The 104,829-nt window shown below is 37.2% G+C and carries 68 protein-coding genes, 2 tRNA genes, 2 rRNA genes and 2 pseudogenes (2 of these 74 cut by a window edge); 20 read left to right on the top strand and 54 right to left on the bottom strand.

The annotated features are described in order from the left end of the window. The 3 genes from V4B17_RS05610 to V4B17_RS05600 all read left to right on the top strand — a co-directional run. Positions 1–2,019, top strand: a 23S ribosomal RNA gene (locus V4B17_RS05610) (it extends 793 nt beyond the left edge of the window). Between the two features lie 75 nt (positions 2,020–2,094). Further along, positions 2,095–2,209: ribosomal RNA gene (rrf, locus tag V4B17_RS05605) — 5S ribosomal RNA — on the top strand. A gap of 111 nt (positions 2,210–2,320) precedes the next feature. Next, positions 2,321–2,397: transfer RNA gene (locus tag V4B17_RS05600), tRNA-Met, on the top strand. 1,422 nt (positions 2,398–3,819) lie between these two features. Here V4B17_RS05600 and V4B17_RS05595 read toward each other — a convergent pair. Continuing rightward, positions 3,820–4,908 (bottom strand): DUF3792 domain-containing protein, encoded by a 1,089-nt coding sequence (locus tag V4B17_RS05595; RefSeq protein ID WP_455479094.1) that lies wholly within the window; start codon positions 4,906–4,908, stop codon positions 3,820–3,822. A 418-nt stretch (positions 4,909–5,326) separates the two neighbouring features. On the opposite strand from V4B17_RS05595, the gene pyrF reads away from it, so the two are divergent. Together pyrF and hisS are read left to right on the top strand one after the other, a co-directional pair. Then, positions 5,327–6,178, top strand: a complete 852-nt coding sequence (gene pyrF / locus V4B17_RS05590; protein ID WP_455479192.1) for an orotidine-5'-phosphate decarboxylase — start codon at positions 5,327–5,329, stop codon at positions 6,176–6,178. A gap of 297 nt (positions 6,179–6,475) precedes the next feature. Beyond that, positions 6,476–7,969: a histidine--tRNA ligase gene (gene hisS, locus V4B17_RS05585; protein ID WP_455479191.1), complete on the top strand. Its 1,494-nt coding sequence runs from the start codon at positions 6,476–6,478 to the stop codon at positions 7,967–7,969. Positions 7,970–9,464: 1,495 nt separating this feature from the next. Here hisS and V4B17_RS05580 read toward each other — a convergent pair. After that, entirely contained in the window at positions 9,465–9,995 is a 531-nt protein-coding gene (locus V4B17_RS05580; protein WP_455479190.1) for a redoxin family protein, read from the bottom strand. Between the two features lie 191 nt (positions 9,996–10,186). Here V4B17_RS05580 and V4B17_RS05575 point away from each other — a divergent pair, with 191 nt between their 5' ends. Further along, a complete protein-coding gene (locus V4B17_RS05575; RefSeq protein ID WP_455479189.1) occupies positions 10,187–11,815 on the top strand; it encodes an alpha-D-glucose phosphate-specific phosphoglucomutase in 1,629 nt (542 codons plus the stop codon). A 107-nt stretch (positions 11,816–11,922) separates the two neighbouring features. On the opposite strand, the gene fumC is transcribed toward V4B17_RS05575, so the two are convergent. Beyond that, positions 11,923–13,311 carry a class II fumarate hydratase gene (fumC, locus tag V4B17_RS05570; protein WP_455479188.1) on the bottom strand — a complete coding sequence of 463 codons (1,389 nt, stop codon included), beginning with the start codon at positions 13,309–13,311 and terminating at the stop codon, positions 11,923–11,925. 225 nt (positions 13,312–13,536) lie between these two features. On the opposite strand from fumC, the gene groES reads away from it, so the two are divergent. The 4 genes and pseudogenes from groES (at position 13,537) to V4B17_RS05550 (ending at position 16,474) form a co-directional block, all read left to right on the top strand. Then, a complete protein-coding gene (gene groES, locus V4B17_RS05565) occupies positions 13,537–13,833 on the top strand; it encodes a co-chaperone GroES (RefSeq protein WP_455479187.1) in 297 nt (98 codons plus the stop codon). Between the two features lie 60 nt (positions 13,834–13,893). After that, positions 13,894–15,537, top strand: coding sequence for a chaperonin GroEL (gene groL, locus V4B17_RS05560; protein ID WP_455479186.1), 1,644 nt, complete (start codon positions 13,894–13,896; stop codon positions 15,535–15,537). A gap of 83 nt (positions 15,538–15,620) precedes the next feature. Beyond that, positions 15,621–15,812 (top strand): annotated as a pseudogene (gene groEL, locus V4B17_RS05555) (chaperonin GroEL); the annotation flags it as partial. A 326-nt stretch (positions 15,813–16,138) separates the two neighbouring features. After that, complete coding sequence (locus tag V4B17_RS05550; protein WP_455479185.1) at positions 16,139–16,474, top strand: zinc ribbon domain-containing protein YjdM; 336 nt, start codon at positions 16,139–16,141, stop codon at positions 16,472–16,474. A gap of 327 nt (positions 16,475–16,801) precedes the next feature. Here V4B17_RS05550 and V4B17_RS05545 read toward each other — a convergent pair whose 3' ends face one another. From V4B17_RS05545 to V4B17_RS05360, 38 genes are all read right to left on the bottom strand, one after another. Further along, positions 16,802–17,386, bottom strand: coding sequence for a NifU family protein (locus V4B17_RS05545; protein ID WP_455479184.1), 585 nt, complete (start codon positions 17,384–17,386; stop codon positions 16,802–16,804). Between the two features lie 53 nt (positions 17,387–17,439). Next, positions 17,440–17,931 carry a universal stress protein gene (locus tag V4B17_RS05540; RefSeq protein ID WP_455479183.1) on the bottom strand — a complete coding sequence of 164 codons (492 nt, stop codon included), beginning with the start codon at positions 17,929–17,931 and terminating at the stop codon, positions 17,440–17,442. A gap of 40 nt (positions 17,932–17,971) precedes the next feature. After that, a complete protein-coding gene (gene trpS / locus V4B17_RS05535) occupies positions 17,972–19,042 on the bottom strand; it encodes a tryptophan--tRNA ligase (protein WP_455479182.1) in 1,071 nt (356 codons plus the stop codon). Between the two features lie 78 nt (positions 19,043–19,120). Then, a complete protein-coding gene (murJ, locus tag V4B17_RS05530) occupies positions 19,121–20,692 on the bottom strand; it encodes a murein biosynthesis integral membrane protein MurJ (protein ID WP_455479181.1) in 1,572 nt (523 codons plus the stop codon). A gap of 700 nt (positions 20,693–21,392) precedes the next feature. Further along, positions 21,393–23,249, bottom strand: coding sequence for a BID domain-containing T4SS effector (locus V4B17_RS05525; protein WP_455479180.1), 1,857 nt, complete (start codon positions 23,247–23,249; stop codon positions 21,393–21,395). A 222-nt stretch (positions 23,250–23,471) separates the two neighbouring features. Next, positions 23,472–25,331 (bottom strand): BID domain-containing T4SS effector, encoded by a 1,860-nt coding sequence (locus V4B17_RS05520; RefSeq protein ID WP_455479179.1) that lies wholly within the window; start codon positions 25,329–25,331, stop codon positions 23,472–23,474. A gap of 169 nt (positions 25,332–25,500) precedes the next feature. Then, positions 25,501–27,360 carry a BID domain-containing T4SS effector gene (locus tag V4B17_RS05515; protein ID WP_455479178.1) on the bottom strand — a complete coding sequence of 620 codons (1,860 nt, stop codon included), beginning with the start codon at positions 27,358–27,360 and terminating at the stop codon, positions 25,501–25,503. A gap of 328 nt (positions 27,361–27,688) precedes the next feature. Continuing rightward, positions 27,689–29,596, bottom strand: a complete 1,908-nt coding sequence (locus V4B17_RS05510) for a BID domain-containing T4SS effector (RefSeq protein WP_455479177.1) — start codon at positions 29,594–29,596, stop codon at positions 27,689–27,691. A 299-nt stretch (positions 29,597–29,895) separates the two neighbouring features. Further along, entirely contained in the window at positions 29,896–32,256 is a 2,361-nt protein-coding gene (locus V4B17_RS05505) for a BID domain-containing T4SS effector (protein ID WP_455479176.1), read from the bottom strand. Positions 32,257–32,546: 290 nt separating this feature from the next. Further along, positions 32,547–35,315, bottom strand: a complete 2,769-nt coding sequence (locus V4B17_RS05500; RefSeq protein ID WP_455479175.1) for a BID domain-containing T4SS effector — start codon at positions 35,313–35,315, stop codon at positions 32,547–32,549. A gap of 282 nt (positions 35,316–35,597) precedes the next feature. After that, the gene (locus V4B17_RS05495) at positions 35,598–36,185 is read right to left on the bottom strand and encodes a BID domain-containing T4SS effector (protein ID WP_455479174.1); all 588 of its coding nucleotides are present in this window, start codon (positions 36,183–36,185) and stop codon (positions 35,598–35,600) included. A 243-nt stretch (positions 36,186–36,428) separates the two neighbouring features. Then, a complete protein-coding gene (locus V4B17_RS05490) occupies positions 36,429–37,091 on the bottom strand; it encodes a BID domain-containing T4SS effector (protein WP_455479173.1) in 663 nt (220 codons plus the stop codon). 1,261 nt (positions 37,092–38,352) lie between these two features. Beyond that, positions 38,353–39,402, bottom strand: coding sequence for a BID domain-containing T4SS effector (locus tag V4B17_RS05485; protein WP_455479172.1), 1,050 nt, complete (start codon positions 39,400–39,402; stop codon positions 38,353–38,355). Positions 39,403–39,701: 299 nt separating this feature from the next. Further along, a complete protein-coding gene (locus V4B17_RS05480) occupies positions 39,702–40,748 on the bottom strand; it encodes a BID domain-containing T4SS effector (RefSeq protein ID WP_455479171.1) in 1,047 nt (348 codons plus the stop codon). 860 nt (positions 40,749–41,608) lie between these two features. Further along, entirely contained in the window at positions 41,609–42,340 is a 732-nt protein-coding gene (locus tag V4B17_RS05475) for a BID domain-containing T4SS effector (RefSeq protein WP_455479168.1), read from the bottom strand. A gap of 322 nt (positions 42,341–42,662) precedes the next feature. Then, the gene (locus V4B17_RS05470) at positions 42,663–44,114 is read right to left on the bottom strand and encodes a BID domain-containing T4SS effector (RefSeq protein WP_455479170.1); all 1,452 of its coding nucleotides are present in this window, start codon (positions 44,112–44,114) and stop codon (positions 42,663–42,665) included. Positions 44,115–44,409: 295 nt separating this feature from the next. Next, positions 44,410–45,648 carry a BID domain-containing T4SS effector gene (locus tag V4B17_RS05465; RefSeq protein WP_455479169.1) on the bottom strand — a complete coding sequence of 413 codons (1,239 nt, stop codon included), beginning with the start codon at positions 45,646–45,648 and terminating at the stop codon, positions 44,410–44,412. A gap of 860 nt (positions 45,649–46,508) precedes the next feature. Further along, entirely contained in the window at positions 46,509–47,240 is a 732-nt protein-coding gene (locus V4B17_RS05460; RefSeq protein WP_455479168.1) for a BID domain-containing T4SS effector, read from the bottom strand. Between the two features lie 322 nt (positions 47,241–47,562). Then, on the bottom strand, positions 47,563–48,585 hold the full coding sequence (locus V4B17_RS05455) for a BID domain-containing T4SS effector (protein WP_455479167.1): 1,023 nt from the start codon (positions 48,583–48,585) through the stop codon (positions 47,563–47,565). A gap of 200 nt (positions 48,586–48,785) precedes the next feature. Next, complete coding sequence (locus V4B17_RS05450; RefSeq protein WP_455479166.1) at positions 48,786–50,090, bottom strand: BID domain-containing T4SS effector; 1,305 nt, start codon at positions 50,088–50,090, stop codon at positions 48,786–48,788. A gap of 277 nt (positions 50,091–50,367) precedes the next feature. After that, complete coding sequence (locus V4B17_RS05445; protein ID WP_455479165.1) at positions 50,368–51,051, bottom strand: BID domain-containing T4SS effector; 684 nt, start codon at positions 51,049–51,051, stop codon at positions 50,368–50,370. 304 nt (positions 51,052–51,355) lie between these two features. Continuing rightward, on the bottom strand, positions 51,356–52,339 hold the full coding sequence (locus V4B17_RS05440) for a BID domain-containing T4SS effector (RefSeq protein ID WP_455479164.1): 984 nt from the start codon (positions 52,337–52,339) through the stop codon (positions 51,356–51,358). 334 nt (positions 52,340–52,673) lie between these two features. After that, entirely contained in the window at positions 52,674–52,844 is a 171-nt protein-coding gene (locus V4B17_RS05435; protein ID WP_455479163.1) for a hypothetical protein, read from the bottom strand. Between the two features lie 742 nt (positions 52,845–53,586). Next, on the bottom strand, positions 53,587–55,185 hold the full coding sequence (locus V4B17_RS05430) for a BID domain-containing T4SS effector (RefSeq protein WP_455479162.1): 1,599 nt from the start codon (positions 55,183–55,185) through the stop codon (positions 53,587–53,589). Positions 55,186–55,757: 572 nt separating this feature from the next. Further along, a complete protein-coding gene (traG, locus tag V4B17_RS05425) occupies positions 55,758–57,677 on the bottom strand; it encodes a Ti-type conjugative transfer system protein TraG (protein ID WP_455479161.1) in 1,920 nt (639 codons plus the stop codon). A 154-nt stretch (positions 57,678–57,831) separates the two neighbouring features. After that, positions 57,832–59,460 (bottom strand): BID domain-containing T4SS effector, encoded by a 1,629-nt coding sequence (locus tag V4B17_RS05420; protein WP_455479160.1) that lies wholly within the window; start codon positions 59,458–59,460, stop codon positions 57,832–57,834. Between the two features lie 343 nt (positions 59,461–59,803). Then, the gene (locus V4B17_RS05415) at positions 59,804–61,312 is read right to left on the bottom strand and encodes a BID domain-containing T4SS effector (protein ID WP_455479159.1); all 1,509 of its coding nucleotides are present in this window, start codon (positions 61,310–61,312) and stop codon (positions 59,804–59,806) included. Between the two features lie 338 nt (positions 61,313–61,650). Next, entirely contained in the window at positions 61,651–63,168 is a 1,518-nt protein-coding gene (locus tag V4B17_RS05410) for a BID domain-containing T4SS effector (protein WP_455479158.1), read from the bottom strand. A 222-nt stretch (positions 63,169–63,390) separates the two neighbouring features. Then, complete coding sequence (gene virB11, locus V4B17_RS05405) at positions 63,391–64,461, bottom strand: P-type DNA transfer ATPase VirB11 (protein ID WP_455479157.1); 1,071 nt, start codon at positions 64,459–64,461, stop codon at positions 63,391–63,393. Further along, on the bottom strand, positions 64,458–65,630 hold the full coding sequence (virB10, locus tag V4B17_RS05400) for a type IV secretion system protein VirB10 (RefSeq protein ID WP_455479156.1): 1,173 nt from the start codon (positions 65,628–65,630) through the stop codon (positions 64,458–64,460). The genes virB11 and virB10 overlap by 4 nt, the downstream gene beginning before the upstream one ends. Further along, a complete protein-coding gene (gene virB9 / locus V4B17_RS05395; RefSeq protein ID WP_455479155.1) occupies positions 65,623–66,489 on the bottom strand; it encodes a P-type conjugative transfer protein VirB9 in 867 nt (288 codons plus the stop codon). The genes virB10 and virB9 overlap by 8 nt, the downstream gene beginning before the upstream one ends. Then, entirely contained in the window at positions 66,486–67,154 is a 669-nt protein-coding gene (locus tag V4B17_RS05390) for a virB8 family protein (protein WP_455479154.1), read from the bottom strand. Before V4B17_RS05390 ends, virB9 begins: the two co-directional genes overlap by 4 nt. Then, positions 67,144–67,467: a type IV secretion system protein VirB7 gene (locus tag V4B17_RS05385; protein ID WP_455479153.1), complete on the bottom strand. Its 324-nt coding sequence runs from the start codon at positions 67,465–67,467 to the stop codon at positions 67,144–67,146. The genes V4B17_RS05390 and V4B17_RS05385 overlap by 11 nt, the downstream gene beginning before the upstream one ends. A 186-nt stretch (positions 67,468–67,653) precedes the next feature. Beyond that, complete coding sequence (locus tag V4B17_RS05380) at positions 67,654–68,610, bottom strand: type IV secretion system protein (RefSeq protein WP_455479152.1); 957 nt, start codon at positions 68,608–68,610, stop codon at positions 67,654–67,656. After that, positions 68,597–69,043, bottom strand: a complete 447-nt coding sequence (locus V4B17_RS05375; RefSeq protein WP_455479151.1) for a type IV secretion system protein VirB5 — start codon at positions 69,041–69,043, stop codon at positions 68,597–68,599. The genes V4B17_RS05380 and V4B17_RS05375 overlap by 14 nt, the downstream gene beginning before the upstream one ends. Beyond that, complete coding sequence (locus V4B17_RS05370) at positions 69,040–71,403, bottom strand: VirB4 family type IV secretion/conjugal transfer ATPase (protein ID WP_455479150.1); 2,364 nt, start codon at positions 71,401–71,403, stop codon at positions 69,040–69,042. Before V4B17_RS05370 ends, V4B17_RS05375 begins: the two co-directional genes overlap by 4 nt. After that, complete coding sequence (locus V4B17_RS05365) at positions 71,400–71,711, bottom strand: type IV secretion system protein VirB3 (RefSeq protein ID WP_455479149.1); 312 nt, start codon at positions 71,709–71,711, stop codon at positions 71,400–71,402. The genes V4B17_RS05370 and V4B17_RS05365 overlap by 4 nt, the downstream gene beginning before the upstream one ends. Next, positions 71,712–72,026, bottom strand: a complete 315-nt coding sequence (locus tag V4B17_RS05360; RefSeq protein ID WP_455479148.1) for a TrbC/VirB2 family protein — start codon at positions 72,024–72,026, stop codon at positions 71,712–71,714. Positions 72,027–72,392: 366 nt separating this feature from the next. Here V4B17_RS05360 and V4B17_RS05355 point away from each other — a divergent pair, with 366 nt between their 5' ends. From V4B17_RS05355 to V4B17_RS05345, 3 genes are all read left to right on the top strand, one after another. Beyond that, positions 72,393–73,136 (top strand): hypothetical protein, encoded by a 744-nt coding sequence (locus tag V4B17_RS05355; protein ID WP_455479147.1) that lies wholly within the window; start codon positions 72,393–72,395, stop codon positions 73,134–73,136. Positions 73,137–73,831: 695 nt separating this feature from the next. Next, complete coding sequence (locus tag V4B17_RS05350; protein WP_455479146.1) at positions 73,832–73,966, top strand: hypothetical protein; 135 nt, start codon at positions 73,832–73,834, stop codon at positions 73,964–73,966. Between the two features lie 218 nt (positions 73,967–74,184). Continuing rightward, positions 74,185–74,292, top strand: coding sequence for an EexN family lipoprotein (locus tag V4B17_RS05345; protein ID WP_455479145.1), 108 nt, complete (start codon positions 74,185–74,187; stop codon positions 74,290–74,292). Between the two features lie 781 nt (positions 74,293–75,073). Here the strand turns inward: V4B17_RS05345 and V4B17_RS05340 are convergent. The 3 genes from V4B17_RS05340 to V4B17_RS05330 form a co-directional block, all read right to left on the bottom strand. Then, entirely contained in the window at positions 75,074–75,220 is a 147-nt protein-coding gene (locus V4B17_RS05340) for a type IV secretion system protein (RefSeq protein WP_455480192.1), read from the bottom strand. A 568-nt stretch (positions 75,221–75,788) separates the two neighbouring features. Then, a complete protein-coding gene (locus V4B17_RS05335; RefSeq protein ID WP_455479144.1) occupies positions 75,789–76,016 on the bottom strand; it encodes a hypothetical protein in 228 nt (75 codons plus the stop codon). 104 nt (positions 76,017–76,120) lie between these two features. After that, positions 76,121–76,411 carry an EexN family lipoprotein gene (locus V4B17_RS05330; RefSeq protein WP_455479143.1) on the bottom strand — a complete coding sequence of 97 codons (291 nt, stop codon included), beginning with the start codon at positions 76,409–76,411 and terminating at the stop codon, positions 76,121–76,123. A 1,985-nt stretch (positions 76,412–78,396) separates the two neighbouring features. Here V4B17_RS05330 and V4B17_RS05325 point away from each other — a divergent pair. Together V4B17_RS05325 and V4B17_RS05320 are read left to right on the top strand one after the other, a co-directional pair. Further along, positions 78,397–79,242 carry a TIGR01459 family HAD-type hydrolase gene (locus V4B17_RS05325; protein ID WP_455479142.1) on the top strand — a complete coding sequence of 282 codons (846 nt, stop codon included), beginning with the start codon at positions 78,397–78,399 and terminating at the stop codon, positions 79,240–79,242. Then, positions 79,242–80,264, top strand: a complete 1,023-nt coding sequence (locus tag V4B17_RS05320; RefSeq protein WP_455479141.1) for a bifunctional riboflavin kinase/FAD synthetase — start codon at positions 79,242–79,244, stop codon at positions 80,262–80,264. The genes V4B17_RS05325 and V4B17_RS05320 overlap by 1 nt, the downstream gene beginning before the upstream one ends. 201 nt (positions 80,265–80,465) lie before the next feature. On the opposite strand, the pseudogene V4B17_RS05315 reads toward V4B17_RS05320, so the two are convergent. Next, positions 80,466–80,770, bottom strand: a pseudogene (locus V4B17_RS05315) (beta-lactamase hydrolase domain-containing protein). Between the two features lie 457 nt (positions 80,771–81,227). Here V4B17_RS05315 and V4B17_RS05310 point away from each other — a divergent pair. The 4 genes from V4B17_RS05310 (at position 81,228) to V4B17_RS05295 (ending at position 86,734) form a co-directional block, all read left to right on the top strand. Continuing rightward, on the top strand, positions 81,228–81,359 hold the full coding sequence (locus tag V4B17_RS05310; RefSeq protein ID WP_455479140.1) for a hypothetical protein: 132 nt from the start codon (positions 81,228–81,230) through the stop codon (positions 81,357–81,359). A gap of 327 nt (positions 81,360–81,686) precedes the next feature. Continuing rightward, the gene (gene parA, locus V4B17_RS05305; protein WP_455479139.1) at positions 81,687–82,316 is read left to right on the top strand and encodes a ParA family partition ATPase; all 630 of its coding nucleotides are present in this window, start codon (positions 81,687–81,689) and stop codon (positions 82,314–82,316) included. Continuing rightward, on the top strand, positions 82,313–82,543 hold the full coding sequence (locus tag V4B17_RS05300) for a hypothetical protein (protein ID WP_455479138.1): 231 nt from the start codon (positions 82,313–82,315) through the stop codon (positions 82,541–82,543). The genes parA and V4B17_RS05300 overlap by 4 nt, the downstream gene beginning before the upstream one ends. A gap of 3,744 nt (positions 82,544–86,287) precedes the next feature. Further along, a complete protein-coding gene (locus tag V4B17_RS05295; RefSeq protein ID WP_455479137.1) occupies positions 86,288–86,734 on the top strand; it encodes a flagellar protein FlgN in 447 nt (148 codons plus the stop codon). Between the two features lie 284 nt (positions 86,735–87,018). Here the strand turns inward: V4B17_RS05295 and V4B17_RS05290 are convergent, their stop codons facing one another. From V4B17_RS05290 to V4B17_RS05250, 9 genes are all read right to left on the bottom strand, one after another. Continuing rightward, complete coding sequence (locus tag V4B17_RS05290; protein ID WP_455479136.1) at positions 87,019–89,790, bottom strand: autotransporter family protein; 2,772 nt, start codon at positions 89,788–89,790, stop codon at positions 87,019–87,021. Positions 89,791–89,925: 135 nt separating this feature from the next. After that, a complete protein-coding gene (locus V4B17_RS05285) occupies positions 89,926–92,274 on the bottom strand; it encodes an autotransporter outer membrane beta-barrel domain-containing protein (protein ID WP_455479135.1) in 2,349 nt (782 codons plus the stop codon). Between the two features lie 549 nt (positions 92,275–92,823). Continuing rightward, entirely contained in the window at positions 92,824–95,322 is a 2,499-nt protein-coding gene (locus V4B17_RS05280; protein WP_455479134.1) for an autotransporter outer membrane beta-barrel domain-containing protein, read from the bottom strand. A gap of 549 nt (positions 95,323–95,871) precedes the next feature. Continuing rightward, a complete protein-coding gene (locus V4B17_RS05275; protein WP_455479133.1) occupies positions 95,872–98,223 on the bottom strand; it encodes an autotransporter outer membrane beta-barrel domain-containing protein in 2,352 nt (783 codons plus the stop codon). A 2,119-nt stretch (positions 98,224–100,342) separates the two neighbouring features. Further along, positions 100,343–100,416: transfer RNA gene (locus V4B17_RS05270), tRNA-Gln, on the bottom strand. Positions 100,417–100,502: 86 nt separating this feature from the next. Further along, positions 100,503–101,261: an iron ABC transporter ATP-binding protein gene (locus tag V4B17_RS05265; RefSeq protein ID WP_455479132.1), complete on the bottom strand. Its 759-nt coding sequence runs from the start codon at positions 101,259–101,261 to the stop codon at positions 100,503–100,505. Beyond that, positions 101,258–102,208, bottom strand: a complete 951-nt coding sequence (locus tag V4B17_RS05260; RefSeq protein ID WP_455479131.1) for an iron chelate uptake ABC transporter family permease subunit — start codon at positions 102,206–102,208, stop codon at positions 101,258–101,260. Before V4B17_RS05260 ends, V4B17_RS05265 begins: the two co-directional genes overlap by 4 nt. Further along, positions 102,201–103,157: an ABC transporter permease gene (locus V4B17_RS05255; RefSeq protein ID WP_455479130.1), complete on the bottom strand. Its 957-nt coding sequence runs from the start codon at positions 103,155–103,157 to the stop codon at positions 102,201–102,203. The genes V4B17_RS05260 and V4B17_RS05255 overlap by 8 nt, the downstream gene beginning before the upstream one ends. 92 nt (positions 103,158–103,249) lie before the next feature. Next, positions 103,250–104,185 carry a siderophore ABC transporter substrate-binding protein gene (locus V4B17_RS05250; RefSeq protein WP_455479129.1) on the bottom strand — a complete coding sequence of 312 codons (936 nt, stop codon included), beginning with the start codon at positions 104,183–104,185 and terminating at the stop codon, positions 103,250–103,252. 198 nt (positions 104,186–104,383) lie between these two features. Between V4B17_RS05250 and V4B17_RS05245 the strand changes: the two genes are divergently transcribed. After that, positions 104,384–104,829 carry the 5' portion of an autotransporter outer membrane beta-barrel domain-containing protein gene (locus V4B17_RS05245; protein ID WP_455479128.1) on the top strand. It continues 5,152 nt past the right edge of the window, so 446 of the gene's 5,598 nt are visible here — the first part of the coding sequence; the start codon lies at positions 104,384–104,386; its stop codon lies beyond the right edge, outside the window.

The raw sequence follows: 104,829 nt of genomic DNA, 5'->3' as shown, positions 1-104,829 counted from the left end.
TGTTGCAATAGATTGGGATGACTTGTGGCTAGGGGTGAAAGGCCAATCAAACTCGGAAATAGCTGGTTCTCCGCGAAATCTATTTAGGTAGAGCGTCAGTCGAATTCTCCAGGGGGTAGAGCACTGGATGGGCTAGGGGTCCTCACCGGATTACCAAACCTAACCAAACTCCGAATACCTGGAAGAACTAACTGGCAGACACACGGCGGGTGCTAACGTCCGTCGTGGAGAGGGAAACAACCCTGACCACCATCTAAGGTCCCCAAGTTATGGCTAAGTGGGAAAGGATGTGAGGATCCCAAAACAACCAGGATGTTGGCTTAGAAGCAGCCATCATTTAAAGAAAGCGTAACAGCTCACTGGTCTAAATAAGGGTCCCTGCGCCGAAAATGTAACGGGGCTAAAGCCATACACCGAAGCTGTGGATTTACTCTTTATGGGTAAGTGGTAGCGGAGCGTTCCGTAAGCCTGTGAAGGGAGACTCGTGAGAGCTCCTGGAGGTATCGGAAGTGAGAATGCTGACATGAGTAACGATAAAGGGAGTGAGAGACTCCCTCGCCGAAAGTCCAAGGGTTCCTGCTTAAAGTTAATCTGAGCAGGGTGAGTCGGCCCCTAAGGCGAGGCCGAAAGGCGTAGTCGATGGGAACCACGTTAATATTCGTGGACCTGTGGGTAGTGACGGATTGTGTGTATTGTAAGGTCTTATTGGATTGATCTTGCAGTGAAGCAGTTCCAGGAAATAGCTCCCACATATAGACCGTACCCGAAACCGACACAGGTGGACTGGTAGAGAATACTAAGGCGCTTGAGAGAACTACGTTGAAGGAACTCGGCAAATTGCACGCGTAACTTCGGAAGAAGCGTGGCCCTCTAGCGGGCAACCGCTAAAGGGTGGCACAAACCAGGGGGTAGCGACTGTTTACCAAAAACACAGGGCTCTGCGAAGTCGCAAGACGACGTATAGGGTCTGACGCCTGCCCGGTGCTGGAAGGTTAAGAGGAGATGTGCAAGCATTGAATTGAAGCCCCAGTAAACGGCGGCCGTAACTATAACGGTCCTAAGGTAGCGAAATTCCTTGTCGGGTAAGTTCCGACCTGCACGAATGGCGTAACGACTTCCCCGCTGTCTCCAACGTAGACTCAGTGAAATTGAACTCCCCGTGAAGATGCGGGGTTCCTGCGGTTAGACGGAAAGACCCCGTGCACCTTTACTATAGCTTTACACTGGCATTTGTGTCTGTATGTGTAGGATAGGTGGTAGACTTTGAAGCAGGGGCGCTAGCCTTTGTGGAGTCATCCTTGAAATACCACCCTTACCGATATGGATGTCTAACCGCAGTCCGTTATCCGGATTCGGGACCGTGTATGGTGGGTAGTTTGACTGGGGCGGTCGCCTCCTAAAGAGTAACGGAGGCGCGCGAAGGTAGGCTCAGAACGGTCGGAAATCGTTTGTTGAGTGCAATGGCATAAGCCTGCCTGACTGTGAGACTGACAAGTCGAGCAGAGTCGAAAGACGGTCATAGTGATCCGGTGGTCCCGTGTGGAAGGGCCATCGCTCAACGGATAAAAGGTACGCCGGGGATAACAGGCTGATGACCCCCAAGAGTCCATATCGACGGGGTTGTTTGGCACCTCGATGTCGACTCATCGCATCCTGGGGCTGGAGCAGGTCCCAAGGGTATGGCTGTTCGCCATTTAAAGCGGTACGTGAGTTGGGTTCAGAACGTCGTGAGACAGTTCGGTCCCTATCTGCCGTGGGTGTTGGAATATTGACAGGACCTGTCCCTAGTACGAGAGGACCGGGATGGATGTATCTCTGGTGGACCTGTTGTGGCGCCAGCCGCATAGCAGGGTAGCTATATACGGACGAGATAACCGCTGAAGGCATCTAAGCGGGAAACTCACCTGAAAACAAGTATTCCCTGAGAACCGTGGTAGACCACCACGTTGATAGGTCAGGTGTGGAAGTGTGGTAACACATGAAGCTTACTGATACTAATCGTTCGATCGGCTTGATCGTTCTCATTTCCTATATTCATTCAATATAAAAAATATAGAAAAAACAGCTTCTCAAACAGCATATGCATTTTGCTGACTTGGTGGTTTTGGCGGAGTGAAAGCACCCGATCCCATCCCGAACTCGGCCGTGAAACGCTTCAGCGCTGATGGTACTTTGCCTTAAGGCACGGGAGAGTAAGTCGCTGCCAGGTCTGCTAAGTGCATAGAGCTCTCTAAACAAAATCTGAAAATAAAAGGCATAAATAAAAATAAAGACATATTTAAGCGTCGACAAAAGATTATGCTTACTCTATCTTTAATGACGCGGGGTGGAGCAGCCCGGTAGCTCGTCAGGCTCATAACCTGAAGGCCGCAGGTTCAAATCCTGCCCCCGCAACCAAATTCACGTACAAATAATTCCATAAAATAACATGACATATGCGCATGGCACTTCGCTTATAATAGCGGGGAAAATTAGTATAAAAATGCACCTAGTGGAAAATGTTATAGAATAATTCTTCACTTAAATATCCATTTCTAAATTAGTTTTATAAAAGTAGGGTTTTATACTTGATAAAAGTTGCGGAAGTGCCGCAGAAGAAAGATATAACGCAGCAACTGCGTCAAGGCTTGTAAGGTTATACTGAAAAATAGGGGTATCGTGTCTGCTGTCCTTGTTTTCGATAAAACGAAAAAAACAGCGAATACCATCTATCGTTCTCAAAAATTCTCTAATATGGGAAAATTTGATAAACACAGATGTATTCTTGTCTGTTCTCAACAAAACTAAAGTTGTTCTATGGACTTCATCACAAACAATCAGATCAAATTCCGGTATAGATGCGGAATTTTACACTTAAGGAATTCTTTAGCGATTCAATCTAAAAGCAAGCTTCTTCCCTCTCTTTTTCGATTTCTTTCATCTTATCCTATGTGCAGCTTGTATCTATCCATCCTCAACACAATGTGCTAAATTTTTGCAAGGAAAAACTGTACACAATTCCTTGGATATCTACACTATTATATATTCCTAACCACTAAAGTAGATTTTGGGTGCCGAGATATCCTATGATCAATTGTGGCAATGTCAATTATAAGGAAAGGCCCTTTGGATGGGTTGCGCATAGATATCAATAGGATATTATTCGTGTGGAATGTAAATATCTTACGCTGAATTGATGTACTGTTTATGGGTGCAGAAATTCGGTGCTGCGCGAGGTTCCACCGCGTAAAAATGCAATACGGTGTAATGGAACTATGCTGCTAGAAAGCTGAATACTCTTTTCTATCTTAAAGTCATGCTTCTCAATCTTTCTCTGAAACTGCTTATGCATCACTTTAGTTTAGAGACTCTAAAAATTTCCCATCAAGCTCTTTATCCATCAAGCTCTTTATAAAGTGCACAAAAATAGCGAAAGATTTCTATCATCATACACTTAAAACTAATCTTTCCAAAAAAGAGCTACAGTATAATCTTTACTGCGCTTATTTTGCACAATGTGTGAACCCTTTACACCAAAGGAAATGGAAGCGATGAATCATTGACTCGTCAAAACGCTTATAAATATTATGGGAATATGAGTGATGAGGCAGTGTTACAAACGCTCCAAGCGGGATGCGCAATACGGTTTGCAAGACGACAAACAAGGAGGTTGGATAGTGAGCGATTTTATCTTTATTGGAGACAATGTCAGAGGAGAGAGAGCCTATGTCACGCATCCCTCTATATCTTAGAGGGTTTTCAAGAAAAATTTACAACAAAAAGCTGTAAACTCCGTACAGCTTTTTGTTGTTGGTTTTATATTTTTTGAATTACAGATTTTTAAAACTTGAAAGTGTCTCTACGGCTTCTGTAGCCATAATAACCACATACACTCGAAATAACGGCACCAATCAGGCTGCCTAAAAAACCCCACCATCCCATATGTGATGCTTTTGTAACAGCTTTATTTGCACTATGACGGGCATCTTTTATCGAGCTATCAAGCTTTTTAGAGAGTTTTTCAGTTTGTTCTTCGAGGGCTGCAATTGCCTGAGAAGTTTTTTTCTCCGCTGTTTTATAAATATGAAGCGCATTGTTGGCAGTTTTTTGTGCTTCCGCATGTGACATGCCATTGTTCATAAGGCCATTGATGATATCGCTTCGATCAAATTTTGCTGTGATAGTTTGTGCACGATCAGAAAGACGATTGCCTAGATCTTTTAAGATGGTGCGGTAGTGAGAAGGATCATTCTTAAAAGCCGTTATTGCAGAACCAATATCGTTGAGAGATGCCTGATAAGACTGTTTTAAGCGTTCAGGGTTAAGAGATGGAATATCACTTTTATCGAGCAATGTGCGCAACTCACCATGTAGTTTATCAAAATCAACACTTTTATCTGTTTGCGGGGTTAAAAACTTTTCAAAGTCTTCGCCATTAAATTTTGAAAAAATGGGGGAAATATTCGTTGTAAAGCTGTCTCGGGTTTGTTGAACCATGGAGCTGTTTGCTAGGGCAGCTTTGGCGCCTAATTTTGCTGTACTTGAAACAACGTGAATGGCTTGGATGGTCATGAGAAGTGTTAAGAGAGCCCAAGTGAGAAAGCCGTGAAGAAATCCAGACGATTCTGCAAAACGTCCAGAAACAAATCCTCCCAAAGAAAGACTAATCAGGGTAATAATAAGAGAGCCAACGCCAAAAGATAAGAAAGAGCCTTCAAAAGGGCTTGAAGAGCTGAAGTCTATTTGGTTTAAGCCTAACGCTGCAACCAAAAAAGAGAGACAGATTGATGTGGCTATGGCTGTCACTAGTCCAGCAAAGATTGCAGACCATGAAATGGGTGTGTAAAAGAGTGGATACTTTTCTTCTGACGAGGTTTCTCCTAAAAAATGTGTATCAAATGATGTTTCTCCTGGAATGTGGGTTTCCATGTCTTTATCTCCTTGAATGATGCTGGAGATAAAATGCATCTTTAGCAATTATGTTCCAAAAGTGAATAAATATGCGCCAAAAATGGGTCGAAAACAATGAAAACAGGCAGCGATTATGATGGATGTTTATCGTAGGGGAGATCAAGGAGTTTTATAATGGGAATATCATAGTGAAATTCATTGAGAAATTTTGCTCAACTGAGCAGTTTATTGAGAATTTGAGTTGATAGAGATGGTTTGAAGAAAAAAACAGAAGGCTGTATAATGAGATTGTTTTGTGAAACGATCGCTTGTTATCTTTGTGATGTTGTGGAATTGGAAAATATTTTCAAATTTTATGAAAACATGCTACCGGTTGTTTTGATAAATTAGTTCTTTTGCGATTGTATCAGAAAGTTTAAAGAGAGGTTGTGTTAGGGTGAAGAATGCTTGGTTCAACTTTTTTAAACAGAGAGAAATATATGGATCGCTTTGTATAGGTTTTGATCCTAGCCATAAAGTTTTGCAATCATGGAACTTAAGCTGTGATTATAGAGGCTTAAAAGAGTTTTGTGATATCCTCTTAACAGCTGTTGTTGGTAAAGTGGGTATCATAAAGCCGCAAGTTGCGTTTTTTGAATTATATGGTGTTGAAGGACTTCAAGCTCTCAAAGAACTCATTGAAAATGCACATGAACAAGGTTTATTGGTTCTGGCTGATGCAAAAAGAGGAGATATCGGCTCTACTGCTGAAGCTTATGGCAAGGCTTGGCTCGGTTCAAACAGCGCGTTTAAAGCCGATGCCATGACAGTCAATTCTTTTTTGGGTTTTGATGCTCTTATTCCTCTGATTAAGACTGCAGAAGAAACAGGAACAGGGGTTTTTGTGGTTGTTCAGTCCTCTAATCCAGAGGGAAAACAAATACAAAATGCGCGCATTGGCGATCAAATACTTTCCGTTCATTTGGCACAACGTATTTGTGATTATAATTCTCGGTCTCCGGTTCTCCATCATAATATTGGCCCTATAGGCGCGGTTATAGGAGCAACGTTGGAATCTGAATCAAAAGACACAATCGAACAGTTAAAAAACAGCTTGTTTCTCGTTCCAGGTATTGGTGCTCAAGGGGGAACAATAACACAACTGACAAATCAGTTTCCACAAAATTTATGGCAGAATATTATTCCTTCAATTTCAAGGTCAATTACGGATGCTGGCCGCAATAGTATTGATTTAAAAACGCGTATCAACGATTTTGCACAAGAAGCTAAAAGCACTCTGATGTCTTGAGGATTTTTGCATATGCAATAAACAATAAAGAAGTCTTTATAAAAAATGGTGTTTTTTTTCAGGAAGGTGATTTTAGCTTATCAAAAATCGAAAATTTGGACATATCAAAAGAGAGCTGATATTTTGAAATTGAAAGAGCAAGTGTTTTGGTATTTTTAAAGGTAAGGAGCATCATCTTTGTAAAATGAAAGCTGGTGTTCGTTGCAGCGGGGCTAGATTGATAAAGTTATTGCAGCGTTTGTTTCTATAAGATAGACACGAGTTATCTGTGAATACATATTGTTGCTAGAGAAAAACATGTCATCAAAACAAGAAAAAACCAAAGCCCGCTTACCCCGTGGCTTTGTTGATCGTACAAGCACACAGCTGTATGCAACTGAAACAATGATTGCGAAAATTCGTGAAGTGTATGAACTTTATGGTTTTGAAGCGCTTGAAACACCAATTTTTGAATATACAGATGTATTGGGAAAATTTTTACCGGATTCAGATCGTCCAAATGCGGGTGTTTTTTCGCTACAAGATGATGATGAACAATGGATGTCTTTGCGCTATGATCTTACCGCATCTCTTGCTCGTTATTTTGCAGAGAATTTTGAAATTTTGCCAAAACCTTATCGCAGTTATCGTTTTGGTTTTGTTTTTCGAAATGAAAAACCCGGCCCAGGGAGATTTCGGCAATTTATGCAGTTTGATGCTGATATTGTTGGGGCACCGACCGTGGCAGCTGATGCTGAAATTTGTATGATGGCAGTAGACAGCTTAGAAAAACTAGGATTTCAGCATTATGAATACGCCATTCGTCTTAATAATCGAAAAATTCTAGATTGCGTTTTAGAGAAAATTGGTTTGGGGGGAAATGAGCAGGCTGAAAAGCGTTTAACTGTCTTAAGAGCAATTGATAAATTGGATAAATTTGGTTTTGAAGGTGTGCGTTTGCTGCTGGGACAGGGGCGTTTGGATGAAAGTGGTGATTTTACAAAAGGAGCGGAGCTTAAGGACAAAGAGATTGATTGTATTCTTGCCTTAGTCGCTGCTGGAGCTGAAACAGCAGAAGAAACGTTTGAGGCTCTTAAAAAAGTGGTTGGTGATCATGCTCAAGGACTTGAAGGAATTCGTGAACTTGAGGAAATGCAAGCAATTTTTGCTGCAAATGGCACTCATAATCGTATCAAGATTGATCCATCGGTGGTGCGGGGATTGGAGTATTACACAGGTCCTGTTTTTGAGGCTACATTGCTTTTTGATGTTTTTAATGATGATGGACAAAAGGTTGTCTTTGGCTCTGTTGGTGGCGGTGGGCGTTATGATGGGTTGGTGGCTCGCTTTCGTGGGGAAAATATTCCGGCAACAGGGTTTTCAATTGGGGTTTCACGCTTGATTGCTGCTTTGCAGAATCTTGGAAAGTTGCCTATGAAGGATGCTACTGGGCCAGTTGTGGTGCTGATGATGGATAAAGAGGTAGAGGCTGTTTCCGGTTATCAAAAAATGGTGATGCAGTTGCGTAATGCGGGAATTCCTGCTGAACTTTATTTGGGAGCATCGGGGATTAAAGCGCAGATGAAATATGCGGATCGGCGTCAAGCACCTTGTGTGGTGATTCAAGGATCACGAGAACGCGAGAGCAAAAAAATACAGATCAAAGATTTAATTGAGGGGGCGCGGTTGTCTCATGAAATTAAGGATAACCAAACGTGGCGCGAAAGTCGGCCTGCACAAATAACGGTTGATGAAGAACAATTGGTTAAAGCCGTACAAGATATTTTAGCAACCCAAAGGCGGTCATGGTAAAAGTTTTTATAGAAGCTATTGTCTGAAATATTTTGGAAATTTGAGATCCAATTTTTAACATCTGCAATTTTCTTGTTTGCGTACGCTTGTAGCACGCATTCAAAATCGAATTTTTTGAGCGCATGCACCATAAAAGAGATAAAAAAAGCTCTATTCAATATAGAACGTTTTTTTCTGAAGATGCGGTGTACATCTTCATGATCAAAAGATACTGGGAGAAGTTAAGGATTGAATGTAAAGCCGTTTTAAAAGTTTATAAAAATATTAGTTAAACTTTGAATTTGCATCCATTGGTATTAAATCTTTTAGTGTTCTCTTGTCGATAGTACAAAATCTAGCATTATTGAAAAATGAGGGAGAAACAGAGCGCTTTATCCTAAAAAAATTTTAAGTTTCAGAAAATAATGAAATAATTTAAATCAAACAATGTTTACAGGAAAATATTAGGGTAAATTGTAAGATGCTATAATGGCAACGGATTAATAATATGCGTTTTTTCATAAAATCAACGCGTTAATGGAGAAATAAAATGCTCAAATACGTACCCTGCTCTATGAAAGGAATCTCTTTACTCTTGAAAGACCTGAGGATATTGGAAAATTATTTCGGCCTCTTCCTTCAAACTTTGGATTTGAATATCTTCCCAAAATCGCGCTTTTAGGAGTGTTTGATATCCGATAGTTGGCTTATAATCCCGGAGCTTTCGTTTATTGGGATAAAAAATTTTTGTTCTGTTGTTGCAAGTGGGAAAAACGTTAGAGAAGCATGAAGTGGATTTATGATTTTATCAGGTAACCTGAGATCACGATTTTTAAAGGGGGGTTATCTACCCTATTCTTAATGAATTTTTGACCTGTGATTTTTTAACTAAAGAACCAAAATACCTTAGTTTTGAAACTATTAAAGAAGCTATTGGGGAATTAGAATATGACAAAATTTTGGTGAAGGGGACAAAAAATATTGTTATTTCATTAATCCAGATATTTTTGAGCTTGCCAGACGTTATGAATACTCTGAGTGCGACGAAGATGATGATTAAAGAAATGGATGCGATATTTATGACAGAACATTCGAAGAAAAGATTATTTTAGCAGTTATTTTTTCGACTTAAAAAGGGATCTTAACTCTTAGAGACAATGATTTTAGAAAATAAAATTGAGAACGAATAATACTCAGAACCGCATCAAAAGTGATTTTTTGATGAGAGGTGGATGAAACTGTTATTATGGGCGTTTGTTTTTGAGTCGACATAATAACTCTTTAATGTCCATGATGATGAATGTTTTTCTTTAGCATTCATGAGGATGGGTTGTTATCTTTGGATTTATTGGTGGGGATTGGTATTATGAGGGTTTTGTTGTTTGCTTTTTGTGATAAAATGTCTCATTTGCATTTTTTGCACTCAAAAATTTATAAAAGATAAACGGCACAAATTTCTCTTCTTAAAAAGAATTTATGCCGTGAATTTTGTGTTATTTAAATGTGTGAATTAGGTTTAGAGCTGGCCTTTTAAAGCTTTTAAAACATTTTGTGGTGAAGAAATTTCGTAAGGATCTGTTGTGCAATTGTCTGAATAGCCTTTTTCTTCGAACCATTGTTCAATTACACCATCATTAATGACAGCAGCATAACGCCATGAGCGCATTCCAAAACCGACATTGTCTTTTGCAACAAGCATACCCATTTTTCGAGTAAATTCACCGGATCCGTCAGGAATTAATTTCACGTTTTTAATATTTTGCGCTTGTCCCCAAGCGTTCATGACAAAAGCATCATTGACGGAAAGGCAATAAATTTCATCAATGTTGACTTTTTTAAATTCATCATAGAGTTTTTCAAAATCAGGAAGCTGAAAAGTTGAGCAAGTAGGGGTAAAGGCTCCAGGAAGAGAAAAAAGAACAACCCGCTTTCCTTTAAAGTACGTATCGCTGTTAATCTCTTGCCACCGATAAGGATTATCTCCATCAACTTGGTCATCACGTACGCGTGTGTGAAAAGTGACATCTGGAACTTTTTTTCTCATCATAATTATGCTCCTATATTTTTTGGGAGTGGTGTTTTAAAATAGTATTTGTGTTTAAAAGCGTGTTGGAGAGTGCATTTTAAACCATCGTATATTTGATAGTTTTGCAAGTATTTTGTTCTTGCGTCAAGTACAATTAATTGTTTGATGGGCGTGCACCCTAAAATCAAACAAAGTTATATAAAGGCGTTACCATGACTATAACGACAGTTTTGACAACGGCGTTTTTGGATCAAAAACTGGGAACATCTGGTTTGCGCAAAAAGGTATCAGTTTTTCAGCAGCCCCATTATGTCGAAAATTTCATCCAATCTATTTTTAACAGTGCTGGATCTTTTGAGGGAAAATTGCTTATTCTTGGGGGTGATGGACGCACTTTCAATAGTACCTTGATTCAGCTTGTGTTAAAAATGGCTGCTGCCAATGGTGTTGCACGCGTTAAAGTGGGAAGAGATGGTATTCTCTCTACACCTGCTGTCTCGCATCTTATTCGAAAATATCATGCCTATGGTGGATTTATTCTTTCAGCTAGTCACAATCCTGGAGGACCAGATGGGGATTGTGGCATCAAATACAATATTTCCAATGGCGGACCTGCTCCTGATTCTCTGTGTGAAGCCATTTTTGCAACATCAAAGCGCCTTTCTTTTTATAAGATTGTTGAAGCTCCAGATATTGATTTAAGTAAGCAAGGCACGACCTTTGTAGGGGCTATGCAAGTAGAGGTTATTGATCCTGTCACGGATTATGTAGCTCTGATGCAGGAGATTTTTGACTTTGACTGTATTGTTAAGGCTGTTGCAGAAGGGTTAACTTTGCGCTTTGACGCAATGCATGCAGTAACAGGTCCTTATGCACATGAAATTTTTGAAAAATGTTTAAAATTCTCTGAAGGAACAGTCGTTAATAGCATTCCTTTGCAAAATTTTGGAGGAAAGCATCCGGATCCAAATTTGGTTTATGCCAAGGAACTTTATGATTTGTTAATGTCTGATCAAGCTCCTGATCTTGGCGCTGCATCTGATGGCGACGGGGATCGGAATCTCATTATCGGTCGCAAACAATTTGTAACGCCTTCTGATTCTTTGGCTATTATGGCAGACAATGCTCATCTGATTAAAGGGTATCGACAAGGTATTGCGGGTATTGCTCGTTCTATGCCCACGGGACGTGCTGCTGATCTCGTTGCTGCTAAAAAAGGATTGAATTGTTTTGAGACACCAACGGGGTGGAAGTTTTTTGGAACGCTTTTGGATGCTGGAAAGGTCACATTTTGTGGTGAAGAAAGCTTTGGAACGGGCTCTCATCACATCCGCGAAAAAGATGGTTTATGGGCTATTTTGTTCTGGTTAAATCTTTTGGCAGTGACAGGGAAAACTGTCGCACAAATTGTTAAACAGCATTGGCATACCTATGGGCGTTTTTACACCTTACGGTATGATTATGAAGAAATAGAGGTAGATAAAGCTTGTGCGATTATCGAGCAATTGCGAGCGCATTTACCAAAAATTGGAATGGAAATTGCTGGACTTAAGGTCGAAAAAGCAGACGATTTTAGTTATCATGATCCCGTTGATCAAAGTATCAGTACGGGACAGGGAATACGCATTTTTTTTGAGAAAGGAGCACGGCTCGTGGTACGCTTATCGGGAACAGGGACGATGGGTGCTACCTTACGACTTTATTTTGAGCAGTATGAAGGAACCCCATGTAAACACAATCAAGATCCACAAAAAGTTCTTCAACCTTTACAAAAAGCAGCGCTGCAATTGTTAAATATACAGCAAAATTTGGGGCGCGAAAAACCCGATGTTATTACATAAAAAGCTGCGCAATAGGTGGCGTTTAACCTTTTAAATACTAAAAATATCGAACCGCGAATGGTTCGATATTTTTGTTGTCTGTTTTAAAAATGTTTACATCTCATTTCTTATTGCGGGGAAATCATCTTTTTGGGATCAACAAGTCGGTCGTAATCAGCACCAGAAACTCCAGCTTTCATTGCTTCAGCACGCAGAGTTGTATCATTTTTATGCGCCGCCTTGGCAATTTCAGTAGCTTTTTCATAGCCAATTTCTGGTGCAAGAGCTGTCACTAACATGAGAGAGCGTTCCATAAGAGAGTGAATGTGGATCCTATTGGCGCGTAATCCTTGGATGCAGTGTTCATCAAAAGAGCGCATACAATCACCAAGAAGTGTAATCGACTGCAAAACATTATAACCAATAACAGGCTTGTAAACATTGAGTTCAAAATGCCCTTGGCTTGCGGCAAATGTTATGCTGGTATGATTGCCAAAAACTTGGCATGCGACCATGGTTAAGGCTTCACATTGCGTGGGGTTGACTTTGCCTGGCATAATGGAAGATCCGGGTTCGTTTTCTGGAAGACTTAGTTCTCCTAATCCTGAGCGAGGGCCTGATCCCAAAAATCGTACGTCATTGGCAAATTTGAACAGATCAGCTGCTAATGCATTCAAACTTCCATGGAAATGGGCAAGGGCTCCATGATGGGCGAGTGCTTCAAATTTATTTCTAGCGGTTTGGAATGTTATCCCTGTGAGAGTGCTGATTGTTTCGGCAAAGGCAACATCAAAACCTTTTGGTGCATTGAGCCCTGTTCCAACGGCTGTGCCACCTTGAGCAAGCATTTGGACGTCGGTTAGAGCATTTTCAATGCGTTGGTGGTTAGCTTCTAATGCGGCACGATAACCTGAAAATTCTTGCCCTAAGGTCAAAGGTGTCGCATCTTGTGTATGCGTGCGGCCGATTTTAATTATATCTGCAAATTCTTGCTCTTTTTGTTTTAATGTAGCGATAAGAGATTCAAGAATTGGCAGTAAGTGTTGGCGTGTTTGCAGCGTGGTGGCAATGTGAAGCGCTGTAGGAAAGGAATCGTTTGATGATTGACTCATATTGACATGGTCATTGGGGTGAACTGGTTTTTTACTGCCAAGTTTTCCTCCCAAAATCTTACTGGCACGATTGGCAATAACTTCATTGATATTCATATTGCTTTGTGTGCCAGAACCTGTTTGCCAGACGGAGAGGGGAAAATGCGTATCAAAATCGCCAGCAAGTACTTCATCAGCCGCTGCAATAATTGCTTTCCCAATGTTTTGTGGGAGCTTTCCTTTGTCCATATTTACAGTAGCTGCAGCTTTTTTGATAAGGCTTAAGGCATAGATGATGGCAAGAGGTTGTTTTTCTGTGCCAATATTAAAATTATGCAGAGAACGTTCCGTTTGTGCGCCCCAATAACGATCTTGACGCACAGAAATCGTTCCAAAGCTATCAGTTTCCTGACGTGTTTCAACCATGGTAAAATCCTTTTATGTTACGGGTGTCATTAAACAACTAGATAACGCAAAATAGAAAACAGAGGCAAGACTTTGAGGTTTTTTAAGAAAAATTATTTTAGAGACAATCCTTGACATTGGGGAGTGGTAATTTTATATTCTAGCTGCTGTTAGCACTTGTGGTTAAAGAGTGCTAGCAAGGACTTAAGATTAATTCGATTATATTAAGTTTTAAGGATTTTGAACATGGCTAATATACAATTCCGCCCACTTCACGATCGTGTCGTTGTTCGTCGGGTTGAATCTGAAAATAAAACTGCTGGTGGGATTATTATCCCTGATACTGCAAAAGAAAAACCTCAAGAGGGTGAAATTATTGCTGTTGGCAATGGCGCTCTTGATGATAACGGAAGGCGTGTGCCTTTAGAAGTAAAGGTAGGAGACCGTATCCTCTTTGGAAAATGGTCTGGAACCGAAGTAAAAATTAATGGGGAAGATCTCCTCATCATGAAGGAATCTGACGTTATGGGAATTCTGGGATAATTCAGAGTCTCAATATTTTCATTTTGTATTATTTAGGACAAAACTCCAAGGAGAAATTAAATGGCTGCTAAAGAAGTCAAATTTGGCCGTGAAGCGCGTGAGCGTTTGTTACGCGGCGTTGATATCCTTGCTAATGCTGTTAAGGTAACACTCGGCCCTAAAGGTCGTAATGTGGTGATTGACAAATCATTTGGTGCGCCTCGCATTACAAAAGATGGTGTATCCGTTGCAAAGGAAATTGAACTCGAAGATAAGTTTGAAAACATGGGCGCGCAAATGTTGCGCGAAGTTGCTTCTAAAACAAATGATATTGCTGGTGATGGAACAACAACTGCAACTGTTTTGGGGCAGGCTATCGTGCAAGAAGGTGTAAAAGCCGTTGCTGCGGGCATGAACCCAATGGATCTCAAACGTGGAATTGATGCTGCTGTTGATGAAGTGGTGGCAAATCTCTTCAAAAAAGCAAAAAAAATTCAAACTTCAGCAGAAATTGCACAAGTGGGAACAATTTCCGCTAATGGTGCTGCAGAAATCGGCAAAATGATCGCTGATGCCATGGAAAAAGTCGGAAATGAAGGCGTTATTACTGTGGAAGAAGCAAAAACTGCTGAAACGGAATTGGAAGTCGTTGAAGGAATGCAGTTCGACCGTGGATATCTTTCTCCTTACTTTGTGACGAATGCTGAGAAAATGGTCGCTGATCTTGATGATCCTTACATTCTCATTCACGAAAAGAAATTGTCTAATCTACAATCATTACTTCCAGTGCTGGAAGCTGTTGTTCAGTCCGGAAAACCACTTCTCATTATCGCTGAAGATGTGGAAGGTGAGGCTTTGGCAACGCTTGTGGTCAATAAATTGCGCGGTGGTTTGAAAATTGCTGCTGTGAAAGCCCCAGGATTTGGTGATCGCCGTAAAGCTATGTTAGAAGATATTGCTATCTTGACATCGGGTCAGGTCATTTCTGAAGATGTTGGTATTAAATTAGAAAATGTCACTTTGGATATGCTTGGTCGGGCAAAGAAAGTCAATATTTCTAAAGAAAATACGACAATTATTGATGGTGCTGGACAAAAAGCTGAAATTAATGCACGCGTAAATCAGATTAAAGCTCAGATTGAGGAAACAACCTCTGATTATGATCGTGAAAAATTGCAAGAAAGACTTGCTAAACTCGCTGGTGGTGTTGCTGTTATTCGTGTGGGTGGTGCTACAGAAGTTGAAGTTAAAGAAAAGAAAGATCGTGTAGATGATGCCTTGAATGCAACACGTGCTGCTGTGGAAGAAGGTATTGTTGCTGGTGGTGGAACCGCATTGTTGCGTGCTGCAAATGCGTTGACTGTTAAAGGAAATAATCCTGACCAAGAAGCTGGTATCAATATTGTTCGCCGTGCGCTACAAGCACCAGCACGCCAAATTGCGACAAATGCCGGTGAAGAAGCAGCGATTATTGTGGGCAAGGTGTTGGAAAATAATGCAGACACATTTGGTTACAATACCGCAACAGGTGAATTTGGTGATTTGATTGCTTTGGGAATTGTTGATCCAGTGAAGGTTGTGCGTTCTGCTCTTCAGAATGCTGCTTCAATTGCGAGCCTTCTTATCACAACAGAAGCGATGGTTGCTGAAACTCCAAAGAAAGACACTCCAATGCCTCCTATGCCTGGCGGCGGAATGGGTGGAATGGGTGGAATGGATTTTTAAGCCCTTTCATGAAGGCACAAAAAACGGGTCAAGTAGACCCGTTTTTTTTTATGATTTTACCGTTTAGAAGCATAACTGGTTAATTTGGTGATTTGATTGCTTTGGGAATTGTTGATCCAGTGAAGGTTGTGCGTTCTGCTCTTCAGAATGCTGCTTCAATTGCGAGCCTTCTTATCACAACAGAAGCGATGGTTGCTGAAACTCCAAAGAAAGACACTCCAATGCCTCCTATGCCTGGCGGCGGAATCGGTGGAATGGGTGGAATGGATTTTTAAGCCCTTTCATGAAGGTAAAAAGAAACGGATAAAGAGGATCTGTTTTTATATGGTTTCTTCTCTTGTGTGCGGTTGCAATGTTCCCTTCCTGTGTTAACAAATCGTTCTCTTTCTTTATGCATTTTTTGTTTAAAAGTGCCTTTTAAGGATGTTTTGTATTGGCATTTTGCAAAATTTCCCCTTTGTTTTTTGTGGGACAATTTTAATTTCTACAAATTCTAGAGAAAAGGCTATGCTAGTATTTTGCTTTAGCAATGGACAATGGGGATGTTTTGCTCTATGGCCGTTCATAGAGGTGATTGTTTTTGAATAAAAGAGGGAAATGCATGAGCCAATATCCTAAATGTCCTCACTGTGGTGGTCTTTATACTTATGAAGAGGGGGAAAATTTTATATGTCCTGAATGTGCGCATGAGTGGCCACAAAAGAGTGAAGATTCTTTTGCTTCTGACATTGTTTATGATGCTAATGGTCAGGTTTTGACAAATGGGGATAGCGTTATGGTAGTGAAAGATCTTAAAATAAAAGGTGCGGCTTCGGTTCTCAAAAGTGGTACTAAAGTAAAAAATATTCGCCTTGTGGAGGGGGATCATAATATTGATTGTAAGATTCCTGGGATTGGTCAAATTGGTTTAAAATCTGAATTCGTTAAAAAGATTTAGTTTGTATACAGTTTAAGAATTTTTTTTGTTTGTTAGAGCGCATTTGTTTGAGATGAAGGTAGGAGTGTGGTCAAGGATTTCTTTCATTCCTTTAAAATTTTCTGAGAAAGGTATTTTTGTAACGGCGTGAAGAAATGGGGTGCATTACTGTAATTCAATCTGTATGACATTGCTTTGTGGAGAATAAGTTATTCCGTATTTTCTGTGTTTTTTTGTGGTCTTTATAGGATGGAGTAATATGGTTTGTGTTTTGTGAAAATGATTTGGTTTTGTGGTAGCGCGGGAATGCTCTTTTTGCAGTTGCGTTTATTTATCGGTACGTTGATCTCATTTTTGTTGCGGCATCGCTTCAACACCTAAAACTTCTGGAATAAAATGTCGTAACAGATTTTCAATCCCATTTTTTAATGTCGCAGTAGAGGAAGGACATCCGGCGCATGCTCCCCGCATATTGAGGTAAACAATACCGTTTTCAAAACCGCGAAAGGTAATATCTCCCCCATCATTGGCAACGGCTGGGCGAACACGAGTTTCAAGAAGTTCTTTAATTGTTAAAACAATATCAGCATCCTTTTCATCATAAAACTCTTCTAAAAGAGTATGGGATTGCGCTTGTGCTGAGGTGTCGGTAATGACAACGGGATCTCCAGACAGAAAATGTTCCATAATTGTGCCTAAAATGACCGGTTTAAGATGTTGCCACTCTCCATCTTTTTTGCTTACAGTGATGAAATCATAACCCAAAAAAACACCATTGACATTGGGAATATTAAACAGTTTGGTAGCTAGAGGCGAATTTTTAGCAGCCTCTTCATGGTTACGAAATTCTAATACGCCTTCGGAAAGAACTACACGACCTGGTAAGAATTTCAGTGTTGCAGGGTTTGGCGTGGTTTCAGTTTGGATAAACATATACTCTCCTTTTGTCGTAGGGAATGAGGAAGACCTTTGCGCTCCTCTTGTTTTTAAGCAATAGATTCAATATCGTCATCAGCAATATTGCTTGGAATGATAGTGACAGGAGTTGAAAAACCTGTATCCCGATTGCTAATGAGTTGGATAAGTGGCCCTGGCCCTTCTGCGTGTTCACTGGCTGCTAAAACAATGAGTGCAATTTCCTTATCTTCCTCAATGAGTTTAGAGATTTCATCAACTTTTTCACCTTCACGTATAATGATTTTTGTTTTCAAAGCATGTGTTGTGCGTACATCATGCGCAATTTCTCGCAATACTTTATGGGCACTTTGCGTTGATTCTGTGCGCATAACGTTATTGACACCTAGGAAATGTTGAAATTCTATACTATCCACAACACAGAGCAATATCAATGTTCTCTTGGTATTTTTGGCATGCTGTGCGGCAAAAGCAACAGCACGTCGACACTCTGGTGTTTCATCAATAATGACCAAAATTTTTTTCTTGCGATTTGTTTTGGGATTTTTTCGCTTAGAAACCATGTTTTTTCTCTACACTCTTTACAGTTAAAGTGTTATTGTTTCATGTATCTGGCAGAAATCCAACGATTTTACGGATTTTTTTCATATTTTTTTCTGCTAATGCACTGGCACGCTCTGCACCATCGCGCAAAACAGAGTCAATATAAGCGCTTTCTTGATGCAGCCGGCGGAGCTCTTGTGTTATGGGGGCAAGTTTATGAACGGCAAGGTCTGCTAAGGCCGTTTTAAAAAGCGAAAATGGTTGCCCTGAAAATTCTGAAAGCGCTTTTTCTTTACTCACTTGTGCAAAGATTGCGTAAATACCAAGAAGATTGTCGATCTCTGGTCGTTCTTCTAGGGCTTTCAGTGTGTCGGGAAGAGGAGCAGAATCTGTTTTCGCTTTGCGTATTTTTTTAGCAATAAGGTCAGCATCATCGGTCAAATTAAGGCGCGAAAAATCTGAAGGATCTGATTTCGACATTTTTTTTGTGCCATCGCGCAACGACATAATGCGTGTAGCTGTTTTCCCAATCAGTGCTTCTGGCATTGGAAAAAAAACCTGTTTTTTTTCTTTACCTATTTGCATCGAAACACCAAAATTTAAATCTGCAATACGGTGAGAATAGTCGTTATTGAATTTTTGCGCAATATCTCGTGTGAGTTCAACATGCTGCTTTTGATCGTCACCAACTGGAACATGGGTGGCACGATAGAGTAAAATATCAGCAGCCATAAGACTTGGGTAGGCAAAAAGCCCAAGGGATACCTTTTCGCGATCTTTTCCTGCTTTATCTTTAAATTGCGTCATGCGTTGGAGCCAACCAATACGAGCGATACAATTTAAAATCCATGCAAGTTCAGCATGTTGAAAAACCCGAGACTGATTGAAAATAATGTGTTTTTTAGGATCAATACCGGCAGCTAAAAAGACTGCTGTAACTGCTCTGGTTGATTCAGTTAAAGTAATCGGATCTGGATTCACTGTGAGTGCATGCATATCGACAACACAATAGAGGCAATTATAGGATGTTTGCAGTTCAACCCAATGCTTGATAGCTCCAAGATAATTGCCAAGATGTAGGTTACCACTCGGTTGTACGCCAGAAAATACAAGCGGTGTGAAGGTGCCCATAGTAGAGTTCTTTCTTAAAATAAGGTTATTTGTTTTGTGTTTTGTGACAAAGCATCTTTTTGAAAGCAAGATAAAATATTATAGGTGTTTTTTAAATTTTTTGAGGGTGAGGAAAAAGGAACGCGTGTCAAGTAAAAAATAGGCACTAAAATATACAAAGAATATAACAAACATGATCCCTATCAAGGTGCTTGCACGTAAGAAAAACGATGCCTGTGAGGATAAAGGGAAAGACAAAAAAACAAGGATATCAAGCAGATAATGAAGAGTCATTGCACTCAAAATTGTAACGATGATTAGGCATATAATATGTTTTACTAGTCGTGTATCGTATTTCCAATAGCCGCGCTTGATGAGTGCACTACAAAGCAATAGTGTGTTGACCCACCCAGAGGTAATTTCGGCAATGACAATGCCTCGCGCTGAGAACATTGGGAATAATGTTAATGCAAGACTGATGTTGATGAAAACGCAAATGCCGGTGAAAATCATCGGTGTTTTTGTATCTTCATGGGCAAAAAAATTAGGAATCAATACCTTAATAAGGACAAAAGCTGGAAGTCCTAGACCATAAAGTTTAAGCAACTCTGCAACATGGTGTGTTGACTCATTGGTAAATTGTCCGCGTTCAAAAAGCAAACTGACAATGGGGGTGGAGAGTAGCAAAAAAGCAACGGATGCGGGTAATGTTAACAAAAGGGTGAGTTCAAGAGAGCGGTTTTGCAACTTATTGCTTTCTTTGTCCTTTTTACTGCGTAGAGCTTTGGTCAATTCTGGCAAAAGAATTGTTGCAACGGCAATTGCTATTACCCCTAGTGGCAATTGGTAAAGGCGATCAGCATACATTAAAGAGGATACGGCACCCGATTGGCTGGAAGCAATATTGGTGTTGATTAACAAATTGATTTGCGTAATTCCTCCCGTGATAGCGGCAGGGAACGCTAAAGTTAAAAGCTTACGAACATTGGGACTGAAATGGGGGCGGCGGAGGAAAATTTTCATTCCACTTCGACGCAAAGCGACAGCAATGAGGGCAAGTTGGAGAATGCCTGCTGCTAAGACACCCCAAGAAAGATTTAGGCCGATATGCCAAGCATCAAGCTGATAGATCCAAGCATAAGAAAGTATACATATGAGAATAATATTCAAAAAGAGGGGAGCTATGGCCGCAATAAAATAGCGCCGTAATGCATTCAACATCCCTCCCATCATTGCTGCTAAAGACATGCAGGTTAAATAGGGAAACATGATTGCTGTAAAATGAATTGTCGCGTTAAATTTTGTTGTATCCTCTGTAAAACCGGGCGCAATGATTGTTCGCACTAAAAAAGGCATACTTAATTCCATGGCAATGGTTAAAAGTAATAATACCGAAAAGAGAACACCAAAAATCTCTTCTGCAAATTTGCAGGCGGACTCTCCACCATCTTCAGTAATTTTTTTTGAAAAAAGAGGAACAAAAGCTGCATTAAAGGCGCCCTCAGCAAAAAAACGGCGAAATGTATTGGGAAAACGAAACGCAGCATTGAATGCATCAGAAACAGAACCAGTTCCAAGAGCTGCTGCCATCAGCATTTCACGTACAAAGCCAAAAATACGGCTCATGAGGGTTCCAGAAGCAACAGTTGCAAATTTTTTAATCAGAGGCATGAAGGTATATCAGGTTTGTCATGAGTAAAAGCTCTCTTAGAACATAAAAAACTGACTACTATATTAATAAAATAATACATTTTCCGAATATTTTACGGTAGAGTTTATTCTTCTGTCAACAAGAGTGTATGAAAAGTTTGGAATTATACTCGTTTCTTTCGCATTACAGCTTTTATTGCTCTCATAAAATATCCCTTTTTCTCGTAAGAAAGTATATGGGGCTATGTAATGAATAGAAAAAATTGTGGGAAATTGAGCGAGTTAATAGCGCCTGTATTTGCAATCCCGTTCATTTTTGGGGGATGTTACATTCACGCTGTCTCTTTTCTTTATAGTCTATTGCCGCAGAGCACCTGTTTGCATAGCAAAATATAGCTGATTATTAAATTTCTTTTTTTATACATTAACTTTAAAAAGTACAAATTTGACTTTATAGAATGTTTATAATGGTTAAGTAGTTCAGCTTTTTAGCTTCACTTCTATATTGTAGGATGGAATATTTAAAATTTATAGAAATTGCCTCTATATGCGCTTGAATATACTGCTTATATTTAGGCATATATTGCTCTCACATCTCTTTTTAATATATATTTTTCCACACTTTCTCTCCATCCTTCGATCTTCTCTTTTTTGGGGAAAAATGACCGATGGAAGAAAGGTATCTAAAAGCAATTATCTAGTTTGAGAAAAAGCTAAATAGCTAAATATTTATTGTAGTTTTTACTCGTAAGGGATTTTTTTGAGACAGTCTCACATCACGCTCTTCCTTTTTTTCTTGCTCGTATTTTTCTTTCATTGTCAGGTTACTCATTTCAGAAATTTTTTTTCTATCGCTCGAGGAGGATTTATGTATTTTAGAGGATGTCATGTTAAATTCTGAGAGAGCATTAGATATACGAGTGCTTTTAATACTGTTGTTTATTTTTGCTGTTTGTTTAAAGAGTTTTGCAATTTGTTCTGCTTGATTTACTGATACGTCAAGACTCTCAGCAAGCTTTGTATAATCTTTTTGCTGTATAGCTTTATGCTCGCTTGGTGATAAACGTTCACTGAGTTTTTGGAAATACTCTTTTACGTGGGATTCCAATCCAGGAGAGGTTGATAAAGCTTTTTGCTGTTGTTCTTTTGACAGAGAAAATAGCTCTCTCATTTGTTGATTAGGCATTTCCACTGATTTGTCACAGCGTCTTTGTTCGGCAAAATGATCTTTTAAAATCCTTCTTTCTAAGTCTATGACAGAATTTACATAAAGACAAACATCAACTTCCAAGGAAGAAATACTTTGTTCAGCACGTGCACGCGCTCTATTTTTTACGCCACATATTTCAAAGCCAGAAAGCTTAGCAATAGATCTTACAGATTCATGAATTTGTTCTAAAAATTCGCTTCTGATATTGGGATTGGCATCAATTTTTCTAAGGTTTTCCCCTAAAATATGCGATTTACCATAAACAATTTTGCACAAATCTGCGATCTCTTTTTTACGTTCTTGTATTAATGAATCACTTTGAATTTTATCAACAATTTCCTTTTGTGAGAGAGGTGGCAATATTTTTTCTGGTATAAGAATTTTCTGTGATCTTTGAGAAAATGGTGCTGTAAAAGAAAGGGCATCACCAATTTTTAATCCATTCAGTTGGTTTGGGGAAAGATCCTTTTTATTTCCTAAGACGAGAGTCCCATTAACATCCATCATGAAACCATGTTGTCCACTACCTCTATAAGTACCATGATAGGCATGGCCGTCTTGTGCCACGATAACAGAGCCATAATTGTTTTTACCAAGATCAAGCTTTTTCATTTCATCGATGAATTCACGTAAAATAAGCACTTTTTGGGGATTGGAGATATCCTCAAGTAAATGCTTCATCGGATCTATAGTGCCGTTGTTCATTGCTTGAGTATGAACAAATTCTTCGCGTTTTTTTGTCACAAGAGAAAAGTCTAGATTATGGCCTGCGGCTTGTCCGAGTTTTTCAACAAAAGCTTGTATAGTAGGTGTATTTCCTGCTCTAAAAGGATATGCATGGTGCAAATTGACCATTATTTTAGCTATATGCTCAATAAATTCTTCGCGGGTTAGATCTTTTAAATTATTCTTTTCTGCCAGTGTGTTATCCATTTCATCAAGTTTTTGCTGTATTTCTTTTCCGCCAGCAAAAGGTTTGGTAAATTCCTTTTTTTTAAGCGATGGTGCGCAGGCGGTAGTACCATCTGCAAATTTAAAGGGGATTTCGCGGGACTGACCGGCCCATTCAAACGTATCTTTAAAGAGGCTGTAATGAATATGTTTTAGATATGTGAAATCAAATCGTTTTGGTAAAGGTTCTTTGCGCAACAATTCTTGTGCTTTTTCTACATCATGGGCACATTGCTTTTTAAATGCATATAATTCTTTGATGCCATGCTTATTTTTAAGTACTGCGTGCTCGCTATAAAAAAAATTATCCAATTCTGTGATTTCTTGTGTACGGTTCAGCGTATTAATGACTTCAGGGATTACCGCTTTTTTTTCCTCTTTAAAAGATACAGAATAACTGGCTCGTTTTTTCTTCATGGGTATTCTCTTTCAAAATTTATCTTTAAAAGTTTCTTTATTTTATAGCTTTTTATCTAAAAGCGAATGCTCATGTTATCATACAATTTATCAATGGGTTAAGTAAAATAATAGGGGTGTTTCATCCAATATTATTCCCAACATAACATATTACCACATGGTACGATCTACAAAAACGATCGCACCATGGAAGCAGATTAGCAGCAAAAGCTTAAAGCACGATCATATTGTCATAGATTTTTGACGACTCTGCAGTAGCTGCTCTTTTAAGGATTTTTCTTGTTTGGCAAATTCTACAACACTTTTTGCTTGAATTTTTGTTGTGCTCATTTCAATAAATTTTTCACCATCGCTTGACGTTACAGATTGACGCATATCATATTTATTCTGCCTCGTTATTTCGCGATTCTGCTGTTGAATGGCATCGGAAACTTCTTTGGTTTTTCTAAAGGTTTCTGTAATCTTTCGTGCTTGGCTTACTGATATTCCAAGACTCTCAGCAAGTTTTATATTATTTCCTTCGTTTATGGCTTCATGCTCGCTTGATGATAAACGTTCATTGAGTTTTTGAAAATAAGTCTGTACTTGCGTTTTTAGCTCAAAAGACGTCGATAAAGCTTCTTGCTGTTGTTCTTTTGACAGAGAAAATAGTTTATTCATTTTTTGGCTAGGTATCTCTATAGATTTGGCACAGCGTATTTGTTCGATACAATGGGACTGTAAAATATCTTTTTCTACCTGTTTTAGAGCATACATATACTGGGCAATGGCCTGACATAGGGACAAACAATTGTCTTTGGCATGTTGGCGTGCACTGCTTTTAAGGCCAAATACACCAACACCACGAAGCTTATGAACAGACTGAGGAGATGTTTCAATAAGCCGTGTAAGTTTTTCTCCTTGCTCAAGATCTTCATGTGTTATTGGAATTTTAAAATTTGGAAGTTTGTTTCGTAGAGCATGCTTTTTGCCATAGACAATCTTACACAAAGTTTCGATGTTTTTCTTGCTGTTTTTGACCAATGCGTTATCGTGGACCATTTGAGAAAGTTCTTCGTTGGTAAGGGATGGAATGTTTTCTGTTGGAATGAGTATTTCTTGTGTTTCTTGAGGGAGAGGTGCTGTGAAAGAAAAGTGATCACCAATTTTTAGTGTTTTTACTTGCTCTGGTGAGAGATATTTTTTATTTCCCAAGACGAGAGTCCCATTAACATCTATCATGAAACCATCAGCCCCACTGCCTCTGTAGACACCACGATAAGTATGGCCGTCCTGTGCTACAATAGCAGGACGGTAATTTTTTTCATCAAGCCCAAGCTTTTTCATGTTATTGGTAAATTCACGTAAAATAAGCAATCTGTCTGGATGAGAGATATCTTCAAGGAGGTGCTGTATAGGCTCTAAATTGTTGTTGTTTACTGCTTCAGCACGGATCAATGCCTTGCGTTTTTTTGATACAAGAGAATAATCTAAATTATGGCCTGCGGCTTGTCCAAGTTTTTCAACAAAAAGTTGTATTACGTGTCTATTTCCTTCTCTGAAAGGATTTAAAGAGTATAAATGCAGCATGACTTGAGATGCATGTTCAACGAACTCTTCGCGTGTTAATTTTTGCAAATCATCCTTTCCAAGGAGCATTTCATCTAATTGTTTAAGACCTTGTTGTATTTCTTTGCCGCTAGCAAAAGGTCTTGTGAAATTCTTTTTTTTCAGAGAAGGCATACTCGCAATGCTGCCATTTGGAAATTTGAAGCGTTCATCACGTGTATGTCCGGCCCATTCAAATATCTTGAAAAATATTTGCTTGTGAAGGCTTTTTAGATAGGAAGAATCAATTTTTTCTGGCAAGGGGGCTGCGCGCAATTGCTCCATTATTTCTTTGGTATCGCGAGAATACACTTCAGCAAATGTTTTTTGATTGGTAATATTGTATTTATTTTTATATACTTTGGTTCTGGGATAATAAAAGTGCTTCGCTTCTATTTTCAGCCTTTTTTTGGATTCTGGATCGATTCTGTGTTGAGACTCTTGCAGTTCTATGTGTGTGGTATATGTGGGATCTTGCGCGGTTTCATTTGTCATCGATATTTCCTTTCAAGCTTATTTAATGTCGATGTTCATTTTTTGTAATTTATCAATTTGTTAAGTGAAATAATGGGGGGAAAATAATACTACACACCTCTGTCGTGACACAGTCCATGAAAATGATCACACCAAGAGAATAGATTAATGAGCAAAGCTTAAAGCGTGGTCACACTGCTATAGATTTTGCACGACGCTGCCGACCTTGCTCTTCTAACGTTTTTTCTTGTTTGGCAAATTCTGCAATGTTTTTTGCTTTAGTTGGTGTTGCCATTTTTTCAACAGACTTCTCGTTGTCGCTTGATGCTACAGATTGATGCACATGAAGCTCTCTCTCTTTTCTCATTTCACGATGTTGCTGTTGAATAAAGTCGTTAGCTTCTTTTATTCCCCTTACGGTTGCCGCAATTTCTCCAGCCTGACTTATTGATGTGCCAAGACTCTCAGCAAGTTTTGCATAATGTCTGTTCTCTATAGCTTGATGCTCGTTTGATGATAAGCGTTCATTGAGTTTTAGGAAATACATCTGTACTTGTACTCTTAATTCAGGAGAGCTTGATAAAATTTGTTGTTGTTCCTCTTTGGTCATGAAAAATAGATTGCTTAGCTTTTTACTAGGCACTTCTACTGACTTGGCACAGCGTATTTGTTCGGCAGAATGGGCTGCTAGAATATCCTTTTCTGCTTGTTTGAGAGCATATACATAACCGAGAATGGTGTGACTGAGGGGAAAAAAATTTGCTTCAGCATGTTGGCGTGCACTGCTTTTAAGGCCAAATACACCAACGCCACGAAGCTTATGAACAGACTGAGGAGATGTTTCAATAAGCTGCGCAAGTTTTTCTCCTTGCTCAAGATCGTCATGTGTTATTGGAATTTTAAAATTTGGAAGTTTGTTTCGTAGAGCATGCTTTTTGCCGTAGACAACTTTACACAAAGTTTGGATGTTTTTTAAGCTGTTTTTGACTGATGGACTATTGTAAACCCTTTGAGAAAGTTCATCGTTGGTAAGAGGTGGAACGTTTTCTTTTGGAATAAGCACTTTTTGTGCTTCTCGAGGAAGAGGTGCTGTGAAAGAAAAGTGATCACCAATTTTTAGTGTTTTTACCTGCTCTGGTGGGAGATGTTCTTTATGTCCTATAACGAAAGTCCCATTAACATCCATCATGAAGCCATTATCTCCACTGCCTCTATAGGTACCCTGATAAGTATGGCCATCTTGTGCTACAACAGTGAGACGATAATTGCTTTCATCAAGCCCAAGCTTTTTCATGTTATTGGTAAATTCACTTAAAATAAACAATCTGTCTGGATGGGAGATATCTTCAAGGAGATGCTTTAAAGGTGCTGCATTGTTATTGTTTACTGCTTCAGCACGAGCAAATTCCTGGCGTTTTTTTGTCACAAGAGAGAAATCTAGATCATAGCCTGCGGCTTGTCCAAGTTTTTCAACGAAAAGTCGTATTACGTGTCTATTTCCTTCTCTGAAAGGATTTAAAGAGTACAAATGTGACATGATTTGAGATGCATGTTCAACGAACTCTTCGCGTGTCAATTTTTGCAAATCCTCCTTTTCAAGGAGCATTTCATCTAATTGTTTAAGTCCTCGTTGTATTTCTTTGCCGCTAGCAAAAGGCCTCGTAAAATTCTTATTTTTCAGAAACGGCATACAAGCAATGCTGCCATCTGCAAATTTGAATCGTTCATCACGCGTATGTCCGGCCCATTCAAATGTCTTGGAAAACATTTGTTTGTGAAGGCTTTTTAGATAGGAGGAATCAATTTTTTTTGGCAAGGGAATCGTGTACAGTTGCCCTATTCTTTCCCTTACATCACGAGCACATACATCAGTCAATTCCTTTTGATTGGTAATGTAATATTTGTTTTTATACACCGTGCTATGAGGATAAAAGAAGTTCCGCGCTTCTGTCTTCATTATTTTACGGATTTCTGGATCAAGTCTTCGGTAATACTTTTGTAATTCTTCTTGTGTGAGTGATGCAGAATGGCTAATTTGCTTTTTTTTCATCTGTATTTCCTTTCAAGCTTATTCAATATCAATATTTATTTAAAAGCTTTTTCGGTACATACCTCATCTTGATTTTATAGCTTTTTATTGAAAGGCGAATGCTTATTTATTGTGCAATTTTTTAAAGAGATTAGGACAAAAAAGGGGGATGTTTTGTACAATATTTTTCCTAATATTACACATCACGGCATGGTAAAATTCACCAAAATAATTACACTACGTGTATAAAGTAAAACTCAAAGCTTCAAATACAATCATATTGCTATAGATCTTGTACGACGGTGTTAACCTTTCTATTCTAGCGTTTTCTCTTTTTGTATATTCGACTTCATACGATTGAATTATTTCTATTAATGGTTTGTTTTTTTTTGGAAAATTCTACAACGTTTCCTGTTTTAGTTGGTGATGTGCTTATTCCAATAGATTTTTTGCTACCATTATCCCATTCCACATGTCCAACTTTATACCGCCGAATTTGCTGTTCTGGTGCGTTGTTTTGTTTGATAGATTTTTCCTTATTTCTTTCCATTATAGGTTGGTGCAAACCACGTTCTATATGCCGCTTCACTTCACGATCATACTGTTGGATAACATCAGAGGTCGCTTTTGTTTGTATAAAGATTTCTGCAATTTGTTCTGCTTGATTTACTGATACGTCAAGACTCTCAGCAAGCTTTGTATAATCTTTTTGCTGTATAGCTTTATGCTCGCCTGGTGATAAACGTTCACTGAGTTTTTGGAAATAAGCCTGTCCTTGCGTTCTTAGTCCAGGAGAGGTTGATAAAGCTTTTTGCTGTTGTTCTTTTGACAGAGAAAATAGCTCTCTCATTTGTTGATTAGGCATTTCCACTGATTTGTCACAGCGTCTTTGTTCGGCAAAATGATCTTTTAAAATCCTTCTTTCTAAGTCTATGACAGAATTTACATAAAGACAAATCTCAACTTCTAAGGAGGGAATATTCCTTTCAGCACGTGCACGTGCTCTATTTTTTACGCCACATATTTCAAAGCCAGAAAGCTTAAAAATAGATCTTGCAGATTCATGAAATTGTTCTAAAAATTCGCTTCTGATATTAGGATTGGCATCAATTTTTCTAAGCATTTCCCCTAAAATATGCGATTTACCATAAACAATTTTGCACAAATTTGCGATCTCTTTTTTACGTTCTTGTATTAATGAATCACTTTGAATTTTATCAACAATTTCCTTTTGTGAGAGAGGTGGCAATATTTTTTCTGGTATAAGAATTTTCTGTGATCTTTGAGAAAATGGTGCTGTAAAAGAAAGGGCATCACCAATTTTTAATCCATTCAGTTGGTTTGGGGAAAGATCCTTTTTATTTCCTAAGACGAGAGTCCCATTAACATCCATCATGAAACCATGTTGTCCACTACCTCTATAAGTACCATGATAGGCATGGCCGTCTTGTGCCGCGATAACAGAGCCATAATTGTTTTCACTAAGATCAAGCTTTTTCATTTCATCGATGAATTCACGTAAAATAAGCACTTTTTGGGGATTGGAGATATCCTCAAGTAAATGCTTCATCGGATCTGGATTACCATTGTCTATCGCTTCAACACTGGCAAACATTTTGCGTTTTTTTGTTACAAGAGAAAAGTCTAGATTATGGCCTGCGGCTTGTCCGAGTTTTTCAACAAAAGCTTGTATAGTAGGTGTATTTCCTTTTCTGAAAGGATGCATATGCTGTAAGTTTATCGTCAGTCCTGCCGCATGTTGAACGAATTCTTCGCGGGATAAATTCTTTAAGTAATTGTTTTCGGCGAGTACATGATCTAGATTTTTTAATCCTTCTTCTATTTGTCCACCGGAGGCAAAGGCATTTCGAAATTCTTTCCTTTTTATAATGGGTGTAAAGGCGAGGCTTCCATCTGCGAACTGAAAAGGTGCTTCACGTGTCTGCCCAGCCCATTCAAAGGCTTTGGAAAACAAGCATTTATGAATATGCTTTAAGTAAGAGGAATCAATTTTTTCTGGTAAAGGGGCTGTGTGCAGCTTTTTTATTGCTTCTCTTGTGTCTTCGGAAACTTTTTGATTCAAGACACGGTTATTTTTGATGTTATATTTATTTTTGAGTACTGGGGTGTCGTTGTAAAAAAAATTCCGCGGCGCTACACTTGATCTTTCCTGTTTGTTTACATCAATTGCTTGGGGGATTTCTGTTAATTGTTCCTCTGTGAGAGATGTAAAGTGGTTGGTTTGGTCTTTTGTCATGGATATTTCCTTTCAAGCTCTCTTAAGATCAATTCATTTTTGAAAGCTTTCTTGGTGCACATTCCATTACTTTTAGTGCATGCTCCATTTTGACTTTGTAGCTTTTTATCTGTAAAGGAGAATGCTCACTTTTCGTGCGGATTACTGCCCAAGTTTATTTTTTTATTTATTTTTTTTGCAACTTATAAATGGATTAAGCAAAATAAGAGGGGATTTTTGACTGACACTCCCCCCATGGTACAATCCACAAAAATGATTGTACCAAGAGAATAGATTAATAAGCAAAGCTTAAAGTATGATCATATTGTCATAGCTTTTGCACGACGCTGTCGACCTTGCTCTTCTAACGTTTTTTCTTGTTTGGTAAATTCTAAAACATTTTCTGCTTTAGTTGGTGTTGCCATTTTTTCCATAGGTTGCTTTTCAGTGCTTTCCCATGCTGCATATCCAACTTTATGTGGTTCAGTTTTCTTTTTTACTGTGTCGGTACGCGCTGAGACTCCTTTTTCTTTCATTGATTGTGTGCTTACTCCTATAGACTTTTCAGTACCACTTCCTATTTTTTCATATCCAACTTTATGTGGTTCAGTTTGCTTTTTTACTGTGTCTGGATATGCTGAAACTCCTTTTTCTTTCATTGATTGTGTGCCTATATCAGCAGATTTTTCACTGATGCTTCCCCATGCTGCATATCCAACTTTATGTGGTTCAGTTTGCTTTTTTACTGTGTCGGAATGTGTTAAAATTCCTTTTTCTTCCACTGATTTTACGCTTGTTTCAGCAGATTTTTCGACAATGCTTTCTATTGTTGCATGCCCAACTTTAGAGGATTGGATTATTTCTTCTTTTGCTCTTTCTTGTTTGGCAAATTCTACAATTTTATCTGCTTTAATTGGTGTTGCATCTATTTTAACAGATTGTTCGCCAATGTGTAATATTGAAGATTGATATACATTGCGATCATTCTCCCTATTCATTTCGCGATGTTGCTGTTGAATAGTGCTGCAGATCTCCTCTGTTTGTTTCACGACTGCTGAAATTTCTTCTGCATTATCCATTGATGTTCCAAGACTTTCAGAAAGCTTCCTATAATGTCTATTGTGTATAGCTGCAAGGTCACTTGGCGATAAACGTTCTTGGAGCTTCATGAAATAAAGCTGTGCTTCTGCGGTTAACTCAGGAGAGCTTGCCAAAATTTTTTGTTGCTCCTCTTTGGACATAGAAAATAGATTTTTTAACTCGTCGCGAGGCATTTCTACCGACTTTTCACAACGTATTTGTGTGGCAGTATGGCTTTCTAGAATATCCATTTGAGCATCTCTTACAGCACGTACATATCCGACAAGAGCATGACAGAGAGGTAGTAAATTTGCTTCAGCATGTTGGCGTGCACTGCTTTTAAGGCCAAATACACCAACACCACGAAGCCTATGAACAGATTCAGGGGATTCTCCAATATTCCGCAGCAACTTTTCTCCCTGGTTAAAACTTTCACGTGTCATTGGAATTTCAAACTTTGGAAGTTTGTTTTGCAAAATATTCTCTTTGCCATAAACAACTTTACACAAAGTTTGGATGTTTTTTAAGCTGCTTTTGACCAATGCGCTTTCATAGACCCTTTGAGAAAGTTCTTCGTTGGTAAGGGATGGAACGTTTTCTTTTGGAATAAGCACTTTTTTTGCTTCTTGAGGAAGAGGTGCTGTGAAAGAAAAGTGATCACCAATTTTTAGTGTTTTTACTCGCTCTGGTGAGAGATATTTTTTATTTCCTACAACGAAAGTCCCATTAACATCCATCATGAAGCCATTATCTCCGCTGCCTCTACAGACACCACGATACGTATGGCCTCCTCGTGCTGCAACAGTAAGACGATAATTACTTTCACCAAGTCCAATCTGGTTCATTTCATCGGTAAATTCACGTAAAGCAGACAAACTTTCTGGATTAGAGATATCTTCAAGGAGATGCTTTATAGGATCCATATCACCGTTGTTTACTGCCTCAGTACGGATCAATGCCTTGCGTTTTTTTGATACAAGAGAATAATCTAAATTATAGCCTGCAGCTTGTCCAAGTTTTTCAACAAAAAGTTGTATTGTACGTCTATTTCCCTCTCTGAAAGGATTTAAAGAGTACAAATGTGACATGATTTGAGATGCATGTTCAACGAACTCTTCGCGTGTCAATTTTTGCAAATCATCCTTTTCAAGGAGCATTTCATCTAATTGTTTAAATCCCCGTTCTATTTCTTTGCCGACAGCAAAAGGCCTCGTAAATTCCTTTTCTTTCAGCAACGGTGCGGAAGCAACACTCCCGTCTGCAAATGTGAAGCGTTCATCACGTGTATGTCCGGCCCATTCAAATGTCTTGGAAAACATTTTCTTGTGAAGGCTTTTTAGATAGGAGGAATCAATTTTTTCTGGCAAGGGGGCTGTACGTAGTCCTTCCATTGCCTCTTTTGCATCACGAGCACATGCAGCAACAAATTCTTTTTGATTGGTGATACGATATTTGTTTCTCAGCACTGTGCTGTCAGAATAAAAGAAATTTTGTGCTTCTGCTTTTAACTTTTTACGGATTTCTTGATCGGGTGTCTGGTGATGCTCTCGCAATTCTTCTTGTGAGAGAGATGCAGGACTGTTCGTTTTTTTATTTTCCATCGATATTTCCTTTCAAGCTTCCTCATATTATATTTTTCTCTGAGGGCTTCTTTAGTGTACTCTCTATCTCTGTTTCTTGATGTTCCTTCTGTAAGAAGAAAAAGCACGAGATTAAATGATTTCCCAATGCTGCATTATGTATAATGGAAGTAATTTTTTTTTATGACTTTTATACGTTTTTTTTATGAATTTATAAAATTTTATCAATTAGTTAGATAAAATAATACGGTGCAATCTATATGAAAAGATTGCACCGAAATATCACGTTAAAAGCTAAAGCTTATGCATAGCTAGATGGAGGTAGCCATTGCTGCCTTTTTGTGTACAAACCTTTGAGCATGATCCTCTGATATTGCTTTTTTTGCTTGCCCGCTGACACCAGCAATTTCTTTTTGTTGGCTTTGTAAATGCTGAGTTTTGTCTGTAAGCATCCTGTAAGATTCTGCCTTTCTCTGATGGCTTTGTAGAATGCTTTCTTTCATGCTCGTTACATGTTCTGAATAATTTTCAATTGCTTTACATAAAGGAGGGATAAATCTTTCGGCTTCTTCACGTGCACTTGTTTTAAAGCCACAGAACTCGCTACCAGCTAATTTACCGAAAATATGAATATGGTTCCTAATTTGCCATGAAAGCTCTGCTCCAATACCGGGAATTACTTCAATATCTTTCATGTTGTTATCCAAACGGTTTGGATCGTTAAAGACTTTTTTACATAAAACTCGAATTTCATCACGCGCTTGCTGAACCGTTGCAGATCTGTGAACTCTGCGGTTAACGTCCTTACTTGAAAGAGGTGCTATTTCCGTTTTAAGATTTCTCTGCTGCTCCATGCTTTTTGCATATATTTCAGCCTTCGCATAATTTGTAAGTGCTTCACATAGGGGAAAAATACCAGCTTCAGCTGTTCTGCGCGGCTTATTTTTTATACCACATACACTAACACCAGCAAGTTTATGAATTTTTTCAGGGCATGATGCAATTTGCACTGAAACTTCTTCCGCTAGATCAGGATCTTTTTTAATTGCACCTATTTTATTATCGAGAAGATATTCCTTACCAAAAACAATAGAGCACAAACGTCTGACTTCTTGTCTATATGCTGAACACGCTATTTCTATCTGTGATCTCGTTAAAGATGACTTTTTCATACGCGGTAAATTTGATTGATCCTGAGGAGAATCAGTTAAAACTCTACCTTCTCCGTGTGATGAGATGGCTTGCTCTTCATTTATTGGAGATATCGGTGGTCTTATAGAAACAGTTGCATATACATGCTCGTGCTTTTGATGTGATACCGGCGTATCTGTCTCATCTGTTGAGTACGAAAATCTTTTTGAAGGTAATGGCGGTGCTTGTTCTGGAGAGACATCTTTATAACCATATTCAGATTTTTGTCCTGACGCTGTCTCTGATACACTGCGGAACAATTTTTTCTTCACACTAAGTGGGTCTACAGGAGCCATAGCTGCATACACGCCTTCGCCCTGTGTACCTTCTGTAACGCCTTGCCTCATGCTTTGTGGACGTGGCGGTAATTCAGGACGAAAAGGTTTCCCTACAGTTTCAGACTTTTGTCTTGACCCTGTCTCTGATACACTACGGAAAAATTTTCTCTTCACACTAAGTGGGTCTACAGGAGCCATAGCTGCATACACGCCTTCGCCCTGTGTACCTTCTGTAACGCCTTGTCTCATGCTTTGTGGACGTGGCGGTAATTCAGGACGAAAAGGTCTCCCTACAGGATCTTTTTGTGTAGTTCTTGTAGCACTTTGTTTTAAATTTTTTGAGTGTGTCGATACTTTTGGACGAACAACTGCCTCTGTAATCTTTTGCTCTGGATTTTCTTTCTCGTCGATACTCAAATCTGCTGGGCGTGACGGCAGATCTGGGGGAGTATCTTCCAGTACGCTATCCTTCCTTTGTTTTTCTTCAGCACTCTGCTTTACAGCTTTTGGGTGTCGCAATGCTTTGGGAAGAACAGTCGCGTATATGGAATCTTCCTTTTTAGTTAATTCAGCACGCTGTTCTGTATGTCCTGATTGCGGTAGGTCTGGAATAGTCTCATATATAGCCTCGACATCTTGGCTTTGTGTTACACCTTGTTGTTGGTCATTTTGTTGCACCAAATCTGAAACATCCATATATGGATGTTCTGAATCTTCTAAAACGTATGAGTCATCGGCGTCTGGTATTTCGTATACATCAAGCTCGTCCGGGCGTGGCGGTAATTCCGGAGGAGCAGATCTTCTTGCGGTATTTCGCGCTGGACCTTGCGTTACATTTTGTTGTTGGTCACTTTGTTGCATCAGATCCGGAATATCCATATACAAGTGTTCTGAATCTTCTAAAGTATGTGAGTCATCAGCGTCTGGTATTTCGTATACATCAAATTCATCCGGGCGTGGCGGTAATTCCGGAGGAGCAGATCTCCTCACGGTATTTCGCGCCGGACCTCGTGTTATGTCTTGTTGTTGATCACTTAGCTGTGTCGGATCAAAAATACCAGCATGCAGGTCATCTAAGTTTACTACTGCGTATGGATCTACGAGATTTGGCGTAGCGCTTGACTCACTTTCTGAGGGAGACAAAATACGTGAAGAAGAAGGCACATCATATACATGTTCTCGCCTTGAAAGAGGTTGACCTGCTCTAGGAGGCACAGCGTATATAACCTGATCGCTTCTTCTTGCTTGAAAAAGGGGACGATTTGAAGGAGATGTTTCGTATATGGAACCCTCAATTTCTTGCCCTTCGCTTTCTGGATGAACTGAACGGGGTGGTGAAGGAGGTGAATCGTATATAGCTTCACTTAAAGAAGAGTTACCAGGTAAAGGAGGTACAGAATATACGGATTCTTGCCCTTCGCTTTCTGGATGAACTGAATGGGGTGGTGAAGGAGGTGAATCGTATATGTGTTCCTCTCCTAGGGATTGCTCAATGTTTGATCCGTTTTCTTCTAGAGAAGATGGACTTTGTGGAGATGGTGTTGAAGGGGATGGCACAGGTCCGTGCTTTAATTCCTGGATTTCAGAATGGGAAGGCCGATTTTTTTTCATATATTCTTCCTTTCAAAATTTTGTGGTATTTATTTTTTAACCTTTTTAGTAGGCTCCCCATTTTTGTTTTTTCATAATTTTTCGCTTGAAGGGAGATAATAAATTTGCGCAAACTATAGTCTGTATTCGCAATTTATATGCAATCTTACCAATTGCTTAATTCAAACGATGGAGATTTATAAAATTTTCCATCGATATTACTACCACTTCTAGCTACAAACCACCTTGCAAGATCTGCGCTCAAAAGATCTACCCAAAAGCTATAACTTATTTCACGCATGCTTAAGAAATGGAAACCAAAGCTTTTGTTTTTGTAGCTTTGCATGATTCAACACTTTGCGTTTTCTCGTTCTGATGTCTAGAAGTTCCAGGAACCTCACGATCCATGCTTGCTGATAAGCTCTCAGAAGACTTCGATAAATCTTGTTGCGTATGCAAGCTCCCAGCTAATTCTCTAGAGGATTTTTGCTGTTCTTTTTGTAATTGATCATTTTGTGAAACACTACCTCTTACCTGCTGTACAACGGCCATTAATTCCTCAACCGTGTCAATCAGTGGTGAAATACTCGCTTCAGCATGTCTGCGCGCTCTATTTTTTATACCACACATATTGACACCAGAAAGTTTACCAAAAGATTGACAATTTTCTGAAAGTCTTTCTACGAGCTTACCCCCCGTGGAAGGGTCCGCTAATACATCTTCAACGCCTGCTCGCAAAATATTTGAATCTCCAAAAACATTTTGGCACCAATGTTCTATTCGTGCTCGACATCGCTTGACTGCAGGATGCTGTAAAATAATGTCATTAATTTCCGTATGGACGTTTTCCAAATTAACTTTTTCAGAAGAGTTTGAGTGATGTTTTTTCATATATATTCCCTTTCAAGGATTATTTTAAAACCTCCTTGATGCAATTTCTCTCCTTATGCCCTGATGGTTTCATGCAAAGGAGATCATCATCATTGCTATAATTGAAATTTATGTCTTTAATATGCTATTTTTATGGAATTTTATGTAATTATGGAGACTATTCTGACAGATATTTTTTGCAACATTCCATAGAATTACGCGCTCTTTGGCGAAATTTACACAAAACAATTTGTGCCAAAAAAATCAGATGCCAAACAAAAATCTAGATTCTTTTACACAAGAAGTTGATGCCTCATTTTCAATTTTATGTGACGACTTTTTTCGTACAACAGAATGAGATTTTTCTTCTATATGACGAGTATCTTGTGTTACTGCTTTTTCTAAGCTTCCCAAATCATCAAAATTTTTCTGTTGCGTTTGAGTACGGACAATTTCATTGCGTAACGCGTATACAACTCCCATGAACCTTTCAACAGAATCACACAAAGAATGTACATTTTGTTGAGCTCGCTTACGGGCATGACTTTTTATACCAAATACTTCCCTACCAGCAAGCTCAGAAATACTTGTAGGATTTCCAGCAATATTCAGTGAGAGATCCTTCCCTTGCTTAGGATTCTCAATGATTTCAGCTAATTGTTTATTTAAAATACCTGGGTTGCCATAAACAAGATTACAATGATAGCGAATATCATCCATACAAGTTTGAACCGTTGAGTTCTTTTGAATTTTCTTAAAAATTTGCCTTTTCGTGAGAGGTAGCTTTTTGTGAGACGAAGGAACATCTGCATAAACGATTTCTTCTGGGTGCTGTGTAAGACGATCTTGGTCGCATGATCTGCAAGACTCTGCGTTAAGTTTCGCTGAGGCAGATCGTTCAAAATGGCGTAGATTATATTTTTTCATGAATATTTTCCTCCAGAATTATTTTAGAAAATTCCTTTGATATATTCTCTCCTTCTATATTTTGAGAATTTTTAAAAGATAGGAAAAGATATTTTGAACAGTTTAAAAGTTTACACCATTCACATACATTATAAATTGCATTGTTACCTTTTGAATACGGCTTTTTTATGAATATTTTGTCAAGATGTTGTATAAAGTTACGGGATCTATTTTAATGGATATTTTTGTGGGATTCTCTTATAATCCTTGGTGCAATTCACATAAAATAATTTGCACAAAAATTATATTACAGACGAAAACTTACGCATTTCTACAGGATATGCGTTTATATAAACATCTTTTTATCAGCGGTTTTATGAAATGGAATGTACTGAAAATAAACAAATTTTTTCTGCTGGTAAAGATTTTTTGTTTTGTTTTATCAGAGGTAATTTTTTCGGATATTTTTGTAAAATCCGTACAAATTTTTCAATAGCATCATGTAAAAATCAAAATTCTTTTTCAGCGTGTTTGCGTACATTACTTCTTATGCTAAACGCTTTTACGCTGGCAAATGTACCTATATCCTCAGGATCCTTTGCAATTCTGTGTATGCAAGTTTCCAGCTAATTCTCTAAAGGGTTTGTGGTGTTCTTTGTTTACTTGATCATTTTGTGAAACACTGTCCCTTAGCTGATGTACAACGCTTACTTAAGAGTTTATATCCTCTTTTAGAATTTTCAAGAATTTTAGCCACTTTCTTTTTTTTAATATTTGAATCACCATAAACAGTTTGGCATAGAGACAGGACTTTTTCTTCGCTGTGCAGGATGTCCAAATTTTTTCGAAGTTTGTCAGAAATTTGATCTGATGTGAGCAATATTGTCACTCTTCTTCTCATTATTACATCTAAATTACAGCTCTTATCGCTATTGCGTGCTGTTCTTTGTTATTTGGTCAATGGATTGCATAAAGGTCTCTTAAGTTCATTTTTGTAAAAGGCTACAAGTGGCGCTTTTCTATGAATAACTCTTTTCAAAATTGTTTAAAAAACTTCTTATGTATGTTTTTTATAAAATTCCACTAATAAACCTAAATTGTGGATACTATTTCTGAAATATTTTCTATAATATCGCACGAAAAACCTGGCGCAATCCACGTAAAGTAAGTAGAATCCGGCTTCTTCGGTGTCGTTGCATAGACACGCGTACAATCTCACACCTCTTCAGATTCTATTGATTTGCGCCAAGAGATCGGATTAAAAGGAAAAGATTATACAAACTCACATAGCCAAAGCCATTCTTCTAGATTCAGATCTACGTGATTGTTCTTGCTGTGGAGCAGTATGATGTTCTGCCCTTGCGTGCTGGATATCCTGTAAAGCAGCTTCTGATGTTTGATCTTGTGATATGCCATTACGTTCTTGTCGTTCAGCATGTTCTACCTTGAGAAACTCCTTTGAGGATTGTACAATATCACAATAAAATTGAATATGACTTATCAGATGTTTCATATTAGCTTCAGCCTCTATGCGCCCTTTGGTTTTAAATCCACATATATTAAAGCCGATAGGACTATGATAAATTTCAGGCATTTCTCTCAGCTGATGCAAGAGAATAGAGGATGCGCGGGGATTTCGTGTAATATCGGAAATTGCCTCGTTTAAAACATCTGGATGTCCAAATACTTTTATACACCCATACTGGATCTGTTCTTTATGTTTTTGAATAAATGGATCTTTTGTAAGTACTTCCATCATTTCATCGTCTAAAGTAGATGTCTCTCTCGCATGATTGTATGATGCCAACAGACTTTCGAGCGCTTCTGCACCCTCCATTGGTTTTTCATACCCGTTTTCCGCTTGAAGTCTCATCCTGCTGTGTGCATGTTCTGAAGTTTGTGCTAAACCACGAATGGCATCATAGAGAGGAGTTAAACTTTCTGTGGCATTTTTGCGGGTTCTATTTTTTATGCCACATACATTTTTGCCAGCAAGACTGTGAATAGACTGAGGATTTAATGAAATTGCTAACAAAATTCTATTACTCACAGAAGGATTTTCCAGAATTTTTTCTATTTTTGTATCCATAACTCCCGTTTTACCAAAAACTATTTCAGACCAATTTTGTACTGCATTTATATGTGCTGAGATCAATGGATTTTTCCGTAATTTATCTGCAATTTTCATATCCGAGAGATTGGTTTCTTCTTCTTGTGGAGCAGGTCCATCATGAGGATTTTCAGAGGTAGATGCTTCTCTGACAGATTGTTCATGAGATCCCCTTAATTCTGTCATTGGCAGCTCTGTAGAAGATGGGGCAATTTTTTTCATATATGTCTCCTTTTAAGAATTATATTTGGAAAAGATTTTTGGTTTATTTTTTAGCTCCACGTTTTAGGAGCTTTTGTATAAAGGAGGGTGTTAATTTGAATTATCTCAAAAAAAATCGAAGCTGCTTCTATTCATTTTTAGCTGATTTTCACGTTTTTTCATGAAGTCTTATTCATGGTATTTTGATGACAATCTATAACCTAACCCTGAAATTTGATGGTTCCTATAATGATTTTTGACACAATTGAGATAAAACAATTTGTTTTAACTGATTGTATAAAAAGCCAGCTTATGCAAATTCACATAGCCAAAGTTATTCCTTTTGCATCCTCAATTTTGTATGTTCGCTCTCGTTGTGGAGTGGGATGATGTCTTTGCTTTATAGAGTGAGTGCTTTGTGTAGCTTTTGGTACATCGGCAAACTCTTGCTGTATTACATGGTTCTGTTTAATATATTCTCTTGCTTTTTTTACAGTATCGCTACAAAATTTAATACTGTTAGACAGAGATAAAATACTATTTTCAGCATTTTTGCGGGCTTTATTTTTTATGCCACATGCATTGATACCGGCAAATTTATGAATAGATTGAGGATCGTTTGCAATCTGATTTGAGAGATCAATCCCGATATCAGGATTTTTTCGAATTTCCATAATCTTTTTTGTCAAAACATTCGAATTTCCATACACTTTTTTACACCAGAATTCAGTTTGTTTTTCATATGTTCGGATAGATGAGAGAACAAAAAACATTTCAACAATTGCCTCATTCGTGAGAGGACTTTTTTCTCTGTCAGGATGATGGAGTAATTCTTGCAGGCTTTGGGTTGTTGCTGCAGGCTGTTCCGGTTGTTCATAATTTTCTTGTTGTGGCTGAGAAAATAGGTGAGTTCGCTTATATTTTATCACCTTTGTATATTCTTCAATAGAGTGACACAGAGACATAACACCTCGTTCAGCGTTTTTGCGTGTTTCATTTTTTAAGCCACATGCATTGATACCAGCAAATTTATGAATAGATTGAGGATCTACCGCAATTTTCCATGCAATTTCATTACCAAGAGCAGGATTTTGTATAATATCTTGCATTTCTTTCTGAAGAATATTGTTGGTACCGTAAACAACAGAGGACCAACACATTATTGATTTTGCATGTGCTACAACCTGCGGATCATGCCATATTCTTCTTGCAGGTGTCAGTTCCGAGAAGGTGGGTGTTGTTTCTTGTGAATTATGCGCCACATGAAATTCTTTAGAGGTAGATGTCCCTGTGATAAGTTGTCCGTAAATTTGTCTTAATTCGTTTATAAAAAAATATGGAAAATGGGATGTTTGGCTTTTTTTCATGCATATTGCCCTTTAAGCATTATTAAAAAATTCTTTAGTGTTCTTTTTATTTTTAGATTTTGATAGCTTTTATACGAAGAGATGCAGCAATTTAAACAATCTCCAAATATTTGACGCTATCTGGACACATTGTAATTAGTATTTGTGTCTTTTATGTATCTTTTTTGTGAAATTTATTGATGTGTTATATAATGCAAAATATGGTATTTTTGTGGATAGAATTCTATAATAATTCTTTTATACAATTGCGATGAAATGGTTTTCTCTAAGAAGAAGCAAATGAAGAGTTGGTTTATACTTCATTAGTGGGAGGTATTGATAAGGTGCAATCGATTTTTAGGATCTACACCTGACATTGTTTTTTCAAGCTTTATAGCTAAAAATCGCTTTTGTTTTTTGATACATCAAGCATGTAAGAAAGCGTTGTGAGACTGTTTTTCTGTAAGGCTTTACAATTTTTTGATGTTTAGGTGATTTGGTCATTAATATTCCCAAACATGGAATTATTGTTGCATTGGTATAAAAAACAAGATATCTCCTCTTTCCGTGGTGATGAAACAATGAGGCTTTGCTAGACCCTCTTAAGATTTTGGCATATTTTTAGCTTTTCTATCTTCTCTGCTGTTTGGCTAAAATAACATCTTTTATTTGCTGTGTTTTTTCTTATAATTTTTAAAATCCTTCATCTTGTTATGTAATATTCTCCTCAGTGTATACGCGCTCTAGTTTTTTGATATTGAGCGTCTTTTTTATTTGCAAACTTGCTGAAAATAGAGAATTGTTTGAATTCTATCATGCGAATTTTTCTCCCATAGAAAAGTCTTTTGAAGCTCTCCAGTTTTTTCTACAAAATGAGTAGGTTAACGTGAAAAATTCGGTATCCACACTGAATTTTTCTTACATGGAACTTTTGTATCTTTCTGGGGGGAGGCAATTTTTTTACACGCGTGAGATTCTATTTCTTTTTCGGTATGAAGCGATTTTTCTAAGCATTCAGTTTTTTTTGCGGTAGCTTGTTCAGGAGTATGTGGTTTTGTGTAAGGGAAATATTCTGCATTTTTTACAGCTCTTGTATAATCTTGCATAGCACTATGTAAGTATTTACAACTTTTTTCAGCATTTTTGCGTGCACGCGTTTTTATGCAGAGCAATTTCTTACCCGCAAGAGGATGAATAGCTTCAGGACATGTTGCAATTATCTGTGATGTTTCATCTCCTACAGCAGGATTTTGTAGGATCTCTTGAATTTCTTGTTGGAAAACATATTTATTGCCATACACCATAGCAGACCAAAATAAGACGTCTTGTTTGTATGATTTAACCAATAAATTTTCCTGCACTTTGTTTGTAAATTCTTCTCTTTTGCGCAGCACTTTTTTGAGAGAAACCGTTGCATGTTCGCTTTTATCTTCTAGCTCAAACGGTGGTGGTATATCTTCTGCTGTGTTTTCTTTTTTAAATTTTGATGATACAAATTTGGTAAATCTCGTATGTAGATGTTCTCGTTTAGGAGATGATATAGCTGCTTTCTTAGAGTGTCTTTGTAATTTTTTTGGCATGCAAGATGTGAAAAGATGTGTATTTTTTTCCATGCACGTCTCCTGTTAGGTTTTTGCAATATTTCCCATAAAAACTCTTTGACGTATTTTCCACCTTGATAGCTATTCATTTAAAGAGGATATAGATTTAGATAACCTCCGAAAGAAATCTTACCATCCAGATTAATCACAATAATTGACATTCACGTCTTTAATACAGCCTTTTATAAAATATAATCGAATGAGTTATACTAGGTTTATGGGAACATTCTGGTGAGACTTTTCTCCACTCCTGCACTGCCTTTTGACGCAAATTCCTTAAAATGATCTGCATCAAAAGATCTTTTTAAAAGCCAAGGCTTGTTTTTATATATGTTTACATAGCAAAAGCCATTCCTTTTCCACTTTTAGCTCTATGTTGTTGTACTTCATGCTGTGGAGAGTGTTGTCTTTCTTTGCTTTGCTGAACCCTTTGTTCAACCTTTTGTTTTGAACCCTCTGGTGCCTTAATGCATCTTTGTTGCGTTTCTTGTTCGTGTAAAATAAACTCTCTTGCTTCTTTTACCATCCCTGTGTAATTTTTAACAGCGTTGCACAGATAGGATAGGCTGTTTTCAGCACATCTTCGTGCATCATCCTTAAGACCCAATATGCTGCGGCCAGCGAGTTGATGAAAAGATGTAGGATTTGCTTTAAGCGTCCATAATAATTGTTCTCCCATAGAAGGATTTTTCAGAATGTCTTCCATTGGCTTTTGAAGGGCATCTGGATTGTTGTATACAATTCGACTCCAATATCTGATTAGTCTGCAACATCTTTGAACGGACGGTTCATTCCTAACCATGCCAAATACCTGCTCATTTGAAAGAGGTGATTGTAGTGAAGAAACTTTTTCCTGTACTACTGCCTTTGTAGATTTGTCTACTTGCATAGTATGCTGCGATGTATTTTGCGTTTCTTGTTTTTGTGCAAGATATTCCTTTGCTTCTTTTACAGTAAGCATGTAATCTCCAAAAGCACTATACAGGTTTGATAGATGCGATTCAGCACATCTTCGTGTTCCATTTTTAATTCCACATACGCTGCGGCCAGCGAGTTGATGAAAAGATGTAGGATTTGCTTTAAGCGTCCATAATAATTGTTCTCCCATAGCAGGATTTTTCAGAATGTCTTCCATTGGCTTTTGAAGGGCATCTGGATTGTCGTATACAATTCGACTCCAATATTTGAGTTTTAAGTAATCTTTTTGAACGGATACGTTATTTCGGATTAAGCCCGTAGCCACTTCACTTGATAGAGATGCTTCCCTTTTTCCAGCAGCAAGCGATTCTTGTAGGCTTCTTTCCAGTACTTTATTCTCTACCGGAGCTGTGATGTTCATACCTTTATATGTATAGTCTACAGCCTTCATATAACCATCAATGGCAGAAGATAGGTGGGATACAGCGCTTTCAGCGTTTTTGCGCGCTTTTGTCTTAAAGCCAAATATTTCTATACCTGCAAGCGAATGAATAGACGCAGGATGTTCTGTTACACGCTTTAAAAGGGAAGCTCCCATCGCAGGATCTTCGAGGATTTTTTTAGTTTCTGTATGCAAGATATTCTTAGAGCCATAAACAGTTTTTGACCAACGTTGAATTCCCTCTGCATATACTTCGACTAGTGGAGAACACTTCACTTTATCAACGATTCTTTCTTTTAGGAAAGTTAATTCTTGTTGCGTAGTTACCGCCTGTGCACTCTCTAAATTGAGAGATGTTGCGGCATGTTGTTTTTCTGTTTTTCCTGGCGTGCGGGATGAAAAAGGAGAGAGGTGTTTTTTTTCCATACATGCGTTCCTTTCAAGCTTTTACAATATTTTCTCAGAAAGCACCTTAGTGTATTTTTCATCCTTGCTTTTTTGATAGTTTTTAGTCAAAAAAAGCATCGTAACTCGAATGGTATTCTAAGACTCTGTAAAGTACATAATGTGTTAACATTAGATATTTTATATGTTTTTTTTGTGTTTATCAATAGGTTGTATTAAATTAAAAAAATATTTTTCTCTATTCTTGGCACGCATTATCCTGCAGGATTTGCGCTAAAAAGGCCAAATTAAGAGCGAAAGCTTAACTTGTACACGCTTAGTTAGCGAGAGTTAGAGCTTTGGTTCCTGGGGCTTTTCGTGGTTGAACGCTTTGCGCTTTTTTGTGTGTATGTTTAGAAGTTTCAGAGACTCCATGATGTATGACAACTGATGAGCACTCAGAGTTCTCTGATAAGTCTTGTTGTTTATGCAAATCTTTAGCTGATTTTATAGATGAGGTATGATTTCTTTGCTGTTCTTGATGACTCTGCAAGATACTCTCTTTTGCTTTCTCTACAGCATTTGCAAGGTTGCTAACAGAATAAAGCATGTGTGAAAGACTTGCTTCAGCATTTGTGCGGGATTTATTTTTTATGCCACATACATTGGTGCCGGAAAGTTTATGAAAAGACTGGGGTCTTGCTTCAAGTTGTTGTATAAAAACTTCTTTCATAGAAGGATCTTGGAGCAGGTTTTCAGTTTGTTTTTGCAAAGCATCTTGATTTCCAAAAATAGTTTTAGACCAATAACGTACTCGTGCTTGATGTTTTTTGACTTCAGAATCTCGTTGAATCATGTCAAGAACTTCTGCATTTGAAAGAGGCCCTTTTTCCCTTTCAGAATGATGTCGACTTTGTAAAATTTTGTCCATTCTTCTATGGTCTATTAATTTCTCATAGCGTTTTAATTCCGAATTTGGGAACTGCGATAAGCAGTCTCTTGCATATTTTACAACTATTCCGTATTGACTAATAGCTTCGCAAAGAGCGACAATACTTTTTTCAGCATTTCTTCGTTCTTCATTTTTTATGCCACATATGTTGGTGCCGGCGAGTTTAGAAAAATTACCAGGATTTAGTGCAATTTGCCACGAAAGATCTTCTGCTACAGCGGGGTCGCATTGGATTTCCTTAATTTTTTTCTGCAAAGCTTTTTTGTTGCCATAAACAATCTGACAGCATTGATAAATGTCTTTTCTAAACCCGTTCTCCAACTTGTTGTGTGGAATTAATCTTGTAATTTGTTCCTCTGAGAGAACTGTTTTTTCCTGTCGTGAGGAGAGGGGCGCGAATATGCTTTTTTCTTGTCTCATATCCCCAGTTTTCTCATCTTCTGTCAGAGGTGTCATTGAACTTGTGACAGCAGTCGAAACATTTTCTGTTAAAAAAACTTCATTTTGCTGATTTTCTTCCAGTACAGGAGTTGATTTTGTGATTCTTGAAAAAACTTTTGAATGGTGTTGTGTGGGTTTTTTTATCAAAGTTTTTTGAAAATGGGATGTTTGGCTTTTTTTCATGCATATTGCCCTTTAAGCATTATTAAAAAATTCTTTAGTGTTCTTTTTATTTTTAGATTTTGATAGCTTTTATACGAAGAGATGCAGCAATTTAAACAATCTCCAAATATTTGACGCTATCTGGACACATTGTAATTAGTATTTGTGTCTTTTATGTATCTTTTTTGTGAAATTTATTGATGTGTTATATAATGCAAAATATGGTATTTTTGTGGATAGAATTCTATAATAATTCTTTTATACAATTGCGATGAAATGGTTTTCTCTAAGAAGAAGCAAATGAAGAGTTGGTTTATACTTCATTAGTGGGAGGTATTGATAAGGTGCAATCGATTTTTAGGATCTACACCTGACATTGTTTTTTCAAGCTTTATAGCTAAAAATCGCTTTTGTTTTTTGATACATCAAGCATGTAAGAAAGCGTTGTGAGACTGTTTTTCTGTAAGGCTTTACAATTTTTTGATGTTTAGGTGATTTGGTCATTAATATTCCCAAACATGGAATTATTGTTGCATTGGTATAAAAAACAAGATATCTCCTCTTTCCGTGGTGATGAAACAATGAGGCTTTGCTAGACCCTCTTAAGATTTTGGCATATTTTTAGCTTTTCTATCTTCTCTGCTGTTTGGCTAAAATAACATCTTTTATTTGCTGTGTTTTTTCTTATAATTTTTAAAATCCTTCATCTTGTTATGTAATATTCTCCTCAGTGTATACGCGCTCTAGTTTTTTGATATTGAGCGTCTTTTTTATTTGCAAACTTGCTGAAAATAGAGAATTGTTTGAATTCTATCATGCGAATTTTTCTCCCATAGAAAAGTCTTTTGAAGCTCTCCAGTTTTTTCTACAAAATGAGTAGGTTAACGTGAAAAATTCGGTATCCACACTGAATTTTTCTTACATGGAACTTTTGTATCTTTCTGGGGGGAGGCAATTTTTTTACACGCGTGAGATTCTATTTCTTTTTCGGTATGAAGCGATTTTTCTAAGCATTCAGTTTTTTTTGCGGTAGCTTGTTCAGGAGTATGTGGTTTTGTGTAAGGGAAATATTCTGCATTTTTTACAGCTCTTGTATAATCTTGCATAGCACTATGTAAGTATTTACAACTTTTTTCAGCATTTTTGCGTGCACGCGTTTTTATGCAGAGCAATTTCTTACCCGCAAGAGGATGAATAGCTTCAGGACATGTTGCAATTATCTGTGATGTTTCATCTCCTACAGCAGGATTTTGTAGGATCTCTTGAATTTCTTGTTGGAAAACATATTTATTGCCATACACCATAGCAGACCAAAATAAGACGTCTTGTTTGTATGATTTAACCAATAAATTTTCCTGCACTTTGTTTGTAAATTCTTCTCTTTTGCGCAGCACTTTTTTGAGAGAAACCGTTGCATGTTCGCTTTTATCTTCTAGCTCAAACGGTGGTGGTATATCTTCTGCTGTGTTTTCTTTTTTAAATTTTGATGATACAAATTTGGTAAATCTCGTATGTAGATGTTCTCGTTTAGGAGATGATATAGCTGCTTTCTTAGAGTGTCTTTGTAATTTTTTTGGCATGCAAGATGTGAAAAGATGTGTATTTTTTTCCATGCACGTCTCCTGTTAGGTTTTTGCAATATTTCCCATAAAAACTCTTTGACGTATTTTCCACCTTGATAGCTATTCATTTAAAGAGGATATAGATTTAGATAACCTCCGAAAGAAATCTTACCATCCAGATTAATCACAATAATTGACATTCACGTCTTTAATACAGCCTTTTATAAAATATAATCGAATGAGTTATACTAGGTTTATGGGAACATTCTGGTGAGACTTTTCTCCACTCCTGCACTGCCTTTTGACGCAAATTCCTTAAAATGATCTGCATCAAAAGATCTTTTTAAAAGCCAAGGCTTGTTTTTATATATGTTTACATAGCAAAAGCCATTCCTTTTCCACTTTTAGCTCTATGTTGTTGTACTTCATGCTGTGGAGAGTGTTGTCTTTCTTTGCTTTGCTGAACCCTTTGTTCAACCTTTTGTTTTGAACCCTCTGGTGCCTTAATGCATCTTTGTTGCGTTTCTTGTTCGTGTAAAATAAACTCTTTTGCCTCTTTTGCAGTAAGTATGTAATCTTCAAAAGCACTACACAGGTTTGATAGATGCGATTCAGCACATCTTCGTGTTCCATTTTTAATTCCACATACGCTGCGGCCAGCGAATTTATGAAAAGATGTAGGATTTGCTTTAAGCGTCCATAATAATTGTTCTCCCATAGCAGGATTTTTCAGAATGTCTTCCATTGGCTTTTGAAGGGCATCTGGATTGTCGTATACAATTCGACTCCAATATTTGAGTTTTAAGTAATCTTTTTGAACGGATACGTTATTTCGGATTAAGCCCGTAGCCACTTCACTTGATAGAGATGCTTCCCTTTTTCCAGCAGCAAGCGATTCTTGTAGGCTTCTTTCCAGTACTTTATTCTCTACCGGAGCTGTGATGTTCATACCTTTATATGTATAGTCTACAGCCTTCATATAACCATCAATGGCAGAAGATAGGTGGGATACAGCGCTTTCAGCGTTTTTGCGCGCTTTTGTCTTAAAGCCAAATATTTCTATACCTGCAAGCGAATGAATAGACGCAGGATGTTCTGTTACACGCTTTAAAAGGGAAGCTCCCATCGCAGGATCTTCGAGGATTTTTTTAGTTTCTGTATGCAAGATATTCTTAGAGCCATAAACAGTTTTTGACCAACGTTGAATTCCCTCTGCATATACTTCGACTAGTGGAGAACACTTCACTTTATCAACGATTCTTTCTTTTAGGAAAGTTAATTCTTGTTGCGTAGTTACCGCCTGTGCACTCTCTAAATTGAGAGATGTTGCGGCATGTTGTTTTTCTGTTTTTCCTGGCGTGCGGGATGAAAAAGGAGAGAGGTGTTTTTTTTCCATACATGCGTTCCTTTCAAGCTTTTACAATATTTATATACAAAACTCCTTAATGTATTTTTTGTTCTTATTATTTGAAGTTTTTTATTTAAAAGAGTCTCTTAATGCGAACAATTATTACACAACATTTTTGGCACAAACCGTCTTACAGGGATCTACACCAATCAATCCGATTAGGAGCCAAAAGCCTACCTTGTGTGCATTTAGCTGGCAAGGGCAAATGCTTTTGTTCCTAGAGTTTTGCGCAGTTTGGCGCTTTGCGTTCTTTCATGGGTATGCCCAGAAGTTCCAGGAACTTCATGATGCTGATCTGCTGATAAGCTCTCAGAAGATCTCGATAAATCTTGTTGTTTATGCAAGGATTTCACGAATTTCTCAGACGATTCAATCTGTTCTTGTTGTGCCTGATGATTTTGCAAAATATTTTCTTTTTCTTGTTTGACAACATCCATAAAATTGTTAATAGAGTCAACCAGCTGTGGAATATGTGCTTCAGCATTTTTGCGCGCGTTACTTTTAAATCCACACATGCTTATACCGGAAAGTTTATGCAAAGAGCTGGGGTCTACTTCAAGTTGTCGTATGAGTCCAAATCCCTTAGAGGGAATTGTCAATATATTTTCAATTCTTCCTTGCAAAATATCTGGTTTTCCAAAAACAACGCCGGACAAATGTGCTATTTGTGCCTGATGTGTTTTAACCATTGAATTCTGTCGAGCTATATGGGTAACTTCTGTATTTGTAAGTGTTTCACCTCCTTTTTCAGAACAATGTTGACTTTGTAAGATTTTTGACATTTCTTCACTGCCTATGATTTTTTCATAGCGCTCTAATTGTTCCTGTGGAAACCGAAAGAGATTTTCTTTTGCATTTTCTACAGCATTTGCGTAACAACCAACAATTTGACACAGGATAGTCAAATTCCTTTCAGCATTTTTGCGTGTTTTATTTTTTATACCACATACATTTATACCAGCAAATCCATGAATACTTTTAGGATTCTCCTCAAGTTGCCACAAGAGATCTTTCCATAGGAGAGGGGTTTTTTGAATTTCATTAATTTGTTTCTGCAAAATATCTTTTTTTCCAAAAACCTCTTTGCACCAATAGGAAATTTCTCTTTGATATTCTATAATCCATGGATCATATGCAATTAGTTGTGTAACTTCTGCCTGCGAGAGGGGGGGGGTTGTATCTTTTGAAGCAGTTGCTTTGTACATGGTTTGCCTCTTGTTGTTCTCTTTTAGTAACTTTTTTTTCATTAAAGCTTCTGTTGAACCCGGGGTAATAACTGAAGCATGCGTATGTTCTGTACTGCTGGATGGAAGATTTTCTTCTAAAAATAAGGATTTTTTGTTCTCTTTTATAGGAGTGTGTTGTTTTTTTTTGGAAGTACCTGCCGCATGGCGGCTTTCTTCTTCAGATGATTTTCTGGAAACTTCTTCATAGTATTTTACAAGTTCTTGCACTGAAATACGTGAAGAAGGGGACGGGCGATTTTTTTTCATGCATGTTTCCTTTCAATAATTTTATACAAAGGAAAATATCAATTCGAATGATCTCCAAAGAACCTATCTATTCACAACTGTCTTAATTAAAATTTATGTTTTCAATGCAGCTTTTTTGTGAATTTATAAACAAATTGCATAAAATCATAGGAACTGTTTTTGATAGATACTTTCTGCAACACCCCCCGCCAATTTCTGGCGTAATCTCGATTAAATCGCTTACACCAAGAGATTAGATTAAAGGCAAAATCTTGCGCATTTTTATGATTATATACGCTTACATGACCACTTTTTGGGGAAGAGCATGTCCGCGTGACTGCATCTTTTGCTGTTGAGAATGTTGTTGTTTCTCTGGTGCTTTGTGAAGGTATTGTGCAACATTCTCTGGTTGTAAATCAAGATGCTTTTCTTTTGCACTACGGGTATATGTTAGCTGTTTTCTTATTTGTTGTACAACACCTGTATATGCATCAAGAGCACTACACAATTGTACTAGATTTTTTTCAGCATTTTTGCGTGCTTTCGTTTTAAAGCCGCAAAAATTATAGCCAGCAAGATTGTGAACAGAATGAGGGTTATTTAGTATGTCTCGTGAAAGTTGTTCTCCCATATCAGGATTTTTGAGAATATTGTCCATTCTTCTCTCTAAAACATTCGATCTACCAAAAACAACCTTACTCCAATAACTGGTTGTTTCTCTGAATGCTTGCACAAACTCGTCATTTTTAATTCTGCGAATAATTGCTTCACCTGAAAGATAATTTTCTCCTCTATATTGTGGAGCAATATATGTGTAAACGTTTTCCCTCAAATATTGTCTACCATTGTGCTCTTGCGTATTAAAACCTGTGCGGACAATTTTTTCTGAGAGATGTGAATGATGTGCTTTCCTTGGCTCATTAACCTTTGCATGTGACGATTCTTCGTTTAGTTGTTTATAGACAGGACGCCTCTTTTTCATGCTTGCTTCCTTTTTGTAGGCTTCTTAATTTAGAAAATGCCTTTAGTGCATATTTCATCTTATGTTTTTAAAGAACAAGATTGATTTGAATAACTTCCAAACAATCCGCACTATTCGCAACCATTTTAATCAACATTTATGTCTTTAATACAGCTTTTTTATGAAATTTATCAATTATTTATATAAAATTATGAGAGCTATTTTTGTAATACTCCCCAGCTCTTGGTGTAATTTAGGTCAAATAACTTACACCAAGAGATTAGATTAAAGGCAAAAGCTTGCGCATTTTTACAATTATGCACGCCTACATAGCCATAGCCATTCCTTTTTTAGAAATCTGTTTTTGTTGTTGTACATCTTGTTCTCCAGCAGTTTGTTGTCTTTCTCCTTTGTGACGATGAGCTCTGTGTTCTAAGTGTTGTTCTTCTCGGTTTTCTCCTCTTTCATGACTATGGCGTCTTCCATGTTCCTGTACAATGCCCTTGTGTGCCTGTGTTACAACAGATGCATATTGTTCAAGAGCATTATGGAGGGAGGAAAAAGCATCTTCAGCGTGTAGGCGTTCTCGATTTTTTATGCCAAGTATTTTTTTACCCGCAAGTTGGCCAGGGCTCTCAGGATTTTGAGCAATGTCCCACGTGATATCTTGTGCTGTTTTAGGGTCTTGAAGAATCTTAAAAAGATGTTTATCAAGAGCATGATCATTGCCATAGACAATATTGCTCCACTCTTTGGTTCTTTCTATACTGGCTTGGACAGCTGGATCTTTTAAAAGTTGTGCGGCTATATAATCTGGCGTGAGAGGTTTGTTTGTACTTTGCGTTCTGGCGCCTGCATGTGCCATTTCCTTTTGGAGCTGTGCGCCAGTGCGCTCTCTTACATTAACATCCGCGTAGACAGTTTCTTCTGGACGGGTTCTGCTGCCGGAAGCTCCTACATTAATATCTGCATAGACAGTTTCTTCTGGACGGGTTCTGCTGCCGGAAGCTCCTACATTAATATCTGCATAGATAGTTTCTTCTGGGCGGGTTCTGCTGCCGGAAGCTCCTACATTAATATCTGCATAGATAGTTTCTTCTGGGCGGATTCTGCTGCCGGAAGCTCCTACATTAATATCTGCGTAGATAGTTTCTTCTGAGGGGGATGTGCCACGGGTTTTTTCTGTGTTAGCACCTGTGCGGACATTTGCCTCTGGATGAGTTGGATGCTGTGCTTTTCTTGTTTTATTAACCTTTGCATATAGCTCTTCTGGGTTCATTGTATGATGTGTGGGATGATTTTTTTTCATACTTTTTTCCTTTAGTTTTAATTTAGAAAACTTCTCCGGAACATTCTCTGTTTTCTCTATGGTTTGATAGTTTTTGTACAAAGAAAAATGTTCTTGAAATAATCTCTAAAAAAATCTTCTTGCTATTCTCGCCCACTGTAATAAGAATTTGTGTTTTAAATACATTTTTTTTGTGATATTTCACTAATAAGTTGCATAAAATTACAAGTATATACTTTTGATAGATATTTTCTGTGATATTCTTCACCCACTCTTGGCGTAATCTAGATTAAATCGCTTACACCAAGAGATTAGATTAAAGGCAAAATCTTGCGCATTTTTACATTATGCACGCTTACATAGCTGTCGCCATTCCTTTTTTAGGAGCATGTTTGCATTGTTGTACGCCTTGTTCTCCAACAGCTTGTTGTTTTTTTGTGGGATGATAACAATATCTAATTGTACCTTTTCTCTGGAGCTCTTTATGTTCTGCATAATCAGGATTCATCATTTCTTCGGCTAGCATTTTCATATCCCGTGCATGTTTATCAAAAGTTCCACACAGGCTGATAAAATTTTCTTCAGTTGCTTTGCGAGCCGGACTTTTTACGCCAAGTATTTTTTATCTGCAGGTAGCCTATGGTCTTCAAGATTTTAACAAGAGACCATGAGACACAAATTCTTTTTTCACTGTGTTGAGTGTTTATGTTCTTTTTAGGCTTGCTTGTAAGCTGTTTTTTCGTAAGAGGCGGTGTTATGCCTTTTGAAGTAGTGTCTGCACGTATTGTTTCCTCTGAGCGGGATCTGCCATTGGGTTCTCCTACATTAATATCCGCGTAGACAGTTTCCTTTGGTTGATTTAAGTGTGGTACCTTTCCTAATTTATTAACCTATGCATATATCTCTACTGGGGTTATTGAATGCTGTGAGGGATGATTTTTTTCATGCTTTTTTCTTTTAGGTTTTTTAATTTAGAAAACTTCTTCGGAACATTTTCCATTTTCTTTATGCTTTGATAATTTTTATACGGAGAAGAATGTTACTTAAAATGATCTCTAAAAAATCTTTCTCTATTTTCGCTTACTATAATAGGCATTTTTGTTTTTAGTACAGTTTTTTTAAATGGTATTTTATTAATGCATTGTATAAAATGATGTGGTCCATTATGATCAGGGTTTTCCATAACATTGCGCAACATCCTTTAGCTTAATTTACATGAGGAGATTCGCATTAAAAGATCAGATGAAAAATAAAATCATACCCAATGTTTAATCAGTAAGAGACATACATGGATTACGATTAACTCTGAAAGAGCGTACTTCAGATTGTGCTGCTTTCACTAGTTTTACAATTTGAGAAATTTCTTTTGCTTTGCTTTCTGATATGCCAAGAAGGTGAGAAAGTTTTGTACAATCATTTTCTTTTATGGCGTTACGATCTTCTGCTGATAAACGATTTTGCAATTGGCACCAAAAAAAATGGAGCTGTTTTTGCAGTGATACAGAATGAAAAAGAATGTCTCTTTGTTTTTGTAGTGGTAGGGTAAGAAGGTTTTGCAATTCTTTCTTTGGTTTTTTGACAGATTTTCCAAGACGATTTTGTTCTCTTTGGTGTTGCTCTAGAATTTCTTCTTTTGCTTGTTGTGTTGTAATAACATAATTTTTAAGCGCTTTACTTAGATGCGGGACTGCCATTTCAGCATTTCTGCGAGCTGAATTATTCATGCAAAGTATTTTTACGCCTGCAAGTTTACAGATTGATTGAGGATTTTGAGCAATTTGATTGGCAAATACTCTCCCCAAGCTCGGATTTTCATTTATCATATCCATTTTTACAGTTAAGGCTTGTTGGTTGCCATAAACAATCTTTGACAAACGCTCAACTTCTTTTCGGTTTATTTGAACATAAGGATCGTTTGCAATCTTTGTACACAATTCCTCAGACGTGATGGGTGCTAATATCTCTGGGGGGATTAGTATTTCTTGTAAGTTTTGAACGTTGGACTTTTGAAACGAGATATAATCATCCTCTTTTAGTGTTTTAACTTGTTCTGGTGGCAGATCATCTTTGTGACCAACGACAAAAAAATCCCCCATCTCTATAACAAAACCTTCCGCTGAACAACCTCTATAGATACCATCATAAGACACACCTTCTTTTGCTGCGATAACCATATGATTGCTGATTGTTTCAAGTCCCGAATTTTTCATCTGGGAAATAAATTCCTTTAAAATGAGTGATTTTTGCGGATGAGTGGCATCTTCAAAGAGATGTTGCATCGGTTCTGAATTGCCATACTGCATTGCTTCAATACAGGCAACCATCATGCGTTTTTTTGTAATACAAGAAAAGTCAATGGCATGGCCTGCTGCTTGCCCAATTTTTTCCATAAACATTCGTTGTGTATGTCCGTTGCCTTTTCTGAAAGGATGTATATGGTTGAGCAGCGTAAAGATTTCAGCGGCGTTTTCAGCAAACTCTTTGCGCGATAAGCCTTGTAAGTTATTCTTTGCGCTGAGTATTTTCTCTAATTTCTGAAGCTCTTTTTTAATCTGTGGCCCGACAGCAAAAGGAATCTCGTGGCCTACAGGTCGCATTGCTGGCATATGCGCTGAACTGCCATCTTCAAATGTAAAGAGGGTATCGCGGGTTTGTCCGGCCCATTCAAAACTTTTATGGAAGAGGTTCCAGTGAATTAATTTCAAATAGGCGGCATCAAATTTTTTGGGTGGTGGTTCATACCGAAAATTTACTGCTGCTCTGGCTGCTTCGTGAGTACAGCGTTCATGAAGTTTTTGTGGGTTTTTAATGCTATATTTATTTTTTAATGTTGTACTCTTTTTATATAGATAATTCTTCTCTAGCATGTATTCTTTCCTTATAGGATAGGACAGTCGATGAAAATGTGCTAAACTTTTTGTATAGAAAGTTTCCTTTCGTACATTTTTTGAGATTTCATGGGCTCAGGGGGCGAGCGTTATGCTTTGAATATGCAAGGATTTCTGGCTGTATCAACCGCTTTATGGTACTTGTGTAATACCTTTTTCGTGTGTGAAATACGAGAATGATTCACGCAGGTCGTTTTTATATATGTTTTTTTGTTTATTTTCTTATATAAGTGCTTTCTGTTGCGCTCTTCACTCCTGATTTATTATTGTCGAAAATGGCAAGACTTCTAACCACGTTTCCTTCAAAAAATCTGTATTCAAAAAATCTTTTATGGATTTTAAAATGCGGATATTAGATGCCATTAATTATTTGATTGGTTGGAGACTCTTTATAAAAAATGATGGTATACACGAGAGTAAAAACAACAATTAAGGATTTTTTTTGTTGTTTCATATAGAATTTTTTTTTAATGAGCTGTTATGAAAGAGAACGTGTATCTTTTATACCGCTGTTATTGTTTTGATGCTCAATACGCATAAGAGAGTGTTTTTCATTTTTTCTTTGCTTGTGGGGCAAATCGGTTTTTTTCAGCAGCTGCTAACATTTCTTTTCTTCTAAAATAGATCGCTCGACCACATCGCAAAGGAGGTTGTCCTTGCATAAGAATAATTTGTTCATCTTGACGCATTTCTTGAATAATTTCGTGCGGTAAAATCAGCGCTCTTTGTTGATAGTTGATGTTGTAAGAACTTCTTCCTAAAGATATACCTCTTGATTTGTTTATGCCAGCTACTTCAACTGTCATTTGACCACAACGTTCTGAAATATCCTTGGCTGTTTGAAGGTCTTTAATGGCGGCATAACTCACAAAGGAGCAGCTTTCAAACCATGATCGCGCGCCAGATTCGCCAAAGTGATTGACTAACTGACCAGAGGATTGATAAAAGAGCATCAAGGATGTACCGTATTTACGACCACGATCACGCGCTTCCTCTAATATATTCATATAGCCAAGAAGATCAACTTCATCCAAGACAAACAAAACACGCTTTTTGTAGTTTCCATCAGCTGTAATCATTGCATTTAAAAAGGCGCCAATAATTACTCGTCCAATTGCTGGATAACTGTTTAAAATGCTTGCAGGAAGATTAAGAAAAACATCTGTATTTCCATTTGTAATGTCCGAGGATGCAAAATCATCACCACAAACAAGATCAGCGTAATTAGACAAAGAAAGCCATTGGGTGTCTTTTGATGCGGTTGTGTAGACCCCTGAAAAAGTTTGTTCTGCCATTTCCGTGAAAATACCAACCATTTCGCGGATAAAAGGAGAAGGTGTTGTTTCTTGGATCATGCGTAATTGATTTACAACAGCAGTTTCGGATTGAGACAAAATTCCGCGTAATGTTTTTAAGTTGCGTTCACTGTCCTCATATTCATCAGAAAATACCACGTGAGCGAGAAGAGCTGTTAAAAGATTATGTGCTTGTGTTGAAAAATATTCTGCCGAAGAATTTTCTGACTTTTTATCAGTGATAAGCAATTTGGAAAAAGCCACAACATTGGCTTCACGTTGTGTGCGTGGTACGCTATCATCCAAAAGCCAATCAAGTACGTTAAAATTTTTTGTTAAAATTGAATTTGGATCAAGAACAATAACATTTCTGTTGCCCATTCTTTTCCGAGCAAATTTAACCATTGGTGCAACTTCGGTTGAAGGATCAAGACAAACAACAGAGCCTGGATATGTTAAACATGTGGGAACCACTGTACTTGTTGTTTTATACCCACCAGAACCGGCAAAAAAAATCATATGGGTTGAGCCAAAATCAAGATTAAAGGTGAGTAAGGGCGCTTTTCCGCCTTTTCCCCATGTTGTTTTATTGCCAGGAGAAAAAGGAATTTTGCACACACTGTCTTGATCAACACGGTATCTCTCGCCAACAACAATTTGACCATTGGCGGGAAAAATTTTCGCTGCCTCTCGTAAATTCATCCATGAGGCATCACCAAAAATCCCTTTTTTTGCCCTTTTGGCTTTGTTTGTGCGCGGAATGGTTGTAATGAATTGAATTGCTAAAAGGGTAACGCCGATGACGACACCAAAGATAACCATAGGATCCATGAACTGGAGAGCATAATCCCAGGTTATCCCTTGTTGACCAACGTAGGGGCTTAAACGTTTTATTTCACCGAAAATATAGTAAAAAGCTGTGATCGCAAAAAAGATAGCTGAGACACGTGTGATTGATTTGCGCAGGTGTAGTTTTTGTGAGAGGCTATAAAATAACGAAACAGAAGAAATCAGCGTCAATACTATTAAGGGTTTTGAACGGAGGTACCAATAAATTTGATTTCTCTCAAGATCACTTATTATAAATGATAATAAATGAGGAACAAGAAATATTGTTAAAGCACCCAAAGCGATAGGCATCAAAATAAGTGCCAGTTGCGTTTTTGTATATTTCATTTTTGTCTTAACTTTCGATTCTACTGTGGAACGCTGTAAAATGATATCTTCAAAATAGGCAATATGGTGTCAAATACCCCTTTTTCATGAGCGGTGAAGAATTAAAATATCCTCATTCATAAACGTTTAAATAAAAATAAAGTACCTCATACTTTTAACTGGCTATAGCGAGTACATTTTGGTGCTTTAGTGTACGTGTGTAATTTTGCTTATATGTTTCTTTGGCTTTCTGAACAATGTTGGTAATTTCTTGTGCTTTTTGTTCTGACACACCAATGCTTTGCGCAAGTGTTTTATAATCATCATTTTTGATCGCACGATATTCATCTGCTGAAAGACGATGCTCTAGATTGCGTACAAGATTGTGAAGCTCTTTATACAGCAAAGGAGATTGAGACAAGACTTCATTCTGTTTTTCTGGTGATAAGCAAAGAAGATTTTGCAAGTTTTTACTTGGCTTTTTTACTGACTTTCCGCGGCGTTCTTGTTCGATCTGATGTTCTTGAGTGATCGCATGATACGCATATTCTACAGTATACGTATAACTTATAATGGCCGTACGAAGTGTACTAACATGCTCTTCAGCATTTGCGCGCGTTCGACTTTTAAAGCAAAGAAAATCAAACCCTGCAAGAGGAGAAATAGAGTTAGGAGAGTGTTCAATCTGATCAATAAGATGTTGGTTTAATTCGGGATTTTTAATAATATCCATCATCTGTTTATTTAATGTTTCTGAGCTGCCATAAATAATTTTTGACAAATTTTTAATTCGGTTGCGAGTTGTTTGGACATGGACGTTTTCCGCAACCATTTCGGCCATTTCCATTTTTGATAAAGGTGCTAATGTTTCTTTTGGGATAAGCGTGTTTTCAAATTCTTCAGCTTTTGGGGCTGTAAAAGTGATTGTATCACCGGGTTTTAATGTTTTTATTTGTTCTGGTGTGAGATGTTCTTTATTGCAGATAATGTAAATACCTTGTGCATCGAGCATAAAGCTATCAAAATCAACATCTCTATAGATGCCCATGTAAGTTATATCTTCTTTTGCAACTATAACAGAATGATCATTAATATCGCGCCCAAGATCTGTCATGTGGTTCATGAATTTTTGTAAGATACATATTTTCTCCGGATTAGAGATATCTTCAAATATATGTTGCATAGGCTCTGGATTGCCATATTGCATTGCTTCAATGTCGGCAGCCATCATGCGCTTCTTTGTTATAAGTGAAAAGTCAAGTTGATGTCCTGCTGCTTTGGCGAGGTTTTCAAAAAAGAATTGTTGTGCGTGTTCATTGCCATCTATGAATGGGTGTATACGTTTGAGGGAGATAAACATTCTCACTGCTTCAGAGATAAACTCTTTGCGCGTTAAATCTTGCAAATTGTTTTTTTCGGCAAGCGCTTTCTCTAATCTTTGTAAGTTTTCGATGATTTTCTCATCGGCTACAAAAGTATTGCCCCATTCTTCTTTTTTCATTTCTGGCATAGCGGCAACACTGCCATCTGCAAATGTGAAGGGAACAGTACGGATATTTCCAGCCCATTCAAATGTTCTCTTAAACAATTGGTGATGAATATGGCACAGATAAGCGGAATCAAAATGCTCTGGCAGCGATTCTTTACGCAAAATCTTGGCTGCTTTTTCTGTATCATGCAAACACTTCTCCAGAAAAAGTTTAAAATCCCTTTCTCCATATTTATTTTTGAGTGTGTTGGTACCAGGATAGATATAATGATGGGGTGAGGGGCTCCATCTTGTTTTTGACTTTGCTTTTGGCACAATGACCTCCTTGTAATGTGATCGGATCCCTAGGAGCGTTAAACTTTTCGTGTATCATTCTAAGATGTAAAGCGTTTTAGGGAAAATGTATTTCTTTCAAGTGGACAGGCACTGACAGCTATATAAACTTTTCCGTGGTATTGTTCTAATTCTTTTACTGTTGTAATAGATGCCTGCAGTATTTTCTGTATTTCATTGTTTCTTACTTTCCTTTTTTAGTAAGGTATGGTGTAAATGCCCTTCATTTATTGAGGATACAGCGCATTTCCTTTTTTCCAAAGAAGAGCGTTACAACACATTTTATCCACATATTTTTAAATGAAGGAGCAGTTACTCATATTCTTTAGCTGGCTATGGCAAGCGATTTCGAGATATTCACTGTACGCATTTGGAATTGTTGTTGTAATTCTTTAGCTTTCTGAACGACATCTGTAATTTGTTTTGCTTTATCTCCTGTTACAGCCATAATTTCAGCGAGTTCCTTATAATCACCATTTTTGATTGCTTTTTTCTCATCTGAAGAGAGACGATTATTAACAATTTTTACAAAATCATTGAGTTCTTTTTGCAGCATAGAAGAGTTTTTTAAGATCGTTGTCTGCATTTCTTTTGATAAAGCAAGAAGATCTTGCAAGTTTTTGCTTGGCATTTTAACTGCTGTCTCAGAGCGACTTTGTTCGTTTTGATGATTTTTATTAATTTCGTTCTCAGCATATCTTATGGCATGCGAAAAATTTACAACTGCGTGAGCGAGCATGTCACTACAGCTTTCAGCTATTTTACGCGTCCGATTTTTCAGTCCACAGAAACTGATACCTGCAAGACTGGCAACAGAGCCAGGCGCTGCTTCAATCCGATTGGCAAGTTCTTGAGCACATGATGGATCTTCAAGAATCCGTACCATCTTTTCGTCCAACGTTTTGGAGTTGCCATAAACAATTCTTGATAAAATCTCAATTTGTTCTCGGCTTGTGCATACACAGGCATCTTCTTTTATCATTTCAGAAACTTCACTTTTCCGTAGAGAAGATAATTTTCTCCCTGGAATGAGAATATTTTCATGATTTTCAATTGTTTGGACTGTAAAGGCAGGTGTATCACTATGTTTTAAAGTTTCCGGCTGTTTAGAGCTAACAAGTCCTTCTTGTTGCGTTTTTTTATAGTCCGTGTGTTCCCTTAAAACAGATATTTTTTCCGGATTGGAGATATTTTCAAATAAATCTCTCAAAGGTTTTAGATCGCCTTCTTCTGTTGCCTTAATACTTGCAAGCGTTATAGAATTTCTATCTGAGAGAGAAAAATCAAGCTGATAGCCTGCCGATTGAGCAAGTTTTTCAAAAAAGATTTCTCGTGTACGTTGATTGCCTGCTACGAAAGGCTTGGTACGGTGAAGAGAAGCAAATAATCTTGCCGCTTGGTCAACAAATTCTTTGCGCGATAAACCCTGAAAATTGCTATTTTCAAAGAGCGTTTGATCCAGTCTTTGTAGGCCAATTTGAATTTCATCACCGGTTGCAAAAACATTTCCCCAATCCATTCTTATTATTTCTGGCATGGCAGCAGTGGTACCATCTTCAAACATGAACGGGACATTGCGCAGTTGCCCAGCCCATTCGAATGTTGCAGAAAACAATGTTTTATGAACATGGCACAAATAGGAGGAATCAAAACAGTCTGGTGCGGGTTCATCACGCAGACGAGCCACTCCTTTTTCTATATCATGTGAATATTGTTTCAGAAAGGCATTTGAGTCTTTTATTCCATGCTTGTTTTTGAGAACGTCACTGCCAGGGTAAAAATAGTGATGGGGTGAGGGGACTCCTTTTGTTTTTGCTTTTGCTTTTGGCATCATTGTCTCCTTATAATATAACGTTGTTTACAAGAGTATTAAATTTTTAAGTAAAATGCTTCCCCTCGCGTATGTTTCCAGATTTGAAGTATTTCAGAATGAATTATTAGTCCTTCAAATATATTACTATTCATCCTTGGCTATACCAATTGCTTTGTAGTGTATTTCTCCTTCATTTTTACATGTTTCATTGTGCCTTACTTTCATTTTTTAATAGGGTATGATGTAAAATTCCCTTTGTTTATTAATGCTATAATGTATTTCCTTCTTTCTTAGAGAGAATGCTAAAACAGAACTTTTACCCACGCATGTTTAAATGAATGAGTAGTATTGCATATTTTTCAGCTAGCTATGGCAAGCCCTTTTGAGCGGTTTACTACATACGTTTGTATTGGGGAATTCATATGTGCTGTTTTGGCATTCCGAGCGACATTTGCAATTTGTTGTGCCTTCTCTTCTGATAGATTCATCATTTTAGCGAGTTTCTTATAATCTTCCTTTTTGATTGTTTTTTGCTCATCTGTGGAGAGACGGTTATGGAGCGCTATTACAAAAGTATTGAGTTCTTCGGAAAGTACAGCAGATTGTTCTAAGGCTTTTCTCTGCATTTCTTTTGGTAAGGTAAAGAGATCTTGCAAGTTGCTACTTGGCATTCTGATCTCTTTCGCGCAGCGCCTTTGTTCGTTTTGATGATCTTTGATAATTTCTTTTTGAATATGTCTTACAGTAAGCGAAAAATTTACAATTTCGTCAGTGAGTGCCTTCACACTTCTTTCGGCCATTTTGCGCCTCGAGTTTTTCAGTCCACAGAAATTGATACCTGCAAGCTTAGCAATAGAGCTAGGTGCTGATTTGATCTGATTGGAAAGTTTGTAAGCAGTAGATGATGGGTTTATAAGGTTTGTAGAAATCTGCGCTATCTTTTTGTTCAACGTTTTGGAGCTGCCATAAACAGTTTTTGATAAAGCTTGAATTTTTTTTTGACTTGCACGTACATTAGGATCCACTTCTACCATCGTATTAATTTCAGTTTTCATTAACGGCGGTAATTTTTTTCCTGGAATGAGAACGCCGCTAAGACTTTCAGTTTTTTGAGTCATAAAGATATCTTCGTTCTCGTTTTTTAAGGTTTTTTGTTGTTCAGAGCCAACATGCCTTTTTTGCTGTGTTTCTGTACGGCTTTGTTTTCTTGAAATACGTTCCGGATTGGAGATATGCTCAAACAAACTTTTCAATGGTTCTAGATCGCCTTTTTCCTTTGCTTTAATACAGGCAATTTTTATATCTTCTTGTGGTGCAAGCGAAAAATCAAGCTGATGGCCTGCCATTTTTGCAAGATTTTCAAAAAATAATTCCTGTGTACATCCATTACCTACCCTGAAAGGACATGTATGATGAAGAGAAGCAAATAATTTCGCTGCTTGATCGGCAAATTCTTTGCGCGATAAACCCCGCAAATTATCCTTTTCGAAGAGCGTTTGATCCAATTTTTGTAAGTTTTCGTGGATTTCATCACCATTTGCAAAAGCATTTCCCCACTCGGAGTCTACCATTTCTGGCATGGCAGCAACGGTACCATCTAAAAATGTGAAGGGAACATTACGTAGTTGCCCAGCCCATTCAAATAAGCTAAAAAACAACTTTTTATGAATATAGCATAAATAGGAGGAATCAAAAGACTCTGGCATTGGCTCTTCACGAAGACGAGCCATCCTTTCTCCTACGTTACGCGCGTACGCATCCATCAAAACAACAGGGTCTTGTATTCCATATTTATTTTTGAGTGTGCTGGTACCAGGATAAACGTAATTATGGGGTGAGGGAACTCCTTTTGTTTTTACTTTTGCTTTTGGCATCATTATCTCCTTATAATATAATATTGTCTACAAGAATGTTCAATTTCTCTGGTAAAATATCCCCTTTCGCGTGTATTTCTAAATTTTAAGAATTTCAGAATGAAATCTTAACTCTTCAGATATGCAGTTTTTGCTGGTTATACTGATCGCTTTGCGGCGTTTTTTCTTTTATTTTCTCTTTAATTGTTCTTTGATAAAAGCCTTCTTTATAGGTGTGGCATCCTTTTAGTGTCCTCCAAAGATGTTTCGTTGTTTGAATGGATCATAGTAGATTTCTGTGACTTTAAATTTTCCCTCAATTCGTTTACATTGAATGATGATATCAATCATTGAAATCAATAAGCCTCGAATATCATCACGCTCTAAATCGCCTCCACCTTCGCTTTCTTTGACTAAAAGAGTCATTTGCTCAAAAGCAGCAAGAGCTGTTGAAGCATGAACTGTGGTAATCGAACCTGGATGACCTGAATTGACATTGCGGATATAATAAAAGGCTGTACCATCTCGAAGCTCTTGTAAAAGAATGCGGTCAGGACGCATGCGTAAAGCAGATTCAAGCAATTCTTTTGGACCAACAGCGGCTAGACCCTGTCCATCTTTTGAATAGATCATAGAAACATGGTTGGGCTGTGGTACAACCAATTCTTGTGTATCTTCAATGGTGATAATACGCTCATCATTAGGAATTTTTGAGATTAATGCTTTTGATAGTGTTGTCTTACCAGAGCCGGTTTTTCCGGAAATTAAAATATTTTTTTGGGATTTTACAGCTTTATCTAAAAAAGAAATAAAATCCTTATTGTAGTAAGCAGTTACCAAATTGTGCTCAGTAGTTTTGAGTTCGTTAAAACGAGATTGATATTCATTTAATGGCGTGAAGGATACTTGTTCACACAGCGAAAAAAGACCATTATTTGCGAGATCTTCGAGAGAAAAATTCTGTGATGATGGTTTGCGAATTGTCATACTGACAGTGTCTTTTTCCACCGCTGGAGGAATAACAATTTGAATACGCTCATTACCCGGTAGGGTCGCTGATAATATTGGATTTTTGTCGGATATATTTTGCTTAGAATAGGACGCGACGACTTTAGCAATCCCCATAAGCTCATTAAATGAGAGGGTCGGTACTTCTATTGTTGTCCATCCCTCAGTCCCTTCAGTCATCACCTGATAGGGACGATTTATGACAATTTCAAAAAGACTGCTATCTTTCAGAAAAGCACTAATTAGTTCAAGTTTTGTTAAAACAATTGCAACTGTTTCATCGTGCAAATTTTGCAAATTCTGTTTCATTTCAAAGTCACCGCAGAATTTTTATAGAAGTTTCGTGAAAGTGCCCGATTGGTGATTTGCTTTTTGTTTTCGATCACTTTTAATTTATAAACATTGGAAAAATCTAAGTCACGAGCAACAAAAACATTAACCATTTCTCCTTGGTTTTTGTTTAGTGTTGGGGGGATATTAGCATAATTCTCTACAAGAATATTTGCAATATTTTGTCCCGCAGAGACTGTTTCAGTGTCGCTCTTATCCGATTCTTGTGATAAGCGGCCTTTCGCATAGTTTGATGCATCTTTGACAATTGATACAAGAAGCGCAGATCCAATCCGTTCTAACCAATGATTATCAATATCTCCATCCATACCAGAACGTCCAAGAGAATCTGTTGCCGGTGAAGCTAATGCGATAATGATACCATTTGGTGTTTTTGCTCTATTCCATAGCACAAAGAGACGATTTTGCCCTTTTTTTAATCCAGCACGATATTCACCAACAATTTGTGTGCCTTTCTCAAGAAGAACGACACGACCATTGTCTGACAAGATGTCTCGGGAGATGATACAACTGGTAAATCCTTGCTGATCACTGCTGATTGCTGTTTCTAAGATACAAGGGATAGAAGCACCCATCGCTATGATATAGTTACGATTTCCAAGTGTTGAAGCGCGCACACCTTCAAGGGTTGTTGGTTTGAGGAGATGATTAAAGCGCTGTGCTGTTTCATCAGGTTTGTTTTCGGATTGGTTGAGCAAAAGGCTTTTATCTGCCACTATATTTGCTTTGTCTTGCCGTGTGTTTGCAAAGGCCAATACAGGAGCACGTTGTGCTGCCTCCATGAGCGATTTATCAGACTTCGATTGACCTATTTTGGGCGTTGGTAGCTCAACCTTGGGCAACAAAGTATTGTTTTGTTCGCTATCGCTTTGTTCAGTTATCTCAATGGGTATAGGTTTTGGTTGTGCAGGGCGGAAAATTTCTGTTTGCTGAATAATTCCCTCTTTTGGAAGCTCAACGGATTGTTTTTTTTCTGTAACAAGCGTTGAATATGCTAAATAAGCACAGACACTGAAAAGAACGAAAAAAGCAGCTGCTTTACCTACATTGCTCTGTTGTTTTTTTCCGTAAACATCTTTTATCATATCACGATCATTGATGTCTTTTTCATCCATTTCGTCATTCATGGTGGTTTCCTATATTCACTTCACGTTGTACAGATGGTGATGTTGTACCAGTTTCAGGATTAATCCCTTCAGGCAAAAACCTTCTGTTAAAGATACACAGTACGTCATTCCCACGGCGCAAAGTAAATTGGGCAGCTGTGGCATGAACAATAACTTTGTTACCTTTAATGGATTTTGGAACGAGAGATTCTTGCCCATCAAGTGAAACAAGATAAATGGCTGGAATTTCTTTATTGCCCAAAAATGTAAAAGTTGTTGTTTTACCGTTATCATAGACAGAAGCAGGCTCAATTAAAACTGAACCTTGGGCTTCATAAGCCCAATTACGTGGTCCAAAATCTTCATGGATATCTAAAACATCATTGACAAAGTTTTCTTCGTGTTGTGCGGCCTTTGCTGCTTCGGCTAATTTTTTGCGCAAGGCTTCATCTTCTGGATAACGAAATTTTACCAAGAAATATGTCTCATTTCCTGCTGAAACATCGCCTTCACGTACTTTGAGTTCAAACTGATAAGACCGTTTTGTCCCATCTTGACGACTTGTGACAATTTGTAAATTTGTGACAGGTTGAACTTCACGGGGCTTTAAAAAAACAAAGTGGCCGGCTGGTGCAACTTGCCAAGCAACAGAATTGCCAATTCCCACATAGGTCACTTCTTCATCATCGGCAAATTCAAGCTGAACCGAAGAACGAATAGAGCCTATGATTTGTGTGACATTGTAGGGATCATAATTAACAAATCTGATACGATTGTCTTTGCGTGCACTCACAGGAGCTGTTTCTGCAAATGATAAAGCTATACGACAACTTATTGCGGCAATCAAAGCTAAAAAGATTATTTTTGAAAATCTGATCATTGTATCACCTCTGGATCTGATCTATATTCCGATACTTGGAAGCCAAGTGGGTTTGTTAAGCGATCCGTCGTTGAAATCTGTGCATTAATATAGGAAAAATTTAAAATCGAAATCCAATGGGAAATATTTTCTTTTCCATTAAGTTCTCTTACTGTTTTATAATAACGCACTTGAATGAGATCTTTGCTTAAAAAGGAGATTGATTTGATTGTGACTGTAGCAACCATGTTGCGATAGATATTTTGTGGACTTTCTGGATTATTGCCCGCATACCATTTGGCAAAACGGTTCTGTTCTTGTGGTGAAGATAAAAGAGAGACCAGGCGAAAATTGTTTTCTGCCTCTGATGATTGAAAACTTTCACGTGCACGAACATATTTGCTGGCGAAATAGCGTGTTATGGCTTCATCATAATTGTTGGGAGCCTCTTTTAATGCACTGACTGTATCAACAATGCCTGTTGAATTATCGACGCGGATAACAAAAGGTTCTACGGTTTTTAAAGGTGTTAATGCTGCCACAGCTAAAGCTAAAGCAACCGTCATTAATCCAAAAAGCACCGTTAAAGCCATGGCAATTTTCATCCGCACTCGCATGCCATGCATGCGATCAATATCGAATGAACGTGCTTCTTTTATATATTCCTCAAATGCATCACTTTTCACGTGGGACCTCCACAGTTTTATCAAAGAGCGTTTCGTGATTTACGGGATTTAATGAAGTGGTATTAGGTGTTACGTCAGCGATTGCTTTTTCACTTTTCAAGGTATTGACGATGATGGGTGTTGTGACAGGCGTTACAATTTTTTTTTCTAAACTGATATTTTTCATGCCTTTATTGTTCCAATCCCACTTATCTCTATTTAAAACGCGGACATGTTTGCCTTTACATCGTGGTGGTTTTTTTGAGCCACTCAGAGAGGTACAACCGGTAATGGTGATGGTTAGAATCATAAAAAAAATTATTTTTTGTTTCATTTTTTGAACTCACAAATACTGTAGAATACAACACATAGAGACACTTTTGCACTGAACAATCTCATAAAATCCGTGCGGCGAAATATTTTAGTTAGCCTTATTAAACTTAAGAGTATCAAATATCCCACACAATGCGTGCATAGAGCACGCATTCAGTGTGAAGACAAAAATCATGGCTGTCTGATATTAAAATCGACCACGTCCTCGAGCTCCCATTTTTGCTGCGGTGCTTGCGGCACCAGAAAGTTTTGAGGCCGCACTCTTTGCCATATTTTTACCAGCTTGAGCGCCACTGGAGAGCATCGTGAAAAACTGTCCTCCTGTAGATATACCAGCGTTAAAGTATGGTCCACCAGAAGAGAGTGCAGAAGCAAGCCCAGGAAGTGCCCGGAAGAGAATGGCTCCCACTATCGAGATGACAACAACAGGGGGAAAAAGGAAATAGATTGAATCATACGTGCCATTGAGAACGCTCATGATAACTTTGCACATAATCGTTCCTAACATGATCACCAAAACTTGCAAAATGGTGAAATTGACCAATGTCGTAATCCATGCATCAGTAAATTTTCTGGTTGCATTAAATAAATATAGGCTGATGAACAGAGGCCCAAGACCTATGACCATCACAAGTGCAACTTGTGCAAACATTTGGACAATAAAACCGCCTATACAAAAGACGATAACAGCCAGAATCATCAAACATCCTAGAAGACCAACCATGATTTTTTCAAGAAACCAAGCTTTAGATAAGACCTCTTGGTAGCGAAGACTTGCTTTTAATAAAATAAAATCAAAAACATTGGATTTCGTGGGATTTTCATTGAGTGCATTTCCAATGGCGTTCGCCAAATCGTTAAAGAAGATATCTTTGACATAGACGTTAAATGTATCCGCATTCGTCGCCATTGTCGTTACAACAACGATTTTAACGACATTGTTGAGAAGATTATTCATTGAAAGGGCAGTGCGACCCGTCATAACATTATAACCATACAGAAAGATGAAAATGATCGAGGCAAGATTAAGTGGTGCCGCAATAGCAGAAGACAACCCACTCACTGTTGAATTCATTGCACTATTGAGCGGGCTTAAAATATATCCAGAAATGCTTTCAAATGGGGCAAAACTAAAGTCGGACATCAGAGTTCTCAATTTTTTTTCTTAACTTTTCTTCAATATCTTTATGCCTTTTCTGTACTTCTTCCTCACGAAGTTCTTCTTTTGATTTTGTATCTTTTGCTTGTATCATCGCTAGGGATTGAAGCTTTAAAGCGTTCACTTGAAGATCCGCATGAAGAATGGCTAACTCTATTTGAAGTGCTTGAAGTTCTTCGGATTTAGGCTTTTCTTGTAATTTTGTATTTGTAAGTTTATCACTTATTTCCTTGATTTTTTCTGTAGATGTCTTTGTACTTGCATAAATAGTTTCAGCCGTCTCTGATCTTGCAGTGTTTAGTTTTTGTGTGCTTTCTAATGCGTTTTTATAATACTCATCTACATCGAGGGTAGTTTGTGACATCGCATGAGAGACAGAAGACAAAAATAATAGTGTGATTAAGTAATATTTTTTCATTGATTTTCTCTCCTTTGATGAAATATGGGCAACCATTTGTCAGGATCTGTTCCATATTCACTGATAATTTGATTCATAAGTTCGATATTCTTAGTTGTACCGCTTAAGACGGCGATCTCGTCATTCATTCCGCGTAGATTGAGTTCTGCAACGACAGAGTTTTGTCCTTGTTTGATTAAAAAACGGCGAGATTCTCTGCTTAACTCCGACTGTATCAGTTCAAATTCACGCTCAGTCAGTTTGAAATCTTCAACATAATCGTGGTAATTTGCTTTTTGGTTTGGAAAAAATATTTGAGTAGGACATTGCTCGATAATCGTGTGTGCGATTGTCGAATTTAAGGCATCTTTTGGGCTTTGCGTTGCAAAGAGCATCATACCATTTTGTTTGCGGATCGTCTTCAAGCGATCTTGTGCAAAAGCTTTGAATGAATCATCTTCAAGCGCTTTCCAAAATTCATCAACGATAATAATAATGCGCCGTCCATCAATAAGATCAAGAATACGATGGAACAGATACATCATCAAGGGGCGCCGAATTTCTTCATTGTCTAAGAAATCGGTCATGTCATAACCAATGAACTGCGCGTTTAAATTGAGATCATCTTGATCGTTATCAAAAACCCATCCTAAAGCATTGCCTTTTATCCAGCGTTGTAAACGTATGGCAATTCCTTCTTTTGACGTGTTATCAAAAAACAGTTGAAGAGCACCAAGAGAGCGTTGTGCATGTGGCAGGCTTTCCAAGGAATCGATGGCTTTTGCAATATCTTGTCGCTCTTCCTCTGTCACCATTTGACCTTCAGCTGTAACGAGCTTTAAGACCCAGTTACGAAGAAAGACCTTGTTTTTTTCAGTGTATTCCATACCTTTTAACGGCGCAATGCCAGTGGGGATGCCGTTTTTTAAAGGCTTATATTTTCCACCTCCAGCACGCACAAAAATCTCTGCACCCTGATCTTTATCGAAAAAAACCATTGTAGGATTGTGTTTTTGTAATTGTGCAAGAAGAAAATTAACAATTACGGTTTTACCAGATCCCGATGGACCGCAAACAAAGGTGTTACCAAGGTCACCATAATGAAAATTAAAATAATAAGGTGAACCAGCTTGTGTTTTTAGCAATGCTACAGCAGATCCCCAAACATTGTTGTTCAATTTACCAACAGGAAAAGAATGGAAGGGTGATAAAGCTGCAAAATTTCTGCTGGTAATGGCTCCAGATCGCGCACGATAGCTAAAATTTCCAGGTAGTTGTGCCCACCATGCAGCTTCTAATCCTAAATCTTCTCTGGCTATAACTGCTCCACCATTGGTTAAATGGGAGCGTGCCTTTGATAAGTTCTCAGCTAACATTTTTGGATGGTCAGCAAAAACGGCTAGAGAGAGATGATGCTCGCCCAAAACAAAACGGTTCGACTCTAAATCATCCAGTGCTTCATCAAGCGCTTCAATTTGTGAGCTGGCACGATCAGCTGCATTAATCATTTGATTTTGTTTACGGCTCATAACGGCACTGGCAGCTGCTTTACTCTTAAAAACAAAAGACTGTGTTAAAATAAATTCAAACGGTGCTGTAAGCAATTCATCGACCATACCTGGGCGTGTTTTAGATGGATATTCTTTCCACCCAAACATGCCAACAAATCGTTCATGGCTTTCATGGCGAATTTCGATAATTTCTTTACCAAAAATCACACGATCTGAATAAATCGTTGATGCGATGGTGCCAAATGTAAGAGGAATACGCTCACGCCTTCCTCCCACCAATTGGTGTAGAAATTCACTTTGTTCAGAAAATAAAATGCCATCATGTTCATAAATTGACAAGAGGCGTGCGTTATAAACTTCTAAACCTTGTATAAAATCTTGACTTAACTCTTCGAGTTTTCGAATAGCTTCACTATCTGGTTCAGATTGCGTTTTCTTCGCTTTTGCTAATCGCTGAAAAAATGAAGCGAGTTGTTCAGTTTTATCTGATGCTGGATTCCAGAGCAGTGAAACAAAAAGATCATTTCTATAAAGCTCTTGTGAAACCATTTTCTTTTTATATTTCTCATCTAGCGTCTCTGCAAAAGACGAAAGAAAACGACCCTCTGGATAAAGCATTTCGCGCCGGCGGATGATGTGAGAATATAACGCAACACGTTCATCTGCGATGTTTTTCAAGAGGGTGTTTAATTGATTATGTAAGGAGTTTAATTGATCAATATCTACAGTGTCAAAATTTACACCATCAAGAGCTATCACAGTCATCAAGCAACGCGAATTCAACGCAATGACGTGTTGGTTGACGTAGCGTATATAGGGAATGTATTCTTCAGGCAAAGATTCCTTTTTTGCGATTGATGTCTGTCTCATCTTCTCAGTTCCTCATAGGTGCGGATAAGGCGCAATGGGGATGTAGATCCTCCTCCCCACCTGTTGAGATTTTTCTGTTTTCCTCGGGTATTGAGCCAAGCAAATAATACGCGAAACTGGTTGTGATCATATTTTGTCACTTCGCGTAAAACAAAATGCATCCCAACACCAAGACCAATCATGGTAAACCCACTTGTTAGAATAAAAAGAACAGACGTCGCCATAACATTAAGAGCCATAGCTTCCATTGTAACACCAGCAAACATGGCCGGTCGTGTACAGGCAAGGAAAAGAGTATCTTCGTTCATTTACGATGTACCCGTTAATTTAGTAACGATAGTGGGTGCCCCAAATACAATACCAATGCCGATAATACAGTAAGCTGCTTTGCGTAAATCAATAAAGCCGTACATCCAACCAATACCCACAGCAGCAACACATATAATCGCAATGAGCCGTGCTGTTCCTCCCGTCATCATTTTAACAATTTTATCTAAAACGGTATCAAGACTCCCAAAATCAGTAGCAGCACTAGAGGCGTAAGAGGGATTTGATATGATGATTGTGGCTAAAAGCAGCATAATAATGATAAACATGATGTTTTCTGATATAGTGTTTGTCATTGTACCTCTCTTGACAAGAATTATTCGCCTTTTAATATCCTTTTGTCCCTAACAGTTGAAGAATTCTTTTTCCTGATGACTGACGATACAGAACACCCTTCAGCTATTGTTTTCACAAAGCCTCGATAGTGATTTTTGCTCGCCTGTAAAAATTCCTCTTTCGAGAGACAAAAAACTTCCATTTTAAGATTCTGTTACATGAAAATGGCAATTTTAAGTTATATATTCTTTTCAAAAAGGCAATATAAAATACTTTAAGGATGGAAAATATATTACAAAATGTATTATATATTCAATATATTCTATGGAAAATTTCCCCTTCAAAGAATGGGTGATTTGTTGATAAAAATTTCAAAGGTAGAGAAAATGAATTTTTTGATAGGCTTTATGAAGCGGGTGCGGTTTAAATTCATCGTTATTATTTACATTATGGGCTCTGCCTTATGGGGGATAAGCCAATATAAAGATACAATGGGCTCGGGTGCTCTCGAGGTATTTACGATGTCAAATATCCAAGATATTGTTGATACGCATTTCGAAAAAAAAGAGCAAACAAAACCCATCATTAAACAGCAATTAGAAAAAAGTGAACCAATTTATGAGTCGCAGAACAATGTTTTACTGCACGATGCGGATATTTTTCATGGTATGGCATCTGTTACTAGTGGTGTCACACTTCATTTGTTTACTCCTGTTGCGCAATCTTGGCGTACGCATATTACGCGCAATATTCATCTCTATGGTGTGGATACTTGTGCACCGCGTCAAAAAGCAAAATTAAACGATCAAGAATGGCCATGTGGTGCAGTTACAACGGCTTGGCTGGTCACAAAAACACTTGGTCAGAATTTATCATGTAAGCATGTCTTTATGCACAATGGTATTTCTTATGCGCAATGTTTTGTTCAAGGCATTGATTTGGCTGAAATAGGCCTTGCAGAGGGGATGTTGGTGCTTTCAAAAGAGGGTAAAAATCCTATTCCGGTACAGTATCGTAGTGCTGAAGAAGCAGCACGCAGCAACAAAATTGGTATTTGGTCAAGTGATTTCATTGAACCTTCACGATGGCGGCGTGACAATGGATCTTACAATCCTTTTGCTGATTTTTGATCGGGATTTACTTGATGTTTAATTACACACCTTACAAAGTGAATTGAAATGCACCAGAGGGTACATTTGAATAAACTGTAAGAATATTTGTATCTTTTTTTATATAGGTGGACTTGATAGTACATCCATTTTTAAGATACATTTGTTCTCAAAACAGCCTCTCTATGTTTTTGTCTGTGTGTTTACAAGACAAGAGAAGTAGAATGTCATTATTACTAGAAAAGTTTTTCAGTATTTACTTGTGCTTTAAAGAGAAGGCAAGAAGACAAAAAACGATAAACAAGCAAGATTACTAAAGAAGAATTGGTAAATGTAAAGTAAAAAATAAACAGTCTCCAAAACGGTGTAAAGTTCAAGAGGACTGATAGAACATTTTATCATGGGTTTAAAAAACTTATAGCGAAAAGTTTTTTAAACTGGAATTTTTACCTTCGGTATTAGGGTAATGCTGTTTACTTTTTAAAAAAGAGTCAATCTGTAGTATAGCTTACTAAGATGCCATATAAAATTATCTGCTTTTAAGGCTAATTTTCCAAATGATGGATCTCAAATGAATCCTGAAGTTTTTATGAAGGAAGTTTCGTAAGAATAACTTTTATCGTTTGTTGTTTTTCTATATGCTTTGGGTGTTCCCATTTAAACGTTCAGGGGAGGGGAATATAGCGACCAAGATAACAATGGGGCAAAAGGAGCTAGTGCTTTTCCTTTTGTGGCTTCGTGGTCCATTGAGTGTAATACTAAGCATTGTAATGATTATGGGTTTTGTAGGATTGGCTACAGTTCTTGTTGTGATGTTTTGGTCGGTGCAAAAGCACCAATATGCACTGTAATTTGGCCATTTACGGTCAGTTTTTTCTCTTTCTTTTTTATTGGATTTTATGACAAAATTATATGATGACTTTCGTAAGCTTTTTTTGATTGTTTTACTCATAGCGTTCACTATGCAAGCAAGAAAGTAGCAATAAAATCTGTTCCTCATGCGGTGTGAAAATTCAAGATGATTCTTGAAAGATGATATTAGCAAATAAGATATTTATAGAGGACAAAAATGAAAAAATTTATTTTATTATATACAGTTCTATTATTTGTGGTGGGTTGTGAGAAAACTTACAGCGTGGATGAATTTAAGAAAGATGCAAAATTAAGAAAAGAATGAGGAAAGAAAAGTTTTCTTTCAGGACTATCTGTTAAAAAATCTCAAAATTGTCAAAAATGTCTTTAAAGCAGATACTGAAATGTTTTTATCAGAATAGCTTAATTATACAGATTGCGATAATAAATTTTAACAAATATACACTTCAACAGTAAAGTGTTATACACAATCCCAAAAATAAAGAGGCTATTATTCAATTGATAGTAGTTTTTTTAATTTTTGTAGTAGAAATTTCCATTATTTTTCATTTCAGACGATCTCTCAAGGCCGTATTCGCAATAATATTGTTTGTTTTGAGAATCATGATTACGGGAGAATTAGGTAGCGTTCTCTTATGATAGGGTTAGTGGAGCATTTGGGAATTTATAGCAGATACCAAGTACTTATAGCAGGCATATTAAGTGCCATCGTCTATGATAAAGAGAGTAGATACAGCGTGGGGAGGAGCACATTTTTAAAAATGCTCATGAATGCTTATCTTGTTGTGTTGTAAAACACCATTTTAGGGTAGTGATGCAAGTTATAGGGCTTTATGCATGTGGTTTTTATGAGAGAGCGTGGTTGATATCCAAGGTAGGGCTTGCTCGTATAATTTTGTGAAAGAGATCACATAAAATTGGAAGAAAAAAGAGACTTGTCCTTAAGAATCTAAGGTAGTATAGGAAGTGAAAGTGATGCTATTTCAGGTGGTTTGAGGAAAAGCAAAATGCCGCAACTTTAACTTTCTATAGAGAAAATTGGGTTAAGGTAATTATCATATCCAGAACATTGTTTGAAAAGATGGTCATTGAAAGATCAACATATGGGTCACAAGCAACACAACTAGTGCCTGTAAAATGGCGGAGTTTACTGTTTGATTTAGCCATGCTTCTGTAAACTTTTTGGTTTCTAAAAATATATAGAGGCTTATGAAGAATGGTTCTACTGACAGGACAAGAAATCAACCAGGCTTAATCAATAACGAGATGATAAAACCAATTATATAAAAACAGGTAACAATAATTAAGTATATAGACCGGTATTCAGGCAACAAAAAACCTACCAACGTTCCATCTTGTTTTGTCTGTTCCATCAACAACGTGTGCAGGAACTTTATTCATCATATTATCTCATACATTTTTCTCTTAGGATGCTCATTTTGTGATATTTGCAATGGTATTGGGCAGATCATTGAAAAATATGTTCCTGACTCGTGTATTGTGGTGAGCGACGTTTATGGCAAGTACTACAATGATGCCAAGTTTGCATAAACTTCCATAAGGGTATGGAAGGATGCTCATAAATAATATTATACCCTTGTCAATACAATATAAATTGCACAAGATATCTTAAGCGGAGCACCTAAACTTGATGAAAGGATTTTAATGGTGTTATCCATTATTTTTGTAAATGGTTTTATCAACGTATTGTCTATATAAGCAAATGCGCCTTTGGTCCTTATTGCTGTCTAGATGCTCCGCTACGCATTATGTGTTTTTATAATTTAATTGTTTTTTTCTTTAGCGTGCTGTTTTGCTTCTTGTCATGGCTCGTAATCTACTAGTGTCAGTTTCAATTTTTTCAAGTTTAGCCTCTATTTTGGCTTTAAATTCTCCATATAGTTTGCGATTATGTTCTGCAACTTCTGCCTGACGTTTCTTCTCAAGTTCCGTTCCTGTCAAACGCATGTTTTCATAATTTTTTGAAGTTTCTGTGAATCCACACTTTACTTTCCATTCTTCCATCAACTTTGGATTTTTTTAAACTCTGCTATGCCGTAAGTTTTTTTACATTCAGCTGTGATAATTGTAGTGCAAAGCAGCAGTGTAGTGACAATAATTTTATTTATGATTTAATTACTATCCGCTTTCTTTTCAGATTTTGTTTGTTCTTGATCGTCTCCAAGATGTTCTTTTACAAGATTTTTATGATGCTCTTGAAAAAGTTCCATATCGGCTTGCATGATATTTTGGCAATTTTTGGGTGTTTTTAGAGAAGATAATCCCATCTTCTCACACTTTTTTCCCCATTCTTCCATCAATTTTTTATCTTTTTTAAATTCTGCTACACTGTAGGTTTTTTCACATCCAGCTGTGATAATTGCGGCGCAAAGCAGCAGTGTAGTGATAATGATTTTATTCATAATTAATTCCCCTTCTTTCAGTTTTACAAGGTTTTAGAAAAATTTTTAAAATTTCGCTGTAATAGACCTTTAACTCACAACTTGTTTTTTAGCTTGTTCTTTTGCTTCTTGTTCCTCTCGTCTCTTATTTATTTTTCTAGAGCTTTTTTAGAATGTTTTTCATCAAGTTCTTTAGCGGCTTGTTGCACATTTTGACAATTTTTATAGTTATTAGAAGCTGAACATTTCCATTAAAACTCCCTTACTTAAGGGATCATTTTTTAAATTCTACTACACTGTAGTTTTTTTCATAACCAGTTGTGATAAATTCTGTGCAAAGTAGCTGTGTGGTGATGATGATTTTGTTCATGATCAATTTCCCTACATTTTTTAGTTTTACAAGGCTTGAGCACAATTTTTTAGTGCGCCATAAAAAGTTCACTAAGTGCTTGTTCAGTACTTTTATAATTTTGAAACGGCTTCACAGATCTCCCTTTGTTCTTCACACTTTACAGCTCATTCGTTGCGTAATTTTTATCTTTCTTCAATTCTGCTACGCTACGGGTTTTTGCAATTAATAACGAGAATCTCTGCGCAAAAAAACAGGGTTGTAATCATGATGTCCTGGAAAAATAAGTTTTGTAAAGCGCAAACCTCAGTAAACTAGTTGCTTATTTAACTCTTCCTCTAAGCGTTATTATAAGTTAATAAAGAGATTATATAGCGGAAAAAAAGAATAAACACTGCTGTTTAATTGTAATATTTTTTTAGTATGAATAGATAAGAGATGAACTTTCTTCACAATCATTATGAACGCAATTATTTGAAAAAAAGTTCCTGCCTGTCTAAGTTTGATAAAGGTAACAAGCGGTATTCATTTTAAAATGATTGCATCAACAGATAAAGCCCTTGAAGTGAGAGGTTGAGAAAAAATAATTGTTCGGCACTATGTGGTTATATGGCATTGAAACCCGTGAAATACGGCAACTTATCTTACGCAATGGGATTAAGGTGTCAACATGGAAAAGGGGAATGCTTTGTTACAATGGGTTTTTTCTAAAAAAAGATGGGTAAAAATGTTATTTATCGGAAAGAGCGTATCATTCAACGGAGTGTTATCTGCAGTGTTTTGTTGATGGGATTGATCTTGTGTGCTTAGGGCTTGCGGAAGGTAGGGTGGTTTTGATAAAAAGATCAGTATCATTTTTTCGCCAGCAGATTATAAAAGTTTACAATTTTCTGCGCAAAAGGCACAAAGTGGATTATGGACTAGCAGATTTGATCAGCTAAAAGATTGGAGAAAAGCTAGCGGCACTTATAATTCCTTTGATCCTTAAAGATTGTAAGAAAAGCAAAAAAGTAAGTGGAATAGTGATTCTTTGAAGTACAGAGGAAGATTTTTGTTTAAAAAACGTCGAAAACTCATCGTTGAATAGTTTTGTTGCTTACGGTGATCTTTTTTTGTTCATGGTAATAGAGTATTTGAAACAATGAAATCTAAAATATTAAGCAATCTTGAATAAGTCTATGGCATGCTTTTAGGCTTCAAAGCCAATGTATTGCATAAATAATGGCGCGTATTTTGTATCTTGTATGTTCAGTTTGTACTCAAGTGATTTGCCTTTCAGGAAGCGGGGATTTCTCTTTTGGGAAATTTTTTATGAAAATATTTATTCGTTCATTTTCAAAATAAGAATTTGAGTATTTCACTTAAATAATTGTATTAATACAGTAATTTTTAGAATTAAAGTTGTTATTAGTGGAAGTAGAATTGTAAAATTATAAGCTTTTGATATGAGGAAATTCAAAATTGTGCATCACTTACTAACCTATTTATTTTATCATTTTTCACGGTCTATTTTCATGGTTTATATGTACGATGTGAACTGATGAAGAGGAGAGAAATACGGTGTTGAGAAAGAAGATGACAGAATAGTTATCTTCAGATAAGCAGTTTTGAAGTAAGAGACATTGTGATAAATGGTAAACATATAAACAGGTGCAACATGAATGAACTCACCCATATTGATGACGTTATAGCGCATTATGATGCTGTCTTTTGTGATGTTTGGGGTGTTGTGCATAATGGTGTGCACGCATTTGAATCAGCATTGAAAGTGTTGCACAAAATTCGACAGATGGAAAAAAATGTTGTTTTCTTGACCAATTCACCTCGACCGCGGGAAAATGTCGTTGCTCAATTGCAAAGCATGAATGTTCATAATGCTTATTATGATGCCGTTATCACTTCAGGGGATGTGACGCGTGATCTCATTCGCGCTGCGCCGCGTAAAGTTTTTTTCATTGGTCAGCAACGCGATTTGATGTTGTTTGAGGGGTTAGAGTGTGAACTGGTTGAGGAATGGGAAGCTTCTGTAGTGGTTTGTAGTGGTTTTCTTGAAGATCTTGATGAAGAACCCTCCGCTTATAAGGATATGTTTCATCGCATGCGGATGCGGAATTTGCCTTTTATTTGTGCCAATCCTGATGTGGTTGTACATTGTGGAAATCAGGAGTTTTGGTGCGCTGGTGCATTGGCGCGTCTTTACCAGCAATTAGGGGGTGAGGTACGTATTGCTGGAAAACCTCACGCACCTATTTATGAGTGTGCCTTTGAAAAACTTCAAAAAATTCGTGGTACAGTGGAAAAAAGTCAGGTTTTGGCTATTGGCGATGGTCTTTTGACCGATGTCAAAGGTGCAATCCATTTTGGTCTTGATGTACTTTATATTGCGGGGGGTATTCATCGTTATGACTATATGCAAGACGGTGTGGTGAATAAAGAAGCTCTGCACTCTTTTATTGAACGTCATGGCTATCAGCCAAAAGCAGTAATGTGGGCACTTCAGTAATGTCTGATTTTTTGCGTCTTCGGGGGGTTCATATGTTTCCTCTGGCTTGGCGAGGAGCAATATTGGCACTTGGAAATTTTGATGGTGTTCATTGTGGCCATCAGGAGATGCTCCAAAAAGCGCTTGATTTAGCGCGCATAAAAAATAAGCCCGCTGTTGTTCTAACTTTTGAACCACATCCAAGAAATTTTTTTCAACCATTAGATCCGGTCGATCGCTTGACAGAAGCTGCTGAAAAAGCTGAAATTTTTAAAATCCTCGGGTTTAATGGTGTGATTGAACAGCCGTTTGATGCGCATTTCGCTGCTCTTTCAGCAGATGAATTTATCAATGTGATTTTAAAACAAACTTTTAATGTTTCCGGTGTGGTAACAGGTGAAAATTTTCAATTTGGTTGCCAGAGAAGTGGAAATTCACACCTTCTTTGTCAAAGGGGAGAGGAATATGGATTTGAGGTTGTTCAAATTCCTTGTGTATCTGATACACATGGTCTGCAACAATCGATTATTTCCTCTAGTTTTATTCGTAAGGTCCTCTCACAGGGTCAGGTGGGAACCGCAGCTCATTTATTAGGGTATCATTATCGGATACGATCAAGTATTGTTCAGGGAAAAAAACTCGGCCGCCTTTTGGGATTTCCTACCGCTAATCAGATTTTACCTCCTCAAGTCAGTTTAGCGCATGGTGTTTATGCGGTACGATTGCGTCGTGCTAGCGGCGTTTTGCATGACGGGGTTGCAAGTTTTGGTTGTCGTCCGACGGTTTTTAAAGATGGAGTGCCGCTTCTGGAAACTTATTTGTTTGATTTTAACGGCGACCTTTATGGAGAAAGTTGCACCGTTTCTTTCTTACAGTTTTTGCGAGGGCAAGAAAAATTTGATGGGCTTGAGCTTTTAGTTGCACAAATGAAACGTGATGAAAAAGCAGCAAAAGAAATTTTGACGACAATACAACCATTGTCGCAGTTAGATAGGTTACTTACTTTTAAAAATATGCCCCTAGATGATCTGAAAAAGATGTAAGAGCGGCAAAAATAGCACTTAAACTGATTATGATTACAAAAATATACTCTAAAACGTCATGAAATATGTGAGATTTTCGTTGTTTTGTGGCAGAAACAAATGTTTGAAGTTCTGATTTAGGCATTGTCTTTATCTTTTTCACAAGTTTATGAAATTTTATGGCTTGTGCTATAGTTTAAGAATTTACTGCTTATTTCTTTCTTATCCGTTAAGATAAGTGCTTAAAGAATAAGCTAAATGATAAAGATGCATCGAGCGTGTTCCTTGGTGAAAGTAAGCGACAAGAGGTGTGGAAGCTGTTGTTAAAATTGTTTTCATGATTTCAATATCTGATTTTTTTATGGTAGGCGGTACGATGGGAATATAATGTGCTTTTATGCCGCATTCCTGCGCTGTTGTTTTAATGGTAGAAAAATCAGGTTATGAGGATTTTCTTAATTGAGGCGGTTACAGATAATCGTTTTAAAGTGAGCCTATACTAATGTTTTTATGTTTTTGACGATAATTTAGGCGCTGATAAAAATAGTAGGGTCAATTTGTTGTAAGTTTATCTTTGTTTATTCTCAATAGAGGCTTCTTCATGATGTTTTCTGCTATGCTGAAATTATATTATGAAGGTGAGATCTTTTTTATGGTATCTTGAAAAAATCTTTCCTTTGTTGAGAAGAATGAACCTGGCTGATAAAAATAAACAATGATGTGTAGGATTATCTTATCTGCAACACGTTTATTGTTCTATCCTGTGTTGCTTAATTGTTGGATTTATATTGAAGTGCTGAGTGCTTTTTAAGGGAGATGTATTTTTTGTGTTTCTCTCCCCCCTTATACCAATCAAGAAAAGCGTTTACTTTCACGTTATCAAAGAAATGAGCAGGTAGATAAAAATTTTTTAGAAAAAGTCCTGTCTAATTGGCTAATTATTTTAATACAAGGGTACTTGTAATATAGAAAGGGGCTCATATCATGATGGTTTTACTATGGAGTTATGATGCTGTCGTTTGCACTGTAGGTGTGATTGTATTTATGCGGGAGGTTTTTACAGAAAGATTGGTTTTCAGTGAAGAAGACAAAACAAAAGAGATGATTCAGTTCTAAATGTTTTTTCTCAATTTTTATGAAGTATCTGTATATCAGCCGATTTTTTGGCGAAGGTAGCTTCGCTCAGTGTACGTAACATGGATTTAAATTTACGTCCTCAATGGAGGGTACCGGTGTTCCGAGAAATATGATTTTTTTCTTTGAGTTTGTTGTATCAGCTTGTAAAGCGAGGAGTTTTTTCAGGCATTTAGTAGCGGATTGATACATTGTTTGCAGCTTTTATCGTGAAATAGGGGAGGTGATTGTTTTGCTTGTTCTGGATGCTTGCCTCCTCTTTTATTTTCTGTATAATCGTAAAAACGATAAATCTAAAAGGCGCAATTCATGATCATTGGACTTTTGAATCAAAAAGGGGGGGGGGGAAAAACTACGCTGAGTGTGAACCTTGCTGCTAGCTTCGCACGTACTGGAGCACGTGTGTTGCTTATTGATGTTGATCCGCAAGGGAGTGCATTGGATTGGGCTGCTGCCCGTGAAGGTGACCCTTTATTTTCGGTTGTCGGTCTACCACGCGCAACGGTTCACAAAGAAATTACACAGATTGCTCATAATTATGATCATATCATTATTGATGGTCCTCCACGCGTGACAGATCTTGCGCGCAGCGCTCTTATGGCTTCGGATTTGGCACTTATTCCTGTACAGCCTAGTCCATATGATATTTGGGCGGCCGACGGAATTGTAAAGCTGATTGACGAAGCACGCGTCTATAAAGAAAATTTGCAATCTGCTTTTGTTATTAATCGTAAAATAGTCAATACAGCGATAGGGCGTGATGTGGGAGAAGCACTTGGAGCGTATCCTATACATGTCCTTTCTTCTAGCGTTGCGCAGCGCGTAATTTTTGCAGAAGCTGCGGCACAGGGGAAGGCTGTCTATGAAATTGATAAGAAAGGACTGGCGGCAGCAGAGATTGAGGCTGTTTCAGCGGAAATAAAGGAGTTAGCACGATGAATAAAAAAATTAAGATTGGCACAAAACCAACCAATAAATCAATTCCTTTAACAGCTGATGCATGGGTGGAAAACCACAAAGGATGTATGGATGGAGGTATGAAGCGTCTTACAATTGATGTGCCGGAAAGTCTGCATCGTTTGATTAAGATGAGTTGTGCAAGTCGTGGAACAAAAATAGCAGATGAAGTCCGCGAATTACTTTCACAGAAATATGGAAAAGTGTGAAATATGATATACAATAATGCGTTTTTATTGGTGTGATTTCTTTTCTAAAGAAGCAGATATTGTGGGTGAAGATTTGGTGGGGATGTGTTGTGATCGTGCATTCCATTGTTCTGTTCTTTTGCATCTTTTCAAATAGTTGTATTGAATAAATCTGATGTTGGCTGGTTATTTTGTGATGTACGAGAACGTAAGCCATATTATTCTTAGAGCATAAATATTGCATGGTATGAATAAAAGTGAGCATTTTTTATGTGAAACATATTATTGTGGTAATGAAAAGAAAGACTGTTGTGATACTCAAATAGACAGAGGGATACGTTTGATTTGAATCTGTATATGGAATTTTACTATTATGTTTTCTGTAAGATTCAAGCTCGCAAGATCAACTTTGTAAATAAAAATTGCACACAGTGAACCTATTTAATGACACACGTTTCATTTAAAAGTGATATCAATTGTTTTTGATATAAACTCCCTGCGGATAAAAGCATCCCCCCTTTGTTATGGTTGGTTAGTATCATTTGTAATGTAAAAAGCTGTGTTTTGCAGAACTCAGAACCGTATAATTGGATATTACGAACAATTCTTTTTTCATTTCTTATTTATAGATGTGCCCACTTTAAAGTTAACACAGATTTTTCCCTCTAGAGATTCGTATAATTTTTAGAAAATTGTGTTGATAATATTTTTAATATGTAAAGTTCTTACTTATTCGTTTTATTACAAAAGATTTAATACTGTAATAAAAAAGGTAGTGATGACAAATTTTCATATATATTATTTGTTTAAACTATATTAAAGTTCAAAGAAGAGCTGAAAATAACCAATTCAGTTACTGATAGAGGTACTTTGTGAAATTTTCTCTTTCTTAAGTACAGCAAATACACAAAAGAAATTATTTATCCTTCTATTGATATTATTTTTGTATTTGTGTTGTTGTACAGTTTTGCATTATTTTATGTTATTGCCATGAGCGCTTAGGGAAATACAGCTTGATTTCTTAGTTTTGTTGAGATGTATGAGGCTGTTTTTTAAGTATTTTTATTGGCATTTTTAAAGTGCATGGGAGAATTGTATCAAAATTTTCTTTGTTTTTCCGATGATTTGAGAATGGTAAGAGTGCAATCGGTTGACTGAATAGGTGTTATTTTTGTTTATTAACAATTTGCAATGATGATAGGCATTATAAATGCTTATCATCAAAGATATTTGTGTTGCTTAATAGTAAAAAGCACCAAGCTTTGCTGAATTTCAAAAATTTTAAACACAATGAGAAGATGTGTAGATAGTATGATGAACGCAAATCTTGCTCAGCTAAGTTGCTCTTGAATTCATCACACACACATTGAAACTGCGAATATTCATAAAAAGGAAGTATTCCCAAAACGATATAGAGATTATGTGAAACACATTATTTTATTAAATTCAAAGACAGAAGGGGAATTTATTTATGAAGAAAGTTATCATTACAGCACTTCTGCTTTGCACCGGGTTTGGTGTTGCTGGTTGTGAAAAAATTTATAGCGTAGAATAGTTTAGAAAAGATAGAGGATTGGTGGAAGAATGGATACAGAAATGTAAAAAGATGGAACCGTCTTTACGGTTATCATCTAAGAATTGTCAGCATCTCATAGCATCTGTCGTTGAATTTTTATTGGAAAGTTTGGGTCAGAGATTGGTAAGAGGAATAAATGAATTGGATTCATACGCTTCTGAATCTGGAGAACAGCGAGATGGTAGTGAAATTATAAATAAAGGTAATTGTGGGCAATATTGTTTTGACTTAAACAAAAAAAGATATAGATTTCAGCAAGTAAAAATTTCCTATGTATTGTACAATTTTTTCTCTTTTGAATACAAGTAATTATTAGATATTATGAAAGAAAACAAATCTGCATCTAAAGTAATATAAGTACAAGATATACACCAATACATTTTATTAAAATCCAATGAATTTTGGTTATTTTTGTTTTTGCTTTTTATTGAGAAAAAATGACAAGATTATCTATAATATCGTAAAGTATTTTTTCAGTACGGTGATGGAGCATATTTATGCATATTTGAAACAATGGTATCTCTCTTTTTCTTCGGTTTTTTTTGCATCAACTCAGCGTAGAAATATAAAGTTGGATGAGATGTTTAGGGAAGTATTTATCTTGTAGACTTATGAAACGAAGCGTGTCATTGATGGGCAATGTGAAGACTACTTGAGAAACACTAATCTTATTACAGATATAGACTGGTAGAGAGAAGAAACTCAGTATTTTAGAAAAAAAGAGGGGAGGGGGCAATTTAGTAGGATAAGTGTGACTTACCGTAGAAACTTAAGTCTCATTGTTAAAAATGTGCGCATAAGGCAAAGGTTAATACGAGAAGCATTGGAAGTGACAGCTAAAATTGATACGCGATGCATGTTGTTAATTTAAATTTTTCTTGGATTTTATAAAAATTCGGGGTGTTCAGGTGTTCATTTGCAAAGATTATAACACAAACTTAAAAGAGTATGCTTACAGCATCTCTATCACGATGGCTAAAACGACAACAGTATTGATGATGATAATCAATGTTGAATAAAGTATAGAAGCTTTTATTATCTCAGCCATTAAGAACCTCTTTCTGTTCTTTGTGGCATCAATTTTATAAATAACATTATATTACAGGATGTAATATATGCTGATGCAGTGTGCTCGGCAAGCTAAAAATTTTTTCTTATGATGGTTTGAGGCATTTTAGCACTGTTGGACATGAAAAAAGTAAAGATTTGTCGTGTTTCTTTATTTTTTGCAGGTACTGTGTGGCAAAAAAACGCTTCTTATACAAATTTTCCGCTTGATTTTAAGTCATAATAAAATTCGCTAAGACTGCTTTATGAAAAATATCCAATATGGTTATTAAAGAAAATGGGCAGTAGTATAGCACTCATCTTGAGTGTTGAGAATGGAGGGATCGCAGTAGAAGCTTTGTTTTACAGACAGAACTATTGTTCCTATGATTTTTTCTTTTATGTATCGAGTGAGTGTAAAAGCGATATTAATAGTGAATTGCACATTATGGAGTAAAAAGAATCTGCGAGAAGATTATGGAGCTATACGTTTTTTTATGAACTCTTGAAAGGGTTTCTAAAATCCTATATAGTCGTTCGTTGCAAAGAAAAGCGAATGACAATTAAAAAAGGGGCAATCATTGATTATTCTAAGTTGTTTTTTTTATACTGTTGCGTGACTGTGTTCAGAAAGTTCTTTTGTTGTGTGTGCAAAATGCTGTGCGTGTGAACAGTAGAGTAAGCAAGAAGGTAGGTTTTTCTGAATGAATGCAAACTGATCCTGCGAAGTGCCAAAAGGCATTTAGCATGTCAGGTGTGTGGTGAAGTTGAGGGCTGAGGAGAGTGAAGTGTTAAAATCTTTTAAAGAGGTTAGCTCTTTCATGTGCACCAAATTTTTAGTGCATATGCTTGGTGTCGGCGCGTTGTCGCTTTTCTTAAGATGGGCAGAATAAATTTGTAGATTTCTGATATCCACTGCGTGGTAATTTGATGATTTACAGCATTTTGGTGAATTGGTATCGCGCCAGTGGTAATTGGGGAGAAAAGCAAAAGAAATATTTCAATGCGTTGAAGGTTATTGTGCTGTTGTTGGAGAAATATTGGCATAATGGGTTCAATTTACTGTGCTAGCATGGAAGAAAAGCTGTTTAGTCTCCTTTATTTGAGAGAAAGATTGAACAATAACATTGAAGGGGAAGAAAATGTCTGTGGTGCAATATGGTGATGATAGTTTTTCATCAAAAGCGAAAGTTCTGGATAACACTCTTATTGATCGTGATTGGGCAATGACAAAGTTTGTCGCAGCCGTTAAAGGGCTAGCACAAGTGGTCGATTATGAAAGCAATATGCTAGAAAGCAGTGGTGTTCCTGATTATGAAGAAATAAATTTATGTAAAATACGTGGGTTACGTGACCTTAATAAATCTATAGGTGATATGAAACGCTATATGAATAAAGATATTGAAGATGAAGTTGAGAGTTTGTTGGCAGATTTGCAAGAAAAATTAAACCGTAATAGCGAATTGCTTCAAATGCATTTGGACGCAGTCAATGATCTTTCACAAGCTGTGCAGATATCTTCTCGTACAAAAGAAACAGATAGCATTGAGGATTCAGTTTCGGTTAATGCGGAACGATCTAAACGATAAAATAATTACGTAACATATGGATTTATTTAGCAGCTCCGCCTCTTTAATATTTGGTTTGATAATTTATGAAATTTTGATGCTCATGCAAAAGAAATTACCTCTGACTATAAATGCAGATCATTCTTGAAAAAAGGGGCGTGTGCGTTGCTGTTTTGTTGATTAGAGGTTGTCTTTGCTTTGATATCAGATGATCTTCATATAGGGCTTTTTGAGAAGCAGCGATTTAATTGATAAAAGGCAACACGAAGTGCTGCCTCTTATCAAGATGGATATTGGTTGTTTTCTTAAAAATGATAGCGTACTCCACCAAAAAAACTTGTTCCAGATACACCAGCTTTTTGAAGTTTCTTCTGATAGCTAATATCACCATGGATCGCGATCTTTCGAGAAAGATGGGCATTAACCCCAATGCCACCTTCAATCGAAGATCCGGTAGAATCAAGATAAAACGTATCAGCAATTTTTATCGTTCCACCATCAGCAAAGGCTTTAATAATGTTCAGCTTACCATAGAAGGAAAGAGCATTGCCTTCTTCTGCAGTGGTGAAAGTCTGCGTCAAACGTCCACCCATCCGTATCAACCATTGACGCGATTTGCCAATATCAACTTCAAAATTATTGGCATCTGAAATGGTATCAAACATGAGATTTTGATAAATGAATTGCGCTCGTGGCTCAAACGTTAACATCTTTGCAGTTGTTGCTAATTTTTTGCCAATAGTAGCAGATACATTTAATATTCCAGTACCATCTAATTTTGCAACATTTCCGGAGAGAGCCGTAGTAATGTTGCCTTTCAAAGTACCGTAGGAGAGGAGTGTATTAACGTATACACCACTGCTGTGCTGGATGCCACTGTAAGCTGTGAGCGACCATTTATCAAGTGTCGTCTTTTCAGAATCTTCCATACCCTTTGGAGTAAAAGCAAGTTTTCCATGTGTGCCAAAAATCCCAAAATGTGTATGGATATTTTTACTTTCCAACGCTGCTAACACAATACCCATTTGTAAAGCATTGTAGTTCACATCAGCACCGTAGCCATAATGCAGAGGCTCTCGATTGGAAGACAAGGTGACTCTTTTGCCGTAGGAAGACAAGAAGATGCCTTTCTTTTTATTATTTTCTGTTCCAAATACCGCTGCTTGCATATCGTCTAGCATCACGTTCTGATTGTTTACATCAGAAAATCCAGAAGAAAATAAAGAATTTGGCATGACCAAATAGTTTGCTACCTGTGGTAAAAGCGCTCTAATTTTCTTATCTTTATCAATGTAGGAATTTTGTAAACGGAAATCCCAGAAATTACGGTCATTCTTACCAAAAAGATTTTGGCTAGCATGGGATGTGCCTGGAGCATAGGCAGTTAGCACATATTTGTAGGGTAACCCATCCATCGTTAGATGAGTTTGTGATAATTTGAAAGAATTTTTGTCCGCTTTTCCAGAAACCTGAATGATTGAAATGCCATGCGTTTCTAAAGGAGATGAAGCCATTTGTTCTTCCCAAACAGAACTGCTATCGGTTACTTCTTTATCTTTTTTTAGAAGATTAATGTGGACTACAGTACTTCCTAATACATCACCATCAATCACAAGACGATCGGTTTGTTGTTCAGTTACTGGAGAATGGCTGCTCCATTTCGAGTTTAAATGTATCTCTGCAGTACCTGTGGCGCTATAAACGGCTGGTGTATCAGGAGCTTTGTCCCCTTGTTGTGGATTAGATCCTACAAACAAAGTTTGGTAACGTCCCATCATTGGTTTGTCAAATATAATAACGCTATCTGCGAGCTTTAGTGTAGAAAGGTTAGAGTATGATTTTTCATCAACACCAAACTGCTCATAGACAGGCGAATTTATATCATTATCATTATTCAAAACATTTTTATTCGCATTTAAAAACCATTTCGTACCATTTTTTAGCTCAAAAACTGTTTTGCTTTCTTCTAAAGTTCTCACTCGCCCTTTCAAAAGAGAATGATCTGCAGCTAGTAAAAAGGTATTTGCGGGGGTATTTTCTTCTTTTGTATTTTTCAATAAAACGTCGGCATGGATTTCAGAATCTTTAAGGCTGGCTTTAGCGTTCGCAGATATTCCATAAATATTAATACCCATACCATCTTTAACGAAAATTTTTGTATTATCTAAAACTATGTTATTAGAATTAATTTTCGAAGAGTCAACGTTATCTCTTTCTTCGGCATTTTGATTTACAGAGATGTTGTATCTGCCCGCAATAAGAATACCATAAGCTCTAGCATCACTAGTAACAATTATATTTGAGTCCCTCAAGCGAATTGTACCATCTCTGGCCATCAAGCCAGTTATCATCGCTGTTACAGTAACATCTGTTGCATCAATGACTCCATCATTTGATGCGCTTAGTCCTATAAAATCTGATGAAGCTGTCCCTCCGATTAATTTTATTACCGAATTTTTATTTTGTGCATCCGCAATAATAACTTGATTATGCATCTTAATATTTTGCTTTGTTACAGTACTACCATTTGTAGATTCAATTGTAGGTTGTACATCCTCAATTTGTATCGGTTTTACAGGTTGTACGGGTGCTAAAGCTTCCAGTGATGGGTTTTCAATTGCTGGTATTTCAGGAATTGATGATGCTGGTGCCGGTTTTACAGAACTAGATCTCGGAGGTATTTGTAATACATTCGGTACCGGTTTTGCAGGTGTTGAATGTGGAGATACAGCAGGTATTTCTCCTATGACAGGGATTAGAGAAGGAGGGCCAGAAGTTAAAGGTTTTCCAAATCTATTATTTTCTGTAGGTTGAGATGTTATTGTTGGTTGCTCTGTATATGCCCGTGCAACTGGGGGTTTTACAATTTCAGAATTTTCTCGTCCATATATTAAGCTTTCAGACATTTTTTCTCGGGGAATCGGATGTCTATCTTGTGAGCTATTGGATGTAATCCGTATAGGTGAAGGATCCACAGTTGATAGCAGAGTAATTTTTTCTGGAGAGGCATAAGATAAACTGGAATAAGAACAAAACAAAATTCCAGAAACTGTACATAGTAAGAAGTTTTTCTTCATATGGATATATCCCTAAATATATGGTCCCCCATCTTTAATAAAAACGAATATATTCAACATATTATGTCTTTTCTATGATTTACAAAAGAAACATAATGACTATATATTGTATTTCAATATGGGGATAAGAGCTCTTTAGAAGCGGTATCGTACTCCGCCGGAAAGATACATTCCAGACACACCTGCTTTTTGGAGTTTTTGTTGATAGTTAACATCAGCATGAAGTATGATATTTTGAGACAATTGCGCATTCACACCGACTCCACCTTCAATTGAATTTTTCGCAGAATCGAGATGGAAAGTATCACCAATCCTTATTGTGCCATTATCACCAAAAACTCTGACGACATTCAGTTTTCCGTAGAGGGAAACTGCACCTCCTTCTTTCGTTGTAGAGACATTTTGTGTTAAACGACCACCAACACGGACTAACCATTGGTGAGGTGTATTCATATCCACATCAAATCCATCAATATCTGAGAGAGTGTCAAACATGAGACGTTGATACATGAACTGCATTTGTGGTTCAAAAATTAATCCTTTTGCATGGGTTGTGAGTTTTTGTCCGATAGTAGTTGATGCGCTAAATGTATTTGTGCCATCTAATTTTGCGGTATTTCCTCTGGGGGCTGTGGTGATATTTCCTTTGAGAGCTCCGTAGGAGAAGAGTGCATTGACATAGATGCCGCTGTTATGGTGAACACTCCCATATGCAGCAAGTGACCACTTATCTAGAGTACTTTTGTCAGCACCTTCCATGTTTTTTGGAGTGAAAGCCAATTTTCCATATGTGCCTAAAAGACCAAAATTTGTGGTAATATTTTTATCTTCTAGCGCTGCTAGCATAACACCTGCTTGTAAGGCAGCATAGTGAATATCAGCACCGTAGCCATATTGTAATGGACTACGGCTGGAGGATAATGTGATTTTGTTACCATAGGTAGATAAGAAGATCCCTTTGTTTTTATTATTCTTCGTCTCAAGAGATTTTGTTTGCATCGTGTCTAGCAAAGTATTTTGATTGCTTACATCTGAAAATCCAGCGGAGAATAGAGTTTGAGGTATTACAAAATAGCTCGCCGCTTGCGGCACAAGCGCTTTGATTTTTGCTTCACTGTCGAGAGTAGCACTTTGCAAACGGAAATCCCAGAAATTATTACCTTCCCTTAAAACGCTTTGCTGCTCACTAGCTTCTCCACGGCTTGATGTTGGTCCATAAGCATTCAGCGTATATTTGTAAGGCAACTTATCCATTGTGATGTAGTCATTTGCGAGCTTGAAGGAATTTTCCTCTGCTTTTCCAGATACTTGAATGAGTGAAACACCACGCATGTTAGAAGGAACGGAATCTTCAGCTTCTACTCGTTCATTATTTTGTTCATTATTTGAAAGACTATTGAAATAGACTGTTGTGGTGCCTGATACGTTCCCATAAACAAGGAGGCGATCCGTTTTTTGTTGCTCTTTGGCTAGACCATTACTCCATTTAGTATTAAAATAAATCCTTGCATCACCTGTTGCATTATAGACTGCTGTTACATCGGAAAGCCTATTTGGTTGCAATTCAGATGCATCGGCCACTCGTCCTACGTAAAGGGTTTGATATTGGCCCTTTACCAGAGCATGTGGCGCATTAAACACGATAGAGCTGCCATTAAGGTTCAGTGTTGAAATAACAGAAAGCGCCCTTTGATTGGTATCGCGAAGTTTGTCCACATAATACAGCGCATACTCCTTCCCTACATCGACTTCAAATTTACTAATCTTTAAATACCATTTACTGTTATTATTCAGAGTAAAAGCCGTTGTATTATTGGGGAAAGCTTTTATCCTTCCCTCTATAATTGAATTATCAGCGCTTAATGCAAGAGTACCAGGTTCTGTATCCTCTTCTGCAGCTTTATTTTTCAATAACATATCAGCGCGAAGCTCTGAATCTTTAAGATGAACCTCAGCTACGGCATCTGAATAATATGGGCCTACAATACCGATACCATCTCTTACAAGAAGTTTTGTATTGGTAAGAGTCGCTTTACTGATAACTTGTTCTCCTTCTTTAAGATTGGATTTTATGATATAATCAAAGAGGATACCATAACTTTTATGCTGCTCAGAGACGGTTATAACGGAATCTTCAATATGAATCGCACCATTTGCAATTTCTAAACCGCGGGTACCAGCTTTTCCAATAATTTCTTTAGCATAAATGCGTCCACCTGTTTTTGCAGAAAGCAACGCTGAATCTGAACGCATCGTTGAGTTTTTAATAATAATAAAGGCTTCATCATCAGCAACTCCTGTGGTATACCGACCGCGGACAAAAACATTACTAAAGGTCTTTTCTTCTCCTCTCTCATCCGCACGAAGCATAATCATTTCAACAGGTGATGTATCTGCATAGCTCGGATGGAAATGAGAAAAAATCAAAGTTCCAGCAATTGTACATAACAAAAGGTTTTTTTTATAAAAATATTTCTTATACATAGATATGCCTTTATTATTGGTATGCCCTTGATGCTTACTTCATTCCCCCGATGGTGCAAGTACCATAACGAATTTTATATCATTATATTTTTATTGTAAAGAACAAAACGAGTTATTTGATGATATCCTCTACAATTGGGAGACTTGCTTCAGAAAACTTTTTAAAATAGCTATCAAGGTTAGTGGAAAATGAATTCGGAAAATTTATTTTGGTAAGTTTATACTTAAAAAATCCCATGAAACAGGGTATTTTCAATATGGATACCATTAATAAAAGTTTTTTGTCATGAAAGTTTTACGCAGCTAAGGCAGAAGATACTCATATATTCTCTAAAGGTTTTCTGCCATCTCTCTGGCACAAAGAGAGGAGAAGAGAGTGCACATTATGTGTTTTATATTTTAGACATAATAAAAATTGAAATATTTTATAATTTTTATCAAAAAGAAAGAGAGACTGTAACAAAATAATTCTGATTTTTATAAATTGAAAAAAGTGCAACACGTTGTTCTTTATATTGAAGTGTATGTTGCACTTTTGTCTGTTTTATTTTAGAAGCGGTATCGTACTCCGCCGGAAAGATACATTCCAGACACACCTGCTTTTTGGAGTTTTTGTTGATAGTTAACATCAGCATGAAGTATGATATTTTGAGACAATTGCGCATTCACACCGACTCCACCTTCAATTGAATCTTCCGCAGAATCGAGATGGAAAGTATCACCAATCCTTATTGTGCCATTATCACCAAAAACTCTGACGACATTCAGTTTTCCGTAGAGGGAAACTGCACCTCCTTCTTTCGTTGTAGAGACATTTTGTGTTAAACGACCACCAACACGGACTAACCATTGGTGAGGTGTATTCATATCCACATCAAATCCATCAATATCTGAGAGAGTGTCAAACATGAGACGTTGATACATGAACTGCATTTGTGGTTCAAAAATTAATCCTTTTGCATGGGTTGTGAGTTTTTGTCCGATAGTAGTTGATGCGCTAAATGTATTTGTGCCATCTAATTTTGCGGTATTTCCTCTGGGGGCTGTGGTGATATTTCCTTTGAGAGCTCCGTAGGAGAAGAGTGCATTGACATAGATGCCGCTGTTATGGTGAACACTCCCATATGCAGCAAGTGACCACTTATCTAGAGTACTTTTGTCAGCACCTTCCATGTTTTTTGGAGTGAAAGCCAATTTTCCATATGTGCCTAAAAGACCAAAATTTGTGGTAATATTTTTATCTTCTAGCGCTGCTAGCATAACACCTGCTTGTAAGGCAGCATAGTGAATATCAGCACCGTAGCCATATTGTAATGGACTACGGCTGGAGGATAATGTGATTTTGTTACCATAGGTAGATAAGAAGATCCCTTTGTTTTTATTATTCTTCGTCTCAAGAGATTTTGTTTGCATCGTGTCTAGCAAAGTATTTTGATTGCTTACATCTGAAAATCCAGCGGAGAATAGAGTTTGAGGTATTACAAAATAGCTCGCCGCTTGCGGCACAAGCGCTTTGATTTTTGCTTCACTGTCGAGAGTAGCACTTTGCAAACGGAAATCCCAGAAATTATTACCTTCCCTTAAATGATTTTGAACACTATCTACTTCCCTGTGATTTTGCGCTGATTCACCTTCGTCATTTTCTGAGATTCCCTCAATAGTGTTCCCTTTTATAACATAGCTCGTGTAGTCTTTAAGAGGATTTTCATCTGATTCTTGAGACACTTCTCCCAAAACGCTTTGCTGCTCACTAGCTTCTCCACGGCTTGATGTTGGTCCATAAGCATTCAGCGTATATTTGTAAGGCAACTTATCCATTGTGATGTAGTCATTTGCGAGCTTGAAGGAATTTTCCTCTGCTTTTCCAGATACTTGAATGAGTGAAACACCACGCATGTTAGAAGGAACGGAATCTTCAGCTTCTACTCGTTCATTATTTTGTTCATTATTTGAAAGACTATTGAAATAGACTGTTGTGGTGCCTGATACGTTCCCATGAACAAGGAGGCGATCCGTCTTTTGTTGCTCTTTGGCTAGACCATTACTCCATTTAGTATTAAAATAAATCCTTGCATCACCTGTTGCATGGTAGGCTGTTTTCACAGTAGGAACCATATTATCCCTTGATTCATAGACTTCAGCAGTTCGTCCTACACTCAAGGTTTGATATTGGCCCTTTGCTAAAGCATGCGGTGCATTAAATGCGATAGAGCTATTATTAAGGTTTAACACCGAAACAGTAGAAAGCGCTCGTTGTTTAATATCACTGAGATCAAAATTAAAGACATTAAAATCAGTATCTACATCCTCTTGACTGACCTTTAAATACCATTTGCTGTTATTTTTCAAAGTGAGAACTGTTGTATTTACTTTTAGTGTTCTTGCTCTTCCTTCTATAATTGAATTATCAGCAGTTAACGCAAGAGAGACAGGAAAAGCATCTTCATCGTGGTACGTACGTCTTGTCTTATTCCTCAATAACATATCGGCACGAATTTCTGAATCCTTAAGGTGAACCTCAGCTACAGATTTTGAACCGTAAGGTCCCCGAATACCAACGCCATCTTCTACAAAAAGTTTCGTATTGATAAGATTCACTTGATTGACAACTCGTTCTCCTTCTTTTATGCTATCTCTTCGAGTTTCGTAAAAAACAATACCACCACCCCCTCCTTTTTGGACAGTTATAGTTGAATCTTCGACATTGATTATACCATTTCTAGTTCCTAAACCGGAATATCGTGTATTTGCTACAACGTCTTTAGCGTAAATATGTCCACCTGTTGAGACAGAAAGCGCGGCCAATTCTGTTTGTATGGTTGAGTTCGTAATTGTAAGAGTTGACTTGTCATGAGCAGACACTCCTGGCCCTCTAACACGGATAAGAAAATTATCAAAGATCTCTTCTTTTCCATTATCTAAGTTAATCGGATCAATCATTTCAACAGGTGATGTATCTGCATAGCTCGGATGGAAATGAGAAAAAATCAAAGTTCCAGCAATTGTACATAACAAAAGGTTTTTTTTATAAAAATATTTCTTATACATAGATATGCCTTTATTATTGGTATGCCCTTGATGCTTACTTCATTCCCCCGATGGTGCAAGTACCATAACGAATTTTATATCATTATATTTTTATTGTAAAGAACAAAACGAGTTATTTGATGATATCCTCTACAATTGGGAGACTTGCTTCAGAAAACTTTTTAAAATAGCTATCAAGGTTAGTGGAAAATGAATTCGGAAAATTTATTTTGGTAAGTTTATACTTAAAAAATCCCATGAAACAGGGTATTTTCAATATGGATACCATTAATAAAAGTTTTTTGTCATGAAAGTTTTACGCAGCTAAGGCAGAAGATACTCATATATTCTCTAAAGGTTTTCTGCCATCTCTCTGGCACAAAGAGAGGAGAAGAGAGTGCACATTATGTGTTTTATATTTTAGACATAATAAAAATTGAAATATTTTATAATTTTTATCAAAAAGAAAGAGAGACTGTAACAAAATAATTCTGATTTTTATAAATTGAAAAAAGTGCAACACGTTGTTCTTTATATTGAAGTGTATGTTGCACTTTTGTCTGTTTTATTTTAGAAGCGGTATCGTACTCCGCCGGAAAGATACATTCCAGACACACCTGCTTTTTGGAGTTTTTGTTGATAGTTAACATCAGCATGAAGTATGATATTTTGAGACAATTGCGCATTCACACCGACTCCACCTTCAATTGAATCTTCCGCAGAATCGAGATGGAAAGTATCACCAATCCTTATTGTGCCATTATCACCAAAAACTCTGACGACATTCAGTTTTCCGTAGAGGGAAACTGCACCTCCTTCTTTCGTTGTAGAGACATTTTGTGTTAAACGACCACCAACACGGACTAACCATTGGTGAGGTGTATTCATATCCACATCAAATCCATCAATATCTGAGAGAGTGTCAAACATGAGACGTTGATACATGAACTGCATTTGTGGTTCAAAAATTAATCCTTTTGCATGGGTTGTGAGTTTTTGTCCGATAGTAGTTGATGCGCTAAATGTATTTGTGCCATCTAATTTTGCGGTATTTCCTCTGGGGGCTGTGGTGATATTTCCTTTGAGAGCTCCGTAGGAGAAGAGTGCATTGACATAGATGCCGCTGTTATGGTGAACACTCCCATATGCAGCAAGTGACCACTTATCTAGAGTACTTTTGTCAGCACCTTCCATGTTTTTTGGAGTGAAAGCCAATTTTCCATATGTGCCTAAAAGACCAAAATTTGTGGTAATATTTTTATCTTCTAGCGCTGCTAGCATAACACCTGCTTGTAAGGCAGCATAGTGAATATCAGCACCGTAGCCATATTGTAATGGACTACGGCTGGAGGATAATGTGATTTTGTTACCATAGGTAGATAAGAAGATCCCTTTGTTTTTATTATTCTTCGTCTCAAGAGATTTTGTTTGCATCGTGTCTAGCAAAGTATTTTGATTGCTTACATCTGAAAATCCAGCGGAGAATAGAGTTTGAGGTATTACAAAATAGCTCGCCGCTTGCGGCACAAGCGCTTTGATTTTTGCTTCACTGTCGAGAGTAGCACTTTGCAAACGGAAATCCCAGAAATTATTACCTTCCCTTAAAACGCTTTGCTGCTCACTAGCTTCTCCACGGCTTGATGTTGGTCCATAAGCATTCAGCGTATATTTGTAAGGCAACTTATCCATTGTGATGTAGTCATTTGCGAGCTTGAAGGAATTTTCCTCTGCTTTTCCAGATACTTGAATGAGTGAAACACCACGCATGTTAGAAGGAACGGAATCTTCAGCTTCTACTCGTTCATTATTTTGTTCATTATTTGAAAGACTATTGAAATAGACTGTTGTGGTGCCTGATACGTTCCCATAAACAAGGAGGCGATCCGTTTTTTGTTGCTCTTTGGCTAGACCATTACTCCATTTAGTATTAAAATAAATCCTTGCATCACCTGTTGCATTATAGACTGCTGTTACATCGGAAAGCCTATTTGGTTGCAATTCAGAGATATCAACCTCTTCAGATTCTTCATAATCCTCAGACTTTGGGGGTTGTTGGCCTATAATCAATGTTTGATAATGGTAATGTGTCAGCAGAGTAGGTTTTTTAAATATGACAGAGCTATTATCAAGATTCAACACTGAAACGATAGATTGTGCTCGTTTACTAATGTCAACAAGCGCATAGCTACCAGCTCTTGGCGGTTCATTTTGACTAATCTTTAAATACCATTTGCTGTTATTATTTAGAGTAAAAATTGTTGCGTGTTTTTGTGTTGTTCTTGTTCTTCCTTCCAAAATTGAAGCATCAGCGATTAGTGTAAGAACGGAAGGATTAATTTCTGGTGATTGATCATTTCTCAATAACATATCAGAAATAATTTCTGAATTTTTAAGATGAATCTCAGCATCGTCAAACGGTCCTAAAATACCAATACCGTCCCTTACAAGAACTTTTGTATTGGTAAGAGTTGCTCTATTTAAAATAAGTTCATTTTCTTTGGCAATGAGGTTTGAAGCTTTAGAAATAACAAAGCCATAGCCTGTATGATTTCCTTTGACATTTACAATTGAATCTTCAATGTTGATGATACCACTGTAAAGCTCTAAGCCTGTTATTATTGCGGTTGCGTTAACTTCTTTAGCATCAACACGTCCAGCTCTCGACGTAGCAATTGCAGTCATATCAGAGAATACTGTTGCTTTTTTAATTGTGGCAATCGATCCGTTTCCACCAACGGATACAGCAGTATATTTGTCACGGACAAGAACGTTATTAAACGTTTTCTGTCCATTTTGTACAGAAATCTTAGGAATTTCAACAGGTGATGTATCTGCATAGCTCGGATGGAAATGAGAAAAAATCAAAGTTCCAGCAATTGTACATAACAAAAGGTTTTTTTTATAAAAATATTTCTTATACATAGATATGCCTTTATTATTGGTATGCCCTTGATGCTTACTTCATTCCCCCGATGGTGCAAGTACCATAACGAATTTTATATCATTATATTTTTATTGTAAAGAACAAAACGAGTTATTTGATTCTGTGCCGATGATTTGACCGCCGATTTTGCATGAATAACTTCATAGACTTTTTAGGAGATTTTTTCTTTCAGGAGCGTCAAATTTTTCTCCACAAAAACTTTAGTAGTTCCTGCATGAGCACAGAAGTGAATATTAAATAGCATAATCGCTGCTACGGTAGTACATGTTAAAAGGGATCCTTTATATACGAATACTCTCCTTTAAAGTCACTAATACTCATTCTACTCAATGACTTTGATAAGAAGAATAGAAATACGGATATTTTTATAAAATAATGCACTAAATCATATTTCATTTATTACTATTTGTTAAAATAAAAATAAATTAATATAATATATTTATGTTTAAGAAAAATTTGTATTAATTATTATTAAAAAATAATCATGGATTTATTAATAAAAAATACTGTATTATTATCATGAACATTGGATGAAAGATGTTTAAGTTTGAGTTATTACTATGGGATGGTAGAAAATAATATCCAGTATTGCTATTCGCCATTTTTATTATTGATCATTTTTTATGATGTACTTATTTTTGAATGTGGTTGCTTTTCATGCAAAAAAGTCTTTTATTCAGAGATACGGTAATATATTTATTTCTCATATTTTTCTTGTTTGAGATATGCAACAGCATCTTAATATTTTTAGGATTTTTAGTAAGGGTCGTGTTTATGATAAATGTCATATTATTGTATTCGTAGCGTATATCCCAAATTAAAAATCTCAACCAATGAAATGCTGAAAGGGGACTTTTTGAAAGATATTCTTAAGTTATAATTTTTTCAAAAGCTTATTTATGATAAATAAGGTATCTAACGTTTTTCAGATTGCTGTATTTATGGGATATAAAGTTAAATATAGGGCAATCACCACGGTTATTTTTGTTTTTTCTATTTGTTTTAATCTTGGTTTTGAAAAAACAAAAAACTATGAGGGGATCGATAATACATTAATGGGTTGGCTCCCGAGATAAAATTTTCTTGTAAAAAATTTACTGCTATCATTATGGCCGATTCACAACTGTAGCGTTTGAATTCTGGTGATGCTAATGGATTATCGAACACGGATACATAGTTAAAGATAAATGAGCAGGTTGCTGGTGTTGTAAAAGCGTATAAGGCTGTTTTTCACATTTTTAATGGTGATTTGGTGAAGTTTAGTCAACAAAAAACTATAATGGTTATAACAAATTTTATAAAATATTGTTTTTTCTGCTTATGGGAAGTTAGGCAATTATGGTTATGATAATAAGTTGGAAATTTATATAATGCTTGAAGCATTCAATTGTTATAAAGATCTATGTGTTACAAGCGCACTCTCAAGAATGCTGTTGGAAATCAAAAATTATCTTAGCCAGTTGTTTTATTTCAGTACGGATCTTACTAAGAATTTGCTTCCTATTCTAGGTGGAAATATTCGCGTTGTCGAGAGGATTTTAAATTGTTCTTGTGGTTGTGGAGATGCCTACTATATACAACCTTACAATTATCCAAGTTATGTGATTTATTTAGTGTAAATTTTGCGCTTTCTCTTTGTAATGGACAACAGGGATGATTTGTCCCAATTTCTTGACCCGCAATAGGATCAAGTTGATCCAATTGTATGGATTTAGCAACAGGATAATGTTTACCCAATTTTTTAATGAACCAACAGTGCAAATATTGCACAATTATATGCTGAAAAGCAATTCGGCCAACTTGACAAAATTGCTTAAACGCTTTTTCTTATTTGATAATATGCTTAGGATACATAGAAATTATCAGTCAATTTGACTATAAAGAGGTCATTAAGTCTTATGATATTTTTTTTCAAATAATGCGGTTTTTACTAGGGAGTTGATCATATCAAATTGTGATTTTTAGCAGAGGAAAATAGGCTTATGAAAGCGGATATAAGTAGCTCTTAAGCTTTTTTGAAAAAAAGAAATTGATACAAGATCTAGTGCTAAATTATACAAAGCCTGACAACAAGCTACAGTCAGACTGCGTCAAATTTGGCTGGGGAACCTGGATTCGAACCAAGATTGACGGAGTCAGAGTCCGCTGTTCTACCGTTAAACTATTCCCCAGTACGCAATTTTCGCCATCTTTAGCAGATTTTATGGTGTACGCAAGTGTAAAATGGTCTTTATAATTATGATTAAATGGAGGAAATTTATTGATAATAAAGGGCGATAGGAACGCCATTGATTATTTTGATCTGAATATCTACGTCATAAATCTCTTTAAGAATTTCTGGCTGCATAATTTCTTGTGGTGTTCCACAGTAGGCTGCCTTGCCTTTTTTGAGTGCAACAATCATATTTGAATAAGATGATGCGAAATTAATATCATGCATAACAATGAGAATGGTTTTTTTGAGCTCATCAGCTGTGCGACGTAGTTGCTTCATCATGGAAACAGCATGTTTCATATCTAAATTGTTTAGTGGTTCATCTAGTAGAAGATAATCGGTATCTTGGCAGATGACCATTGCAATAAAAGCGCGTTGACGCTGTCCACCAGAAAGTTCATCCAAAAAGCGGTCTTTTAAATCTTGCAAGCCGAGATATCGTAGTGCACTGTCAATAAATTGCTTATCTTCATTATTATACCAGCCTTTTGAATACGGATAACGTCCAAGACTTACTAAATCGTACACGGTTAAGCGAAAAGACAAGGGATTTTCTTGACGAAGAATTGAGAGTTTTTGAGCTAAAATATCATGGGGCATTTTATCAATATCAAAGCTGTCGATATGAATTGTACCATTATGGTGCGGTAAAAGACGCCTTATCAGCATCAAAAGCGTTGATTTTCCAGAACCATTGGGGCCAATGAGAGAAATAATCCCCCCTTTGGGAAGACGAAGACATAAATTATCGATAATCAACCTTGCTCCATAAGATTTGGAAAGATGATTGATTTCAATCATTTTAATTTTCCCTTCATTAGTAATGTTAAGAAAACAATGCCGCCACAAAATTCAATAATAAAACTCAAGCGTCCTGCCATATTGAGAATTTGCTCTAAAATAAATTGTCCACCAACCAAACAAATGATGGCTAATAATACTGCAATGGGCACAACAACACTGTGTTTTGCCTGAGGGGAGAGTTCATAAGCAAGATTGGCAACTAAGAGTCCAAAAAAGGTGACGGGTCCTACCAGCGCTGTGGAAATGGATACGAGAATAGAAACAAATACAAGAATAGCCGTGGCACTTTTGTGATAATCAACACCAAGATTGAGCGCATTTTCACGTCCCAGAGCAAGAATATCAAGCATGTGACGTGAACGCCAACCAACCAAACTTACAGCAAAGACAATAATTGTGGCAAAACTTATGAGGGACGTATTAAATTTATTAAAATTTGCAAACATGATATCTGTTAAATTCATCATTTGATCTGGATTTAATTGCAATTGCATAAACATACGTAAACTGAAAAAAAAGCCGCCTAACATAACACCAATCAAGAGTGTCAAATGAAGCCCTTTTAGACTTCCTGAAAATAACAAACGAAAAAGGCTTATTGAAAAGAAAATAAGAATGAGAGCTTCAAGAGTTAACTGTCCTTCTTCATTTAAAAAGGGCAAAGAAAGAGAGCCTAAAAAATATACCGTCATAGTTTTGATTAAAATATAAAGCTGATCAAACCCCATAATAGAAGGCGTAAGAAGACGATTGCTAACAACTGTTTGAAATAAAACAGTGGAGACGGCAATTGTATATGCAATAAGAAGAAGAGAAACAAGTTTTGTGAGACGAAATGACCACGTATAAATGTTGATGTTCCACGTTATGTAAAGACTGATTACAGTGCACACAATTATGATAAGCGTTGTCAATACAAATATTGTTGCTTTTTTTTTATCCAAGACGCTTTCTCCAGCGTAAAAGTAGTATAATAAAAATAAAACTGCCAATAACTCCCATCATGGTACTGATAGGAATTTCAAAAGAGGGGTGAATTATTCGTCCTAAAAGATCGCAGATTAAGACTAATCCTGCACCGCTCATTGCTACCCAAGGAGCAGTACGGCGCATATTATCACCCATGAAATTTGAAACGAGGTTAGGAACAATGAGTCCAACAAAGGGAATTCGACCAACTGTACAAACAATAACAGCGGTTATCGATGCAACAATAAAGAGACCAAAGAGCATGACAGCACGATAGTTAAGTCCAAGATTGTTGGTTAAATCTTCTCCTAGACCAGCGACCGTAAAACGGTCAGCGGTGAAATAAGCAAGAATGCAAAGGGGAAGAGAAAACCATAAGAGTTCATATTTTCCTTCAAGAATCATTGCAAAACTGCCAAATAAATATGCTTGAAGAGAGGGAAGTAACATTTCATGATCCGCAATGGCGTTGGTTAAGGAGCCAATAACGTAGCTCAACATAATTCCCGTAAGTGGTACAATAAGGGTAAATTTTAGAAGAACGTGGCGCAATAAAAACATAAACAGTAGCGTGCCAGCCATGGCAAAAATTGCAGCAACAACCATTTTTCCTAGAACAGGAATATTGGGCAAAAAAATCATGACAAAAAGAATACCAAGGGAAGCGGATTCAACTGTTCCAGCAGTAGATGGTTCAACAAAACGATTCCGTATAAGCAGCTGCATAATCATGCCTGAGAGTGCAAGTGATGCACCTACCAAAAGCACTGAAATTGTACGAGGAAGGCGTGTTTGCCAGAAAATAAGCCATGCATGCGGATCTCTTGTTAATAGATCAGAAGGTGTTACATCAGAATAACCAACAAAAATGCTGAGAATAGACAGCAGAGCAAGAATCGTTATAGTTATTAAATGACTTTTCACGTTCGGTTATTTTCCAATAAAAAACAAAGGCCGCTCATACGCAGCCTCTGCTCTTAAATTTTATTTCTATAGCAAGCAAGTCATTTGTGTGCTTATTTGCTTTTTTTAAAGGCTTCATTGATTTGTTGTGCTGTTTCGTTAAGCCCAGTTAGACCGCCACTTGCTCGATACCAACTCCAAGAATCCAGATAAATAATCTGGCCTTTTTTTCCAGCTGTTGTGCGTTTAACAAGTTCATTATCAAGAAGTTGTTCTGCAGATTGTCCTTCTCGTCCGATTGCTGCATCTCGATCAATAACTAATAACCAATCAGGATTGGTTTCAAGAATAAACTCAGGGGAAATGATCTGTCCATGTTTTTGCACGGTCAGTTTATCAGTTGCAGGAGCAATTCCAAATGAGGAATGCAGAATATCAAAACGCGACTTTGGACCCAAAGCACTGATCTTTCCACCAGAAGTCATGAGAACAAGCGCCATACCTTTTCCTTTGGTACTCTCACGAACTCTTGTTAAAGCTTCATCGAGTTTTGCAATTTCCTTTTCTGCTTCTTTTTCTTTTCCAAAAATTCTTCCAAGAATGGACACATTTCGTTTAATATCTTCAAAAGAGCTTTCATTCCTTACGGTTAGATCAATAGTTGGAGCGATTTTGGACAAATCTTTATATTTACTTTGGGTCCGTGAGGAAATAATGATCAAGTCAGGTTGAAGAGCGGCAATTTTTTCGTAATCCGGTTCAAAGAGGGTGCCAATTTTTTCATATTTTGCATCATCAAATTGTTGCAAATACGTAGGTTTCTTTCCTTCAGGAACACCGGAAACAGCCTTGATACCAAGGCGATTCATATTATCAAGCGAGGCAAGATCAAATACAACAACCTTTTGGGGAGAGGTGGGAACAGAAGTTGTGCCTGAAACATGATTGATTGTTACGTTTATATTGGCACTTATACTTGCCCACGAAAATGTTGTGAAACAAACTGCAACAACTAAAACAGAAATTACCCATTTCGTATATTTTATCATCGTTATTTCATCCTTTAAATATTACAAAGGTTCACGTACTTAAAAACTTAACTTAGGCATTTTTATGTACAAAATGACATAATAATAAACAACATTGTGTTGTAAAGTAGAATGATGTATGATACAAATCATGCATAGACCTCATTTTCACTTAATTCTGGTGCTTTTGCAAGATGCATATTTAGGAAGTTTTGACATATGACCAATGTATTTAAAAATCGTGCGCATTTATGTGCGCTAACAACAAGCGTTCTCTTCTTTTTACAAGGTATGGATGTTTGTAGGGGAAACAATCCTTCTGAAGCATTCATTCCTTCAGCTCTTCCTACTGCAGAGGAATTGACTCTTTCACCTCTTTCTGTAGGGGAATTAACCCCTACAGAAAGATTACTTTCTGCAAAAGGATCAGCTCCTACATCTACAGAAAGATTAAGTTCTACAGAAAGATTAAGTTCTACGGAAGGATTAAGTTCCCCGTCTCTTCCTGTTACCTTTGGAGAAGCATTCCATAACTACTGGTGTCCTAGAAAGGACCATGATATATCTCGTCATGGTGGACCTCTTTTCTGTCTAGATGGTAGAGAACACACGATAGAAAGAGGTAATATTATCATAGAACGCTATGATCTTGATGCTGTGTTTGC

The organism is Bartonella sp. B23 (genome assembly GCF_053793815.1).
The sequence above is the reverse complement of the archived record's forward strand: the minus strand, read 5'-3'. Positions and strand labels throughout refer to the sequence as shown.

Bases quoted from the DNA above. Each gene is read 5' to 3' on its own strand.
- V4B17_RS05525 (WP_455479180.1), bottom strand. From the start codon at position 23,249: ATGAAGAAAAAACGAGCCAGTTATTCTGTATCTTTTAAAGAGGAAAAA.
- murJ (WP_455479181.1), bottom strand. From the start codon at position 20,692: ATGCCTCTGATTAAAAAATTTGCAACTGTTGCTTCTGGAACCCTCATG.
- V4B17_RS05545 (WP_455479184.1), bottom strand. From the start codon at position 17,386: ATGTTTATCCAAACTGAAACCACGCCAAACCCTGCAACACTGAAATTC.
- V4B17_RS05365 (WP_455479149.1), bottom strand. From the start codon at position 71,711: ATGAACGAAGATACTCTTTTCCTTGCCTGTACACGACCGGCCATGTTT.
- hisS (WP_455479191.1), top strand. From the start codon at position 6,476: ATGTCATCAAAACAAGAAAAAACCAAAGCCCGCTTACCCCGTGGCTTT.
- V4B17_RS05430 (WP_455479162.1), bottom strand. From the start codon at position 55,185: ATGCTAGAGAAGAATTATCTATATAAAAAGAGTACAACATTAAAAAAT.
- V4B17_RS05375 (WP_455479151.1), bottom strand. From the start codon at position 69,043: ATGAAAAAATATTACTTAATCACACTATTATTTTTGTCTTCTGTCTCT.
- V4B17_RS05435 (WP_455479163.1), bottom strand. From the start codon at position 52,844: ATGCTAGCCGAAGAAATGATGAATCCTGATTATGCAGAACATAAAGAG.
- V4B17_RS05370 (WP_455479150.1), bottom strand. From the start codon at position 71,403: ATGAGACAGACATCAATCGCAAAAAAGGAATCTTTGCCTGAAGAATAC.
- V4B17_RS05275 (WP_455479133.1), bottom strand. From the start codon at position 98,223: ATGTATAAGAAATATTTTTATAAAAAAAACCTTTTGTTATGTACAATT.
- V4B17_RS05580 (WP_455479190.1), bottom strand. From the start codon at position 9,995: ATGATGAGAAAAAAAGTTCCAGATGTCACTTTTCACACACGCGTACGT.
- V4B17_RS05440 (WP_455479164.1), bottom strand. From the start codon at position 52,339: ATGAAAAAAAATCATCCCACACATCATACAATGAACCCAGAAGAGCTA.
- V4B17_RS05265 (WP_455479132.1), bottom strand. From the start codon at position 101,261: ATGATTGAAATCAATCATCTTTCCAAATCTTATGGAGCAAGGTTGATT.
- V4B17_RS05380 (WP_455479152.1), bottom strand. From the start codon at position 68,610: ATGTCCGACTTTAGTTTTGCCCCATTTGAAAGCATTTCTGGATATATT.
- V4B17_RS05490 (WP_455479173.1), bottom strand. From the start codon at position 37,091: ATGAAAAAATATAATCTACGCCATTTTGAACGATCTGCCTCAGCGAAA.
- fumC (WP_455479188.1), bottom strand. From the start codon at position 13,311: ATGGTTGAAACACGTCAGGAAACTGATAGCTTTGGAACGATTTCTGTG.
- V4B17_RS05485 (WP_455479172.1), bottom strand. From the start codon at position 39,402: ATGAAAAAAATTGCCCCATCTTCTACAGAGCTGCCAATGACAGAATTA.
- V4B17_RS05455 (WP_455479167.1), bottom strand. From the start codon at position 48,585: ATGGAAAAAAAACACCTCTCTCCTTTTTCATCCCGCACGCCAGGAAAA.
- V4B17_RS05290 (WP_455479136.1), bottom strand. From the start codon at position 89,790: ATGAAGAAAAACTTCTTACTATGTACAGTTTCTGGAATTTTGTTTTGT.
- V4B17_RS05515 (WP_455479178.1), bottom strand. From the start codon at position 27,360: ATGAAAAAAAAGCAAATTAGCCATTCTGCATCACTCACACAAGAAGAA.
- V4B17_RS05510 (WP_455479177.1), bottom strand. From the start codon at position 29,596: ATGACAAAAGACCAAACCAACCACTTTACATCTCTCACAGAGGAACAA.
- V4B17_RS05520 (WP_455479179.1), bottom strand. From the start codon at position 25,331: ATGACAAATGAAACCGCGCAAGATCCCACATATACCACACACATAGAA.
- V4B17_RS05385 (WP_455479153.1), bottom strand. From the start codon at position 67,467: ATGAAACAAAAAATAATTTTTTTTATGATTCTAACCATCACCATTACC.
- V4B17_RS05330 (WP_455479143.1), bottom strand. From the start codon at position 76,411: ATGAATAAAATCATTATCACTACACTGCTGCTTTGCGCCGCAATTATC.
- virB11 (WP_455479157.1), bottom strand. From the start codon at position 64,461: ATGAAACAGAATTTGCAAAATTTGCACGATGAAACAGTTGCAATTGTT.
- V4B17_RS05480 (WP_455479171.1), bottom strand. From the start codon at position 40,748: ATGAAAAAAAGCCAAACATCCCATTTTCCATATTTTTTTATAAACGAA.
- V4B17_RS05450 (WP_455479166.1), bottom strand. From the start codon at position 50,090: ATGAAAAAAAATCGCCCGTCCCCTTCTTCACGTATTTCAGTGCAAGAA.
- V4B17_RS05355 (WP_455479147.1), top strand. From the start codon at position 72,393: ATGAATTTTTTGATAGGCTTTATGAAGCGGGTGCGGTTTAAATTCATC.
- traG (WP_455479161.1), bottom strand. From the start codon at position 57,677: ATGAAATATACAAAAACGCAACTGGCACTTATTTTGATGCCTATCGCT.
- V4B17_RS05345 (WP_455479145.1), top strand. From the start codon at position 74,185: ATGAAAAAATTTATTTTATTATATACAGTTCTATTATTTGTGGTGGGT.
- V4B17_RS05460 (WP_455479168.1), bottom strand. From the start codon at position 47,240: ATGGAAAAAAATACACATCTTTTCACATCTTGCATGCCAAAAAAATTA.
- V4B17_RS05250 (WP_455479129.1), bottom strand. From the start codon at position 104,185: ATGATAAAATATACGAAATGGGTAATTTCTGTTTTAGTTGTTGCAGTT.
- V4B17_RS05280 (WP_455479134.1), bottom strand. From the start codon at position 95,322: ATGTATAAGAAATATTTTTATAAAAAAAACCTTTTGTTATGTACAATT.
- V4B17_RS05410 (WP_455479158.1), bottom strand. From the start codon at position 63,168: ATGATGCCAAAAGCAAAAGTAAAAACAAAAGGAGTTCCCTCACCCCAT.
- V4B17_RS05285 (WP_455479135.1), bottom strand. From the start codon at position 92,274: ATGTATAAGAAATATTTTTATAAAAAAAACCTTTTGTTATGTACAATT.
- V4B17_RS05360 (WP_455479148.1), bottom strand. From the start codon at position 72,026: ATGACAAACACTATATCAGAAAACATCATGTTTATCATTATTATGCTG.
- virB10 (WP_455479156.1), bottom strand. From the start codon at position 65,630: ATGAATGACGAAATGGATGAAAAAGACATCAATGATCGTGATATGATA.
- V4B17_RS05475 (WP_455479168.1), bottom strand. From the start codon at position 42,340: ATGGAAAAAAATACACATCTTTTCACATCTTGCATGCCAAAAAAATTA.
- V4B17_RS05505 (WP_455479176.1), bottom strand. From the start codon at position 32,256: ATGGAAAATAAAAAAACGAACAGTCCTGCATCTCTCTCACAAGAAGAA.
- groES (WP_455479187.1), top strand. From the start codon at position 13,537: ATGGCTAATATACAATTCCGCCCACTTCACGATCGTGTCGTTGTTCGT.
- V4B17_RS05415 (WP_455479159.1), bottom strand. From the start codon at position 61,312: ATGATGCCAAAAGCAAAAGCAAAAACAAAAGGAGTCCCCTCACCCCAT.
- V4B17_RS05575 (WP_455479189.1), top strand. From the start codon at position 10,187: ATGACTATAACGACAGTTTTGACAACGGCGTTTTTGGATCAAAAACTG.
- parA (WP_455479139.1), top strand. From the start codon at position 81,687: ATGATCATTGGACTTTTGAATCAAAAAGGGGGGGGGGGAAAAACTACG.
- V4B17_RS05295 (WP_455479137.1), top strand. From the start codon at position 86,288: ATGTCTGTGGTGCAATATGGTGATGATAGTTTTTCATCAAAAGCGAAA.
- V4B17_RS05540 (WP_455479183.1), bottom strand. From the start codon at position 17,931: ATGGTTTCTAAGCGAAAAAATCCCAAAACAAATCGCAAGAAAAAAATT.
- V4B17_RS05310 (WP_455479140.1), top strand. From the start codon at position 81,228: ATGATGGTTTTACTATGGAGTTATGATGCTGTCGTTTGCACTGTAGGT.
- groL (WP_455479186.1), top strand. From the start codon at position 13,894: ATGGCTGCTAAAGAAGTCAAATTTGGCCGTGAAGCGCGTGAGCGTTTG.
- V4B17_RS05445 (WP_455479165.1), bottom strand. From the start codon at position 51,051: ATGAAAAAGAGGCGTCCTGTCTATAAACAACTAAACGAAGAATCGTCA.
- V4B17_RS05320 (WP_455479141.1), top strand. From the start codon at position 79,242: ATGTCTGATTTTTTGCGTCTTCGGGGGGTTCATATGTTTCCTCTGGCT.
- V4B17_RS05595 (WP_455479094.1), bottom strand. From the start codon at position 4,908: ATGGAAACCCACATTCCAGGAGAAACATCATTTGATACACATTTTTTA.
- V4B17_RS05495 (WP_455479174.1), bottom strand. From the start codon at position 36,185: ATGAAAAAACATCACTCAAACTCTTCTGAAAAAGTTAATTTGGAAAAC.
- V4B17_RS05465 (WP_455479169.1), bottom strand. From the start codon at position 45,648: ATGAAAAAAAGCCAAACATCCCATTTTCAAAAAACTTTGATAAAAAAA.
- V4B17_RS05300 (WP_455479138.1), top strand. From the start codon at position 82,313: ATGAATAAAAAAATTAAGATTGGCACAAAACCAACCAATAAATCAATT.
- V4B17_RS05325 (WP_455479142.1), top strand. From the start codon at position 78,397: ATGAATGAACTCACCCATATTGATGACGTTATAGCGCATTATGATGCT.
- V4B17_RS05500 (WP_455479175.1), bottom strand. From the start codon at position 35,315: ATGAAAAAAAATCGGCCTTCCCATTCTGAAATCCAGGAATTAAAGCAC.
- trpS (WP_455479182.1), bottom strand. From the start codon at position 19,042: ATGGGCACCTTCACACCGCTTGTATTTTCTGGCGTACAACCGAGTGGT.
- virB9 (WP_455479155.1), bottom strand. From the start codon at position 66,489: ATGATCAGATTTTCAAAAATAATCTTTTTAGCTTTGATTGCCGCAATA.
- V4B17_RS05550 (WP_455479185.1), top strand. From the start codon at position 16,139: ATGAGCCAATATCCTAAATGTCCTCACTGTGGTGGTCTTTATACTTAT.
- V4B17_RS05470 (WP_455479170.1), bottom strand. From the start codon at position 44,114: ATGGAAAAAAAACACCTCTCTCCTTTTTCATCCCGCACGCCAGGAAAA.